The following is a 115,343-nucleotide window of genomic DNA, read 5'->3' as shown; positions in this document are numbered from 1 at the left end:
AAACATCTGATATTGAAAACATAAAAGTTAAAGAGAAAGATAAATACGTAGTATACGACTGAAAACCAGAATGGTGAGAGTGATCATATCAATACAGATGAAAAAAAGATAAATCTGAAGAGAATAGTGCTTTTCCATTAAGCAAAAAATTTACTGAAATAGAAAAAGGATGAGATGAAAATCTAAATAACGCCAAATCGCTCAACACAGCATGTAAAGAGTTCTATGAAGCTAACAATCCCACAAAAGAAGAAATTGAAGATTCATGGAGATATTGTTCTGTTTTAGGAAAAGAAACTAATTAAAAATTTTGAAATAGTAAACATCCAAAAAAATACAAACAAATTAAGTCACATAAAGAATATTTCACACTTCAGTTAAACATGCTTTTTGTCTCTAAACTAATTAATGCTCACCGAGACGAAAATAACGCTTACAGTCGCTGCTGCAGGAAGTAATTCAGCTCTTGTAGTCTCAATAAATGAATTATTGAAGTTCTATTTTTTTGGATCGCCAACAGAAGAGGTGGTAGAAATTACAGAAAATCAAATATTCAAATCAGTAAAAACATCTAGGACTAGAACTCAAACAGTTTCTCCGACTAAATCATCTAATTTCGATCTTAGAAAAAGTAATAATCCTAATACAGTAATTGGTGATAGATATTACAAACGTCATAAGGGTTATTTCATAAATCATCTTCAAAAATATGTCAATTCTTTAGTAGCCTGAGAAAGCACAAATCGAGAATGATGAATTGAAGCTTACGAACAAAGAAAATACATTATTCAAAATCAAAATTTCAATCCTTATGTACAAATAACTGGAGGATACGACAGCGAAAATTATTGGTGAGCAAAAAATCTACATATGAATCAGTTTTGCGAAAATGCTTATTCGAGTAGGACGTATTTTCAAAAACATAAAGATCAATTTTGATTAATGTGTACTATCGACGGAAAAAATCCGGAAAATGATGATTCCTTTGGAATTTCCAATGCAACAAAAGCAAACTTTAAAAAAGGAGCAGAGCTAGAAGAATCAATAACTTATCTGACACTAAACCAAGCTAAAAAAACAGGAATAATTAATAAAGAAATCAAAAATAAAGATAATTTTGTTGTCTATGACTATAGTCCAGAATGATGAAATTGATCCTATACATACAGATTTCTGGCAGATAAAGCAGACGAAAAAAGCGAATTTCCTCTAAGCAGTAAATTTTTAAAAGCTAGTTCTGGATGAGATTCTGAATTAAAGAAAACTACAGCTTTGAATGTAATATGTAAAGATTTCTATGAACAAAATGATACAACATCACAAGACGAAATAGATGATGCATGAAGATATTGTTCTGACATTGGCAAATCATCTCAATAAATAGCTTCTAAAAAACTAACACGTAGATAATCAAAAAAATAGCAAATAAATTATTGAAACTTAAAAACTTATATTCCTAATTTAAACGTGACTGAGGCAGCAGGATTTATGCCCATACTGACGGAAACTAAGGTTACTCTAGTTTTCTCAGCTATATTAGGAAATTCAGCATTAGGAGTAGCAGGACATGAACTTTTAAAAGCATATTTTTGAAATCAAGAAGAAGAAAGAGAATTTGAAACTTCAGATAATTTATCAATAGAAAAAACGAAAATCTCAAGGGTTAGAACCACTACTGTTACATACAATGGATCTCAGAAAAGCTTCGATCCAAGAATTTACAACAACACAGCAAGACCTAAAACCATTAATGATAGATATAGTAGTAAATACATTGTTTATAGAAATTACTATCTAAACCAATACAAAAGTAAGCTTGTTGGAGTTTTTGATGATAACAAGGATTGATGAGAGGAGACTTACAAAAAAAGAAAATACATTCTTGAAAATCAAAATTTTAATAAATATGTAAGTATTGTTGGGGGATACAATTCTGAACAGAACTGAGATTTATCAGGAGACGTATATGCAAGCCAATTTTGCGACAAAAGTTACATTAGCGCTAATTACTACCAACAACATAAAGATCAATTCTGACTAATTTGTTCAGTTGACGGGATAAATCCAGATAGAGAGGCAGAATCAAAAATAATTTCAACAGGAACTGAATCAGAGTTTCCAATTAATAATTCCAATAAAAAAATTTTTTATTTAACTCTTGCTCAATCAAAAAAAACTATAAAGAATAGCCAAATATCTGACAGTCATAAAAATAAATTCGTAGTCCACAATTACAGCCAAGATTGGTGAGAATGATCTTATAGATATAGATTTAAAGTAGATAAATTAAACGAAAAAAGTAAATTTCCTTTAAGCGATAGTTTCAAAAACATAACTAAAGGTTGAGATAGTAAAGTAGATGAGCAAAATGCTCTAAATAAAGTTTGCAAAGACTTTTATGAAAATAGCGGCAATTCATCACAAAACGAAATAGATGATGCCTGAAGATATTGCTCCGATACTGGAAAAAAAGACACTTAAAAAGATAAATTGTAATTGTTTTAAAAATATTAGATAATACTCACCCTACACACTTGTCAATTTGCAATAAAAGATAAATCTTTAAATATTTTTACTTTGCTAAAGGAAACAAAGGCGACCATTATTATTTCAGCAATCTCTGGAAATACAGCTTTAGGAATAATAGGATACGAATTGCTGAAGGAGTATTTTTTACATCTAAGTTCATTTGAAGAGATTACAAAAGCAGACAATTCAGCAATTGAAATAATAAAAATTGAAAGGAAGTTAACTAAGACTGTTTCTTTTGTGACAGATTCGCAAAAGAGTTTCGATCCCAGGATTTACACAAAGAATGATCTAAAAACAATTGATATTGAAAAAGAGCAAAAGCAAGCAGAACATCCACTTAAAGGGATAAAACAAGATCATAAAAAATTAGTAGTTTTATTTTCCGATAATTCAGATTGGTGAAACGAGATCTATAAAAAAAGGAAATACATATCAGAGAGTAGGGACTTTGAAAGATACGTTGACTTAATAGGAGGTTACAGCAACGAATCAAACGAATATTTAATCAACAATGTACACATGAATCAGTTCTGTAATAAGGCTTACTCTGATCCTTCCTATTTCCAAGAACATGAAGCGCAGTTCTGATTAATGTGTACTATTGATGGGAAAAATCCAAATGATACCGAAGAAGAGAAAGTAATTTCTCAAACAACAAAAGCTAAATTTTTTAAAGGGGAAAAAGAAGAAGAAATAACTTATTTAACTTTAGAACAATCTAAGAAAACAAACATAAAAAATAACAAGATAGGAAATCACAAAAATAAATTTGTTGTCTATGACTACAACGAAGATTGATGGAAATGATCCTTTGATTACAGACTTAAAGTAGACAAAGAAAATGAAACAAGCCTCTTTCCTTTAAGTAATAGATTCAAACAAGTAAAAAACGGTTGAGACAATACAACAAGATCAACAACAGGTTTAAACTCAGTCTGCAAAAGCTTCTATGAAGAAACTGATACAAAAACACAACAAGAAATAGATGATGCTTGAAGATATTGTTCAGATATAGGAGAGGAAACTAATTAAAAAGACAAATGTGTTGATATTTAAAAAATAGAAAATTAATTCAGCAACAACTGTATTTCTGTTTACTTAAATAAATAACTTTTTTTATTTAAGTTTTGCTAAGAGAAACCAAGATAACCATTGTAGTTTCTGGAGTTGCAGGAAATGCAACTTTAGGAGTATCTGGATACGAATTCTTGAAAGTATATTTCCTAAATCAAGAAATCTCAACTGAAGTTGAAGCTATAAACAACGAAGCAGTTACAAAAATAACCACTTACAGAAAAAGATCAAAAGAAAAAACTTTTGAATCTAACTCTCAAAATAAATTTGATTTAAGAGAAATTAAAGACACAAGCCCAAAAATAGTTAAACATCCTCAAGATAGAAGGCATAGAACATCAAGCCTTAGACATATAGATCAACAACACAGAAAACAATTAGTTAGCTGAGAAAAAGACAACGAACAATGATGAAGAAACACTTACAAACAAAGAGAATACATGATAAAAAATCAAAAAGTTAATCCAAAAATAACTATCCTAGGAGCCTACAATGATACGAATGTTTACATGGGAGGAGATAATGAACCTTTGCATATGAACCAATTCTGTGACAAAGGATATGGAAGACAACCATACTTCAAAAAATACAAGCAACAATTTTGATTAATGTGCACTATTAATGGAAAAAATCCAGATAATGATGTAGATTCACAAGAAATCTCTACAGCATCAAAAGCACGGTTTCCTGAGAGTGGTTCAAACAAAAAAGAAATAACTTATTTAAATTTCGAACAATCGAAAAAAGAAGATCCTAAAAATACTCAAGTAAAAGAGAACAAAAGTAAATTTGTAATTTACGACTACAGCCAAGATTGATGAGATTGATCTTTTAATTACAGACTTAAGGTAGATAAAGAAGATGAAACCAGCGCTTTCCCTTTAACTGAAAAATTCAAACAAGCTACTTCAGGATGAGATGAAAACGTAAGTTCAGCAAATGCGCTAAACAAAATATGCAAAGATTTTTATGAACAATCAGGCACAACATCGCAAGACGAAATAGATGATGCATGAAGATATTGTTCTGATGAAGGGAAGAAAAATCAATAATTATTCTCAAAAAACAATATGTGGCAATTTGCTTAAAACATCTAAAACATCTAAAACATCTAAAACATCTAAAAACACTACTTACTGAAATATCCTAACTCTTCAATTTACTAGTTAATAAATCATGAATAAATGAATTCCTATCACGTTAGTTCCTACATTTATAGGAGTTTCTTTTTCTCCAAAAATCTTCTATTTGATATACAGAGAAGAAGTAGAGGTTTATATTCCGCTAGCTATTGAAAATAAAGAGTTAATAGCTGATTTAGAGAAATCTAAAGCAGCAGATTATACACATGAATGAAAGGTATATAGGGAATCAAATTATTCTTATGAATGATATGAACGTTGAAATGAAAGCAAAAAAATTGACGTAGCAAAAGGTAAAGAAATAATAAAGACAATACAAGATTACAGTTTTAAATTGTGGAGTTGGCGTAGAGGGTCAGGGACAAGTTGATTTTTAGATTATGTTCTTCCTAGAGGGAATCGAAAATATCCAACTAAATGGTTCATAGCAACTAATTATCATGTGATTGAAGGCTTTGATTTTCGAGACAACCCCTATAAACAAGTACTTCCTCAATCTCCTAGATCATTCAAAATTACAGATTTACTGTGAGATTCTCATGAACCTTGAATCATCTCTAAAGAGAGAAACAAAGATTGAACAACAATAACCGATGAAGAACAATATAAAGAATTAGCTCCAGAGTATTGAACAAAAGCTCCTAAACAAGAAGTTAAAAATTCAGATTTGCATAATGCAGCGAATGGAATAGATAAAGAATATCTTTATTTTTCAGAAAATAATGCAAAGCTCTTTTACGCTCCTATAAATTATTTAGGTGTCGATATCTCTTCATTATCTAAAAAACCTCTAAAACATCCCAATTATTTCAAAGATTTTGCAGTAGTAGAAGTCGATTTTAAAAATGAAAAAACAGCTCAGTTGATAACTCGAGACTTCTATAACAAATATGACAAAGAAAAAGGAAAGATAAAAGATAAGGCGTTAAATTTTTTTTCTGAAGAATTGTTAGTTTCAAAAACGACTAAAGACATAAAAGCAGATAAGATGAATTATTTTTTAGCAGGATATCCATCAAATATACCCCACACATTTAGAAGTCAAGGTAACTTTTCTCCATTTAAAAAGAAAGCTAGTGAATTGGATTGAAGATCTTCTGGTGGATGAGAAAGAGAAGTAATAGGCCATTGAAACACTTCATTGACACAAAATTTTGGAAATGTTAATTACATATCCTGAGGATATCATTACAGCATAGACTCTGATTTTCCTTTAATTAAAGGATCTTCAGGCTCTTTAGCTGTAGATGAAAATAAAAACGTAATAGGTTTGAATTTCATAGGCAACGATACCTATAGAAATGGAATTGAACCCCTTAGATCTAAGGGGTTGTATGAAAATGGAAAGATAGTTTACCCTAAATATGACTTATTAGAAGGAGAAGTGGGTCAACTGTCATCCTACAAAAGTCAAGTAGTTAAATATTACTTATCTAGAGGATATGAAACTGCTTTAAGCAGAGATAGAGGATGGAGGTTTAAATAAGCACCAAACATTAATAAGAAATAAAGTTGAGCAAAATACGAAACACATCCTTAATATCATTAGTCATTTTTGCAACAATCAATATCATGCTCATACTTCAATTTCTAACCTACAAGACTTAAATTCATCTAACAAAACTTATTTTCAATTTTGGAACATTTACATAATTAGCAACTTTAAAGCTATATTTCTTCTCCTTGATCTTTAAATTGTCAACTAATCTAGACTTACGTCTAATACTTTTATTTCTCTTGCAAATATCAATTATTCAATTTATATTTTCTTCATTTAAAGATAATTTTCCCCAGAAAGAACAAAGGTCTCTGAAACCAAAAAACAACGTTTCATCCTCTATATGATCTCCTATAGTTGTTGCATTAATAAATAGCGTTTGATCTAATTTTTTTGATTTTCTAAGGATGATTAAATTTTTTATACATCCTCAGAAATGTAAATCCTTTTCAATTCTGAATTGTATGACACATTCAACACAGTTATTTTCTATTAGATATTTTCTGACTTCCTTAGAAATATTTTTTGAATATGCAATTGCAGCTATGCCGTTCTCATTCAGATTTTCTAAACAATATTTAAAAAAAGAAATTTGATTTTTCTTATCTAAGGGACTATATAAATTAGTTACTATTGCGTCAAACTTTGTAGATTCCTCTCTATTCAGATTACCAAAACCAATTGATAAATTATTGTGGTTTATATTATGCAAAAGCATATTTGTTAGACAATCTTTATAAGCTGATAAATTGTTAGTTCTTCCAAAGATTTTTAAGTCTTGAGAAGGATTAGATTGTTTTCAAGTTTTTTCGAATACAAGAAGCGTAGAACCGAAATCACACAAAGGGTCACACACTGTTTTGATTTCGCTATTTTTCAATAGCACTAACCTTGATAATAGTTCTGATATTTCTGGTCAGTGGTATATTCTTTCATAGGCAGAATAAGTAGACACTAAATATTCGTAAGCATCTGCAAAATTGAATTTAGTTTTTTCACTTGAATTTAAATCTAAATTCTGGACACTCTGCATTTCTTCTATAACTATTTCATCCAACTTTAATCCTTGTTGTCTACCTTTAAATTTAAGGAAATAAAGATCTCTAAATAATGCCTTATATTCATCTACTGAACTGTTTTCTATTTGTTCAACTACTTTCTGTAAACAGATACTTAGACCATCAGAATCTCCTTCATATCTCTCAAATACATTTCTAAATCTATTTTCAACAGGAATATAAAAGCCTTTGCTTTCTATTACTGACCTTATTTGTTCTTCCGGCAAATCTTCATCTGAATGGTTATCTAGTTCCTCTGACATAAATCTATAGAGCATAAAAAACAAAAAACGCTTGTTTGTATTTTCTACAAGAGGGCTATAAAGTAAATTTTTTTCTTTTTTAAAAAACATTATTTTCGAAAGAAACTCTTTTACTTCTGAAAACGAAAGATATTGACTTGGTGCCAAAGAAATACAGAAATCAAGAAATTAAAAAAACAGAACTTGAAATAGAGGTGAAGTAGCTTAAAAATGGAAGGTTATTATCGCTCATCAAACAAGAAATAATGGAATATTCACTTATTAAAGCAAGAATTGCAATAGCCGCGAATTTAGAAAATATTTTTAATTTAGAAGGGTAACATTTGAATTTTTCATATTTCAAAAAATGAAGAGCATCTTTTATAGCTAAACAAATAAAAACTATAGTAAATACTCAAATTAATAAAAAGGCAGCTCAATATTGTCTATCTGGCATATTTCTTATTAGATCACTGAGCACTCGTCCTCTCATTTTTCTCTATGCGCTACCTGAAAACAAGAAATGACTTAATTTATATAAAAGATATTGTGGAGCTCCGCTCATTCATGCTTCTCTTAATTTAAGACCTTAAACGATTTATTATGACAAAAAACAAATCAGGGAACACATTTCAAAACTAAATACAAAGCTCAAGATATAACCAAGTTAGATTTACTTTTTAGATATCTATCTATTCACTTTAAATCGCTCTCTTTGAGATTGGTCTGCATTGACTTGGTCTATTATTCACTAACAAGAATATAGGTATCATATTCAACTAATATTTCTCCATGTGTAAGTTGTCGCATATTTGGTGCTTGACTAGATACTACGTTTTTTAGAATAGAGAAATTAATTTTTTAAAGAATAAAAAACAAATCGAAAAGCATTTGGACAAGTCAATTTATCTGAAAAAATTTAATTTGTTTAGTAAATCCTAATAAGAAATCATGTTTTCGGTTTTATATAAAACAACAAAAGCATTTAGAAACAGCCACCCTTTTGCTTGTCTGTTTTTTACAGTATTAGCTTTTTTTATTTTTTTTTGAGCATATAAAAATATTTCAAATTTCATAAAGTATCAGAAATTCAAAGAACGACCATTTAAGCTGAAAGTATCTTTTCAGATTGTTATATTCATAATTTTTTTCCTAACAAATGCATGAGCAATCTATTCCCTGTTCACAGATGACAGTAAACCCGATGCTGTAGAATATGCCTTTTCTTTTCAAGGACTTATTTTCTTTATCTCTTTGATTCTATATTTTGTTTGCACTCAACTAATTTTTCAAAAACTTTTTAAAGCTAAAAGAATTGAGTTCTCTAAAAAATAATGTCTTTTGAAAAAGAAAAAAACAGGCTCTACAAGCCTCTTATAAATAAAGCAAGTGAACGGTTTTTATTTTTGATACTTTACAAATTCATGTCAGAAGAATCAATTAATTACATAGATGAAAATTTAAAAGAAAAAGGTTTTTATATCTACCCTGAGGACAGATTCAGAAATGTACTGAAAAGATATGAAAAAAATTCTGATGGGTTAAGTATCTACTTAAAAGAGGTAGTTAGAAAAATAGAAAACCACGCAATAGATAAATACAAAGAACTATTCAGGAATTTTAATTTGTTCGATTTCAAAAACAAAGAGCAGGAGTTAAAGCTGAACGAAAAAATAATAAAAGATATGCAAGATTTAAATTCAAACTATGAAGCTAAATTCAACTTTGCAGAAGCTTATGAATATTTAGTTGCTTATTACTCTCATTTCGAACAAATACCATACTGCCCAGAAGTATCAGAACTATCATCAAGGCTAGCATTGTTGAAAAATAGTGAGATTCAAACAGTATGTGATCCCTTATGCGACTTCGGATCTACACTTTTAGAATTTCAAAAAATTTGAAAACAATTTAATCCAAATAGAGAACTAAAAATGTTCGGAAGAACCAGTAGTCCATCTGCCTACAAACATTGTCTAGGAAATATGCTTTTAAACAAAATAAATCACGATAATCTGTCTATTGATTTAGGAATCTTAAATCCTATAGAAAAAACTAAATTTGATGTAATAGTGGCAAATTTATATAGATCTTTAAGAAAAGAAGATGAAATTTCTTTTTTTAAATACTGCATGAATAATTTAAGCGAGGATGGTGTAGCTGTAATTACTTATTTAAGAGATATTTCCTTGGAAGCAAGGAAATATTTAGTAAAGAATAACTACGTAGAATGTGTTATGCAGTTTGTGTACTGGCCTAATCAACTTTCTGGGGGTGTAAGAGACTTAATTATTCTCAGAAAAAACAAAAAATCTAATCAAACTTTATTCATCAATGCAAAAAGTTCAGGGGAGTATATAAAAAATGAAATGCTTATGGATTTACGAAGCGCCCACAAAATTTCCCTACAAAAAAAATTAGTTCTAACGGAAAAAATTATCAATAGATTAATTGAAATTTATACACAAAATAAAAACATTTCAGGCGTCGCAAAATTAGTAGACAATTCAAAAATAATTAGAAAAAATTACAGGCTCTCAGTCTTGCATTACGTAAGCATAGCCTATAGCTATCCTTGTTGATACTCCAACTTGTAAAAACATAAAGATTATTTTTTTATTCCTTAATCAAACACTGATATTTTTTATTATTTGCATAAACAAATGGATGTGTTGAAAAATTCTTGATAAGTAGATATTTGAATAAGTAGATATTTGAATAAGTAGATAAAAATTCAACTCCCCGATCTAAATAGGTATTTTTTAGGGTTAAGAAAAAGATTTGCTAACAGAATCAAAGATAACCATCTCCTGTTCTGTTGCCTCCATAAATGCAGCATTAGGAGTTTCTGGGTATGAACTACTACAAATTTATTTATTAAATGGAAACGCGCAAGAAGAACTATCTTCTTTCGATAATACTGCAATCAGCAATGCAAAAATTTCCAGGAAGAAAAGCAAGACAATCGCTTGGAAAGAATCAAAGGATGTTCTAGATCCTAGACTTCATGAAACTACTAAAACAACGGTTAATGATCATGAAAGTAGATACAGAATTTATAGATTTCGCCATATATCACAAGAACATAAAGCAAAGTTTGTAGATTGAAAAGACAACAAAGAATGATGAGAAAAGACTTACGAAGTAAGAAAGTACATGCTTAAAAATGCGAATTTTAAAAAGTACGTAAATATAGAAGGAGGATACGAAAATTTACCATACGCAAGTCAAACAAAATTACACTTGAATCAATTTTGTGATCACGTTTATTGGAGCAAGACATATTTCGAAAAATATAAATCTATATTCTGGTTAATGTGCACTACTGATGCTAAAAATCCAGAAACACAAGAAGAAGCAAAAATAATCTCTCAAGCAAAAAAAGCAAAATTCCCAAAAGGAAATCAAGACGAAGAAATAATTTATTTAACTGTCGAACAAGCGAAAAAAACAAACATTTACAACGCAACAACAAATAGTGCCAAAGATAAATTTGTAGTCTATGACTACAGCTCAAATTGATGAGAATGATCCTACCAATATAGATTTCAGGAAGATAAAAAAAATGAAACAAGTGCCTTCCCTATAAGCGGCAAATTCAAAAAAATAGATAAAGGTTGAGATGATTCAAGGGAAAATACAACAGCTTTAAATAAAGTCTGCAAAGACTTCTACGAACAAACAAACAATAATTCTCAAGACGAGATAGATGATGCTTGAAGATATTGTTCAGACAAAGGAGAAAAAGATACATAGAAGGAAGTAAATTTTCAAAAACCCAAAAATAGCTATTTAGAAACCTTAACAACTTATTAGAAGTCGCCCAACTTAACAAAAAACAGGACATGCTAACAGAATCAAAAATAACAATCATTTTGTCTGTAATTACCGGCAACACAGTTATAGGGGTTTTCGGAAATGAACTTTTAAAGATATACCTACTAGGAAGAAATTCATCAGAAGAAATATCTGCTTCGGATAATTCAATATTTTTAAAAACAACGGTTTCTAGAATAAAAACTAACGCCGTTTCCTTCGATCCTAAAACCAAAAGCAATTTTGATCCAAGGATTTATAAAGATGTTAATCCAACTACAGTTGACAAAAACCCTGCAAAATACACCGTATATAGCTTTCATCAAATATCTCAATACAAGGGAAAATTTGTAGATTGAAAAGAAAACAAAGAATGATGGGAAAAAACCTACGAAAAAAGAAAATACGTTTTAGAAAATGCCAACTTTGAAAAATATGTAAACATAGTTGGAGGATACAAAAATCAACAATATTGACAAGCATCAGAATTACATATGAATCAATTCTGTGATTACGGTTATTCAAATAATTCATATTTTCGAGAACACGAAGAACAATTCTGACTGTTATGCACTACAGATGCTAAAAATCCAAAAGACAAAGAAAATACACAAACAATTTCTCAAATAAATAAAGCGAAATTTAATAAAGGAGAAACAGAAGAAGAAATAATTTATTTAACTGTCGAACAAGCGAAAAAAACAAACATTTACAACGCAACAACAAATAATGCCAAAGATAAATTTGTTGTCTATGACTACAGTCCAGAATGATGAGAATGATCTTTTAATTACAGATGAAAAGTAGATAAAAATAGTGAAGTTAGCTCTTTTCCTTTGAGCGATAAATTTAAAAACGCAACTACCGGTTGAAGTAAAGAAACAAATAAAAAAACTTCATTAAATCTAATATGTCAAGATTTTTATGAAAGTGAAAATAGCATTACTCAAGATGAAATAGATGATGCTTGAAGATATTGTACTGATGCTGGAAAACAATAGATTAAAAAAACAAATAAGTAGATATATAAATAATTAATCAAATAAATTCGAAAACATAAAAATTTAAGTTCGCTAATCTAAATAGATTCTTTTTTAAGTTGAAAGAAAGATTTGCTAACAGAATCAAAGATAACCATCTCCTGTTCTGTTGCCTCCATAAATGCAGCATTAGGAGTTTCTGGACATGAACTATTAAAAATATATCTACTTGGTTTAAGTTCTTCTGGGGGGGTTGTTACTGTTGAGAATATTCAGATCAGCAAAATAAAAACTAATAGAAAAAGGAATGAAACTATTACTTCGAAAAAAGGAACTGAAGGTACTTTAGATCCTAGAACTCACACAACATATAGGAAAACAGTTGATCAAGTGCCGGATAGATACAGAATCTACAGCTTTCACAACATAAGGAAACATAAGAGTAAATTAGTAGATTGAAAAGACAACGAAGCTTGATGAAAAGAGACTTATAAAACTAGGAAGTATATGCTTGAAAACCTCGAGCCTGAAAATTCATTAGCAATAGCCGGAGCTTATAAAAATCAAACATATTTACAATCGAACGATCTACATCTAAATCAGTTTTGCGACAAGAGTTATACAGAGAGAGCGTATTACAACCAACATAAAACCATTTTCTGGTTAATGTGTACTACTGATGCTAAGAATCCAGATGAAGGAGAAGAAGCAAAAATAATTTCACAGGCAAAGAAAGCAAAATTCCCTAAAGGGGATCAAGAAGAAGAAATAACTTATTTAACCTTTAAACAAGCCAAGAAACCAGAAACGAAAAACACAAACATAAAAGGCAAAGAAGATAAATTTGTGGTTTATGACTACAGTGAAAAATGATGAAAATGATCTTATGAATATAGATTGCAAATAGACAAAGCTGATGAAACAAGTGCTTTTCCTTTAAGTGAAAAATTCAAGAAAGTAAATAAAGGATGGGAAGAAACTAATTACAGCGATGAAACAAACTTAAACACTGCGTGTAAAAAATTCTATGAACAAGAAAATAGCCTTACTCAAGATGAAATAGATGATGCTTGAAGATACTGTACTGATACTGGAAAAGCATAGATTGCAAATTAAATAAGTAAAACTATTTCTCCTTTAGATTTTTAATTCCTAAACAACCTAATAACTTAAAGCTTTATAGCTTGAAATGTGTGTTTCATTTAGTTAGAAAAAGTATCTAATCGTAAAAAAGATCAAATACTCATATTAGTAGAAAAGATAATGCATCAAAAATTAATGTGAAAATATTATCCAAATTTCTTGTAACAAAACTAAACTCTCATAATCTCAATTCTTCAAGATTTTTATAGTCAATATTTTTCATTGTTTTTTTCATTCTAAAAGTATTCTTTACTGTACTAGCCAAAAATAAAACAGTTTTTACAGAAATGAATGTTGTAATAAGAATTATGAAATCGGGATCAGCTTTTTTAAAAATGACTTTAAAACACACTACTAAAAAAGCCGCAAACATTACTAGGACAAGTGTTGTCGTTGTAGATGCCAAACTGATAAATTTTTTTAAGGAAATGGCTGTTTTTCTTGAAATAAAAAATCCGACTATTGCAGGAATTAAATAAATTAAAAAACCAACTATAAAAACTGCTGTAAATAAAAGTGATGTCTGAAAAATCGCTACATCAAAATCTAATTTCTTTACAAAACTAAAATCCAAGAAACATGCTGCAAGTCCCAGGATTGAAAAAGTATACGTTAAAAAAACGAAGACAAAATATATGAGACAATAGACTTTTTTCTTTATTTCAATTTGATCTATCATTCGAGCAATTAACCCACAGATCGCAGTTGGCACCAAGAAACATATTGCTGTTATTATTCCTGAATCGAGTCCTAGCTCCTTATAAACTATGGGAATTAAACCGGTGATAAAAAAACCATAAATTAAAAAACCAACTGCAACTTTTAAGAAAACTCTACTTAAAAATAGTTGTTCGTGTTTTTTAAGATCGGTTTGCGAAACTAATTTTGTATTTATTTGAAAAAAATTCATATAACCATAAAAAACTGAGGAAATTCAGTCGGAATTGTAAAATTTCTCGTCTGTCTTAAGTTTCAAAATTTACTATATCTCTTACTTTTATTTGATTTGTTTTTTCGTCTATTTCTCGATATATAAAAAGTTTTCTTAGATATTTTTACTCAACTTCAAAAAGCTTTAAATTGTTTTGAGCTTATCTATTAAGTAGAAACACAAAACAACTATCAAATTAAGAATAAGAACTAAATCTTTAATATGTTTCTAGCACTTTAAAAGATCTATAGATAGTTAAAAATCAATTAAATATAGAAGTAATCAAGCAATGCAAAAACTTAAGGCCTTATAGCTTAAAAATTGAAGTCATAAGAGTAAGCACTTATTAGATAAATACCAAACACCACTTTCTAAAACAGTCAATTAAGTCAATAAATCTATTTGTTCTCTTTCTTGAAAAGAATTAATAAACTATCGACAATCGCTAAAGCATCTTCAAAACCAATACTGATTTATACGAAACTAAAGAATTACAAATCATAAAACTTCTTTTAGATCTTTTCCTTGCGAAACATATGCTGTTTTCAATTCAATAAACACATAAATAAAAACTATTTTTCTCCTCTAGATTTTTAATTCTCAGACAACCTAATAACTTAAAGCCCTAATAGATTGAAATTGAAGTCATAAAAGTAAGCAATTGTCAGGTATCTATTCGAATACCACTTTCTAAAACAAAGATTTATTTTCACCATCACAAACTGTCCCTGATGTCCATCATAAATTGTCCCCTTTCACCATCAAAATTTGTCCCCCTCTATTTTTTTACTTTGTAAAAAAACCTATAGAAAAATAAAAGAAAAAGTATAAGTAAAAGTTTTCTTAAATGTTTTTACTCAACTTCAACAATCTATAAATTGTTTTGAACTTTCTATTAAGTAAAAACAAAAAACACCTATCAAATTAACAATAGGAACTAAATTTTTAATATGTTTCTAGTGCTTTAAAAAGCCTATAGACAGTTAGAAATCAATTAGATATAGAAATAATTAAGCAATGAAAAAACTTAAGGCCTTACAGGCTAAAAATTGAAGTCATAAAAGAATTAATAAATTATTCGGTCTAAGCGCCCTTTTATTACGAGCTTAAGAAACGGAAAAACTATTTAGAAAATCAATAGTTATTAAAGTCATTGCATATGGAAAAATAAGATAGATATTGAAAGCAAGAAAATTAGATCCAACACAAATAGTTTGTGACTGATATAAAGAATTGCAAATCAATAAATCTAAAACCTTTTTTAGAACTGTTCTTCATGAAATATATGCCGTTTTTAATTCAATAAATACATAAGTAAAAACGAACAAGTAGCTTTTAAAAAACAAAAACTAATTTACTGAAAAGAAAAATCTTAAGTCTCCCAAAATAAACAACCTAATGCTCAAAAAACAAATAAAGTGCTTACTGAATCAAAAATAACAATAACCACAGCTGTTGCTGCTTTTAACTCGATTTTAGGAGTATCTGGATATGAACTATTAAGAATATATTTACTTGGCCAAGAATCATCTGAAGAAATTACTAATTTAGAAAACTCGATATTTAAAACAACAAAAGCAAAAAGAAAGAGAACAAAAGAAACAACTTTTAAAAATAATTCCCAAAGCAAATTTGATTTAAGGGTTTCTAATGACTCAAATTTAAAAATCGTTAAACATCACTTAGATCAAAGACACAGAACTTCTATGCTATTTCATATACCAAAACAGCACAGAGGAAAGTTAATAAGTTGAGAAGCAGACAATAAATCGTGATGAGAAAAAACCTACAAACAAAGGGAGTACATGATCAAAAGTCAAGACGTAAATCCTAAAGTAGAAATAACCAAAGGTTACAGTATGGAAAACATAACAAATCTATATTTCAAAAATCATTCTGAGCCATTACCAATGAATCAGTTTTGTGACAGAGGCTATGCGCAAACCAATTACTATAAAAAATACAGAAAACAATTCTGATTAATGTGCACTGTAGAAGGAAAAGATCCAGATGAAACAGATAGTTCGCAAGAAATTGCTGAAGCTACAAAAGCAAGATTCTGAGAAGGCGAACAAGAAAAAGAAATCACTTATTTCAACTACAAACAATCTAAAAAAGAAACGATAAAAAATACAAAAATAAGTAATTCACAAGACAAATTTGTCGTTTACGATTACAGTCCAGATTGATGAGAATGGTCTTATAAATATAGGTTGAAAATAGACAAAGACGATGAAACAAGCGATTTTCCTTTAAGTGATAAATTTAGGAAAGCAAATTCAGGATGAGATGAAAAGTTAAGTAAGGGAGAAGCTCTAAACAAAATATGTAAAGACCTATATGAAAGTAATAGTTCTACATCAGATGAAATAGAGGATGCATGAAGGTACTGTTCAGATGTAGGAGTTAATTCTTAATAAGAAAACTGAACCTAAAAAAGTAAATACGTAACTATAGAAAAAACTTTCAAAATCGATTCGTTAGATATCAAGATTTCAATACCTGAGATAAACAAACTACTTTTTTATAGAAGTAAGGTGTTAACTGAGTCAAAAGTAACTATCACTTTTTCTGTTATTGCAGCCAATGCAGCTTTAGGAGTGTCTGGGAGTGAGTTATTAAAGATATATTATGCATTAAATGAAGAATCAATAGAAGTTGAAAACTTAAATAATGAATTAATAAAAGTAACAAAAATTAAAAGAACAAGAAATAAAACTACTCCCAAAGGAACAACATCAAATTTTGACCTTAGAAAAAGACATGCCCCGTCAATAATAATTGGAAGCAAACATTACACAAAACACAAAGGTTTTGGCGTTAGACACATAAAAAATCACTTAGACAAATTAGTCGGATGAGAAGAAGCAAACAAAACATGATGGGAAGATGCTTATAAACAAAGAGAATACGTAATTAAAAATCAAAATTTTCAACCATATTTTCCTATAGTTGGAGGATATAGCGATCAACAACATTGATGAACAAAAAATCTACACATGAATCAATTTTGCGATAAAGGCTACTTAAATAGAAGCTTTTTTCAAAAATACAAAGAACAGTTTTGATTAATGTGCACTATTGATGGGAAAAATCCAGAAAAAAATGATAGCGAAGAAGTAATTTCGTGGGCAACTAAAGCAGAATTTCAAATAAAAGACGGTAAGAAAAAACAAATAACTTATTTAACAATTACACAAGCGAAAAAGAAAGGTATAAATAACACAAAAATAACCGAAGATGCAAAAACTAAATTTGTAATCTACGACTACAGTCCAGAATGATGAAAATGATCCTATGAATATAGACTAGAAGCAGATAGAAAAAATGAAACTAGTCCTTTTCCTTTAAGTAACAAATTTAGAACAATAATTCAAGGTTGAGAAGATTTAAACAACAACGCAACAGCTCTAAATAAAGTATGTAAAGACTTCTATGAACAAACAAGCAATAATTTTCAAGATGAGATAGATGATGCTTGAAGATACTGCTCTGATGATGGAAAACAATAAATTAAAAAGACAAGCAAGTAGATATACAAATAACTAGGCAAAAAAGTTTACAAATTTAAAAAATCAAATCTCTGATCTAAACAAAAAACTTTAAAAGTAAGGAAAAAGATTTGTTAACTGAATCCAAGATAACTATTGCTGTTTCTGGAATTTCGGGAAATACAGCTCTGGTAATATCCGGGTATGAGTTTTTACAAATCTATTTATTTGGTCTCAATTCCTCAGAAGAATTATCTTCTTTAGACAGCAACACAATTAAAGCAACAAAAATAAAGAGAAACAAAAAAGGGACTGTTACTTTTGAAACAGGAACACAAAGCGATTCTGATCCTAGACTTCACACTGTTTCGCCGTCTACAGTGCTCCAACACAAAAGTAGATATACAGCTTATTGATTCCACGAAATATGAAGTCATAGATCAAAATTCGTAGATTGAAAAGAAAATAAAGCGTGATGAGATAAGACTTATTTGACTAGGAAATATATGTTAGAAAATGGAGGTTTTAAAGATCTTGTAAACATCTCTGGAAGCTACAGTGATCAAAAATACAGAAACTCTGCAACCTTATATCTAAATCAATTTTGCGATAGAAACTATTCTGAAACAAATTATTACAAAAGTCACAAAAAAATTTTTTGATTAATGTGTACTACAGATGCTAAAAATCCAGATCAACAAGAAGAAGAGAAAATAATTTCTAAAGCCAAGAAAGCTAAATTTAAAAAAGGAAAGACTCAAGAAGAAATAACTTATTTAACCGTTGAACAGGCGAAAAAAGATCAAATGAAAAACAAAAAAGTAGACAGCAATAAAAGTAAATTTATTGTCTATGACTACAGTAAAGAATGGTGAGAATGATCTTATAAATACAGATTAAAAGTAGATAAAAAGGATGAAACCAGTTCTTTTCCTCTAAGTAAAAAATTTAAAGATGCAACCAAAGGTTGAGACGATTCAATCAATGATGCAGGAGCCCTAAATAAAGTGTGCAAAGATTTTTATGATGCTTCAAACAATAATTCTCAAAATGAAATAGATGATGCCTGAAGATACTGCTCTGATGCTGGAAGAGAGCAAATCTCGAATAAATAAGTAAAAAACAAACAAGTAGCTTTTAAAAAAACAGAAACTAATTTACTGCAGAGAAAAATCTTAGGCTCCGAAAATAAACACTCTAATGCTCAAAAAACAAATCACGTGCTTACTGAATCGAAAATAACAATAGCCTCAGCAGTTACTGCTTTTAATTCTGTTTTAGGAGTATCCGGCTATGAACTATTACAAATTTATTTTTTATCTCAAGGCTCTTCTGAAGAAGTATCAGCTTTAAACAACTTAAATATTGAAAGTACAAAGATTGAAAGAAAGAAAAATAAAACAGTTTTTTGAAAAGGTGCGCAAAATGAAATTGATCCTAGAATTCATACAACCTCAAACACAACTGTAGAAAAGAGCGAAACTAGATATCGCGCATACAGATTCCACACTATAACAAGTCACAAACCAAAATTTGTAGATTGAAAAGAAAGTAAAGATTGATGAGAAAAAACTTACGAAACTAGAAAATATATGCTCAAAAATGGAAATTTTGGTAGATATGTCAACATAGTTGGCGGTTACGAAGACAAAAAATACCTATTTGCAACAAGTTTGCACCTAAATCAGTTCTGTGACAAAAGTTATTCAGAAGGATGATATTTCAAAAAATATGAACCTATATTCTGATTAATGTGTACTACAGATGCAGTAAACCCAGATTCAAGTGAAGAAGCAAAAGCAATTTCTAAAGCAAAAAAAGCTAAATTTCCTAAAGGGCAAACAGAAGAAGAAATAATTTATTTAACAGTTGAGCAGTCTAAAAAAGGAAATATTAAAAACGCACAAATACAAAACAATAGAAATAAATTTGTTATTTACAACTACAGTCAAAAATGATGAGAGTGATCATATCAATACCGTCTAGAGGAAGATAAGAAAAACGAAACAAGCGCTTTTCCTCTAAGTAATAAATTTAAAAATGTAAATAAAGGTTGAGACATTTCAAACGACAATGCAACAGCTTTAAATAAAGTCTGCGAAGACTTTTACTTAGGAGATAGTCAAATACAAGATGAAATAGAGGATGCATGAAGGTACTGTTCTGATAAAGGCGAAAAAGAGTAAAAACTTAATTTGTTAAAAAAAGAAAAACTAGATGCAACTTTCTTTAAATCACGTATAGTTATCTTCTATAGAATTCAGAATTAGAGACAAAGTTATTATTCTTATTTAAATTTTTAGAAAAGAACAGAGAACATGGAAATAAGTTCAACAACTGCAAAAGTTGGGGCGGGAGTTACTGCTTTAATAGCAACCGGAACAACAACTACTGCTATTGCAAAGACTCAATCACAAAAAGAAAGTTTTGGAAAAAACGATTCATCAACATCACAAATGAGTTATGGATTTGGTAGTTTTTTCTCAGATAACAAAACAATAGACGAAGCACTTCTACTGCACAAAATAACTGCGGAAAATTATGAATCTATGGATACAAAAGAAAAAGAATGATGAAAAAAGAGGTTTGAAGATTACAAAAAGAATAATTCAAAGATAAGAAGTTACAGATTTAAATCAATAATTAAAGATCAAAATGTAAAAGGATTGTTCAATGAATGCAAGAAAGTATCTTCTTTATCTTTCAACAACAAATCAGATGATAACTATTGAGAAAAATATGAGGAGAGCGTTCTAAATAATCCAAAAATAGATACTAAGGAGAAAAAAGCTAGATATTGAAGAGATGTGTGAGTGGGCTGCTCTGAAAAAGGAAGTAGTGTGAATATAAATAGTGAGTGACCTCATAGAGACGAAATTAAAAAGCACAACGAAAGTACCTGAAACAATCAACCAGAGAAATAATTATCTAATTTTCTTTGTAAAGTAACTTAACTGCGCATCAAAAACCATTTCCTCCAAAAGGATCAAAAGTTTTTAAATTTTTTAAGTCGTTTACTTTATTAGCTAAGTAACAAACATCCTGTGAATCTAATTCAGAAGTTTCTTTTGCTTTTCCTTTAAGAGTTTCAACAATATATTTCTCTGCTGTTCTAGATTTTGTACAGAAAATCACTGCTTCTTGGAATTCATCTAAGAATCTTGAAGAATATGTAACTGTTTTATCTTGTTCTCAATACTCTTTTGGCATATAGAAAGTTTCTCTTATAAAAGGTCTTTCTAGTGCTGCAGAACATCTATATTTAAGTTTTGCAACATGAGCATATGAAACATCTGATTTACTGTTTATTCCAGTACTAGACTTATCTCCTAAGAAATTATCTATATGCCCTTTCTTAATAAAACTTTGTTTTTCTCAGTATTTAGTATTTCCATCTTTCTTAAATCAACCTCCAGCTATTACTTCCTTAAAGTCATCACTATCTTTAATAAGTTCAAATCCGTGTCTTGATAAGACATGTTTAACTTTAGGTTGTGTACATCATTGTTCTAGTTTCTTAAGTTCTGCTTCGCTTGTACTATCACTACTTGTATAAGGTTTTTGTAAAGCTGCAATACAGGATTCTTTGTAAGAAGAGATAACACTGTCATTTTGTTTTCCATATAGATAAAAGTTCTTGTTTGAAATATTTCTAACTTGTGGACTTACAGTAACTACAGGATTACCTGTAAATAATTGATCTTTTTGGTAAACAATAGGTTTGTTATTAAAAGTAAGTAATCCTTGTAAAAGAATGTTTTGGAATACGGAGTCGCTAGTTGAAGAGTAAACAGGAGCAAACTTATTAGTTGCTAATTGTTTACCAAAAGTACCATCAGGATAAGTATTTACGGAAGATTTATTAATAGGCGTTGAAGAATCAGATAATGATTTTGATTCTTGATCATGACCTGGTTCATCGCTAACTTCTATATTGTCAAACTTAGAGTTTCTAAGATAAATATCTACTCCTGCACCTAATCCTCCGCATGCAGCCATAATAAGTGAGAACACTACTTTCAAAGGTATTTTCATAAACTTTATTTCGAATATTGGTGTGCCATTGTATCTACGATTCTTAAATCAGCAAAAGAACTTATAAATAACAACAAAAAGAAAAGGTGGCTAAGTGTTATTTGCTGGGTTGATGATTCTTAGACTTTTCATACAACAACTTAACTCCACATCAGAAGGTTTTGCCATCTAGTGGGTTGTTGGTTTTTCATTCAGATATATTCTTTTCAGAAATTTCGCAATATTCAGTATTAGCTGGTGTTTGAACAGTTGTATAAGCTATTCCTTGCATAGCTTTTTCTATGTATTCTTTTGCAGAAATTGGCTTACTGCAGAACAAAGCAGCTTCCTGGAATAAATCTACTTTTAATTCTGGTGTTGTAGGTTCAACATTATCTATTAAATCTTTGGTTAGATAAAAGTTTTCTCTTGTAAATTCTTTATCTAATGCTGCTTTGCAGGCTTTTTTAAGTACTGCAATTTGTTCTGGTTTTACTTCTTCTCCTGTAAATCCAGTTTTTTGATCTCCAATAATTTTCTTTAAATCTTCTTCCTCTTTTATAAATGTCTGTTTCTCTCAGTAATTAGTATTGTCTTTCTTACTAAATCAACCTCCTTTGATTATTTCTTGCCAATATGCATCATCTTCTTTGTTGTTTTCATCTGTTTTAAGTAAAGTAAACTTATGTCTACTTAAAACATCCTTTATCTTAGGTTCTGTACATCATTCTCTTAATCTAGCTAACTCTTTACTATTTGGGCCATCTTGGTCTTTATCATTCTTATATTCTTTATCTAAAGCACTTAAACATGCTTTTCTAAAATCTTCAACATATTTTTTATCTGGCTTAGAAATAGTCTTTAGTTCTTTTCCATCCTTAGTCTTAAAAACTTTTGCTTCAAATGTAACTGCAGTACTTTCTGCAAAAACTTGACCCTTAGAATAAGAAAAAGTCACATCCTTATTAGGAAATAACCTCTGAAAGATTATGTTTTGCATTACTTCATCTGTAGTAGATGAAGTAACAAGAGTAAAACCTGCGTTGGTTATCTCATCTGAATATTTATGTTTCTTCTCAGGTAATACAAATTTAATTTCAGATAACTGTGAATTAGTTAAATAACCTGCTTTTGCAAAATAAAGCTTTATTCCTGTTCCTGTAGAACCAATAAATAAAAGCGGTATCCCGTAGTGATTAAAGAATTCACTAAATACTTTCATGACAGATTAAGGTTTCTTTGGACCATAAGCAATTCTTACACCACATCAGAAAGTTTTTCCTTCCATAGGTGTGTTTGTTTTTCAAGAATTAACATCTCCTGCACTTAAAGAACAATAATCATCTGCCTTAGTAGGAGTAATAGGTGTTCCTTGTAGGGCTACAGTTATGTAATGATGTACTGTTGCAGGTTGAGTGCAGAATAATGCTGCTTCTTGGAATGGATCCATTTTTGGTTTTGGATCTGATCCAGTAATACCAGAAAGGAAATCAGTAGTTAAATAGAAGTTTTCTCTAGTAAAAGGAGTATCTAATACTGCTTTACATGCATTTTTCAATACTGAAATTTGATCATCTGTTGGTTCTCCTGTAAATCCAGTATCACTATCTCCAATAATTTTTTTAAGTTCATCTCCAGCAATAAATGATTGTTTATCTCAGTACTTAGTTTCTCCTGTCTTACTAAATCAACCTCCTTTGATTATTTCTTTTCAATGTTCATCATGATCTTTATTTTCGGTTTTAAGAACAGTAAATTTATGTCTTCCTAGTACATCTCTAACTTTAGGTTCAGTACATCACTCTCTTAATCTTGATAGTTGCGCCTTATCTGTAGAATTATTTTGATCATAAGGTTTCTTTAATTCCTCTATACATGCTTGTTTATGGTCAGCTGCATATTGTTTGTCTGGTTTTTGTAGAACTGTTAGTTTCTTATTATCTTTTCCAGTGAATGATTTAACTCCGTATTTAATTGGCTTACTTCCAGTGAAAATTCTGTTAACGTTGTAATCTTGAGCTGTATCCTTGCTTGGATCTAGCCTTTCCATAAGAATATTCAGCAATACTTCTTCAGTAGTGCTTTCGGTTACTATTTTGAAATTGCTGCTAGTTAAAGAAGAACCGAAAGTTACTTCAGGAGCTTTTTCAACTGTAGTTTCTGTTGTTTCATCTGCAACCTGAGAAATAACTTTTTCTTCGGAACTAGGTGAAAGAGTTTTTATTGAAAGAGGTTTACCTTGCTTTAAATAAACCTTTGCCCCTATTCCTCCTGAACCAGTAACTACTGTAGAGGCAGCCAATAACTTAGCTAACTTACTTGACAACATAATTATTTTTTTAGAATTGGCCGGCTATTATAAGCAGCCTCATCTATCTAAAAAAATAAAAACTTATGAAATTTGCAAAAAATATTTTTTCTTAATAACTTTTTTAAAAATTTTTAAATATTCATATACTTTTAAAGCTATAAAAATTCCTTAAATCTTTTCTATTTATCAATGATTAGTAGCTTTAAAAATAAATAAAAAAAGAAAAAAACAAGCAATATTTTTTAAAAAGTTTTATTTATGAGTGCTTCCGTGTCCAGCGTATAACTCCCTAACTCCACATCAGAAACCTTTACCTTCGGCAGGTTGATAGGTATATCAATCGTAATTTTGTGTAGATTCTATAGAACAAATTCTGTTTCCAGAACCTGCATCTTTGGAATCAACAGGTCGAACATTAGCATGCAAGACAGTCTTAATATAGTCCTCAGCTTTCATAGGTTCAACACAGAAGAAAGCAGCTTCAAAGAAATTATCAACTTTATATTTGGATTTATCAGGCTCTTTAATTCCCTTATGAAAGAAAGTAGATAGTGGGAATGTATCCATCTTTGGAGCTAAATTTAAAGCAACTTTACATTTCTCTTTAACTAAATTAATGTGGACTTCTTTAACATCTGATTCTGTTTTTATTTCCTGTTCTAGTTTCTCTCCTAATAATTGCTTTAAAGCTGCATCATCAAAGAATGCTTGCTGTTCTCAATATTTATAAATCTTATTATCGTTTTCATTTTTTTTAGAAGTTAACCAACCTCCGGCAATTATTTTTCTTCAATGATCATCATCCTTGCCACTAGTTGTATCTAGAGGTCTAAATCCACTTCTAGTTAATAACTCCCTATTGGAATCTATAACAGTACATCATTTAATTAACTTATTTAATTTTTCAGTATCTGTTTTCTCATCATAGGTTTTCTTTAATGCTTCCGTGCAAGCTTGTTTATGTCTACTTGCATTTGGCTTCTTCCAAGGTTGCAATTCAAATTTAATTTCTCTTCCTGTTTCTGCTATGGATGTACCTTCAATTTTGTGTTCTTGTTTTTCTAAAGTTATTTTCTTGCTACCTTCAAAAAATTCATTATCTTGAGTTCCGAAAGAAGTTAAATGTGCATCTAATCTATGCAACAATACTGTTTGTATTTGTGCCGACTGAGTTTGGTCACTAATAGGAGTTAATTTCCTCTCTTGAATTACCTCCAAGAAAGTTTTCTTAGGCTTTTGATTTGTTTCAGAATCCAAAAGAGATAGACCATAAATTGCATTAGGATCAAAATTTCTGAAGTAAAGTTTTATACCTCCACCTACAGAACCAGTAACCAGTGTAGGAACCCCAACCGCTGTAAATCAGCGTGAAAACAATAAGCGATGTTCTTTGATCATGATCCTCTATTTGGTTTTTCCTTTATATAAAACCTGTACACCACATCAGAAACCTTTACCCTGTGCAGGTTGATTTGTATATCACTCATAGTTTTCTACATACTCAAGAGAACAAGTTAATCCTTTAGATTCACTAGATGCTCTTGTTTGAGCTTTCAAATTATTCTTCACATAATCTTCTGCTTTAATAGGTGTGGTACAGAAATATGCTGCTTCAAAGAAGCTGTCTACTGCAAGTCCCTTAGTTGGATCAGTTGTGCCAGATAAGAAATATTTAGAAAGGGGGAAATTTTTTATATCCGGAGATTTTTCTAAAGCTGCTTTACATTTCTTTTTAAAAAGATCTATATGTTTTGTTTCAACATCGTTTTCAGATTTAATTTCTTTGATATTAGTTCCCTCTCCTATCAATGTTTTTAGATCCTCTGCGCTAAAGAAAGACTGTTTATCTCAATAGTTATAGTTCTCTTTCTGAGTCCCCTTAGTAAATCAACCTCCAGAGATTACTTTCTTCCAAATCTCATCATCACTTGTATTTTCGGTATTCAGTAAAGTAAATCCGTTTCTCTTTAATAGATCACCGTTATTTCTAATAACAGTACATCATTTGACTAATTTATCGAATTCATCTTTGTTTTTAGAGTCATAAGGTTTATCTAAGGCTTTTACACAATCCTCTTTGTGATGATTGGTATCAGAATGTGTTGGATTTTTTGTTCAGGTAATAGTGAAGCTTATTTCATTTCCCTGTTCTGGAGTTACCTTACCTTTTGCTATTGTGTGAACTTCCAACTTAAAGGCAGAACTTCCAGTAAATAAATCATTTGCTTTTCTATGTAAGGTATTTAGATGAGGATCTAATTCATGAACTAAAGAAAATTTAGATTCTTCATGTGTGGAACTAGAACTGATAACTTGATACCCTTGCGCTTCTATAGCCTTCTTAAATGTTCCTGAGTAAGGTGAATCAATATTTAAAGTGCTATGAAAATTATCTAGATATATCTTTACACCGCCACCTAATGAACCGAAAATAATTGATGGGATGCCAAAGAAATTAAAGGCATTTTCAATTAGAAATTTGTATCCTTCCATGATCTCTCTTTATTTGCCCTTTTGTGCATAAAGCAACTTAACTGCACATCAAAATGTTCTGCCTTGCAAAGGATTATTTGTTGTTCAATTATCAAAATCATTGCTACTTAGATAGCAGTAATCAGTTGACGGTGTATCTACTGTTATTTTTACATTTCCCTGTAAAGCTGACTTGATATAGTCAGAAGCTTTCATAGGCTTCATGCAGAACAGAGCTACTTCTTGGAAAGGATCTATTTCTGGTTTCTGACTATCAGTTACTCCATTAATAAATTGAGTAGTTAAATAGAAATTATTTCTTTCAAATGCTTTTTCTAATTCAGCTTTACATCTATTCTTGAATAGATCTATATGTGTTTTTGTAACTTCACTCTTATCTTTAATTCCTGTTTTTTCTGCTCCAATAATAGTGGTTAGATCATTGTCTTTAATAAATGATTGATCTTCTCAGTTATTCTTATCTCCTTCTTTCTTAAATCAACCTCCACCTATTACTTCCTTCCAATCTGATTCATCTTTATTATCATTTACATTGACATTAAGTGGTGTTAACTTATGTCTTCTTAGTACATGTTCAACTGTAGGAATAGTACATCATTCTCTTAATCTTGCAAGTTCCTTATATTCTTCACTGCCTTGTGTTTCTACTTGTGCTGAAACTTCTCTGTCTAAAGCAACGACACATGCTTGTCTTCAAGGATCTACATTTGAAGTATCTGGTTTTTGTACTACAGTAAGGGAGTAACTATTAGTTCCAACATTACTGTTGAATGTCTTATTTTTGAAAACAACCTGTGGACTATCCTTAAACTTAGTTCCCTTGTAATGAGTTAGAGAATCCTTAGTAGGATCTAGTCTCTCCATCAAAATATTCAGAACTATTTTTTCATCTGTATTTGCAGTTACTAGTGAAAAATCTTTCTTAGTTAATTCAGTTCCGTATGTTCTTCTAGTTGGAGTTTGTAGTTCTTCTGTTGGAACTGCAGGAATAGGATTACTATCAGTAGTAGTTTTTGTGGTTTCAGTATTAACACTCATGGTTCCAAAACCATGACCATTTTTTAGATATATTTTGGAGCCTACTCCTGCAGCTCCAGATGCAATACCAATAGCAGTTAAAGCTTTTGCAATAGTTGAGAATATAGACATGGTTTTTTCATTGAAGTTGGCGGCATTCTAAGAAGGATGATCTTTAGAAAAATAGTTATTAAGAATAAATCTCAAAAAGATAGAGTTATTAAAAGAGCAAAAAAGAACTTACTGGTCTAAATAGTGTTTTTAAGGGTTGAAAAAATGAATGGGGTATTAAATAGAAATTAACTTAAGGATAAATCTTTGTTTCCGCCTACTGTACAGAATCTTTTAACATCTTGGGTTAGTTGATATTTATTGGCATCACTATTCGTACTAGAAAAATCAGAAACTCCTTTCTTGTAATTATCTTCACAAACTTTATTTAAAGCGTTATTGGATGATGCTGTATTGTATCCTTCAGTCACACTACTGAATGCAGAGCTTAGTTGATTACCGCTTTGACCATTTGCTGTCTTTAAAGGATTCAATCTATTTTCGAAAACCCATTTCCATCAATTCTCATTAACTGCGTCATTAGCTACTAACTTATCTTTGTTTTTTGATCCCAGATGACTATCAGTGATATCTGAATTATTTCTCTTAGCTAATGTTTCGGCTAATGGTTCATTTCCTTTTTCTTTAGCTAAATCCGGTCTAACAGAACAGTAAGTTCAAATATTTTTTAGATATTTGGAGTTAATAACATCTGATGTATTCTTCTTTATAGCTGTTTCACATACTTTATTTAAATGTTGTGTATCGGCTAAATTATCGTTCTTAAATCCTTTATCTACTAATTTAAATTCAGAGCTTATTTCGTCTGCTTTTTTAGTTTGATCATTCTTTAAAACCTCAAAAACACTATCTCATCACTTCTTATTCTCATCTAACAAAGGATCTACAAACAAACTCTTGTTATCTCCTCCAATAGTTCCAACGTTATAAGAACTACTATTTTTAGACTGATCAATAGTAGTACAACTTATAGAAAGATAAGAATAACCCATGTAACCACCTCCTACAACTACTGCTCCAGCACCTAAAGCGGCTGCTCCTTTTACTGGATCCATTAATTACCTTCTAAAGAACAAAATTTAATTATTGTATTAACTTGCACTTTTTTATCTTCAGCTTCTTGGGTATCTGTCATTTTATAAGCATCTCCGCATACATCTTTTATTTTTGGTCTATTTTCAAAACTTTTATTTTTAAAAAAATTATGAAAGAGAGAATCTTTAGATTGATCAAAACTATTGTCTGTCAAAATCGTAGAATAATTTCCTAACCCAAAAAACTCCTGATCTCTTAATTCTCAAAATAAATTATTTTCTTCAATAGTTACAGATACAAATTTTTCTTTCTTGACTCATCCATATGAACTAACTGAACCTTCATAAGTTCTCTCTCCCGTTTCCTGTATCGTCTTTGGTTTAGTATCCAATGGAGAACAGTATCTCCAAACCTCCAATTCTAGATATTTACCATTTTGATAAGCTGAAGTCACATTCTCCTTCTCTTCTCCATAAACCGCCACACACTTATCCTTTAAATCTTTTCCACTTGTTACACTTATAAAGTTATGATGTAAAGCCCTGTTTTCATTTTTATCCTTGCTTCATCTATTCTTGTAAGATCAATCCCATCAAGCATCACTATTCTCTCCTACAAAATAAGCTTTCGTTTTCTCAGAATACTTGCCAACTAAATTATTTGCCGTAAAAGGTTTTCAATCAGGCTCTCCTGATGCAGAAAAAGTACTAAATCCGTAACCACCAACCGCTGTTAATACAACAGCTCCAGTTCCTGCAGCTGCCTTTACTGACACAGACATTTTTAACTTACAATACTTTTCTGCTTAAAAAACCTCGTCGAAACAAATAAGCTTCTTATCGATATCTTAAATAAAAAATTAATCTTCTTCAGACTCTGAATTTGATTAAGAATCTGCTTCAAACTTTAAACTTGCACTCTTTTCATTAGTACAAAATCTTTGCACATCATCCGCATATTTTTTCTTTTCAGAATCTCCATTATTAGTAAATTTCACAATATTCTCCTTATAAGCCGCATCACAAACCTTATTTAAAGCCGCTTTGTCATCCTTATCGTAACCTTTCGTAACTTTCTGAAATTCTTTTGAAGAAGCTCTATTGTTGCCTCCTTTCAAAGGCTTCAACTGTGAATCGTACTTAGAATTTCATCAACCCTCATTTTCTGAAATACTTGCAACCAAAAAACTCGCGTTATTTCCTAGAGAAGCTAAATTATTTGAAAACCAATAATCACTGCTATCTCCATCCTTTCTAACAATCTTTCCTGCCTTTTCCGCTTGTTCTATAGTTAAACAACTAGAGGAAGATGTCATATATGCAGCTGTACCAGCTGCGGCTGCCACAACGGCTACTGTTCCTGTTGCTACCACAGATAATTGAATAGATGTCATAGTTTAAAGGGGAAAATAAATGAAAAACACAAATAATCATCTCACATTAATTAGCAAGTAAAACAAAAATTATCAAAAATAAAAAAATTACAATCGTCTTAAATTTAGATTTTGATGTTTTCCGTTATTTCGTCTTTCGAAATATCACCTACGTTAACGTTTTTTATTACTCCTTTCCTTTTAAAGAACAGAACTTAAATACATCTAATTTAGGCGCGTTATTATCTTCTGTATCGCTTTCTTTTTTTGAATAAGCTAGATCGCAAACTTCTTTAAGGGCATCTCATTTATCTTTTTTATTTTTATCTACATATAACTTTTTGAATATAGATTGGGCATCGCCTGTTGCGCCAGTTCCTGATCTATCTCCTGAATCTTTAAAGAACAATTCATTTTGTTTTTTTCAGAAAAAATTATTTGAATCGTCTTTTGTGGAAATTAATTTACCTTGATGTAATTTTCCATAACTCTTTGCATCGGAATAATCTTTTTCAACAACTTTTATTGGCTCTTTTTCTAAGAAAGAGCAGTATTTAAATAAATCCTCTCTTAAATTAGATTTTGCGTTATCTATTCCTGATGTAACAATTTCTATTTCAGTAGACGCTTTCTTGTAAACTTCTTCGCAAACTTTGTTCAGAGCTTTCTTAGTTTTAGTTTGCGCTGGAGCTACCTTATGTTCATAAGCTCTATCAACCTGATCCTTAAAATCACTACTTTTACCATTATCTGTTCTGAAAACTGCGTAAGTTTGTTCTCACCAATTTTCGTTATTTTCTACCTTACCTCCTCCAGTGCTAGTTTCTATTGCTGTCGCTAAACCAAAAGGAGCAACTAAATAATCTCCATAAATTTTTCCTATCTCATTGTTGCTATAAGTCGTGAAATAGTTTTCTTCTTTAGTCAAAGGAATACACACAACTTCTCCGCCCAAAAGTGTCTTTACATAGAAACCTCCTCCAACTGTCAAAGCTAATCCGCCCACTGCTGCTCCTACTTTAAATAAAGCTGACATCTTTAATCCTGTTTACCTTGTAAAGAACAAAATCTTAAAGTCTCTTTGTCTTTTGTGCTGTCAAAAGTATCTTTATACCTATTTTCACATGCTGCTTTTAAATCTTCAACTGTTCTATCCTTTTCAGACTTTGCATAAAGAGTTTTGAAGCCCAAATTAGTATCGCTAGCTATTTTTCCTATACCTTCAATTTCCTTTGTTCCATCTTCGCTTTTCCTTTTATAAAAAGCTCTTGCTTGCCTTTCTCAGAAACCTTGATTTTCTCTATCGTGCACAGACACGAAGATTGCGCTCTTCTCTTTTCCAGATTTATCCTTATACTCATCTCTACCTTCCTCTTTTGCTTCGCTTATCGTTTTAGGATTCTTTCCATCAATAGAACAGAAAGTTCAAACATCCTTTTCATATTTAGCTTTTGTTCCTGCGTCATCTGTATCAGGATGCATATCAGTTTTAGTTGTTTTTGTTGAATAAGCGTCATTACATGCTGTCTTCAATTTATCTACACTATCAACGACATTCTTTTTAAATTCAGTACTAAATTCACTATCATTTTCAGCTTGAAGCTTATCAAATCTTTCTTTTCATCAAGAATCATTCCTATTATCAGAAGCATCCATAAAATGAAATTGAAAATCTTCTCCAAACTTCCCTGGAGTAGGATTTTGTATATGAATAGGCTCTTTGCCAAACAAAGTACTTACGCCATAACCCCCAACTGCCGCTAAAGCTGAAACTCCACCTCCTGCAGCTGCTTTTACTGGTAAAGACATTTCTAATTATGCTACTGGACTATTAACAAAACAAACTTTTTTAAAAATTTCAAATTCTGCTTCAGATTCTTCTCCTTTATAAACTGTTTCCTTCTTAGACTCGCATCAATTCTTTGCATAATCATAAATTTCTTTTGCCTCAGCAGTTGTAGGAGCTGTTTCTCCTTGTAATTTATTTACTTTGTCTTCTGTAGGTGCAGTCTTAGATATTCCTGTCATTTTCTTAATATTGTTTTTTAAATCTGTCTTATAAGTTGTTTCTTTATTTTGCTGAGTCAACCAACCTTTCATTTCTTCTTCTTTCTCCGCAATATATGACTTTTCAGTAAATTCTCGCTTTGCTTTAATAAAGTAAGTGTCATTGCTAAAAGCTCCTGCTGCATAAGCAGCCAAAGTTCCGCCGCCTCCTAATAATACTGCCCCGGCAGCTGCTCCAACTATTGCTTGTGTTGACATAATTTAAGTAGTTGGCATAGTTAAATTTCCTTTTCCTTCAACAGTACAAAAACTTTCTACATTTTTCTTTAATTTGTATTTATTTTGTTCTGAGTCTGATGATTCATCAGAAAACTTATCTTTTCCCTCTTTATATCTTTCTTCGCAAACTTTATTTAAAGCTGTGTTGGAAGACGAACTATATCCTTCATTTACTAAATTAAACTCAGTAGATAAATCGCTACTTGTTTTTTCTTTTCTAGGCTTGAATTTATTCTCATAAACTCAATTTCATCATTTTTCATTTACTTGTTCAGGAGAAGCTAACTTACCTTTGTTATCTCCCTCTTTTCCTAATTTGTAATCCTCTATGCCTGTTTTTCCCTCCAACGTCGTAACGACTGTTGGCTCATTACCTTTATCTTTTGCTAAATCTGGTCTAACAGAACAATAAGTTCATACGTTTTTTAAATATTTAGAGTTAACTATTTCTGTTGCTTTAATAGCTGTTTCACATACTTGATTTAAGTGTGTATTGCTTGTTCCTGCTTTTTGAAATGATGATGTTACTTCACTAAATTGAGAACTTATTGTATCCGACTTAGTTTTTTTATCATTCACTAAAACTCCATAAACTTTGCTTCATCACTTCTCATTCTCCTCCAATAAAGGATGCACAAACTTATCAAAGTCATCTTTCGCGACACCATTCTTATAATCATCCGGATTACTAGAATCAGCTATAGTTATGTAACTGACAGAGAAATACGCATATCCGAGATAACCACCTCCTATTAAAGCACTTCCAGAACCAATAGCTGCTGCTCCTTGTAATGGATTCATTAATTGACCTTATAAATTACTTTTAAAGAAAGTAAAAACGAACTGACTGGCTTTTAATTTGAATTCAAAAAAAGCAAACAAACTATTTTTTTAAAAGAATAAATTTAACTACTTGTTGAAAAAACTAATATTGAAAATTTATCTTTTGCTGGTTTTTTAAAAACTAGGAAATGCCTTTAAATCTTGTCTACAAACTAATCACTATCGTAATCATTATCATGACTAGCAGCAGGATTTTCATTAAAAATTAAATTTGCATCGCTTTCATTAGTGCAAAACTATCTTACATCTCCTGCATATTTTTCATTTTCGGTGCTAGTAATAATCTCTCCAAAATTCTTCTTATAAGCTGCATCGCACACTTTATTCAAGGCTTTTTCGTCGTCCCTATCATAACCTTTTGTAACTTGCTTAAATTGACTTGAAGAAGCTCTGTTAACATCGCCATTCAAAGGTTTCAATTGAGAATCGTACTTAGAATTTCATCAAGACTCATTTTCCAAAATATTTGCGATCAAAAAACTCGCATTATTTCCTAAAGAAGCTAAATTATTTGAAAACCAATAATCGTTTCTATCTTCATACTTCTTAACAATCTTTCTTGCCTTTACAGCTTGTTCTATAGTTAAACAACTAGAAGAAGATGTCATATATGCAGCTGTGCCAGCTGCGGCTGCCGCAACAGCTACTGTTCCCGTTGCAGCAACAGATAATTGAATGGATGTCATAGTTTAAAAGGGGAAAATCAATAAAAACGTAAATAATCATCTCACATTAATTGGTGAGTAAAACTAAAATCATCAAAAATAAAAAAAATACAACCGCCTTAAATTTAGATTTTGATATTTTCTTTTCTTAAACTTTGCTCAAGAACAAACTTACTCTAAACAATAAATTCACTTATATTTAAAAAATTAAAATTATCCCGATCCTTACAAAGAGCAAAACTCAAGTTCTCTGCAATGAAGTCGTGATTATTTACCTTTTAAAGAACAGAATTTAAGTAATTCGGCATCTGTTGTTGAACCATCACTCACAGTTGATTGTTTCTTATAAGCCTCTTCGCAAACATTTTTTATTGTGTCTTCTTGACCCTTATTTTGTTTCTTATATAAAGCTTTAAAAATAGATTTTTCTCCCGCATTTAATTCCGTTTCTTTAAGTCCAAAAAAATAAGTGTTTTGCTCATCTCAAAATCTTTGATTTGCGGGATCTGCAATATCTATAAGCACATCTTCTTTAGTTTTCGCAAATGTATTATTTTTTCTTGATACATCATCTGCTTTAACCTCTCTTAAAGTCTTAGGCTTATTTCCGAAAATTGAACAATATCTTCAAACATCTTCTTCTGAATATTTAGTATTGTCAGTTTTAGCAGAGCTACTTACAACCACATTTGCTTTTTCATCTGCATAAGCTTCACCGCAGACTTTTTTAAGAGATTTATCTACTCCAGAACCGCTCTCTAAACTTTTAAATTTACTTAATGGTTCATGTCTATTTGCGGAAGAATCTCTCGTGTCCTTTTCATATCTATTCTTAAATACTCAGTTCCATCACTTATCATTTTCAGATCCATTGCTTTCTGCAAAATATCTTTTGTAATCTTCTCCATATTTTCCTGTTGCAGGGCTCTTTAAACGAACACAGTGTGGTTCTTGTGCATCAAGCAAAAACTTAGCTCCAACTCCTGTTCCTCCTACTACTACAGCTGTTGCACCTAATGCCGCCGCTCCTTTGACTGTTGCGCTCATGCTTTTCTAATAAATTTCTAAGTATTAATTAACTACCCTGTTGTTCCTTAACAGGAATCAAATAACAGAACATTTTTATATCCTTATCTGATGCTTGAATGGAAGAAGAATCTTGGTTCTTATCAGAACCATATGCTTCTTCACATTTTTCTTTAATAGTTCCTGGTTTTTCTTGACCTTTCTTTCCATATAAACCTTTAAATATTGATCCAGTAGCGTGTTCTCCAGAATATTCGCCCTTACCAAAAAATTCTTTATTCCTTAGTTCTCAGAATTTGGAATTATCATCATTCTTAGCCAAAACCGCTTTATCTTTATGAGCTCCTCCTAATTTATCCTTATGATCTGATTCAGTAAGTAATTTTGGCTTCCCTTCTAATAAAGAACAATAAGTTCAAACATTGTCTTCATAATTTTGTTTTGTATTCCAACTCGTTGTTTGTTCCTTAAATGCAACATCACAAACCTTATTTAAAGCATTATTGCCTGTTCCGTATCCAGAAGTAATAGCTGTTTTTTGAAATTCAGTACTTAATTTACTTGTTGCATCACTTTCGCTTTGTTTAGAAAATAACACCTTATACTTTTCATTTCATCATTCTTCATTTCTAGAATTATCAGGATCTACTAAATATTTAGCATTTGTTTTTCCGAAAGTACTATTGGCATAAGAAGTAGATCTTTGTTCTACAGTAAAAGGAGGTTCTCCATATTCTCTATTAAATAAAAAATAACCTCCGGTTGTTCCTCCTATTGCTACAGCAGTTCCTGCTGCTACTTTTGCTGGAACATTCATAAAGCTATTTACCTTCTAGAGAACAAAATTTAAAAACATTCGCTTGTGTCGCAGTTGGTTTGTTTTCTTCTTTTGTTGTTTTGACAAAATAAGCTTCTTTGCATATCTCCTTTACTATAGATCTAGAATGACTATTTCCAGATTCGTATAAAGCATGAAATAAGGAATCAGTATCTTTATTTATTCCACTTGATCCTTCAGCAGTAATTCCTTGATAACGACCAATGCCAAAAAATCTATCTTGTTGTATTTGTCAGAATCAATCATTATTTTCATCTGTCACTGATATTAGTTTTGTTCCTTGAGTCTTGCCATATGAATCATCCTGAGCTTGATAAGTAGTAGAATCCTTTTCTTGTACTGTTGTCGGCTTTCCTGCAAAACCAGGAGAACAATATCTTCATACATCCCTTTCCAGATATTGAGTTTCACTAGTTGTTTTTGAAATCTCTGAAATTTGTTTTTTATATGCCTCATCACATTTTTCTTTTAACTTTTTCCAATCATCCAAAACATCTTTAAATCCAAATCCTGGTCTTTTACTTTCATCAGAATCATTCTTATCTTTAGATCATCTATTCTTCAAAGACCAACTTCATCAATTCTTATTTTCGTCTGTCGCTCCAACAAAATAGTGTCTGTAATTATCTGCATATTTACTACTTAATGTCCCGTCATCCAAAGAAATATGTGTTCATGAAGGTGTATTTCACAAAGTACTTACACCATAAGTTGTTGCTCCTGCAACTAAAACTGTTCCTAAAGCTGCGGAAACTTTAACTGGATCCATTAACTAATCTCCTTCTTTTCCAATGAACAAAACTTAAAGACATTTCCTTTTGTTGTTTTTGGTGTTGTGCCAGTTGAACCCTCTTGTAAAGCATATGCTTTTTTGCATGTTTCCTTTATATTTCCTTGATCAGGTTTTCCCTTAGTTGAATAAAGTCCATGAAATAAAGAATCGGTATCTGCTGATAAATCTTTCCCTATTCCTTTATTGCCCTCTCCACCTTCAAAAAATTCTTTATTTCTTGTCTCTCAGAAAATGTCGTTTCCTTTTGTACCAATTAATTTGGATTCATATTTTTTGCCATATGATGTATTACCTGAATAACTCTCTCCTTTTGTTTCGCCAATAGTTTTAGGAGCTTCTCAGAAGAAAGAGCAATACTTGAATAAATCTTTCCTTAAATTCTCTTTGTTATCGTCTGAATCACCGGCCCTTTTGAAAATATCAGTTTTGGTTTTGCCATAAACAGTCTCGCAAATTTCGTTTAATGCTTTCTCATCATTATTTAATATCTGTCCAGAAGTTTTATAAGGATGCTTAATATTGGAACTCAAGAAATCGGCACTCAAAACATTCTTGCCTTTCAAATCAGACTTCAACCTTCTATAAGACCATTCTCATCAATTCTTATTATCTTTTGGTTTATCTGAATTTTCAGAACTGCTTGTCAAGCCGTAAGGAGAAATTAAATAATTTCCATACAATTCGCCCACTTTATCATTGCTAGACGAATAGGTTGTAGAATAATTTGTGTCTTTAGACAAAACAACAAAATCACTCGGCATAGGATCCATAACACTATAAATTCCGTATGTTGTTCCTGCTGTCAACAAAGCCGCTCCACCAACCGCAACAGCAGCTTTAGCTAAAGACATAAGACTCTTATTATTCCTTTCCTTTTAAAGAACAAAATTTAAGCACATCTTCTTTTTTTGCCTTATCTCCATCTGTGTCGCTTGATTTCTTGGAATAAGCTTTTTCACACGTTTTTTTAAGTGCGTCTCATTCATTCTTCTTTTGTTTGTCTTCGAATAATTCTTTGAATTTAGGGCTTTCTTCTGTTAATCCACTACCTGACCTATCTCCAGTTTCTTCAAAGAACAATTCATTTTGTTTCTTCCAAAATTTATCGTTCTTTCTGTCTGTTGTAGAAATTAACTTGCTACTATATTTTTTTCCGTAACTGTCTGCATCAGTGTATTCGCTCTCAGAAACTTTTATTGGTTCTTTCCCTAAGAAAGAACAATATTTAAATAGATCTTCCCTTAAATTCGATTTTGTATGTCCGGTGTCTGATGCAGAAGTTTCAATATCTGTTGATGCTTTTCCATAAACTTCTTCGCAAACTTTGTTTAAAGCCTTTTTTGCTTCCTGCGTCTGTGATACCGCTGTTACTCTATTGTCATAGGGTCTATCAATTCTGTCTTTAAATTCACTACTCAAACCTTTATCTTTCTTAAAAACTTCATATGTTTGCTCTCATCACTTCTTATTGTCTTCTACAGCCTTTCCAGAACTACTATTACCTGTTTTTAAAACTGAACCAAAAGGAGCAACTAAATAATCACCATACAACTTCCCTACTTTTGTAGAACTGGCATTATAGGTACTTGAATAACCATCCTCTTTAGTTAAAGGAATACACAATACTTCTTCTCCCAAAAGAGTTTTTACATAAAAGCCCCCCCAATTGTCAAAGCTATTCCACCAACAACTGCTCCTGCTTTAACTAAAGCTGACATCTTTAACTTTCTTGTTTACCTTGCAAAGAACAAAATCTTAAAGTTTCTTTGTCTTTTGTGTTGTCAAAACTTTCTTTATACCTTGTTTCACATGCTACCTTTAGAGAATCGACTGTTCTATCCTTTTCCTGCTTATCATAGAGTGTCTTGAAACCCAAATCGCCATCTTTTGCTTCTTGTCCTATTCCTTCAATTTCCGTTTTTCCGTCTTCGCCTTTTCTTTTATAAAAAGCTCTTGCTTGTCTTTCCCAGAAACCTTGGTTTTCTTCACTATGGACAGAAATTAAGTCATTTTCTTTTGTTTTTCCAGATTTGCCAGAATACTCAGTTTTTCCGTCTTCTCCCGCTTCTCTTACAGTTTTAGGTTTCTTTCCATCAATAGAACAGAAAGTTCAAACATCTTTTTCATATTTCTTTTTGTCTGCATTTTCTGAATCGGGATGCATATCATTCTTTGTAGTTTTTTTTGTATACGCATCACTGCAAGCCTCTTTAGGCCTTTCAAAACTATTAACAGTTTTCTGTTTAAATTCAGTGCTAAATTCACTATCTTTTCCAGATTTATGCTTTTTAAATCTTTCTTTTCATCAAGAATCATTCTTATCATCAGAGGCATCCATGAAATGAAATTGAAAATCTTCTCCAAACTTTCCTGAAGTAATTGTTTGTATATGTATTGGCTCTTTCCCAAACAAAGTACTCACTCCATAACCTCCAACTGCTGCTAAAGCCAAAACACTGCCACCTGCAGCTGCTTTTACTGGAATAGACACAAAAATTATTAAACCGCTATTTTAGTCACAAAACAAACTTTTTTAAATCTTTCAAACTCCTGCTTATTTTGACCATCTGCATCATTGTAAACAGCATTCTTTTTGGATTCACATCATGCTTTTGTATAATCATAAATTTCTTTTGCTTCTTGTTCTGTTGGTGGAGTATCGCCTTGTAACTTATCTACTTTAGTACTTTCTGGAGCAGTAGAACCAACTACTCCTGTCATATTGCTTATATTGTCTTTTAAGTTCTTTTTGTAATCATTTCCTTTATCTTTTTGAATTAATCATTTCTTCATATTGTCTTCCTGATCTGCAATATATTCTTTATCTGTTAATTCCCTTTTTGCTTTATTGAAATAATCGTCTTTATTAAAAGCCCCTGTAGCATAAGCAGCTAAAGTTCCTCCTCCGCCTAACAATGCCGCCCCGGCAGCTGCTCCAGCTATTGCTTGAGTGGACATTATTTAATTAGTTGGTATTGTTAAATTTCCTTGTCCTCCCCTAACACAAAAGCTTTCGACATTCTTTTTAAGTTTGTTTTTTTGTTCATCAGCATCGCTTGCACTGCTTGGAAATTTATCTTTTGTTTCTTTATATTTAGCCTCACAGACTTTATTTAGTGCTGTAGTTGTTGTGTCGTCATATCCTACAGTTGACCCACTAAAATCGCTATGTAAAGTTGTTTTCTTAGTTTCATCTTCTTTAATCGGTTTCAATCTATTTTCATAAACCCAATTTCATCACTCTTCATTTGCTTGATCTGCTGAAGCTAATTGATCCTTATTTTCATTAACAAATCCTAACTGTCCTGAAGTAAATGTAGGGTTTTCTTGTGTTTTCAAAGTCTTCTTAACTTCAGGCTCGTTTCCTTTTTTCGAAGCCAAAACTGGCTCAATAGAACAATATGTTCAAACATTTTTTAGATATTTAGAGTTAATTGTTGTTGTCTTAATAGCAGTTTCGCATACTTTATTTAAGTGTGTTGAGCTAGCTTCATCTTTTTGAAAGCCATGTGTTACTGCATTAAATTGGGAACTTATTGTTTCTGATTTACTTTCTTTATCACGTTTCAAAAATAAATACGCCTTCTCTCATCATTTCTTGTTGCTATCCAACAAAGGATCAACAAATTTATCTAAGTCTTCTTTTGCTATACCGTTAGAGTAATTAGCCTTATTGCCGGATTTATCTATTGTTGTGCAACTAACTGAAAGATGTTCATAACCAAGATAACCTCCTCCAATTAATACACTCCCTGCGCCAATAGCTGCAGCTCCTTTAGCAGGGGTCATTAGTGTTCTAACTTAATAAATATGAATGTGCTAGTTTTTAGTTGAAATAGCCTTAAATATAAAAATAACACATGAATTATATAAAGAAGGGTCGTTTTGCCTGCGAAATTTTAAGAATAAATTGCAAATACTTAGAAAAACTACAAAAAAATAAGCAGCCAATTGCTAGACTACAATTTCGATGTAAAAAAGACTTTCTATCTAATTAAAGTCATTTAAATGAAAACTTCAAATTAGAAAAGTTATATTTGAAAGGATAAATAAAAACACTAATGGCTCTTATAAAAGCAATAGTTATAGGAGGGAGTTTGGTCGCTATTGGAGGTGGAGGGGGTTACTACATTTTTACTTTATTTGATGAGCCAGCACCAAAGGTTTCTATAAAGGAAGCGATCGCAGGAAAATTTGGTGATGATTTCCAACTACATTTCATGGATGCAACGGGAAATGAAAATGACATTTGATGACAAACTAGATTTGAACACATAGAGTCTATTGGGACTTTGCAAAATAATGGAAAAACAAACGAAGATGAACTTCTAAGTGATGAATTCAAAAAGAACGTCATAAATAACATTGAAAAACTAAAAGAAGTTTGTAGAACTGCGTATGGAAAAGCTACAAGTGAAATACATATTCCAGGAGACACATCAAGCGACAAAGAAAATAAGAAAAAGTACGAACAAAACATATGATCCTTTTGCTCTATAGAAGGTTCAATGCCAATTACTGTTGAATCTTCTGAACAAGATGAATACAAGAAATACAAAACAGATGGTACTGACGTTGCTAAATTTGGAGGAACAAAAAAAGAGTCTCTAATTTCAACCAAAGACGGGAAAAATAACTTATTCTGGGAAATACAGGCTAAAGCTTTCTTTGCAGGAAAGATAAATTTAAGTGAAAATTCATCACCGTTCAAAACCTTAAAAGAAAAAACAGTAAAGGCTCTTAAAGAAGTTTGCGAAAGTAAATATCAAAGTACGGGAACGGAACAAGACACTCTAAAAGTCTGCTCTTTAAAAGGGAAAAATCATGCCGGTAATTAATTTTCAATAAACAAAAAATAAAACTCCAACAGCAATTCCTAATTTGACTCGTTATTCCGCCTATCACAAAAAAGTAGATTAACCGTTTTTATCTAACAGTTAAAAAATGCAGTTTGTGCAAAAGTAACTGAAAAAAATAAATGATTTTACTCGGGTATTTCTAGAACTCCTTCTCCTCCGATAGTACAAAACCTTTCTACATCTTTTTTAAGTTTGTGTTTGTCATCACTACTTGCTGTTGAACTATCTGGAAATTTATCTTTTGTTTCTTTATATTTAGATTCACAAACTTTATTTAATGCTGTGATATTTGAAGCGTGATATCCTGCATCTACTGTGATGAAACTACTATGTAAGGTTTCTTTTCACTATCGCTCTCTTTAATCGGTTTCAATCTATTTTCATAAACTCAATTCCATCATTCTTGATTTTCTTCGTCTTTTGAAACTAACTTACCCTTATTGTTCTCAACTGATCCCAATTGCCCAGACGCAATAGAAGAATCTGATTTAGTCTTTAAAGTCTTCTTAACTTCAGGCTCGTTTCCTTTTCTCTCAGCTAAATTTGGCTGAATAGAACAATAAGTTCAAACATTTTTTAGATATTTAGAGTTAATTGTTGTTGTCTTAATAGCGGTTTCGCAAACTTTATTTAAGTGTGTTGTGCTTGTTCCATCTTTTTGAAAGCCGTGTGTTACTTTATTAAATTGCGAACTTATTGTTTCTGGTTTACTTGACTTATCATGCTTCAAAACTTCGTACACCTTCTCTCATCACTTCTTATTACTATCTAACAGAGGATCAACAAATTTATCTAAATCATCTTTTGCTAAACCGCTGGCGTAATTAGTCTTATTGCCAGATTTATCTATTGTGGTGTAACTAACTGAAAGATGTTCATAACCAAGATAACCTCCTCCTATTATTACACTCCCAACTCCTACAGCGGCTGCTCCTTTTATTGGATCCATTAACTAGATTGTTTTTCCAAAAAACAATATTTTTTTAAATCAGTTTCGGTTACCTTTGTTTTTTCTGTGAACGACTCTCTATAGGCATCTGAACAAGTTTCTTTAACTGTCTTATTATTCTTTTTTCTATTTTTAAAAACGTTTTGTGAATTTGCTTCGTCCTGTTCGTCTTTAAATTTCCTTTCTTTTAGATCTCAAAACCACTGATTAGACAAAGTATCGACAGAAATTAAACCGTCTTTATGTTGCTTTCCTCATGTTTCTTTAGAACTATCGGTAACTAAACTTTTCTCAGAATTATCCTTTGAATCTGACAGAGAAACAGGTTTTTGTCTATTTGGAGATATAGAACAAAATTTTCAAACATCTTCTTCTTTATATTTGTCTATTGCAGGTTCTGAAATTGTCTTTACTACATTTACTTTATCGCTTTTAAAAGCGGCATCACAAACCTTATTTAAAGCTTTTTCAGGGCTAGAGTCTTCCGCTTGGTAAGCTACTTCAACTGCTCTAAATTTTGCGCTTAAAGTATCAGGTTTATGACTCTTCAATGATTTATATGATCATTCTCATCAATCTTTATTTTTTGATTCAGTCAATTTATTAGGATCAACTAAATAATCCCCATATGAATAACCATACTTACCATTTTCATATTTATCAGTAGTTCCAAAGCCTGAAATAGAAGACAAAACATCGCATTCCGGCATAACATTGACAGAGATATAAACAACATAAGTTGTTCCTCCAATTAATAAAGCTCCTGCGCCTACTCCAATAAATAACTTAATTGGATCCATAGTAACTACAATCTAGATAGCCTCTAAACAAGCGTTTTCAAATGTATCCCAAAAAGGAATTTTCTTTAACTGTTCATCTGTAAATTGCATTTTTATTGGTAATAAAGGGTAATCTTTTGTTCAATTGCATCATCTGTTTACATATTCAGCTGTTGCATTAAAAGCATTAGTATCTGTTTTCGCTTCATATACTCGAGGCTTTGAAACAAAGCCGTAAGCAACTGGAAAATCCATTCTCCTAATATTTTCGTCCAAAAACCTAAGATAATTTCCCCCTTTACTTGGATCATTCAAAAGTTTTTTCACATCATCTACTGTTGGCGGTTTCTTTTTATTTCCTATGTAATTAAATTTTCCTCCGTACATTACATATTCATGAAAATTGAAATACTTGCCATCTGTCCTAACGCTTGAAGTATCAAAAGCTCCTGCAAAATAAGCAATCATAGTTCCGCCGCCTCCGACCACAAAAAAAGCCAAAGTTGTAATTAAAAGAGGAGAACTCATCTTTATCTAAAGAAAAGAATATTATCCTAACCCTTCCAGAGAACAAAACTTAACTACTGTCGCTTCTTGAGCTTTTTCAGATAAAGAATCTTGACTTTCTTCCATTAAGTAAGCTTTTTCGCATATATCCTTGATTTTCTTTCCTTGCCCATTATCTAAAAAATTTTTAAAGAGAGAATCTTTTGTTGCGTCTATGGTTCCCGCTTTAGAAGGCCCATAGATTCCTCCTCCAAAAAATTCTTGATTTCTTAATTTTCAAAATAGATCATTTCCTTTAACTGAAATTAGCTCTTGTTTTTTCTTATTTCCGAAAGAACCAGACACTGAATTGTAAGTTGTCTCTTTTGCTTCGCTTATTGTTTTGGGCTTAGTTTCCAATGAAGAGCAGTATCTCCAAACCTCTGACTCTAGATATTTATTTGTCTCTTTAGTGCTTTTGACATCTCCTTTCGTAGTTGCATAAGCTTTTTTGCACTCACCTTTTAAAGCATTCCCGTTTAATACACCAGCAAAACCATAATGAACAGTCTCACTTTCATTTTTATCTTTCTTTAATCTATTTTCATAAGATCAATTCCACCAAGCATCGCTATTTTCCCCTACAAAATAAGCTTTTGTTTTTTCAGCATACTGTCCTGTTAAAGAAGTTGATTCAAATGGTTTTCAGTCTGGCTCCCCGTCAGAGAACAAAGTACTTATTCCATATCCGCCACTTGCCGCTAATACTACTCCAGCTCCAACAACACCAGCTGTCTGTAAAGAGGTCATAATTATTTACCCTTTAAAGAGCAAAACTTAAGCAAGTCAGCTTCTACAACTTCACTATCGTCGCTTGTTGTTTTTGTATATCCTATAGCGCAAGTGTCTTTTACTGTGCCATTTCTATTCTTAAACAAATTTGTAAATAAAGTTTTTACTCCATTCAAATCCTCTTGTTTAAGCCCAAAGAAATGTCTATTTTGTTCTTCTCATAATTTCTCATTTCCTTTATATGAAATGTCTATAAGTTTTTCCTTTTTAGTTTTTGCAAATTCATTGCTATTCCCTGCATCCGAAGAGTTTACTTCCTGTAATGTCTTAGGCTTATTTCCAAATATAGAACAATATCTTCATACATCTTCTTCTGAATATTTATCTGTAGCTCCATTAACTTGACTTTTACCTACCACTTTACTTGAAGTGTCTGAACCTTCTTTATAAGCATCCCCACATACTTTCTTTAAAGAACTTGCTGAACCAGAACCACTAGTTAAATTTAGAAATTTAGTTAATGCAGCATGCTTGTTTGCAGCAGTATCTTGCTTATCTTTCTCATATCTATTCTTAAATACTCAGTTTCATCATTTGTCATTACTTGAATCAGTATCGTCAGCAAAATATCTTTTGTAATCCTCGCCATACTTCCCGCTTTGAGGTGTTTTCAACCTCACACAATTAGGTTCCTGAGCATCAAGTAAAAACTTAGCACCAACACCAGTTCCTCCTACTACTACAGCTGTAGCGCCTAATGCCACTGCTCCCTTAATTGCTGCACTCATATTTTTTCCTGAAATTTTCTAAATAAACCAATTCTAAAAAAGCCTAATTTATATTTGTTATATTTTGACTTTGTTGTGTGATTAGTTTATTTATTAATCACAATTTCGTAAGACAAAAAATAATTATCTAAATTTGAAAAACAATTCAACTTTCAAAAGATTAAATGCTACTTTTTTAAATAAATATATTCAAAAACAGACTCTAATTCTCATTAAAAATTGAAGCTTAACTTCAATTATTAATCGAATCTTTAACAGTTCATTTATTTGATGGCACAACTCAAAATACAAATATGGATTGAAACATAGTACGCTACAGTTTAGGAGGTGTTACTTTAGTCGGAAGTGTAGTAACAGCTATAGTTTTTCAGCAAAGATCGCTTAATTCAAAAGATGAAAAAACCGATGCGGAAAAACCCTATGCTGCTCTTCATAGATGAACCACTCAAAACAAAAGAACATATATAGGGAACAATAAAGGAGAAATAAAGAAACAATTGAATAATTTCAAACTACATTCACAAGGCGCTCAATACAAAAATATAATAGTTCAAAAATTTGATCATATGAAGAAAAGTCTACCAGAAAGCACACTTGAAAAAAAACAGATAAATAAAGCTCAACCCAATAGAGAAAAAGAATCGGAAGAATGAGCTGATTTCGTTAAACAATGATGTGAAATTAAAGCTAGAGATGAAACAATAAAACTAGAAGAAACTTCAGGTATTTACAAAGATGTACAAACTGATGGAAAAATTAAAGAAGACTTAGAAACATTTAAAGAATTGTGTACAAACCCCGCCTAATTTTCTTTCATTTAATTGATATTTTTTAGAGAATAATAACCATCATCTTGTTTATCTAATACGGCTAAGGAAGAGCAATATCTAGCTAAAGATATAAGTAAAAAGAAGTGTTATTAATTTCTTAAAAGATACTTCCAAAAATAAAGAATGAGTAATTTAGGTTTCAAATTAGGTGGTGGTGCAGTTGCTTTAGTGATAGGTTCAGCTACTACTTACGGAATAAAAGGGAGATTTTGAGATGATTTCATGACAACAAGTGATCCTAATGATTGAAATAGAGTCGGTTTCAAGTTTGAAGACGCTTTTAAAGGAAAAGTAAAGTCAACAAAAGCAGCTACATACTATGAATTGAGCGAGGAAGAAAAAAATGATTGAGAAGATAGATTTGCAACCTTTTGATCTAACAGTCACAAAATAAGGGGAGAAAGATTTCGTGGCTTGATCATTACTGAACAGACAGAGAAAGTATGGGATAACAATTCTCATTTAACAAAGTGAAAAGATCAAATGGACGAAAAAATAAAAAAAACGAAAGAAAAAAAAGAGATGGAGTTTATGAATAATTTTTATCAAGAGTGCAAGAAAGTATCTGAGTTTGTGCTCGAAAAAGAAACAGATAAAAATTACTGAAAAGATAAAGTTAGAGAGTATTTAGGTAATGTGAGCGAGGAAGAAATTGTGAAATATTTCAGAGACGCTTGAGTTGGGTGTTCAAATAATGGAAGCAGCACTGATATAGATAAAAATTGACCTTATGCAGAAAAAATAAAAGACAAGGAAGCTAAAGGAGAATGAAAAGATATGACCAGAAGTTATTTATCATATCGATCTGTATCTAAAGCCAAATAAAAGAAATTTTTTATCTAAGCAGGAATTACATCAAACGAACAATACTGCTTAACATTTGCTAAATTTAAATCATTATTTCCTGTAGAACTAGAACTCTTTTTATAAGCAGCTTCGCACTGATCTTTTATATTAGATCTGTTATCTGGTTTGTTCTTATTGTCATCATAAAATTTTTTGAAGAAAGAATTTGCTGTAGCTGTGTTGCCTGATTTGTCTCCGCTTTCTGAGAAAAACTCTTCGTTTCTTGCCCTTCAGAAAAATTCGTTCCTTAAATCTTGAGTAGAAATGAAATTGTGAGTTTTTTCTACTCCAAATGTATTTGCTTCATACTTCTCTTTCTTCTTAGAATTTTCAATTGTTACTGGTTTAACTATAAATACAGAACAATAATTCCACATATCATTTTCATATTTAGAATTATTACTTGAAAAATGTGTTTTTTCTTTCTTTAGAGCTGTCTCACAAACCTTATTCAAATGCTTATCACTTGTTTCTGTATTGGAAGAATAAGCTTCAGTAACTTTAGAGAACTCCGTACTTAATTGATCTTTTGAAGATCAGAAGAAAATATATTTAAAAGTTCATTCTCATCATTGTTTATTACTTGAATCATTAGGATCAACAAAGTATTTCTGCTGTACATTTCCAATTGTGTTAGTTGTATAAGTAGAAGCTAAGCTTCCATTCAATTGAGAAACAGTAATATAAGTTGGCATATCAGGGACATAGAAATAACTACCAACCCCGAAACCTGTTCCAATTAATGCAGCAATAACTGCTCCGGCAGCAATTGCAGGTTTAGCTATAGCCATATTCTTATTGACTAGTTTTTTCTGGAATTAGATAACAAAACAATTTAAGATCTGCATCCGTAAATTTATTGCTTGGAGAGGTTGTTGTCGTTGAATAAGCTATCTCGCAAGTCTTCTTAACAGTATCATTTGCTCCTCTATCTTTCTTGTTATATAAAGTTTTAAAAATAGACTCATTGGATGCTTTTGAACCTAAATTTCCATATCTAACCTCTCCAAAAAACTCCTTGTTCCTTCTGTCTCAAAAAGAATTATTGGATGTATCATCTTCAGATTTAACAGAAACTAACTTACCATTGTGTTCTGCTTTAGTGCCGAACTTATTTGAATAAGTTGTTTCGCTTGAAGAAACCATCTTTGGCTTCGCTTCAAATATTGAACAGAAAGCTCAAATATTCTCTTCATATTTATCTTTATTATTGAAATTTGCTTCCTTAAAAGAACTTTTGCAAACCTGATTTAAAGCTTTATTGTCAGCGCCAAAAGATTTATCTATCTTAGTTTTCTTAAAGTTTTCGTATCTATTGTTATCTTTAGTTTCTTTATCCTTACTTCACTTATTAAATAAAGCAGATCATACGTCTTTATTCTTAGAACTATCAGGATCTAGAAGATATATACCATACTTGCGACCAAAAGAATTTGCATCTGTATATGTCTTTTCAAAGTCTGATGAATAGGCAAGAAGTCTAGTTTCAGTATCAATTAAGTTGTCATATATTAAATAACCTCCTCCGCCTAAAACTCCTGTTGCTAATGCGGCTGCAGATGCAACTTTGGCTACTGACATTTATTCCTGTTTTCCTTGAAGGGAGCAAAACATTAGAGTATCTTTACTTCTTCCTGCTTTTACTTTAATTAAATTCATAATAATTTCTCCAGGCTTTTAATTAGAACCACAATATACATATAAATATACCTTTTAATAGAAATATTTACGGTTATGTAGAAATAACTAATTAAAGAAAAATTGTCTAATTACTAAAAACTAATACTAAGAATTATTGAGCTCTGCCCTTATATAAGACCTGAACTCCACATCAGAAACCTTTTCCTTGAGCAGGTTGATGTGTATATCAGGTGTAATCTTCTACATATTCAAGAGAGCAAGTTAAACCTTTGGATTTACTTGATTCTCTTACTTGCGATTTCAAATTATTTCTTACATATTCTTCTGCTTTCATAGGTTTTGTACAGAAATATGCCGCTTCAAAGAAACTATCTACTTTCAGACCTGAAGAAGGATTAGTTGCTCCTGAGAGGAAATATTTAGAAAGCGGAAAGTTTTTTATTTCAGGGGATTTATTAAGTTCTGCTCTGCATCTTTCTTTAAATACTCCTATATGTGAATCAGTTACATCACTTTCTTCTTTTATCTCCTTAATACTATTTGAGTCTCCTATTAGTTTCTTTAAGTCATCTTCACCGAAGAAAGATTGTTTTTCTCAATATTTGTAATCTGTACCTGTAGTTCCCTTAGTAAATCATCCTCCAGCTATTACTTGCCTTCAAATAGCATCATCATTGGTATTCTCTGTATTTAATAAAGTAAAGCCATTTCTTTTTAATAGGTCTCCATTACTCTGTACTACAGTACATCACTTAATTAACTTCTCTAATTCTTCTTGATCCTTAAAGTCAAAAGGTTTTGCTAGAGCCTGTTCACAATCTTTTTTGTGATTATTTATTTCTGATGTTTTTGGGTCTTGAGTTCAAGTAATTGTGAAATCTATTTCCCTTCCCTCTTCTGGAGTTACTTTTCCTTGCGCAATTACTTTCTTTTCTAAATTAAATCCAGAGCTTCCATTAAATAAATCATTTGATTTTCTACTTAGAGTATTTAGATGAGGATCTAATTCATGTATTAAAGAAAATTTGGAATCCTTATCTTCTGTGCTTGAACTAATAACTTTGTAGCCTTTCTCTTCTATTGCTTTCTTAAATGTACCGAAATAAGATAACTTGATATTTAATTTTCCAGAAGAAGATTCAAGGTATATTTTTACTCCGCCTCCTACAGCTCCAATAGAAACTGATGGTATTCCGAAGAAATTAAATGCATTTTGAAGCAATGCTTTATAGCCCAACATAATCTAAACCAAGTCACTATTCAAATCCTTCTACTTACCTCTAGAAGAGGTTGAAGTTTTGTTTTGGCCGTAAAGTAACTTAACTGCACATCAAAATGATTTTCCTTCTATAGGTTGATTAGTTTGGAATTTTTTGTATTGATTAATGCTTTGTTTTACATAACAATAATCTACTACATCTGTAGTAACAAATGCCTTTTTAGGAACACCCTGCATAGCTTTACTTATGTAGTCCTCAACTTTCATGGGTTTAGAACAGAATAAAGCTGCTTCTTGGAAAGGATCAATATTTACTCCTGGTTTTGGTTTAGTTTCTTTTCAGAATGCAGTTGGAATATAGAAAGTAGATCTAGTAAAGGGTTTTTCCAATACAGCTTTACATTTTTCTTTGAACTTATCAATATGTTTCTGAGTAACTTGGGATTTAGAACTTATTCCATTCAATTTATCTTTTCCTAAAAATTCGTTAATTTCTCTAGGCAATATGAAAGCTTGTTTTTCTCAATACTTAATGCCTTTTTCTTTTTTAAATCAACCTCCAGCTATTACTTCTTTTCAATCTTCATCTGTAGCGTTAGTTCGTGCTTCTGTAAGCAATTGAAACTTATGTCTACCTAGAACATCTTTAATTTTTGGTTCAGTACATCACTCTCTCAATCTTGCAAGTTCATCATTTACCTGTTTCTTCTGTTTAGCATCACTTTCATTAAATTTAAATTCAGCATTTAGAGCTTCTATACAAGCATTTTTATGTACAGGTATAAATTGTTTATCTGGTTTATCTAAGATTACTAATTCCCTGTCAAATCTATTTATTTTTGCCTTTATTTTTTTAGTCTTAAAGACAATTCTTTTACTTCCCTTAAATATCTGATTATCTCCATAAGTAAATCCTTTTGTCTTATTAGGGAACAATCTTTGTAACAGAATATTCAATACAACATCATCCTTAGTTTCATCGCTAACAACCGTATATCCCTTGCTTTTTAACTCATCAGAAAATTTATGAATAACTGGTGCAGCTTTAGGAGCAGATGCAGGAGGAAGTACAGGAGCTGGAGAATTATTAGTAGGTTTTTTCTCTGTATTTACACTAACAAGCGGTTGTTGTTCGATATCTTGTGGAGCTGAAACAGGTAAATCAAGAACTTTAGGTACAAAACTTTCAGGAGGTAATACTAAATCTTGCTCAATTGGAAAAGGATCTACAGGAATATCGAAAGAGGATGGTTCTCATCCTTCTGCTCTCTCTAATGAATAGCCATCTTTACTTATATAAAGCTTGATACCTAAACCTGTTGATCCAATAAACAAGGTAGGTATACCTACAGTATTAAATTTAGAACTAAACAGTTTCATAACACTTTATTGAGCTTTATATAAAGCCTTAACAGCACATCAGAAAGTTTTTCCATCTAGAGGATTATGGGTTGTTCACTGATCAAAATCACGGCTACTCATGTAACAGTAATCAGTAGTTGGTATTATTACTTGAGTTTGTACTTTTCCTTGTAAGGCTTTTGTTATATACTCAGAAGCCTTCATAGGTTTCATGCAGAACAGAGCTACTTCTTGGAAAGCATCTATTTTTGGTCTTGAATCTGCACTAATTCCATTAATAAATTGAGTAGTTAAATAGAAGTTAGTTCTTTCAAATGGCTTCTCTAATTCTTCTTTACATCTTCTTTTGAAAATTTCTATATGCGCATTTGTTACTGAGTCCTTATCCTTAATTCCTGATTTATCAGCTCCAATAACAGAAGTTAAATCATCATCTTTAATAAATGCTTGATCTTCTCAAGGCTGTTTGTTTGCTTCTTTTTTCTTGAATCAACCTCCAGATATAACATCTTTTCAATCTTCTTCATCTTTATTGTTGTTTAAGTCAGTATTAAGTGGAGTTAATTTATGTCTTCTTAAAACATGATCAACAGTAGGGATAGTGCATCACTCTCTTAGTCTTGCAAGTTCTTTGTATTCTTCGCTTCCTTCTTTTTTAACATCGTCTGAAACTTCTTGATCTAAAGCAGATATGCAAGCGTTTCTTCAAAGATCTACATTAGAAGCATCCGGTTTTTGTACTACAGTAAGGGAATAATTAACTGATCCAACATTACTATTAAATGTCTCCTTATTGAAAACAACTTGCGGACTAGTTTTAAATTTTGTTCCGCTGTAGTGAGTTAAAGATTCCTTGGTAGGATCCAACCTTTCCATCAAAATATTAAGAATTATCTTTTCTTCTGTAGATGCAGTTACTAAATCAAAATTTTTAGAAATTAATTCAGTTCCATATGTTCTTCTAGCAGGAGTTTGTGAATCTAGAGTTGATAAAGATGTAGCTGCATTATCAACAACTCTTTCGCTAGAAGAAGAATCCACATTCATGGTTCCAAAACCATGACCATTTTTTAGATATATTTTGGAACCTACACCTGCTGCTCCAGAAACGACGCCAGTAGCTGTTAAAGCTTTAAAGATAGTTGAGAATATAGACATTGTTTTTTCATTGAAGTTGGCGGCATTCTAAGAAGGATGACTGTATTAAAAATAGTTATTAATAATAAATTTCAAAAAGTAAAAGTTATTTACAGAGTCAAAAAAGGATTTATTTATTAAATATTGTGTTTTTGTGGATCAAAAAAATGGTTGGAATCTATAAATGAAAATATATTTATTATTTACCTTTCAAAGAACAAAACTTAAGTAATTCAGTCTCCTTAACTTCAGCATTTGAATCTGTATTTCCATTTGATTGTTTCTTATAAGCTTCTGCACAAACATCTCTTATTGTGTCATTTTGCCCTTTAAATTCTTTTTTGTATAGATTCTTGAACATAGAACTGTTTTCTAATTCTGATTCCTGAAGACTAAAGAAATATTTATTTTGTTCATTTCAAAACTTTTCATTTCCCTCATAGTTAGTATCGATTAGATCGCTCTCTTTGGTTTTTGCAAATGTATTTTCCGCTCTTGTAGTTTCTGAACTTACTTCCTTCAATGTCTTAGGTTTGCTGCCAAATATAGAACAATATCTTCAAACATCATCTTCTGAATATTTTTGTGAGTCTATTGAATTATTTGTCTTAGAAACTACATTATCTGTAGATTCCTTATAAGAATCTCCGCATACTTTCTTTAGAGATTTATCTTTAGCAGAACCACTTGTTAAGCCAATAAATTTAGTAAGTGCACTGTGTCTTTTGCTTTCTTCATCGTTCTTATCAAACTCATATCTCATTTCAAACACTCAATCTCATCATTTGTCGTTTTCATTCTTAGTATTGTCTACAAAATATCTCTTGTAGTCAGAAGCGTATTTACCATCGTCAACAGTTTCTAAAGTAGATCTGAATGGTTCTTGAGCTCCAAACAAAAAGTTTGCTCCCACTCCAGTTCCTCCAATCAATACTGCTCCTATTCCTAAGATAATTACTGATTTAATCAAAGGTACTATTGCCACGTTTAATTTTTTTTGAGTTTTAAATTTAATGAATATTTTTAAAACTTATTAACTTTTCTACGATTTTCTATTGTGTATAAATTAGAAAAATGACTATTTAATGCTTTTTAGACTTCATATTTGAAAATTAAATCACCAAAAAGTAATTGAAAGTCCTTCAAGCAGAACAAACTATACCTTACTAACTTGTAGGAATTAAGTAACAAAATTTTTTGATGTCTGCATCTGTTGCTTGAATAGGATTTGTCTGTGTTTTTTCAGATTCATAAGCTTCTTCACACTTTGCTTTTATATTGCTAGACTTTATATTTCCTTTCTGGGAATATAAGCCAGAAAATATTGAACCTTCTGCGCTTGATCCAGAATATTTTTCAGATCTAAAGAATTCTCATTATTTTTGACTGAAACTGCTTTATCTCTATGATTTTCTCCTAATTGGTCTTTATATTGGGAATTACCTATTAGCTTTAATGTCTACTCCTAGCAAAGAACAATAAGTTCAAACATTGTCTTCATAGTGTGTCTTAGTACTTCAAGTATTCTTTTGAGTTTTGAAAGCAGTATCACACACTTTATTCAAGGACTTATCATCTCCAAATCCAGAAGTAATTGCTTCGCTTCGGAAATCCTCGTGTAGTTTGTTGGCAGCATCACTACCTGTTTGTTGAATAGAAAGTTTCGTAAATTTCTCATCTCATCACTCTTTATTTCTTGAATCATTAGGATCTACTAAATATTTAGCATTTTCTTGTCCGAAAGTGCTATTGCCATAAGAAATAGATCTTTGTTCAACAGTAAACGGGGGATTTCCTGGATCTTGTAATCAAAAGTAACCTCCAGTTGTTCCTCCCACTACTACAGCAACTGCTGCTTCTAATTTTGTTGGAGGAGTCAGCACAAAATTATTTACCTTCTAAAGAGCAGAACTTAAGAACATTTGCTTCTGTTGCAGTTGGCTTTCCATTTTCTTTTGTTGATTTAAGTCCATAAGCAATTTCACATGTTCCTTTGACTGTAGATCTAGAATACTTTTTTCTGGATTCATACAATTCATGAAATAAAGAATCATCAGCTAGTGTTATTCCGCTCGAACCTTCGGGAGTTTCGCCCTTATAACGACCGATACCAAAGAATCTATCTTCCTGTATTTGTCAAAACCAATCATTACTTTCATCCGTAGTTGAAATTAATTTAGTTTTTTGAGTCGTTCCATATACATCCGTTTTACTTTTATACTGCTCAGTATCTTTATCTGCTACAGTACTTGGTTTTCCTTTGACGCTAGGAGAACAATATCTTCATACATCTCTTTCTAGGTATTTATCAGAAGTTGTAGTGTCTGAAACAACATCGCCTTTTGGCTTTTTATAAGCCTCACCGCACTTATCTTTTAGATTCTTCCAATTGTCTGTAACATCCTTAAAACCAAAACCAGGTTTTTCGTTTTCTGAGCTTTTATCCTTAGATAACTTGTTCTTTAAAGATCACTCTCATCAACCTTTATTTTCATCTGTTGCTCCTACTAAATAATGTTTGTAATTTTCAGCATAAACTTCACTAGTCAAATTCTCAGTAATGTGTTTTCATGCTGGCATATTTCATAGAACACTAATGCCATAAGTTGTTGCCCCTGCAGCCATAAAAACACCAGCAGCTGCGGATGCTTTTACCAAATCCATTAACTAACTTGCTTTTCTCTCTAATGAACAAAATTTAAAAACATTATCTTTTGTAGCAGCTAATTTATTGTCTTCTTTTGTCTCTTTTAGAAAATAAGCTGCTTTACAAGTTTCTCTTATGTTTCCTTTATTTTCCCCGCCTTTAGAATCAAAAAGCTTTTTAAACAAAGAATCATTTGTTGCATCCAGAATACTACTTGTCTTACCTACTTCTTCAAAAAACTCTTTATTTCTTGTTTCTCAGAAAGTATCGTTGCCTTTAATGCCAACTAATTTACTGGCATATTTTTTTCCGTATGTATCGGCTACTGAATAGTCTTTAGCTTCAACTTCATCGATACTTTTTGGAGTCTCTCTAAAGAAAGAACAATACTTCCAAAGATCATTTCTTAAATTTTCTTTATCATTATTAGAGTCACTATTTTCCTTGGTAATATCTGTCTTTGTTTTTTCATAAACATTTTTACAAACTTTATTCAAAGATTTTTGCTCGTCCTCAGTAGTTTTACTTTCCGGTTGATATCCGGATTTAATTTTGTCTTTTGCAAAACTAGAGCTCAATGTCCTTTTCGTGCCTTTCTCGTCTTCTTGCCACCTCCTAAAAGACCATTCTCATCACTTTTGATTGTTATTTTTGTCTTTGCCAAAAGGAGAAATTAAATAATCTCCATATAAATTGCCTATCTTTGTATCTCCGTCGAACGTTGTTGAATCCTTGGACAAAACAACAAAATTTACTGGCATAGAATCTGAAGAAACAGCGTTATAAATTCCGTAACTAGTCCCAGCTGTCAAGACAGTTGCGCCGCCTCCAACTACTGCTGCTTTAGGTAATGACATAATTTTTATTCCAGAGAACTTTTTAACTCTTTAGGTGCTGACCCTTCTATAGAACAAAACTCTCAAAATTCCTTTCACTTTAATTTTTCTCCATTTGTGTAACTAGGTAAAGGAGTAATATCATACTTTTCTTTGCATTTGCTCTTTAATGCATCAACAACTGCCTTCTTCTTATCCGATTTTGTTTGATCATTTTTATAAGCCTGTAATTTAGTCTCGAAGTCATTTTTAAAAAATCCTCCATCTTGGAAACTAATGTTTTTACCTGCCAAATGTTGAACCCTCTTGTTCCAGAAATAATCATTGACCTTGCCTTCAACAGAAGCAAGAAAAGCGGCATACTTCCCTCCTACTTTTGTATCTTTATCTTCTCCAGAATAATCTTTATGCCCTTCCAAAGTGATCACTCTTCCGTCATAAGCAAACTTAATTCCTACTCCTCCACAGACTATCAATGCAGCCCCACTAGCCACAATACCTACTTTTGTTGGATCCAAAATAGCTCTACTTCCTAACTTCTGGAATTAAGAAACAGAATAAAGCAACATCAGAGTCTTTCATCTTTGGTTCTTCTAAATCTAATGAACTTGCTTCGTAAGCTTTTTCGCATGTTTTCTTAATAGTATCTTCCTCTCCTCTATTTAACTTCTTTTTATATAAATCAGAAAATATGGAATCTTTTGAGGCCATGCTTCCTGAATATCCAGAATTTATTTCATCAAAAAATTCCTTATTCCTTGTCTCCCAAAATGATGAATTGTATTTATCATTTGCGGCTTTTACAGAAACAGTTTTATTTTTGTAAATCTCTAAACCTCCTACTTTGCTTGTATAGTTATCTTTACTTGAAAATTTTCTTCTAGTGTTTATTACGGAGCAGAAGGATCAAACATTATCTTCGTAATTTGCTTTCTTATCAATCTCAGTCTGATTAGACAATAACGCTGCTTTACAAGCCTTGTTCAGAGATTTAATAGGTGTAGTTGATTCATCATCAGAATACGCAAGAGTAATGTTCTGAACCTGAAACTCATTACTTAAAGTGGTTGAGCTAGATGCACTTTTAAATTTCTTAAAAGATTCCTCTCATCATTTCTTATTCTCATATCTATCAGGATCTACCATGTATTGAGAGTAATCATTACCGAACATTTCCTCTGTATACAGAGTATTAAAAGAGTTCTTATCCTTAATAACGAAAACTCTATCGTTTCCAGAACTGAGTAAGTAATATCCCCCTGTACTTGCAGCTGCTACAAACACCAAAGCAGAAGCTACCTTAACAAATAAAGTCATATATCTATATATATAAAGGACTTACAACGGCAAAAAGTAAACAAACTAATTAAAGAGCCAAAAAAATTAGCTTTACTGTTCTCCCTTTAAAGAACAGAACTTAAATACATCTTCCAAAGGAGTACTATTTCCATTTGTTGTTTCGAAGTAAGCAATATTGCATAATTGCTTAACTGATTTATTAGCGTTATAGAAAATAGAATTAGAGTTAGTTACCTGTTCTCTTTTAGCTTTAGCTCCTTTCAAGCCCAAAAACTCTGCATTCTTTAAATTTCAGAAATCCTCATTATCTTCATGCTTCGGATCTATTAGTTTGTCTTTGTACTGTTTTCCATATGTGTTCTCAGTTTTATAAGTATCAGTAGTTTTAGCTTCCTCAATAGTCTTTGGCTTCTTGCTTAATAAAGAACAATATCTTCAGACTTCATCCTCTAAATATTTATTAGGGTCATGCGTGCTCTGAGTATTTATATTTGCTTTTGGTTGCTTATAGACATCCTCACATTTTCCATTTAAAGATCTATCTTTGCCAACTCCTCCATCTACATTCAAAAACTCTTACTACCAGGTACAGGTTTAGTATCTAATTCATATCTATTTCTAAAAGCTCACTCTCATCAATCATTATTGCTCTTCTTAGTAGCATCAACAAAATAATTCTTATAATCTGAAACATACATTCCGGAACCAGGAGAATTTAAGGTTTCATATTCTGGCATTCCGCCTTCCAAAAGAAGGATAGTAATCAAACTAGCAGTTCCAGTTATCGCAGATAACGCGCAAATTGTTCCTACAACTTTTGTGGTTGCCATAAATCAATAATCAACCTCTTATAAAGTTAGAAATTAAATTTTTTTAAGTTTTCTTTATTATTCAAAATTTTTAAAAAATTCAAGAGAACTATTTCTTACTCAAAAAATAAATAAGAGAGCAAGCAAATCATCTACCATGGATTGAAATCTTATACGTTACGGATTAGGAGGTGTTGCTCTAATCGGAAGCATAGTAACAGCTATAGTTTTTCAACAAGGAGCACTTAATTCAGAAACTAATAAGGAACAAATCCCTTCAGAAAAACCTTATTCTGCCCTTTACAAATGGGTTCAACAAAAAAATAAAACATACATAGGAAACAACAAAGAACAAATAATAGAACAGTTGAATGTTGTAAGTGTTAATGCTCAGGGAGCTCAATATAAAAACACTTTAGTTAGAAACTTTGGTCATATAAAGGCTAGCTTGCCAAACAGTAAAGTTGAAATATCAAAAATAAACCAAGCGCAGCAAAATAATAGACCAGCATCAGAAAAATGGGCTGGTTTTATTGGAGAGTGATGTGAATTAAAAGCTAGAGATGAAACTATACAGTTAAAAGAAAAGGACGGAGTTTATGAAGATAATCAAAGTGACTATAAAACTAAGCAAGATTTAGAAGTATTTCAGGCAACATGCACAAAATAAAAATAAATCTTTAATTTAAAAATTAACTTCTATTCCTTTCCTTTTAATGAACAGTATCTAAATACACTTTCTTTGGGTGCTTTATCGGTTGCAGCACTATCCTCTCCTTTTTTAGAATATGCTGTTTTACAAGCATTCTTAACTAAGTCTCAAGATTTGTTCTTATCTTTGTTTTCATCAAACAACTTTTTAAATATAGAATTTGCATCTGCATCTTTAGATCCTGATCTGTCTCCTTCTGCCTCAAAGAAAAGTTTTGTTTGTGTAGCCCAGAAAAGACGGTTGCCATTATCTGTAACAGAAACTAACTTACTTGCTTGAATTGCTCCGTAACTTTGATCATCTGAATATTTTTTCTTTCCCTCCTCTTTATTAGAAATAGTTGTCGGCTCTTTTCCTAGAAAAGAACAATACTTAAATAAATCCTTCCTTAGTTGAGATTGTGGAGTTTCTGTTGTAGATGCTGAAGAAATATCAATTGTTGAATAATCTCCCTTGTAAACAGTCTCGCAAACTTTATTTAAAGATTTATTATCTTGTGAATCCTTATCAACGAAAGATTTGTCAACTTTTTCTACCTTTTTAAAATCATCACTAGAAGCTCCGTCTATTTCAAAATTTCTATAAGAAAGCGCCCATCAAGATTCATTATCTTTAGACTTATCAACGTTTCCATCATTTTTTGACAAACCAAAAGGAGCAACTAGATAATCACCATATAATTTCCCTATTTTTTCATTTGTATAAACAGTTCCATAATCCTTTTCTACGGTTAAAGTAACAAAAGAAATCTCTTCCCCTAAAAGTGTCTTGATATAGAAACCTCCGCCTGTAACAAGCGTCAATATTCCAACACCAACTCCAGCCTTTACTAAAACTGACATAACAATCTTTTAATCTATCCTTATAAACATATTAATTAATGAAATCTAAGCTTTAGAAGCGGTTGTGTCTTCTATTAAAGAACAATACTTAACAACTTCTTGTTCTGGGATCTCAGTTGATTTCTTTTTATAAGCGCCATCACAAACAGATTTAAGTGCTCCTTGTTCTTGAGATTTAGAACCCTTTTGTTTATACAAGTCACTGAAAAGTTTTCCTTCTGCAGAACCATGACCAGTTCCTAATTTACTTTCTCCTCCATAAAAAAATTCATTTTGTTTCAATGCCCAGAATGCATCGTTCTTATTTGAAGTAGTCGAAGCTAGCACCTCTTCTTTTATTTTTCCAATTGTTCCATCTGTAGGATTATCACCACCTTCCTTAACAGTCAACAATTCTTCTGAAAATATAGTGCAGTATTTTCAAATAGCTTTTCTGTATTTATCTTTTGTAGCATCTGTAGAAGTGGGTTTTATATCTGTTGCTGATTCTTTCTTAAACGCATCTTCGCATACTCTATTTAAGGCTGTTTTATCTCCCTCCTCTCCAAAGGCTTTAGTTACTTTATCTGTTTTCTTAAACTCATCACTTAAATCACTAATAGCTTTCCCGCTTGTAGGTTCATAATCTTTCTTTCAAACCTCTTCATAATGCTTACTCCATCAAGCTTCATTCTTATTAGGATCTGACAAATACTTTCCATATATTCTTCCGAAAGTTTTATCTGCATAAGTTTTTTCAAAATCTTCCGTACTAGACAGAAAGGAATGCTCAGGAGTTCAAAGATTTAAACCTCCTTTCAAGGCATAACCTCCACCTATCAATAAAGCTAAAACTCCTAAACTAGCTGCACCTTTTATTGGATCCATGAAATAAATTGACCTTTTTAATTAAACACAACAGTTTGTATATAAATCCTTGCTTTAAATACAAATATTTAAAGCCTCGTAGGAAAGAAAATACTGAGAATTAGTTTTCTATAAATGATAAGATACAAAGTAAAATTAACTTGCTAATTTACTTTTCCTCAATCTTCTGGTTTAGTTATAGGTTCTTTGGATGTTCCTCAATCAGAACATAAATCTCACATTGCGTTTCAAAATTTATCTGTTTTGTCTTCTACATTAGAACCAGCAGATTTTAAAAGTCCTAACTGTTCCTTATGTGCGACTTTTCAATTGTTATTATCGTTAATGCCTTCCTTGACGGCAGTATCGGAAGCAAATGAATATCAACATTGTCCAGCTAACAAAACTGCTCCATCCGCTAAACCGCTTATACTATTCAAGGTATCGCTCACATCTTTATATTTAGATTCATAATTTTGCTTTAAAAAATCCAATTTCTCTTGCCATTTAGGAAATAATTGGTCAAATTCCTGTTGATTAGTCTTACTTCTTTCAATTGGCTGCAATATTACATTCTTATATTTACTATAGACAGATGTGGGTTTAGCCAACAAAGTTGGAAGAGATGAATCAGATCCTTTTGGAGTAGAAAAATTAATTGCTGATACTCTAGAAACTCCTTTATATATTTTTGATCCTCAAAACTCATTCTTTACACAGAAGTAAATAGCTGGAGGTAAAAGTAAGAATGAAAGCATTCCCAATCCTCATTTAGCTTCCAAAAAATCTGTATTCAGTCTTAACGCTGTCAAGTTCATTAGTTATTAAAAAATTTATTTCTATTTCGTAAATATTTTGAGAGTTACAAGCAAGATTATTCAAAATTAAAAAGAAAGAATTCAAAAATTTAATTTTTCAAAAAGAACAACACGTAGCAAAGCTTTTTCGTGAAAAAAATGAATAAAAAATAAAAAAATACATTTAAGTAAAAATAAGACTTCGTTCTTTTGTGACTAATTTAAATAAGAAAAATAAATCTATAAGTGCTACAAATTGAAAAAAGAAAACTAACTCTTTTGTTCATCGTTAATTATCGAATACTAGAAAAAATAAGAAGAATACATTTGGATCCTTTTCCCTCTTTATAAATCTTCCATGCTCTGCCACTAAATTAACTGTCTTTACAATCTGAAAAGCTTTTTTAATGTCTTCTCTAGTCTCTCACAATCAGCCATTTATTATGCAAACCATATGAACACCCTTAAGCACAGGAATATTGGGAGGGGACTGCATATGCATTGCTCTTGCGCCTCACCTTACTTCATTCTTGCAAAAAAGTCAAAAAGGCATAAATCCTTTTTCAACAGCGGGAATCTTGCATGCATCGCCTTGAACTATCAACTTGGCGTAAAAGCCCTCCACAAATCTTTCTTTTTTTCAATCGAAAAAAGCAGGATCGAAAACATTTTCCAAAGAGAGCAATAATTTCTGCGCTTTAGCAGACTTAAACTCTGGTTTCTTTGGATCATCCATAGTAGTCAAAAAAGAAAATAAATCTCTAATTTCAACAAACTAAAATGATTATTTACAACACGGACATAACTGCGAAAGCAAAAAACCTACCTGGCATTTTTTTCTTTCACTCTATAAATCTTCCTCAACCTCCAATTAGGTCAACTGTATTTCCTGTTTTGAAAACATCCTCAATCTTCTTTTCAGACCAAATTCAACCTCCAACATAGCAAACAACGTAAACACCAATAAATTCCTTAAGATGTGGGGGACTTTCCAAATATACAAGCCTCGATCCTCACCTTATTTCTTTTTTGCAGAAAAAAGCAAAAGGCATAAAGCCCTTCTTAACAAGGGGAATATCGCAACCATTTCCCTTAACTACAAACTTCCCATGAAATCTTTCAATGTATCTTGAAGTTTTGAAATCAAAAAGATCAGGATCAAAAAGCTCTTCCAACTCCAAAATTATTTTTTGAGCTTTGGCCGATTTAAATTCTGGTTTTTTAGGAGTGTTCATGAGCATTTAATTTAAGAAAGAGTGAGAATTATAGTTTGCAAAAAAATGGCAGTTTTACATTTCCCTTTAAGAATCTATGGTTCTAGAAAATCAACTATCCGTAGACAAAGAAAGAATTTCGATTTTTTAAAGTGTTTTTTTTGATAGCTAAAAATGACAAAAGTAACTTATATGCATAAACAACACACTTATTTTTCTGTCAAATAATTACTCATCTCTCAAAAATTAAACAGATATTTTGAGATCTCTATGAACTGATCAACACTAAATCAATGCAACCAAAGAAAACACAAAAAATCTCCCTTTCATCTTGCTTCACTCAACAAATCTACCTCATCCTCCAATAAACTCAACTGTTTTTCCAGGCTTAAAAGCGTCTTTAACTCTCTGTTCTCATCACAATCCTTCATGTATGAAACACAAAACATAAACACCCAAAAACTCTGGTATATTGGGTTTAGATTCCATAACCATCAGTTTTGAACCTCACCTTATCTCATCTTTACAAATAAGAGCAAACGGCATATGAAACCGTGTTTAATAATTAGTAGATCACAAGCATCTCCCGAAACTACCAACTTTCCATGAAATCGTTATGCAAAAATTGATTTCTTGAAATCAAATAAATTAGGATCAAACAAATCCTCTAATTCAAGAATTAATTTCTGAGCTTTAGCTGATTTAATCGCTGGCTTCTTAAAATCCTCCATCTTTGATATCCCGACAGAATGCGGGAAATTGTAATATTTTTCAAAAACATGATTATCGTTTTATGCTCTTGAACGCTGCCTCATCAAAGAAAAAACTTAGTGTAGATATTTAAAAAATGACATCTTATAAATAGACAAATAAGTATGCTTGCTATTAAGCCCTCTAATTCAGCTTAAAAGAAGGTTTTTAAATTTAAATCTTCAACTAGAAACATGCAATGAAGAGGCTTTTTTGATTAAATTTAAAATCTATGTACAAGCTTAAAAAGTAAAAAAAATTACACGCTTGTAGCAATTCTTAGAATCTAACTCAATAAACAAATACACGCTTATCAAAAAAATCTAAAATCAACACACAAAAAATTGCTATCACAAGTCTAAAAGAACTTAGCGAACAAATAAAAATGAAACTGCCACACAAAATTTTCTTCTGAATTAATTGAACAACAACCCAAAAAATAGCCTTTTCTGCATCAGTTATGACTGCTGCAACAGCAACTATCCCTTTTACAGATACATATTCCCTTAATACTCTTTATTCAGATAAAAAATCTTCTCAACAATTAGAAAATGAAACAGCCTTAGAGTATGAAAAATCTATATACAAAATATGGAATATAGAAAAAATAAATGACTTAATAATTAAGAATAAAGATCAAATAGAAAACTGATGGAAACAAATAGACAATATTAGTATTTCAGAGAATTATCAGATCCAAAAATTATTAATTGAAGATCTTGAAAAATACAAAGAATTTCCAGAATTCTCCAAGATAACCCCTTTTCGTTTACCAACAGAAAAATCTGAAGATATCCTAGTTCCTATATTCATTGCATTTATTAAGAGTTATTTACTTAAAGAAATAGACGCAATATCTGAAAAAGTCTACTCAATTCTAGAAAATCAAAAACAAATTGCTTTCTCTAGAACAATACTGAACAATGACAATATAAACACAAAACTAGAATCCACATTTTTTGAAATCTTCAGATACCAAGACTTCAGAGTAACAATAAATATCCCTAATAACAATCAACACATTGAAAAACTAAACGGAAAAATAAAAGAGTGAAAACAAGAAATAGAAAAGGACATTGCAGAAATAAAAAATATATTGATCAATTTCAAAAAAGAAATTAAGTTCGATAATGCAAACTTCATAGAACAAATAAAAAACATAAGAATCTCTATGCAGAATCACATAAAGGATATAGATGAGAAAATAAAAAAACTAAATGAAAAAATAGAAATAGTTCCGAAGATATTGATAGGAATCTTAACAGGAAATGAAAAGCAAAAACTTCTAGAAAGTGTCAACAAAATCCCTGAAGAAGCAAGCTCTCTAAAGAAAATACTTACTAGCTTAATAGAAACAAAACCTATAGAAAAACAAGATTTCGAACAATTTAAGAGAGAAAGTTTCTCGACTTATTCAATAGTAGAACAAGGCAAACAAAGAGATAAGTTAGAAGGCGCGTGCAGAAACGCATTCTCAGCTGCTTTTATAAACATATTCACATTTGGATGAGGCTGTGACATGACCGACAGATCAGAAATAATAATTAATTACGATTCCCAACTTTTCTGAATACTTCTAGGATTGGTAAATATATTCGGCACAAATAAAAATTCCAATGGAGAAACAGTACTTCATGAAGTAGTAAACAGCATTCCTTGAACTCAATATACTGCAGGAAAAACAACAGAATGATTTTCTAGTGATGAAATAGATAAAGAATTAAAGAGATTTGTTGAATTAGTTAACTATCCAATGAAACCAGAAAAGAAAACCTAATTTCTAGGCTTTGCCTTATATAGAGATTTAACTGCACATCAGAAAGATTTACCGCCTAGAGGATTATTAGTAGTTAAAGATTCTTTATTACTTACATCACTTAAATAACAATAATCATCTGCGCTTATCTCAACGCTATCACTTACTAATCCCTGTAAAGAATCAGTTATATATTGAGAAGCTGTAAATGATTTAACACAGAACAAAGCTGTTTCTTGGAAAGCATCTATTTCTGGTTTATCTCCTGTTATTCCATTAATGAATTGAGTAGTTAAATAGAAGTTTTTTCTTTCAAAAGGTTTAGATAACTCATCTTTGCATCTTTTTTTGAATACATCTATCTTGCTTTTATCTACATCATTCTTACCATTAATTCCAGACTTATCAGTACCGACAACAATATTTAAATCAGCTTCATCCTTTATAAAAGATTGATCTTCTCAATTATTCTTATCTCCTTCTTTCTTAAATCAACCTCCAGATATTACTGTTTTCCATTCTTCATCATCTTTAGTATCTTCTGTATTGGTATTAAGTGGAGTCAACTTATGTCTTCTTAAAACTTGATCAACTGTAGGTATAGTGCATCATTCCCTCAATTTAGCCATTTCACTGTATTCAGTAGTTCCAGACTTCTCAACTTTTTCCTTAGTTACTTCAACAGCTAAAGCTTGAATACATGCTTGTTTTCAAGGATCTATAAAAGTGTCTTGTGGTTTTTGTAGAACAGTCAAGGAATAATTTTTACCTCCTATCTGACTATCAAATTTTTTGGTACCAAAAGTAACTGGTGAGCTAACTGAAAATCTTTGTCCTTGAGAATAGCTAAGACTGTCCTTTGTAGGATCCAGTCTTTCCATCATGATATTTAGGATGATGTCATTTGATGTATCTGCTTTTACTAACTCATATTTTTTGTCTATCAATAGTGAACCATAAGTTGTTCTTGTTGATGCTTCTTGATTTTGAGTTGGAGTAACAGTTGCTGTATTTTGTGTATTTGAAGTAGAAACATTGGAAACTGGATCTACATCCATGGTTCCAAAACCATGACCATTTTTTAGATATATTTTGGAACCTACACCTGCTGCTCCAGATAAAACTCCAGTAGCTATTAAAGCCTTAACAATAGTTGAAAAGATAGACATTGTTTTTTATTTAAGTTGTGCGCATTGTAAAAAGCATGACCATATAAGAAATATTTATTTCTAATTAATCTCAAAAAACAAAGAGCATTAATAGAATCAAAAAATTATTTATCAAGTCTTAGTTGGTTGAACTTGTAGAAGAACTGCATGAATTACCATCCGTTTTAAGATTCAACTGAGCAGTCAAATAAGTAGTTCCAATCAACATCGCAAAATTAACAGCAGTTACTGCCACCATGCTTTTTGGTATTTCCATTTTTAAATTATTTGAACGTATTATATGAATGACTATTTATGAGGCTGTTTATGCGGTTTTTAATTAATTAAAAAGGAAAAGTATTTTCAATTTTCAAACAACAACAAGTGTCTTAAATGTATTAACTAATTGTTAAATCTGCATTTTCTTGCAGAGTACAGAATTTTTTAACATCATTTGTATATTTCTTTTTGTTATCGTCATTTCCATCAGTTCCTTGAAACTCAGTTTTAACTTTTTTATAAGCAGCATCACAAACTTGATTTAGTGCTTTATTTGCATCTCCATTTTCAGAGCTGTATCCTTTTTCTACAGCTTGAAATACTGTTGATTCAGACGAACTACTAAGTGTATAAACAGAAGTGTCTTCTGTTTTTGGTTGTTTATACTTATCAAACCTGCTATTTCATCAAGACTCATTTGCTGAAACGTTTGCTACTAGTTTTTCTTGATTCTTAACTACAGAAGCTAACTTATTTCCTTCTGTATATTCTGTTTTGTTGGTAGTTTTTGCATCGCTCAAAAATTGCTTTAGAGTAATGGTGGTATTGCCATTTTTAGCCAACATATAAGCTCCAACACTAGTTCCTCCTACAGCTACTGTGGCTGCAGCTATTCCTGCTGCTGTTTGTGGTGTCATAATCTAATTATTTTGTTTTTTATTGACTATCTTTTTCAAATAAAGAACAGTAAAGGATAACTTCATTTTTTAAATCATTATCTTCCTTGTCATAAACTGTTTCACAAACCCCTTTTAAAGCACCAACTTCTTTTTCTTTTGAGTCTTTTTTCTTATAAAGATCTCCAAAAGCCTTATCAGCAGTTGCTTTGCTTCCTATTCCTTTCTTATCGGTTCCTCCAAAGAAAAATTCCTGTTGTTTTCTTTCCCAAAATATTTTGTTATTTTCAGATTTAGTATCAGCTAATACATCCTCTTCTGTTTTTCCTAACTTACTGCCATCATAAGAACTTGAATTTGACGCATCTTTAACGGTTAGCAATTCTTTTTCAAAAATAGTGCAGTATTTTCAAATGCCTGCTCTATATTTGTCTTTATCTGTGTTTGTGCCACTAGAAGGCTTTATATCTGTCAAATCTTTTTTAAAAGCTGCCTCACAAACCTTATTTAATGCATTAGTATCTTTTGAATCAAATCCTTTAGAAACCGCTCCTTTCTGAAATTCGCTGCTTAAATTGTTGTTATTTGTTACTTGACCATTCTCTCCTTTTACTTCTTGTTCATTCTTCAAAACTTCATCATATTTTTTCTTTCATCAAGATTCATTCTTATTTGGATCTGTCAAATATTTAGCATACTTCTTACCAAACTTATCATTTGTGTAATCTTTCTTAAAAGTTGCTTCATCCATTTTAGAAAGAAAAGAAACTTCTGGTGTTCAAGAATCTAAACCTCCTTTCAAGGCATATCCTCCGCCAACTACTAAAGCTACTGCGCCTAAACCAGCTGCTCCTTTAACTGGATCCATCTATTACTTACCCTCTAAAGTACAAAACTTAACAACTTCATCTGCTTTAGGATTGGTATCTGAAGAATCAGATGTGCCTGAAGATTTTTCATATCCTTCGTTGCATCTACTTTTTATGCTTGGCTTATCTGTTAAATCTTTATTATCGTTATAAAACTTGTGGAAAAATTTCTCATTTGTTGCAGTTTTTCCTGATCTTGTCCCTGTATCAGCAAAGAATTCATCTGTTCTAAATTTTCAAAACAAATCATTTCTTTTATCTACAGCAGAAATTAACTTTGATTTCTGTTCATGGCCTATTTTTCCTGATGAAGTTGAATAACCATCTTTATTTAATGACTGATCAACAGTTACTAATTTATTAATAAATAGAGAACAAAAAGATCAAACATTACTTGCGTATTTAGAGTTTGCTTCTGCTTCTAAATTAGCTTTTGTATCTTTATAAGCAGTCTCACAAACTCTATTTAAATGTGTGGCGCTGTTTACAGATGCATCAGAAGTATAAGCCTGCTTAACTCCTTTAAATTGTTTGCTCAAATCATTTCATGAAGTATTTCAAAAGATATAGTTAAAGCTTCATTCCCATCAATCTTTATTTTCTGTTTTATTGGAATCAACTAAATAATCTCCATATGTATGTCCAAACTTTCCGCTTGCATAATTAGTTGAAAAAGCACTGCTTTCTTTAATAACCGAATGAACATTTGGCATATTAGGTATTTTGGTGAAAATGGTTGAAACGCCATAACCTCCAGAAGCTATCAATATAGCCCCAGCTCCTGCTGCAGCTGCTTTTGTTAATGCCATTGTCTATTATGCTTTTACACTAAACGTATCTTCTAAATTAGATGGAACTTGTTTAGAAACAGAACACAATTCTCAAAATTCTCTCCACTTTGCATCATCTCCAGATGTCATAGAAGTAGATACATCGTCATACTTTGATTTACACTTCTCTTTAAGGTCTTTAACAGCTTCATCTAATTTCTCCTTTATAGTTGTTTCATTTGAAGTACTGTTTCCCTTTTCGGTTTTATAAGCTGTAATCTTCTCGTTAAAGCTTGTGCCAAAAAAGCCTCCCGTCGACAAATTAATCGGTTCTTGTTTAGCTAAATCCAAAACTCTTTCTTCCCAAAAGAAATTATTTCTTACAGCTAAAGTAGACATCAATTTATCTGCATTCTTGTAACCATATTTAGATTTATCTCCTGTACCAGAATATTCACCATTATTTTTCAAAGAAGACGGTGTCCTAGCATCAACTGCAAACTTAGCACCTAAACCTCCTCCAACTGCTACTACAGCTATTCCTGATCCTACAGCTAATTTAGTTGGATCCATTTATTAGTAAGGTATCTTCTGAAAATAACAATATTTCCCTAATTAATATTATGTAACTTTCAACGTGTCGAACATTGAATCTTTCTCGTATGAATTTTGAAAAATTTTTAATCTAACTATTTGTTATTCCTAATTTTCTAAATTTGAAATTCTTATCTTAGAACCCACTTAAATTATTCCAATGAAAGTAAAAAGAAAACAAAGAATTTATCTTTAGTTTTTAAGCATTTCAAAACTTGCCCTCATGCTCCAATCAACTTAACTGTATTTCCTATTTGAAAATCCCTTCTAACATTCTCAAAAGTCGTTCAAACAGCATTATCTATTAGACAAACGATTCTAAATCCTTGAAGTGTTGGAATATTTTCAGGAGTTTCTAACACATAAGCTTTTGAACCCCTTGATATTCATGTATCACAAAAATTTTTAAGTAACTCAAAACCCTCTAGAACTGATTTAATTTGGCGAGCATCACTAACAATCTTTAACTTAGCATGAAAATGATCAGTCATTGCGACTGTTTCAGCTAACTTAGGATCAAATAAATCCTCTAACTTTACTACTAACTGTTGTTCTTTATCGTTTTCAATGTTTTCTGAAGCGCTCACTCTCCCCAAATAAGATCTCAAAAGCCCATTGTAATACGGACAAAAAACATAATTATTTTTTGTGCTTGGAAAAAAGAAATAGTCAATTAAACAACTGTATGTAGGTATTAAGAAAAGTTTGGGTTTTTAGATTAAGGTTTTGCTTCTGTTGAAATTTCTTCTATTAAGCCACAATACTTAACTGCTTCCGTCTGTAGAGTGTTGTCTGAAGACGCTTCTAAATAAACATTTTTACAAGTTTCTTTTAAAGCTCCTTCTGTTTCAGATTTACTGTCTTTTTCTTTATAAAGATTGCCAAAAGCTTTTCCAGTGCTCGCATCTTTGCCTATTCCCTCTTTATTATCTCCTCCATAAAAGAACTCTTTTTGCCTACGCTTTCAGAATTCATTGTTATTTGGAGAATTAACAGAAGCTAATACTGCTTCTTTTGCTTTTCCTATTTTTCCTGCATCAAGACTATTGCCTCCTCCATCTTTTACTGTTAGCAATTCCTTACCAAAAATAGAACAGTATTTCCAGATAGCTTCTCTATATTTCTGTTTTGTTGAATCGCTGCCGGATTCTGGCTTTATGTGTTCTTTTGAATCCTTTTTGTATGCAATCTCACAAACCCTGTTTAAAGCTTTCGTATCACCGCTTGCACCAAAAGCTTTATCTACTTTTTCTGTTTTTTTAAACTCAACACTTAAACTGTCATTGGTTTGAACAGTGCTTGCTGCTTGTGGCTCATAATCCTTTGATCAAACATCCTTGTATTGTTTATTTCATCAAGCCTCATCTTTATTAGGATCTATCAAATATTTTCCATATATTCTTCCGAAAGTTTTTTCAGTATAAACCTCCTTAAACCTATCCATTTCAGATAGAAAGGAATGTTCAGGAGTTCAATTATCCAATCCTCCTTTTAAAGCATATCCTCCACCGACTACTAAAGCTACAGCTCCTAGGCCGGCTGCTCCTTTTACTGGATCCATTAACTATCAGCAGTTATTTCAGGAACTAAATAACAAAATCTTTTAATGTCTTCTTGGCTTGCTTCGGTGTTTTCAGAACTAACTTTTCCATAAGCGCCTTCACATGCTTTTTTTACAGTATCTTCATCGCCTCTTACATCGCTTTTCTTTCCATATAAAGATTTAAAAATACTTCCTTTTGATGAATTCCCCGATGATTTAGAAGAAACAATATCAAAGAATTCTTTATTTCTTAAATCTCAAAATGATTTATTAGCTTCATCATCTTCTGCAGAAACAGAAACGGCTTTACCCTTATGTGTTTCTCCATTCTTGCCTGTATAAGCGGCATCTACAGAATCAGGTATTACTTTTGGATGAGATCTAAGTATTGAACAATATGTTCAAACATTATCTTCATAATTAGGTTTAGTGGTAGATGAAACGTCAGTTTTTGTTTTTTGAAAAGCAACTTCACATACTTGATTTAATGCTTTAGTATCATTTGAACTTTTTGAATAAGCCTGATCTATAGCACTAACGTTCTGAAATTCAGTGCTGAATTTACTTTTTTCAGATGAACCACTCACATCAGATTTAAAAGCTTCATAAACCGCTTCTCATCATCATTTGTTTTTCTCATTGTTAGGATCAACCATATAAATTGAATAAACATTTCCAAATTTTTCAGTTGTGTAAGATCTGTCCAAATCTGTTTTCACTTTAGATGCAAGTACAAAAGTCTGCTTTACTTCTTTTGTGTTTGAATTGAAAAGATAGTATCCTCCTACACTTGTTGAAGCCAATACAACAAGAGCGATTCCTGCTTTAGCTGCGGGCAACATAACCAACTAATCTTGCTTTCCTTTTAGTGAACAAAATCTAAAAGTCTCTTTATTCTTATTGTCTTCGGGCTCTGCTTCATATCTAGTTTTGCAAGCATTCTTTAGCTCTTCTGATGTTCTTTTGGATTTTTCGGTCGATGCATAAAGAGATTTAAATTCTGAATTCTCTACTGTTGCCTTGCTTCCTAATCCATTAGTAGATTGGAAGAAAGCTTGTGCTTGTATTTTTCAAAACTTATTATTTCTCTCATCTTGAGTTGAAATTACATGCTTCTTATTAGTTCCTCCAAACTTGCTAGCATGCGTAGCACCAACTTTAAAACTCGGTTCTTTTTCCAAAGTTTCTTCAATAGTAATCGGCTTATCTCCCTCTATAGAACAGAGGGTTCAAATGTCTTTTTCATACTTTTTCTTATCTGCTTCTTCTGTATCAGAATGTATATGAGTTTTTATTTCTTTAGAATAAGCAGCCAAACACTTACTTTTCAATTGCGAACCATCTCCAACGCCGCTCCCAAATTCACTACTTAAATCTGTTTTCCCTGAATATCTATTCTTAAAAGATCAATCTCATCACTTATCATTTTCTGTACCAGAAGCATCCACAAAGTGATGTTGAAAATCGAAACTTAAATTTCCTTCTGTTCCCGCAGTTTTTATATGAACTCTATCTGGTTCTCCTGCTAATAGAGTAGAAACGCCATATCCACCGACCCCGATTCCTACTGCAACTACTCCTCCGGCTGCTACCTTAACTGGATCCATAATCTATTTACCTTCTAAAGAACAAAACTTAAGCAAATCTGCCTCTTCTACTTTTTTACTGTCTCCTGTATCATTTGTTTTGTCTACCTTATATGCTTCTTCGCAAGTTTCTTTTAGACTTCCTGACCTTTTACTTCAAAGTTTTTTAAATAAAGCGCTGCTTCCTCCCGTTGCTAATTTTCCAGATCTTCCTCCTTCTGCTTCAAAAAACAATCTTTCTTGTTCTTGTCAAAAAAATGCATTATTTTGAGGAGTTATAGCTACTAACTTGTCTTTTTTTGTATCACCATAAGTATTATTTGTATATCCTGTCTTTTCTTCTGTTACAGCAGCATCAGAACTGCTAAGAAGAACAGGTTTTTTATTAACTGCTGTACAATACCTTCATACATCTGCTTCAGAATATTCTCCATCGCCAATATTTCCTGTTGTTTTAACTTTATTACTGTCTACTCCATAAACATCACGACAAACTTTTTGAATAGACTTATCATCTCCAGAACCTCTTTCTAAACCAATAAACGATTGTTTAGGTTCCGGTCTTGTCTGTCCATCGGAAGTTTTATTTTCTCTTGCTACTAAATATCTAGTTTCATAAACCCAGTCTCATCATTCTCTATTTTTCCCTTTTGAAGCATCTACAAAATAATCGGGATAATTATCTACATATTTAGTATTAGTTGCATTCACGTTCCTGGGAGAATAACCAGGCATATTTCCTCCTGTAAATAAAGTACTTATCCCATAACCTCCCCCGCCTACTAAAACCGCTGCTCCAGCTCCTACGGCTAATTTAGTTGGATCCATCTATCCCGCTGCTCCAGTTGTAGTTGTTCAAGTAATATCATCTACTTGAGAAGAAACCGTACAATACTTAGCTATATCTTGTTTATAGGTAGGATTTGTGTCTGTTGCAGTTGTGCTAATAGTTGAAGGATCTTTCTTGTAAGCATCATCACATAATTTATTTATTGCTTTACTATTCGTATCAGTAGCATCCTCACTATAATCGGTAGCTGCATTAAACTCAGTACTCTTGCTCTCAGCTTGCTGTAACTCCTTATATTTTTTTCTTCATCATCAATCATTACTCTTTGTATTAGCTACGAATAACTTTTGGTTTTTATCTATACCCCCTAATTTACTTGAATATTCATTCCTTTTAGACTTCCCATCATCACTATCTAAAAAACTTTTAAGACTATAGGGTGTATTCAAATATTTTGAAACTCCAATTCCTGTCCCTGTCGCTCCAACAGCTACAACAACAGTTGCTACTCCAACTTTTAGTGGATCCATCTTTTAATTTACTGACTTTTTTTACCCTCTAGAGAACAGAACCTAAACAGATCATCTTCGTTAACTTTTTGCGTTTCTCCTGATGATACTGTTGTTTTTTCCTTATAAGCCGTTAAACAAGTATCTCTTAAATTTCCTGAACCCTTATCTCAAAGCGCTTTAAATAAAAAATTATTTGTCTTGGTTGCATTCTCTCCTGATCTATTCCCTCCTTTTTTGAAAAATAATCTTTGCTGTTCTTGTCAAAAAGATTCATTGTCTTTAGGAGTTATAGCTACTAATTTATCTTTATTGGTTTGCCCAAAAGTACCACTTGCATAATCACTATCTTCTTTTTGGCTACCCGAATCCCCCTTAGGGGCAGAACTCACAACTATTGGTTTTTTATTAACTGCTGTACAGTATCTTCATACATCTGCTTCATAATATTCATCAGTTCCTGGATCCTCAGTATTAGATTTAATTTTGCCTGTCTCTGCTCCATAAGCACTTTTACAAGCCTTTTTAACATCATCTCAGCCATTAATGTTATCTTTAAAACCTCTTTTAGGTTCTGGTCTTTCTTTGCCGTCAGATGTCTTTCCATCTTTAGCTAAATACCTCGTTTTATAAACTCAGTCCCATCAAGGATCATTTTTTGGATCTTCAGTATCTACAAAATAATCTGGGTAAGAATCTACGTATTTAGTATTGTCAACTGCGCTCCTTTTAAAAGGAGAATAATCAGGCATTCCGCCATTAAATAAAGCACTTATACCGTATCCTCCGCCAACTGCTAATACAACAACTCCTGCTCCTAAAGCCACTTTTTCTACTGACATTTAATCTTGTTTTCCTTGAAGAGAACAGAACCTAAGTGTTTCTTTATCTGATGTTGTATTAGAATCGCCATCATATTTTTCTTTGCACTTACTTTTAAGTGTGTCAGTTGATTCTCTATTTGTTTTGTCATAAAGAGTTTTAAAAACTGAAGAGGCTTCTGTAGCCTTTGCACCTAAACCTGCAGCATCATCGCTCCCTTTAAAGAAAGCTGCTTCCTGAATCTCTCAAAACTTATTATTTCTTTCATCATTTAAAGAAATTAGTTTACTTTTCTTTGTGCCCCCTAATTTAGTAGAATTGGTGCCAGTTTTATAAATGTCATCACCAAAACTATTAGATTTATCTATAGTTATTGGCTTAAATCCTTCTATAGAACAGTAAATTCATATATCTGTTTCGTATTTCTCTTGTGTCTCATCATTATCTCTAGAAATCTCTGTTTTGGTTGCTTTTGCATATGCTGCACTGCACTTACTTCTCAAATCATTTCCACTTTTTAAACCCTTAAATTCCATACTTTTAACAGGATTTCAATAGTACTTATATTTAAAAGACCAATTTCACCAATCTGAATTGTTATTCTCGGTAGCATCAACAAAATGTTTCTGAAAATCTTGACCAAACTTATTTTCTATTGGTGTCTTAATAGTTTCGTAATTAGGCATTGCAGGCACATACAAAAAGAAAGTTCCAGTACCTCCTCCAACTACAATGGCTGTTAAACCTCCTGCTACAGCAAGTTTTACTACTGACATTGCCTAACTATTTACTTTTCAATTATCTGAAAGCTCTCCTTTAACAGAACAGAATTTTCAAAATTCAGTTCACTTAGTTTGATCTCCGACCACAGGCTCAGTAGTATATGAATATTTTGCTTTACAATCTGTCTTTAATTTCTCAACTGCCGCTTTTAACTCGCTTGGTTTATTAGAAGTATTACTTTCACTCTTGTAAGTTTCAAATGCTGATTTGAAATTATCTTTAAAAAAACTATTTGCATCAAAATTTAGAGAAGTTTCTTTTGCCAGTTTCTCAACCCTCTTTTCCCAAAATACTTTATTTCTATCAGCCACTGTAGAAATTAATTCATCAGCATGTTTGTAACCATATTTAGACTTATCATTGTCTGATGAATAGCCGCTTTGTCCTTTTAAAGTAGTAGGAACTCCTTCTAATCCCAAAACAATAGATCCTTCTTTGCCTGATAAAGTACAAAATAACTCAACATCTTTTTTGTACTTATACTTGCTATTGTTTGTTGCGGTTTTATCTTCAGAAAACTCTGAAACATGTTTCTTATATGCTTCATCACACAACTTATTAATTGCTTTTGGAGATGAAGAAGTATCAGGACTATAAGTAGTTGCGCCAGTAAAAGAAGTGCTTCTTTCTTTATGTTTTTCGTTTAACTCCTCAAACCTATTCTTCCATCAATTCTCATTCTCTTTCATATCAGCTACCAAAACATCACTATTCCCGCCAACTCTTCCTAATTTATGCTCATACTCTCCTTTTTTGCTTTGGAAATCACTAGTAGACAAAAAGTAAGAAAGTAGATAAGGCTTTCTTAAATATTCAGAAACTCCATAACCTGTTCCTGCTACTCCAACTACGACTGCCGCAACTCCAGCTGCTTTTGCTACTGACATTATCCTAGTGAACAGAACTTAACAACATCTGCCTCCGCATATCCACTATCAGAACTAGATTTTGTATATGCATCTTCACAAATACTTTTGATATGAGTGTTTTTTGCTTTTTCGGTATGAAATATTCCAGTAGTTACAGTTGTTCCTGATTTATCTCCGTTAGGTGCATAAAATTCACTGTTCCTTACATCCCAAAAAGCGCTATTATTCTTATCCTCAACAGAAACTAAATCAGATTTTTTAATTGCTCCATATTGATTTCCTGTATATCTATGAGCGCTCTTTTCTACAATTGTCAAAGGAGTATCAAAGAAAGAGCAATATTTTCACATATCATTTCAAAGACTTGCTTTCTTGACATCTGAACTATGGTACACATCGGTTTTTTGTTTTTTATAAACTTCTTCACAAACTTGATTTAAAGGTTTGGCTCCTGTTCCCGTAACCACCGTACCTGAAAAAGCAGGTTTCACTTTTGTTTCATCTTTAAATTCATCACTTAAAGTGCTTCTTATTGCTGCATCATCAAAATCCTTCTTTCATCTTGCATAAGATCACTCTCACCAATCTTTATTGTTAGATTTAGTTGTATCTCCAGTGTTTTCTTTGCCTCTAGAACCATAAGGAGCTATTAAATAATTGCCATATAGTTTTCCGACTTTGTTTGCATCAGAATAATCGGAACTAAACTTAGGATCTTCCTTTAAAATCTCATAGTTCGGAGTTACATCTCCGTTAAATAAAGCGCTTATCCCGTAACCTCCTCCGCCTACCAATACTGCCACTCCAGCTCCTACGGCTAATTTAGTTGGATCCATAGACTAATTCTCTGATCTTTTTAAAGAACAAAACCTAAACAAGTCCTCTTTTAAATTTGTATCTGAATTATCGTTAGACTTTTGGGTTTTATACACTCCTTTGCATGTATCTTGTAAATTTCCTCTTTGATTTTTTCAAAGTCTTTTAAAGGGCGTGTCGTCTGCGCCCTTTGCATTTTCTCCTGATCTCTCCCCGCCTTTTTTAAAAAACAACCTTTGTTGTTCATGTCAGAAAGATTTATTGTTTTCTGATATTGCAGATACTAATTTTGCTTTATGTGCCTTTCCGTAATCATTCTCGCCATAATCTTCATCCTCTTTTTTGCCTGTTTTTATTTTGCTTTCTGCATCCTGAATTAATACTGGTTTTTTCTCAACAGCGGTACAATATCTTCAAACATCAGTTTCAAAATACTTAGTAGCTTCATCTGTAGCGGTAGTATTTACATTATTTGTGTCTTGAGCATAAACATCACTACATTTACTCTTTAACGAACTTTCTCCCTTCGCGCCGCTTTTAACTCCTCTAAACTTAGACCCATGCAAAGTACTACTTGCTTCAGCGGGATATCTATTCTTGAAAACCCAATCTCATCAATCATCATTCGAATTAGTTGAAGCATCCACAAAATAATCTGGATAGGAATCAACATATTTATTAGCATCTGATGTATTCCTTTTAAAAGGGGAATAACCAGGCATTCCACCATCAAACAAAGCACTTATCCCATAACCTCCTCCGCCTATTAACACTGCTGCTCCAGCTCCTGCAGCCAATTTAGTCGGATCCATTAATTAATAACTCGCAAACTTATAAACAGACTCATAAAATCTTGAAGATTTTGTTATGAATTTATATTTCCTGCACTATTTACAGAATATATAATTGCTATTTTTCAAAAAAACCCTGAAAATTAAATTTAATCAAGTTTTGTTTAATGCAGTTAAGAATTTATGGCTTTTTAACTAGTTTTTTTGAATTGTACAAACCTCCTTGAAGGCTTTTCATTTTACGTTATCTGTCTCGTTAAATTTCTCCGAATCTCACTGGCCGTTCTCCTTTTTTGATTTATCTACATTTTCTCTTGCTGTTCTTTCACATCATTTATTAATGTAAGAGGAAAAATCATTCAATCTAGGATTTCCAGTATCTTTAACGTTATCTATTACATCCTTAGTTAATCCTGAAGGGGAATTAACAGTTTTTACCATTTCATCCCAATGAGTATTTTTTATACTCGCTCTTCAGCTACTAGAACCATCCGCCGCTTTAAGTAACTCCTGAATCTTAGATAAATCACTACCTATATATTTCCTATCCTGACCACCATTTGTAGTAGAAGCTGTTGCATATAAGTAATAATCACCATAGGGAGAATTGCCGAATGCACCAGCAGCATAAGCGGCCAAAGTTCCTCCGCCTCCTATTACTGCTGCCCCGGCTGCTCCTGCTCCTAATGCTTGTGGTGTCATGATATTAGGTCGCAGAGGGTGTGTTATTTACAAAACAAACTCCTTTAAAGACATCAAATGTATCATTAGTTCCGCCCTCTTTGTGCTTCAAATCTTTTTTAGAGTCACATCACGCAGTTACATAGTTGTAAATGGATGTTGCTTCGTTTTCTTCCAAAGTATTTGGTGTTTCCAATTTATTAATTATTGTTTGATCTGGTTTAGTAGGAAGTCCCTTCCCATCCATACTAGATAGTTTAGTTTTCAGAGCCTGTTTATAAGTTGTTTCCTTGTTTGCTTCTTTAAGCCAACCTTTAACTTCCTTTTCATTATCCCCTATATACTTCTTCTTGTTTTTAATTTCTTCAGCCTCTTTTGCTACAGAAAAATATGTAGGATAACCAAACGCTCCTGAAGCATAAGCTATAGCTGTTCCTCCTGCTCCAGCAACAGCAATCCCTGCTGCAGCTCCTGTTGCCATTTGTGGTGTCATAAGTCTACTCTGGAATTAAATAACAAAACTTTTTAATATCATCTTTTTCTGGACTGTTTGTATCTTTTTTATAAGCTTCTTCGCATTTTTTTCTTACGTTATTGTTCTCTTTATCTGTTAAGCTGCCTCTCTGATCGTAAAGAGTCTTAAAAATAGAATCATTAGCTGCATTACTTCCTCATCCTAATTCAAAAAATTCTTTATTTCTCAGATCTCAAAATGAAGCATTAGTATCGTTTGTCCCTGTTGGCTTTTTAGATGACATAGCTTTATCTTTATATGTCACAACTTGTCCTAATTTACCACTATATTCTGCATCACTTTGATTAATAAACACTGGTTTTGCGTCTAAAAGAGAACAAAACATTCAAACATTATCGTCGTAATTAGACTTACTTGAGTTTTCAACTTCAGTCACTTGAGCCTTAAAGGCAACTTCGCATACTCTGTTTAAAGCTCTTTCTTCTTGTGAATTTGAATAGCTTTTATCTACTTTAGTATCATCTTGAAATTCAGAACTTAAACTATTTGTACTTTGTGTCTTATACACTCTTCAACTGTCATACTCCTTACTTCACCTACCTTTATTTTTATAACTATTTGGATCTAATAAATATCTACCATACTTCTTGCCAAAAGTGTCGTTGCCATAACCTGTAGTATCTAAAGTTCTTATATAAGTGTCAATCAAATTGTCGTAAACCAAATAACCTCCCCCTCCCAAAACCACCACAGATACTGCAGATGCGCCTGCTACTTTTAAGGGAATCATTGTAAAAACTATACAGTTAACTTTTCTTCTCCTTTTACAGTACAGAACTTCTCAACATCTTTTCTGTAATTTTTCTCATCTTCACCAGTTCCAGTATCTAAAGCGAATCCAGACTTATCTGCTTTGTAAGCGGTATCACAAACAATATTTAAAGCATTAGCGTCTGTATTGTGATAACCCTTATTCACTTGCTGAAAATTATCAGAAGCGGGCGAATCAAGTTTATTTGTTTGAGACGATTTATATTTTTCAAACCTAGCATTTCATCAATCTTGGTTTTCTTGTACATTAGCTACTAGAAAATCTTTATTTGTGCCTTGATTAACTAACTTAGTATTACCTCTGTAATCATCATTATTTACCCTTTCTAAAACTTGCTTAAGAGTAACAGGATCACCAGCACGAGTGGCAAGCATGTAAGCTCCAACTCCTGTCCCTCCTGCTAAAACAGCTCCTACGGTTATTCCTCCAGCAGCTTGTGGTGTCATAAATCTACTCTGGAATTAAATAACAGAATTTTTTAATATCCTCATGTGTAGCTTTAGGAGGTGTATTACTTCCTGTTTTTTCTAGATTATAAGATTCTTGACATTTCTGTTTTATATTGTCGCTAGTAGAGGGTGTTGATGACTTACTTTTATATAAAGTTTCAAAAATAGATCCTACAGAAGATTTTACGCCCGTTCCGGCTTTATTTGCCTCTCCAAAAAACTCTTTATTTCTTTTGTCTCAGAAAGAAGAATTATCTGAATTTTCAGCTGATACAGCTTTATTTTTATGTTGCGCATCTGAAATTAATTTATTTCCAGCATTTGCAATATCAACAAACTTATATTTAGCATTAACTATAGAACAATAAGCTCAAACATTATTTTCATAATTTGCAGGATTGTTTAATTCAGTAGAGTTTTTCTTGAAAGCAACATCACAAACTTGATTTAATGCCGTATTTCCCCCATTTGCTGAACTTGATGAATAAGCTTTATTGATTTTTTCACTTGTAAATTCTGTACTTAAACCAGCTTTCTTACTATCGTTAGTCAAGTCTTTTTGGAAGTCTCCATATACCTTTTCTCATCATCACTTATTCTCTTCATTGTTAGGATCAACCATATAAATTGAATAAATATTTCCAAACTTTTCTGCTGCATAAGAGTTGGTTAAATTATCTCTAGAAGAAAGAACAACAGGGTGTTTCACTTCTCCTGTTTGAGAATTAAATAAGAAATATCCTCCAGTACTTGTTGCAGCTAGCAAAACAAGTGCAATCCCTCCTTTAGCTGCTGGAACCATAATTAATCTTGTTTACCTTTTAAGGAACAAAATCTAAAAGTTTCTTTATCTTTATTAGTATCAGAGGTTGTTTTATATCTGTCCTCACAAGTCTTTTTTAATTCTGCGACTGTTTTCTTTTTCTCGTCAGTGTGTTTATAAAGAGCGCTAAACTCTGAGCTTGCATCTGTAGCTTTACTTCCTAATCCATCAGTAGGCTTAAAGAAAGCTTGTGCTTGTATTTCTCAAAACTTATTATTTCTTTCGTCTTTAGTTGAAATTACGTGTTTCTTATTAGTTACTCCAAAATTATTAGCATTCGTACCTCCAGTTTTAAAATCTGGTTCTTCATCACCAGCCTCCTCGATAGTAATCGGCTTATCTCCTTCTATAGAGCAGAAAGTTCAAATGTCTTTCTCATACTGCGTTTTATCGTTGGCTTCCTGATTTGGATGTATTTCTGTTTTTATATCTTGAGAATAAGCGGTTAAACATTTACTTTTCAATTGCGAGCCATTCCCAATATCGCTCTTAAATTGAGTACTTAAAACTTTTTTGCCTGAATACCTGCTCTTAAAAGCTCAATCTCATCACTTATCGTTTTCTGTATCAGAAGCATCTACAAAATGGTGTTGAAAATCAAAATTTAAACGCCCTTCTGTTGTTCCTGCATTTTTTATATGAACTTTATTTGGCTCCTGAGTCAATCAAGAAGAAACGCCATATCCTGTTGCTGCTGCAGAAACAACAACTCCTGCTCCTATAGCTAACTTTGGATCCATAATTAATTAACTTGTTTTTCTGGAACTAAATAGCAAAACAATTTAAGATCTTGATCTGTTACCTTGTCAGTTTCTGAATCTGTTGTGCCATATGCACTTTTACATGCTTCTCTTATATTGTCCACATCTTTATTTCTATTTTCCTTTCTATACAAATCTACAAAAATACTCCCTTGAGCTAAACTACCGATAGATTCAGACGAAATTTCATCAAAGAACTCTTTATTTCTTAAATTTCAAAAAGATTCATTTGCTGCTTTATCAGCATCAGAAACAGAAACTAAATTATCTTTAATTCCGTCCTTGCCTCCAAATTTGCCTGAATAAGATTTTTCAGTTGATGAAACTAATTTAGGTTCTGATTTAAGTATTGAACAGTATGTTCAAATATCTGACAAATAATTAGCTTTACTAGAAATATCAGAATATGTTTTTTTAAAAGCTACTTCACAAACTTTATTTAAAGCAGTTGCAGTAGATGTGCTATGCGCTTCTGTAACTTTACCACTTCCATTGAATTCTTCACTCTTGGCAGAACTTAATCTTTTATGTGCATCCTCTCATCCGCTTTTGTTATAGGCAGGATCTAATAAATATCTACCATACTTACCCCCAAAAGTAGTATTTGCATAACTTGTAGAAAAACCTTTCATGTCTTTCAACAAATAAACTCGTTCACGAGTAGATTCATATATCAGGTATCCTCCGCTTGCCGTTCCAACTACTAGTAGACCAGCGACAGATGCTTTTATTGCTACAGACATAAAACTACTTATCTAATAAAGAACAATACTTGACAACTTCTGCTTCATTATCTGTTGCTCCATAAGCTGTTTCGCAAACTTTCTCTAATTCCCCTTTCACATCTGCTTTTGATGATTTTTGATCATGAAGTTGCTTAAAAGGCTTACCTCCAGCTGCATCCTCTCCTGTTCCATTCTTATTATTCCCTCCATAGAAAAACTCTTTTTGCTTTCGTTCTCAAAACAAGTCATTATTAGTAGTTTTGGTAGCTGCTAAAACACCCTCTTTAGTTTTTCCTAAATTAGCTGTATATGTATCGCTTTCTGAATCTTTAACAGTTAACAATTCTTTCTCGAAAATAGTGCAATATTTTCAAATGTCCGCCCTATATCTATCTTTTGTAGTATCTCCTGTTGGTTTTATATCAGTATCAAATTTCTTTTTAAAAGCAGTATCACAAACTTTATTTAAAGCTTTATTGTCGTTTTTGTCAAACCCCTTTGTTACTGCCCCATTCTTGAATTCATCACTTAAACTCTCATTCGGTTTAGGATTGCCTGAGGCATCATGAACTTTCTTTAAAACATCTTCATATTTTTGTTTTCATCATTCTTCATTTTCATTAGGATTTGTTAAATACTTTCCATACTTTTCACCTAAAGTTCCTTCTGTATAACTTTTTTGAAATTCAGTAGACTCAATATCAGAAAGAAAGGAAATTTCTGGATTTCAATTATCCAATCCTCTTTTCAATGCATATCCTCCGCCAACTAACAACGCTGCTACTCCTAAACCCGCAGCTCCTTTAACTGGATCCATAATCTAATTTTCAGTTCCTTTTAAAGAACAAAACTTAAATAAATCTTTCTTAAAATTTTCATCTGAATTCGCGTTTGTTTGTTGTTTATATAAAGAAACACATGTTGCTTTAACGCTTCCTGTTTTTTTGTTTAGAAGATCCTGAAAAGTTTTATGTTCTGCTTTTTTTCCAGATCTACCACCATCATTTTCAAAGAATAACCTCTGTTGTTCATCTCAGAAATATTTGTTATCTTCAGGAGATATAGCAACTAGTTTTCCCTTATATGTCTCTCCAAAAGTTCCTGAATCATACTTTTCGGAATTATCAGTTGGATCTGGAATATTTGTTGGTTTCTTATTTACAGCAGTACAATATCTTCAAGCATCCGCTTCAAAATACTTATTAGCGTCGTCTGTAACAGTGTTGTTTATTTTGCTCGCATCTTGCAAATAAACTTCCTTGCACTTATTCTTTAACGAATCACTTCCTTTTGAACCGCTTTTAACTCCCTTAAATTTACTGCCAGGAACTGGATTTTTAGAAGAGGTGCTATCTTCCTTATCAAAATATCTATTCTTAAAAACTCAATCTCATCAACCATCATTTGCGCCACTTGAAGCATCTACAAAATAATCTGGATAATCATCTACATACTTCTTATCGCTTTTATTAACTTCTCTAGCTGAATAACCTGGCATACCTCCATTAAATAAAGCGCTTACTCCATAACCTCCGCCAACTGCTAATACAGCCACTCCTGTTCCTACAGCTAATTTAGTTGGATCCATAAATTACTTTTGTGCTGGTTCTGGAACTAAATAACAGAACCTTTTGATATCTTCATCTTTAACTTTTGGTTCAGTCTCTCCTTGTGACTTATGTTGATCATAGGCTTCATGACATACACTTTTAATATTGTCTGAATCGCCTCTCTTAGGTTTCTTTGCATAAAGCTCTTTAAATAAAGATTTTTCTGAAGCATTATTCCCTGTTCCATCTTTGCCGCTTTCTCCAAAGAACTCTCTATTTCTTAAATCTCAAAATTCTTTATTGAATTCTTCATTTGGTTTAGCTGATACTGCTTTGTTATGATGATTAGTATCTCCACCAAATTTACCAGTTTCAAAACCATCTGTTGTTGAAATTAACTTAGGCTCTTCTTTAAGTATTGAACAATAAGTTCAAACATTAGATTTTTTATTTGGGGAAGAGCTTCAATTGCTTTCGTCTTCTCCAAACACAACACCACAAACTTTATTTAAAGAAGTAGCTGCATTTCCAAAAGCTACAGTAACTTTATTCTCATTAGTCTTATAAAAAACCTCATCTAACTTAATATTCTTGCTGCTATCTGCTATCGCATCTTTCAAATTCTGATATCTTTCTTCCCATCATCATCTATTTCTGGAATCTTCAGGATCTACTAAATATTTCTTATATTTATGCGCAAAAAAGGTTGTAGAAGAATATCTTGAAGTAAAAACACTATTTTCTAGATCTCCTAAAACTTTAGGGGAATAATCTCTATTAAGCAAGTCATAAGTAAGATAACCTCCACCTCCTATCACCGCTGCTGCGCCTAAACCTGCTCCTGCAGCCAACTTAACTGACATTAATTAGATATTTTTTCTAAAAAACAATATTTTTTTAATTCTTGTTCTGGAACTTCGTTTGTATTACTTGAAACCTTTTCATATGCATCTTGACAAGTCTGCTTAACTGTTTTTCTGTTATTTTTTCTTAACTTAAAAATATCTTGAGTTGAATTATCAACAGTTTCATTAATAGCTGATATAGGATATTCCTTCTCTCTTAAACTTCAGAATCAATCATTACTTGATACTCTTGTAGAAACCAAATCATCTTTATATTTTTTCCCTCATTTTTCATCTGTCGCTGTATCTTCAATTAAATTCTTGTCTTCTTGAATATTTTGAGTTCCAGAATCTTTAAGTAATACAGGTTTTGTTCTTGTAGGAGATATAGAGCAGAATAATCAAACATCTGATTCTTTAAATTGAGAATTGCTGCCCGCCGCAGTAACACTTGTTTTTGCTTCTTTATAAGCAGCCTTACAAATCTGATTTAAAGCTTTATCTTTTTCGTTGTTATCAGAATCAGATTTATAAGAAGATTTAACATCTTTAAATTTGCTTCCTAATTCACTCTTATTGCTAGATTTTCATAATCTAAAGGATCATTCTCATCAATCTTTATTTTTTGAACCAGTAATCTTGTCTGGATCAACTAAATATCTTCCATAGTAATAACCATATTTACTTTCACTGCTCTGATAATCGCCCGTTGTTCCAAAACCACTTATTGATGACAAAACATCGCATTCTGGCATTGGATCGATCGAATTGTAGATTCCATATGCTGTGCCTCCTATAACTAAAGCAACTGCTCCAGCTCCTGCTGCGGCTTTTATTGGATCCATAATCTAAATTTATTGTGAAGAGCTAACCATAGATTCGGTCTTATCTACGCCTTCTACAGAACAAAACTCTCAGAATTCCTTTCACTTTGGTTTATCAGTTGCAGAAATAGTTGTATCCGTAAAATCCTCACCATATTTAGCTTTGCATTTTCCCTTTACCTTTTCAATTGCTTTTTTGGCTTTTTCTTCTATGCCTGTTTGAGCTGACTTTTCTTTTTTCAATTCATCTCTATAAGTTTCAAAATCGGTCTTTGCATCTTTAAAAAACCCATCTGTTGCAAGAGTTATATCTGGCGTTTTAGAAGCTAAATCATGAACTCTAGAAGATCAAAAAGAAACATTTACATCATCATCTGTTGAAGCTAGCAATGAAGCAAATTTATTACCTACTTTTGTCCCCTTTCCTTCTCCAAAGTAATCTTTATGACCTTCTAAAGTAACCACTTTACCACTAACAGCAAACTTTATTCCTATACCACCTCCTATTACTAACGCAGCTGCTCCGATCCCTACGGCTAATTTAGTTGGATCCATCTATCCTCCCGCTACTACAGTAGATTGTGTAGCTACAGGTAATCAAGTAATTCCACTTCCATTTCCAGAAAAAGTACAATATTTAGCTATATCTACTTTGTACTTAGTTGTATTGGCAGCACTTGAATCATCTGTACCGAACTTAGTATTATCCGCCTTATAAGCTTCATCACACACTTTATTTATTGCCTTCTGTGATGAAGTATCAGAACTATAAGTCGTCAAACCTGTAAATTCAGTACTCTTATCTCCGTTTTGATTTTTCGTTTCCTCAAATCTTTTCTCCCATCATCATTTATTTGATTCTATGTTAGCAACGAATAACTTTCCATTCCCTTTTAAACCACCTAATTTACCTTCGTAGTCATTCTTTTTAGCCTCTCCATCTTTAGTACTCAAAAAACTATCTAAAGAATAAGGTGTATTTACATAACTAGAAATACCAAAGCCCGCTCCAGTTGCTCTAACTCCTACCGCTGCTGCTACAGCTCCAGCCTTAAGTGGATCCATAATTTATTACTCTGCTCCTTTTAAAGAGCAGAATTTAAATAAATCCTTTTTCAAGTCAGCATCATCAGTACTTTCCGCTTTAGTAGAGATATACACAGAATGACATGTTTCTTTTACTCTTCCTGTCTTGCTTGTCCAAAGATCCTGGAATGTTTTATGTTGGGCGTGTTTTCCGGATCTCTTGCTCTTCTCACCGAAAAACAATCTTTGCTGTTCTGTTCAAAAATATTTATTATCTTCAGGAGATATAGCAACTAAGTTTTCTTTATTTGTATTTCCATAAGTTGTATCATCATAACCTTCTTTCTCTTTCTTATTGTTTTTTAACTCAGTTTCTGCCAAGTTAATCAATATAGGTTTCTTATTTACAGCAGTGCAATACCTTCAAACATCTGCCTCAGAATACTCATCATTGCTAAGAGTTCCATCTTCTTTCTTTATCTTGGCTTTTTGAGATCCATAAACCTGAGAACAAACACTCTTAATAGAACTTCCATCAGTTATGCCTGCCAAAAAACCTCTCTTAGGTGTTGGTCGTGTTTTGCCATCAGAATCTTTTCCGTCTGATCCTACCAGATATCTAGATTTATAAACTCAACTCCACCAACTATCGTTTTCGTTACTTGAAGCATCTACAAAATAATCTGGATAATCGTCTACATACTTATCAGTAGAACTTCCCTTTTGCCTAGCTGAATATTCCGGCATACCTCCATTAAATAAAGTACTTATTCCATAACCACCTCCAGCAACCAATACTGCTACACCAGTTCCTATAGCTACTTTTTCTAGTGACATTTAATCTTGTTTTCCTTGAAGAGAGCAGAATCTTAGTGTTTCTTTTTCAGATGCATCTCCAGAGGTAGATGTTGCCTGATACCTAGTTTTACATGCGTTTTTAAGAGTATCGGCACTTTCTCTAGTTGTCTTTTTATAAACAGTTTGAAAACCTGCAGAAGCATCTGAAGCTTTATTGCCTAAACCTTCCTTATCTCCATCCTTAAAAAATGCAGCTTCTTGAATTTCTCAAAATTTATTATTTCTTTCATCATTTAAAGAAATTAACTTACTTTTTTTAGTTCTTCCTAAATTAGAAGAAGAAGTTTCAGAATTCTTATAAACATCATCATCAGAACTGTTAGATTCTTCAATAGTTATAGGCTTGAACCCTTCTATAGAACAATAAATTCATACTTCATTTTCGTATTCTTTCTTAGTATTTCCGCTATCTAATGAAATTTCTGTTTTTGTCTTTTGTGAATATGCAGTACTGCATTTTCCTCTCAATTTATCTGCAGAATCTAAATTCTTAAACTCACTACTCTTAGCGGGATTCCAATAGTACCTATATTTAAAAGATCACTCTCATCAATCTTTGTTTTTTCCTGTTGATGCATCAACAAAATGTTTTTGGAAATCCTCTCCGAATTTATCTGTAGAGGGTGTTCCAATAGTTTCATACTCCGGCATACCTGGGACATACAAAACAAAAGCGCTTGCTCCGCTACCAACTACAATTGCAGTTAATCCAGCTCCTACAGCTAACTTTGCTACTGACATAACTTAATTATTTAGGCTTTCAATTATCTGGAAGTTTTCCTTCAACTGAACAGAATTTTCAAAATTCAGTTCATTTTTCTTGGTCACTACTATTAATGGCATCTGTGTGCCCATACTTAGCCTTACAACCTTCTTTTAATTTTTCAACAGCAGAAGTTAATTTGCTTGGTTTATCAACGTCTTTAGTCTCGGCTTTATAAGCATCAAAAGCTGTTTTGAAATTATTTTCAAAAAATCCTCCAGAAACAAAAGTGACTGAATCTCCAGATACCAACTTCTTAACTCTTTCTTCTCAAAAACCCCTATTTCTATCAGCTACTGTAGAAATCAGTTGATCTGCATGCTTGTAACCATATTTAGTATTATTTGTTGTTTCAGAATAACCACTCTGACCTTTTAAAGTAGTAGGAATACCTTTAATTCCCAATACTACTGATCCCTCTTTTCCGGAAACAGTACAGAACAATTCAACATTCTTTTTGTATTTACTCTTATCGACGTTTGTAACTTCAGAAAACTCTGAAACATGCTTTTTATAAGCATCATCGCATAATTTGTTTATAGCCGTTCTAGAAGAAGTATCAGCACTATAAGTAGTAACGCTATTAAAAGCAGTGCTCTTATCTATACTTTCCAAATTCAAACTATCAAATCTACTTTTCCATCATTTCTCATTCTCAGCAATATTAGCTACCAAAATATCGCCATTTCCGGTTACTCCTCCTAATTGATGGTCATATTCTGCTTTCTTATCTTTACCTTTATCAGAAGACAGAAAATTAGAAAGTGTATAAGGTTTTCTCAAATACTCAGAAACGCCATAACCTGTTCCTGCTACTCCAACAACAACTGCGGCAGCTCCAGCTGCTTTTGCTACTGACATTAATTTATTGAACAGAATTTAAAAACTGAATTAAATACACAAACTAATAATTTTTAAGTCGGTGACTTATAAACACGGTCAAAATTTTCTTTCTATATTTTTTCTAAATACAAAACATATTTAACCTACACAAAGAACATAAATTTTACTTTTACGGAAAAACAAACATATTAGATAGAAAATGCCCGTCTGGGAAATCAAAAATGGCTTTTTAAAATCAAAATTTGCAACTAATCTACCTTTAAAGAGCCCTTACCGTCTAAAGTACAAAACCTCTCTACTTCTGCCTTTAAAGTTGCCTTTGCATCATCTCCAGAAAACTCTGTTTTTGATTTCTTGTAATTTGAATCACAAACTTTATTTAAAGCTGTAGTTTCATCGCTGCTCTCGCTACTATACCCCTTTGTCACTTGTGCAAAATCGCCAGATTCTGCGCCTTTTAACTTTGAATCTGAATCTGAAACTACATTATTTTTATGCCTAGCATTTCATCAATCTTTATTTTCCCCCTACATCAGCAACCAGAATTTGTTGATTTCCTTCTCCTGAACCCAATTCTTCTGCTTTGGTATATCCAATTTTTTCACCTGATGACATATTTCTTAACACTTCCTTTAGAGTAACTGGGCTAAAAGAACTATTTAAAAGCACATAAAGTCCAATCCCTGTCCCTCCTACTAAAACTGCTCCAGCGACTATTCCTCCTGCAGCTCGTTATGTCATAAAATTTTATTCAGGAATTAAAAAACAGAATTTTTTAATGTCTTTTTCATCTATCTTTTTCGCGTCTCTACTGCTTTCCAATTCTTCATAAATCTCTTTACATAGTCCCTTAACTGTTCCAGATTTTGTCTTTTTATATAAATCTCTGAATGCCTTTCCCTCTTCAGACGATATACCTCTAGGTTCCGAATTCAACTGACTCTTGATTTTTACTCCGTATCTAAACTCTCTTTCTCTTATTTCTCAGAATCAATCGTTTGACTCTTTATCCTCGTTTTTTACTGACACCAACTTACCTTTTCATTCTTCCTTGCCTCCAAATCTAGCAGTATCATAGCCAGAAGCCAATACTGGCTTAACTCCTCCTATAGAACAATACCTTCAGATATCTTTTGTTTCAAACTTTGAATCTTCTTTTGCGCTATCTTCAACATCACTAGAAGTTGCATCATAGGCATCCTTGCATTTCTTTCTTAAAGAATTAGTTTCATTTCCGTCCTTATCCTTATACCCTCCCGTAACTCCTTGAAATTTACTTTTTGCCTTTTGTTTTAAACTATCAGAATTATCCTTTAGTCATCTATTGTTATAAGATCAATCTCATCATTTCTGATTGCCATCAAAAGAACCATCTATAAAAAATGATTTGAAACCTTTAACATATTTATTGCCATTATCGTAAATAGTTACCCCCTGATCCTCTAAAGTTGCAAAATCAGGCATTATTCCGCTAAACAAAACACTCATTCCATAACCAACAACTGCCAAAAAGACAGCTCCTCCGCCTAACACTGCAGCTATCTTAGTTGAAACCATAACTACCTATTACTTTGGAACTTCATATCCATCAGAACAATACTTGAATACTTCTTTTTTTTCAGTTTCAGAAACAGTTTTCGCATATTCTGCCTTGCAAAAACTTTTCAACTCTCCTTTATTGTCTTTCTTGCTTTCTTTTTCACCATACAGGGTCTTAAACCCCAAACCAGTCTCCTTAGGAGTATCTCCACCCTCTAATGAAAAAAATCATTCTTGCTTTCGATCCCATCAAGAATCGTTAACTCCATCGGCAGCCCCCGCTAAATAATCTTTGTACTCCTCGCCCAAAGAATTTTCGCCATAATTATCTTCATTATCTTTTTTCTCAGGATATCCCCTATCTCTAGACTGCTTAATCGTCAAAGGTCTTCTAACGTATTCTGAAACACCATATGCTGTTGCAACAACAGCAACAGATGAAACCACAACTCCTGCGGCCACTGCTGTATTCATGATCTAAACAAGTAACTTTTGCAAGCCTTAGAAAATTAGCTTGGTCAAAACACTATAACAAATACCTGTTTAACCTCTAAATTACTAGAGTTTGTAAAAGAAAAGATGCTTAAATTTGCAAACCGCAATTAAGAATGAATAACTTATTAAATTAAGGAAATATATCTATAAAGCGCAAAACTTAGTTACTTCTGAAGTTTTAGCTTGAGTTTCTGTTGAAGTTGAGTCATTATCTTCTTGCTCATAAGCTGCTTGACACTTACTTTTTAAAGAAGGTCTATTTTCTTTCTTTGTGTGATTAGTTTCATAAAATTTCTTAAAAAATGAATTTTCTTCTGCTTGAGAGCCAGACTTAGCTCCAGTAGCTTCAAAAAATTCTTTATCTCTTAATTCTCAAAATCTGTCGTTATCTGGGTTTTTAATTGAAATAAGAGTTGACTTATGCTTATGCCCTATCTTTTCTGGTGATGCAGGAGATGAATAAGAATCTTTATCCTGAGACTTCTCTATAGTTACTGGCTTATTAAGTGCCAAAGAGCAAAATCTTCAAACGTTATCTAAATATTGAGACTTATTATCAACCTCTAAATCTGTCTTATCTAATTTAAATGCTGTCTCACAAACTTTATTTAAATGGGCATCACTGTTACTATCAGAACTATATGCATTCTTTACTTTCTGAAACTCACTACTTAAAGATTCAGCTTTAGACAACAGATAATTAAAACTTCATTCTCATCACTTTTGATTCTTAGTTGGATCTACTAAATATTTTCCATATGCATGACCGAACTTAGGGGAAGTATAAGTAGAAGAAAAATTGCTTGTATTTTCAGAGACAGTAGTATGTTCATCGGGCATAGGAGGTATATTTTTGAATAGGGCAGAAATTCCATAACTACCACCAACTGCTAACACAGTAGCTCCAGCTCCTACAGCTAATTTAGTTGGATCCATAATTTACCCTCCTACTCCTGAAGCTTGTTTAGACCCGCTTAAAGAACAAAATTTAAAAACATCTGTTTCAGAAGCCTCACTAACTCCGGTAGTTATATCCTTCGAATACGCTTCTAAACACACATCTTTTACACTCTTATCTTTCTGTTTATACAAATTCGCAAATAAAGTTCCTGTTGCTGAAGAACCAACATTTGTTCAATTTTTCTTCTTGCTTTTTCCGAAAAACTCTTTGTTTTTTAAATCTCAAAAAGATTTATTGGAGGGTTCATAAATAGAAACTAAATTATCTTTATATTTCTTTCCGTAACTATTTTCAGAAGAATACAGAGTATCTTCAGCTTTTTCTGCTGAGTCTGAAGAATCTCTTATCTTAGTAGCTCCAGAAATGAATTTAGGTTTAGATCCTAATATTTCTGAACAGTATCTTCAGATATCTCTTTCATAAAATTTAGTGTTGCTGCTCGATGATTTTTCTGAAACTATATTAGATTTATCAGTGACATCATAAGCGTCCTTACATACTTTCTTCAAATTGTTATTCGCATTTTCAGAAGCCTTCTTCAAATTCTGAAACTTTGAAGTTGGTCTACCAGCTTCACTTCCCTTAACGTCTAAAGAATAAACATTCGCATAAACCCAATCTCATCATGCGGCATTTTCTGGTTTTTCTGTATCAATGAAATAATGTTTGTAATCCTTGATAGGAGAATTATTGCCAAGTGTGCTTAAAACCTCATATTCTGGCATACCTTCAGTAAACAAAGCACTAACTCCATAACCTCCAGCAGCTAAAGCTAATGCAGTTGTACCTCCTGCTGCGGCTTTTGCTATTGACATATTTATTAGTTTGAATTTGGAACTAGATAACAGAATTTTTTAATATATTCATCTTTAATTTTTAGGGCGGTATCTTTTTCTGCAGTTTTTCTAGAATAAACTTGCTCGCAAACATCTTTTATAGTATCTTTGCTTGTTCTGTACTTATTTTTCTTGTCATAAAGAGTTTTAAAAATTCCATCTTCTATTGCTTCTCTCCCTGTTCCTTCTTTGCCTTTAGATCCAAAAAATTCATCATTTCTTAATCTTCAAAACTTTTCATTAGAACTATTACTGTCATATCCCTTAGTTGCTACAGCTTCATCTTTGTGGGTGGCGTCCTTTCCAATAGTTTCATCTTCGTAACCTTCATTATTTAACAAAACAGGCCTTGTTCTTAAATGAGAACAATATTTTCATAAGTTCTTGCTTAGATTTGTGTTGTTAGTACTTGTTTGCTCTACTTCATCTTTAGTCTTTCCTTTATAAATACCATCACAAACTTCGTTTAAAGCTTTTGGAGAATCTCCAATTGTCTTTTGACTAGAAGACTTATAAGCTCCAGAAACTTTACTTTTGTTTTGTGAATTATCAAAAAACTCGGAACTTAAACTGCCTCGATCATTTTTAAGGTCATATTCAAACTGCTTATGAGATCATTCTCATCATTTCTTATTCCTATCTTTTATATCTTTAGTATCTCCATATACTCCAACTAAATAATTCCCATAATCTTTTCCTACTTTTTTGTCATACGTTGAAGATGAATTAGATTCATAAGACAAAGCATATCAAACAGGTTCCATTGAATCAACAAAGAAATGAAGTCCAATTCCTGTTCCTCCAATAATCAATGCACCTAAAGCGGCTGCAGACAATTTAATTGGATCCATGAATTAATTTATTTGCCCTTTAAAGAACAAAACTTAAGAACATCTGCTTCTGGAAATGCACTAGCATCTTGCGTTTTATCTTTTTGATATGCCTCTCGGCATGTTTCTTTTACAGTATCTTTCTTTCCTCGATTAGTTTTTGTATGAAGTGTTTTAAAAATTGAGCTCCCTTGTGCCGCTACTCCTAAGCCCGAATCTCCAAAAAAATCTTTTTCTTGTTTTTCTCAGAAAAGATTATTTTCTGGACTATCTACGTCAATTAATGATGTTTCTTTGTCCTTTCCATATTTACCAGCAGCAATAGCGTTATTAGTGTTTGCTTCCTGAATTGTTTTCGGTTTGTTTCCAAATACAGAACAATATCTTCAGACATCCTGTTCTGAATATTTATTGCTTTCGCTAGTTGCCGAACTCTTATCTACTACATTAGAAGTTACTTCTTTATAGACAGCTCCGCATACTTTTTTCAAAGATTTTGCATTTCCAGAACCACTAGTCAAATCCTTAAATTTATCTAAGAAAGTGTGTCTCTTATCTGAACTATCGTTCTTATCAAACTCATATCTATTCTTAAAAACTCAATCTCATCACTTATTGTTGCTCGTATTAACATCGTCAACAAAATATCTTTTGTAATCTGTTGCATACTTATTTGCATCAATATTAGTCAAAGTTATTGCATTAGGCTCTTGCGCATCTAACAAAAATTTAGCCCCAACACCTGTTCCTCCTATAACTACAGCTGTAGCTCCTAAAGCTGCTGCTCCTTTAACTGCCGCTGACATATTTAATAACTAAATCTACTCTGAACCCTTCAAAGAACAGAATTTAAAAATATCTTCTTTAGTGGCTGTTGGAGGAGATTGAGTGCTGTCGGCAGTTTTTAAAATATATGCTTCTTTGCATTTATCTTTTATATTTCCTTTTTTGCTGTGTCAAAACTTACCAAAAATAGAGGTTCTATCGTTTTCAAAATTAGCTCCAAATCTTTCTCCTTCTGATCTAAAAAATAATCTAGTCTGTTCTTTTCAAAAATGAGCGTTATCTTCTGAAGTAATAGATATTAAATTTGCTTTTTTAGATACACCATAAGTATCAGCACTTTCTCCATCCTTGTATAAATCCGCTTCGTCAGCATTGTTTTCGATAGTTTTTGGCTTTTTCTTAACAGCAGTACAATACCTTCACACATCTGCTTCTTCAAATTCGCCATCTCCAGATGCACCGGCTTTTACCTTATCTTGCGCAGCAGAATAAACATTCGAACAAACCTTTTGAATGCTATCAGCAGTATCCCCAGAACCATTTTTTATGGAAGTAAATGCTGTTTTCGGTTCAGGTCTTTTTTCTCCATCAGTATCCTTTCCATCTTTATCAACTAAATATCTATTCTTGTAAACCCAATCTCACCAAGAAACATTCTTAGTAGCATCTACAAAATAATCTTTATAGTCTGAAACATATTTACCTGTAGAAGTAGCTAAAGCATCATAATCTGGCATTCCTCCAGAAAATAGAGTACTTACTCCATAACCTCCGGCAGCCAAAGTTAATCCAGCTGCTCCTGCTGCTGCAGCTTTTGCTAATGACATACTATGATTCTGGAGTTAAATAACAAAACTTTTTAATGTACTCATCTTTAATTTTTGGAACGCTTTCTTTACTATTTGCCTGCCTAGAATAAATTTGCTCACAAGTATTTTTTACTGTATCATTATCAGTTATTTGATTTGCTCTTTTCTTATCGTAAAGAGTTTTAAAAATTCCAGTTTCTGTTGCATCTTTTCCTGTTCCCTCTTTGCCATTAGACCCAAAAAACTCATCATTTCTTAATCTTCAAAACTCATCATTAGAGCTACTTTTCCCATATCCTTTAGTTGCTACTGCTTTATCTTTATGAGTTTGCTCTACTCCAAAAGTTCCGCTACCATAACCAGTGCCTTTCAGAAATTCAGGTAATGTTCCTAAAGAAGAACAATACTTTCACATATCTCTACTCAATTTACTCTTGTCAGAATTTGCATTTGTTTCGGGTTTCACGTCGTCTTTATTCTTGTTCTTATAAACATCCTCACAAACTTGATTTAAAGGTTTAGCGACAGTTGTTGCAGCAGCAATAGAGAAAGCTGAACCTACCTTGTTATCATCTTTAAATTCATTACTCAAATTATCTTTCTTCGCTTTATCTTTAAAATCTGCCTTTCACCTCGCGTAAGATCATTTTCATCAGTCTTCGTTATTAGATTCTTGCTGATTTGAATTATCTGCATTACCCCTAGAACCATAAGGAGCAACTAAAAAATAACCATATACTTTCCCTACTTTACTTTCTCCAGAATAATCACTTGCAAATTTCGGATCATCCTTCAAAATTTTAAAAGAAGGCATTCCTCCAGAAAGTAGAGCGCTTACTCCATAACCGCCACTTGCTACCAATATAGCCGCTCCAGTGCCTACAGCTAATTTAATTGGATCCATTAGTTAATTTTGAATTGGCAACTTATAAACATAATCCATTTCTCATACCTAATTTTGTTGCTAAAAAACAATATTTAATCAACACAAAGTATTTGATTTTTGTTTTTTTCTAGAAAGAAAAGATTTTTGCCAGAAGAGTAATCGATCCATGTACTTCTATGAAACGTTTTTTAGATTGATTTATTAATTAGTATCAAAAATTTATCGCCTCAAATTAGACTATCAAAGATCCATTCCCGTTCAGAGTACAGAATTTTTCAACATCTAATTTCAAATCTGCTTTTAAAGTTGCGTTTGCCTCATCTCCCTTAAAATCCTCTTTTGACTTCTTATAATGGGAATTGCAAACTTTATTCAAAGATGTATGTTCATCGGTTCCATATCCACTTGTTACCGTCTTAAAAGCAGCAGATTTTGCTCCATCAAGTTTCGCCCCTGATTTCTCTTTACTTTTTTCATATCTCTTATTCCATCAATCTTTGTTTTCTTCTACACCAGCAACTAACAATTTCCTATTTTGAACTTCTGAACCTAATTTTCCTTCTCCTGTGTAATTTGTCTTATTGTCATCTGATATTTCCTTTCCCTGCAAAAACACTTCTAAAGTTATAGGATAAGAAGAATTGTTAGTCAACATATAAGCTCCAATCCCGGTTCCTCCTGCTACAACAGCGCCTGCTGCTATTGCCCCAGCTACTTGTGGTGTCATAAAGTTTTTACTCTGGAATTAGATAACAGAATTTTTTAATATCCTCATGTGTAGCTTTAGGAGGAGTGCCACTATTAGTTGCCAAAATACCATAAGCCTCCTGACAAGTTTGTTTTATGGAGTCGCTGTTTGGAGAAATCAACCTCTTAGCATAGAATTCACTAAAAACAGAACCTTCAGAAGAAGTAGCTCCAGTTCCGGCCTTATCCCCCTCTCCAAGAAATTCTTTGTTTCTTAAATCTCAAAGTGACTGGTTATCTGAATTATTAGTTGATAAAGCCTTATTTTTATGCTGCGCATCTCCTCCTAACTTATTCGTGTAACTAGAAGAATTGACAAAAATATATTTCTTATTAAATATAGAACAATAAGTTCAAACATTTTCTACATAATAATTTTTGCTAGTTCATTTACTCTCCTCGTCTTTAAAAGCGGCGTCGCAAACTTGATTTAAAGCTTTATTGCTATTGTTATCTGTTGATTTCGCATATGCCTTATCTATAGTAGAAACATTATTAAACTCCGTACTTAATTTACTGCTCTTGTCAGAATTGCCTACATCTTTAACAAAATCGGCATACACCTTCTCTCATCATCATTCATTATCTGGATTATTGGGATCAACCATATATTTCGAATAATCATTTCCAAACTTTCCAGATTCGTAAGCTAAATTTAAATTAGACAAAGAAGAAAGAACAGAAACATGTTTTGTTTCCTTCGTTCCGGGATTAAAAAGAAAATATCCTCCTGTCACAGAAGAAGCAACCACTACAAGAGCTATTCCTCCTTTAGCTGCTAATGACATAAGTATTTTCTAATCTACTTTTAGGTTGCCTTCTCCCTTCAAAGTACAAAACTTCTCCACATCTGCTTTTAGATTTGCTTTTGTACGAGTTTCTCCGGTATCTCCAGTAAAATCTGTCTTATTTTTTTGGTAAACAGAATCACAAACTCTATTTAAAGCTTTTGTAGAATCATCGTTTGTAGTCCCGTAACCTTTTGTTACTGCTTTAAATTCTTGTGACTCAGCATCCCTAAGCTTAACACTTGAGTTTCCCTGCTCTTTCATATCCGCATATCTCTTATTTCACCAGTCCATATTGACTTCTACGTCAGCAACTAACAGTTTTTGATTGCTAACTTCTGAACCTAACTTCCCTGTTGTTGTATATTTCGTCTTATTTTCTTCTTGCAAACCTTTCTGATTCAAATACTCCTCTAAGGTGGTTGGATGAGCGGAACTTGTAGCCAACATATAAGCACCAACACCTGTTCCTCCTGCTACAACAGCGCCTGCCGCTATTGCTCCGGCCGCTTGTGGTGTCATAAATTAGCTCAAACTCAAAACTTTCGTACCTGATACAGTGCAGAATTTTTCTACATCTAACTTAAGATCTGCTTTAGTTTTAGTGCCTTCAGAATCCCCTTCAAATTCAGTCTTTGGCTTCTTATAATGAGTATCACAAACCTTGTTTAATGCTGTTGCTGCTTCAGAACCATAACCACTTGTTACTGCCTGAAAGGCTCCAGACTTTGCGTCCTTAAGTTTAGATTCCTCTCCGTTCTTATTTTCCTTATATCTGCTATCTCATCAAGACCTATTTTTCTCTAAATCTGCAACCAATTCTTTTTTATTATCTCCAAAACCAGATAAATTAGAAGTGTTTTCATAAGTAGATTTATCAACCCCTTCATTCTTAATTGCTTCCTCTAAAGTAATGGGGTTAGAAGAACTGGTTGCTATCATATAGGCTCCTATACCAGTCCCTCCTGCTAGAACAGCTCCTGCTCCTATCCCTGCAGCCGCTTGAGGTGTCATAAATTACTTAAATTAACTAGCTGTCGCTATCTCAGGAATTAAATAACAGAACTTTTTAATATCTACATCCGTAGCCTGATCATTTTCTGAAGTTGCAAGTTTATAAGCGTCTTCACACGCTTTCTTAATATTGTCATTTGCAGTTCTTGTCTTTTTGTCCTTTTTAAATAAATCTTTAAAAATACTTATTTGACCAGAACTACCTACTGATTTAGAAGTAACTTCTCCAAAAAATTCCTTATTTCTTAAATCTCAAAATGACTTATTTGCTTCTTTATCTGTATCTAAGACAGAAACAGCTTTATCTTTATGTGAAGAACCTTTTTGGTTGTTATAAATAGTATCTGAAGAAGGTATTACTTTCGGATGAGATCTTAATATTGAACAATATGTTCAAACATTATCTTCATAATTCGTTTTACTTCCTCAATTATTTTTTGCATCCTTAAAAGCAACTTCGCAAACCTGATTTAAAGCCTTACTTCCCTCTCCAGCTTTGGTTTTTGAATAAGCGCTTTTAATTTTTTCTGTTGTATTCTTAAACTCTTCACTTAATTTACCACCATTGCTAGAACCTTCTGAAAAAGATTTGAAATCTGCATAAACTTCCTTTCATCATCACTCATTCTTCTCATTATTAGGATCAACCATATATATTGAATATGTATTTCCGAACTTTCCAGATCCGTAAGTTGACTGTAAATTATGCAAAGAAGAAAGAACAGAAACGTGTTTTTTCTCCTTCGTTCCAGGATTAAAAAGAAAATATCCTCCTGTTACAGAAGAAGCAACTACAACAAGAGCTATTCCTCCTTTAGCTGCTGGCAACATAAGTATTTTCTAAGTTACTTTTAAACTTCCTGTACCTTTTAGAGTGCAAAACTTCTCTACATCTCTTTTAGACTTAGATTGAGTTGAATCAGAATTTACAGTATTCCCGGTATCTTTGAAAGAAGCTTTATCTTTCTGATATGCAGCATCACAAACTTTATTTAAAGCAGTGGTAGCTTCGGCTCCATAACCTTTTGTTACCCCTTTAAATTCATCTGATTCAGCCACATCAAGTTTCCCAGAATTCTCTGGTTTATATTTCTTGAATCTATCATTTCATCAACTTTCATTTTCCTTAACATCTGCAACTAATAATTTTCTATTTTCCTCTTCTGAACCTAACTTTGTTGTTCCTGTATATTGTGTCTTATTGTTTTCTTTTAAATCTTCCCGTTTCAAATACTCTTCTAAAGTCACTGGATTAGAGGAACTGGTAGCTATCATGTAAGCTCCAATTCCAGTTCCTCCAGCTAAAACAGCTCCTGCTCCTATCCCTGCAGCTGCTTGAGGTGTCATAATTTAATTTCTTTGTTAGATAAATTAGTATCCGATTTTTTTCTTTATAAAAACATTTTTTAACTATAAGAACTTTGATGTGCTTAAACTGAAAGCAAATTTTTTGACATAAATGGAATTGACTTCATATGTAAATTTCTCAGGAAGATATTTATAAAAACTGTTTTTGATCCATACCACAAATAAACAATCCTTTTCTAAAGAATACTTACATGTCTAATAGTTATCCCCTTTATAAAGTTAGTAAGTTAAATACAGCATAAACAGGGCGCTTTTACTGAATTTGTAAAATCCCCAGGATATGCTTCAAATCGGACGAAAAAGAGCTCTAACTTATTTAGGGACAGCGGCTGCTTCTATACCAATATCTATAACTATTTACCTAATAAATAAGTACAAAACAGTATTACTTAACTCATTAATTGAGCCATCAACAATTCCAAAAGTAGAGGAACAGGATATTGAACCTGTTCTTCCTGAGGCAGAAGAATCATCTGAATCAGAGGAAGAGCAGCCAGAGTCTGGTCAGCCCCAAGAAGGAAATAATGCATTATCTAAAAAAGAAGGAAGTTCGGACTCTTCAGAAGAAGCAAGTGAAGACGAAGAAAATTCTGAGAGCGAGGAAAAAGAAACAAAAGAAGAAGAAAATTCCAAAGAATCAGAAGAGCAAAAGCCTAAGACGGAAGAAAACAAAGAACAAGATAAAGAAACCGAAGACGAAGAGAATACAACTACAACCAGCAACCAAGAAGGAATAATTTATGGAGTTGAAAATGGCGAAGATGTAATACCGGCATTGATAAACAAAATTAAAAAGATGACAAAAGATTCTCCAAATTGAACTAGCAAAAGCTTATCAACACTATCTACATTAGAACCTTTAGATAGAGATATTCAAGAGCTTAAAGCGCTTCTTAAAAAAGTCGCCGAAATAAAACTAGAGAAAAAAGAAGAATAAGAGAAAATACACTCTGATAGCGTTCAATTCAAAACAGAAACTCTAAACAAACCCTCATAAATACAGGTATTTAGGCGAATGTGTATAAATACCTGTGCAACAATTACTACTTACAAGTCCAGTTATAGGTTATGGCGGAAAGATAGGCTTCGCTGCGAGTCTGCTGTTAGTATCTTCTGCCGCTACTGTTTTTTCTTTTCAATCTCCAACTAAAGAAAAAATTAAAGAGATAGAAGCAATAAATCAACCAGTAAAAGAGTTTTTTAATAGCACTATTTCAGGAGCTTTTACAGAAGTAGGTCAAGGGATTTATAGCCAATACAAAAACTGATTTGGAGAAGAAATAAAAAGCAGTCTGGAAAAAGAAAACCTAAAAAAACTTTCTGACAAATTTAAAGAATGAGCTCCGGGAATTAAAAGTGTTGGAACGACAATACATGGAGCTTTTAAGAGTGGAATAATTGAAGAGGTAAATTACTACTTATTCCAACTAGGCGGAATAATAAAAGCCGTTATAAGAAATATTCCTCTTATAGCAAGAGATTCAATAATTTCCGAAGCTAAAGGAAATGAATCTTCAAACGGAAAAGTTCTATTTGGTTATGAAGAAATAAAAAAACTAGTAACTAATGATAAAGCAATGAATTTCTTTCAATCCATAAAAAATGTTATGTCTATACACGGAAAAGTATTAGACAACTTCACTTATCAAGATGGAAAAGCAATAATAAATGCTTTCAAACATTTAGCTCAGAGAGATGAAAGCGGAATAAAAAATGGATTTAGTAATCTTGTTAATAATGCCAAAGAAGTTAATAAAAAAGAATATACAGCACAACAAACTCAAGAACTATTGAAAGATTTATTTTTAGGGCAAGGCTGAAAAGAAATGAAAAAACAAGTTGCCGAACTTAAAGAAAAAATAGGGAAAATGAAAGAAAATATTGAAAATTTGATACAGCAAAACGGATTCAAAATTAAAGACTTTGAAGCAGTCTTGCAACAATTAGAAAATGCTCTTCCTAGTTTTGCAGCCGTACTCGAAGAGTAATAAAAATTGTTGCTTCCTTCAAACCAAAACGAAAAATTATCTAACACAGAGTAGTCCAAAGCGCTAATAAGACAAGTTATTCAAGATCTGATTGAGGATAATTTTCTCAAAATTCAAGAAATTATTTTTTTTGCAACTCATCAGTTAAAAGCACCGAAACTTCGACTTTCAACTGATGAATCATGTCACAACTACTGATACTTCCCGCTTCTATAGGGACATTTAGTACTACTCTAAAGACCGGTTTTTCAATTGGGCTTCTAGGGGTTTCATCTGTATCTGCAGCAGTTGCCACTTGACAGAATAAAAATGAAGCTTCAAAAAATGAAATTAAAGAAGCTATGAAGCCAATTCAAGAAACATTTACAAAAACAATACCTAATTTTTTAAAAGGAGAAATAATAGATGGAGGAAGCAAAATATTCCAAGCATACGGAAGTTGGCATGAAAAAATAGAAAAAGACACTTTTTCTACTAGTAATCCGTTATTTTCAACACTAAAAACATGAGAAGAAGCAGCGGTTAAAGGTATTAAAGCCGCTCCAACAACTATTTCAAAAAACTCTAGTCTTATAGAAGAAGTTAACTATTACATATTCGAAATAGGAAATATTGTTCTAGAAGTACTTCCACACATAAAAACAATACTTGCAGACACAATGAAACAGGCTTTAAATCCAGAAAACTCAGAAGGTTTAATAAGTATTCAGAAGATAGAAAAGATAATCAAAGATTCTGGATTTAATGATTTATCTTCTGCTGTCTCAGGTATGGCATCTACGCTTCCTGAAACTATAGGCCAAATAAATCAAGAACAAATAGATACTGCAATAAATGTTCTTAAAAATCTAAAAGATAACGATATTGCTGAATTTGAAAAAAAAGTAAAAGGAAATGCGGATCAAATTAAAAACGAAAAAGAAAAATACAAAGATAATCCAGAGGAATTAATGAAAGTATTGTTACTGGGAAAAGATTATGCTGAAAATCTAAAAAAGGAAGTTGAAACTTTAACGAACGCTATCAAAGCAAAAAAAGAAAATCTTAAATCTAAACTAGGAAACAATTCAGAGGCAGCAATACAAGCTCTAGAAACAGCCCTAGAAGGGCTAAAAAATAAATTAGGACAGGTGCAAAAATAAATCCAAAGAATAAAAATTGTTAACTTAATTAAGAATTGAATTCTTTATATTCAGGGCACTTATATCAATCATCAGACACTTTTGCCATAACCACACAGGTATCCTGATCCTTTAAACTTCCTTCCGCTCGTTCATCTTCAGTTGTATCTCTCAATAAGTATCACTCCTCTTTTTTTGCGTTTAACTTATCAATTGTTGAAACCATTTTTAAAGATTCTCCAGATAAAGATTCCTCCTTTGAAGAACTTGCCTTAAATATAGAATAACCTCCGGCCACACCAACCGCAGTTCCTACTATTCCAACAAGACAAGTATTGAATGTATTCATATATCCCGTTCCGATTTTTTAAAACTACAACAATCTCACAAAAAAATATAACAAATACCTACTTAGCCTCTAAATAACTTAGATTTATAAGTTGAAAATAAAAGTTTTTGAATTAGTCTGGTTTCCCCTGTAAAGAGCAAAATCTTAAAGTTTCTTTTGTTTTGGCTGTCATGCTAGAAGAGTTGTAATCTCCTGCATAATTCTCATGGCATTTATTCTTCAATTTGGCTTCTAAACCATCATTTGAATCTAAGATAGCCTTAAAACCAGCACCACTATCAGAAGCATGTTTTCCTAAACCATTAGTTTTGTCGGCAAAATACTCAGCTTGTCTTCTTCAGAACTTAGCATTTTTTGGATCTTTCACAGAAATTAATTTTGATTTTTTAGCACCCGCAATTTTCGATGTACTATTCGATTCATCCTTATAAGCTTTATCTTCTGGCATATTTGAAACAGAAATAGCTACCGGAAATACACCATCAATAGAACAAAGCTCTCAAACATTCTTTTCATATTTTTCGTTTCCGGAATCCTTAGAAACTTCTGTCTTAGTAATTTTTTCGTATGCCTCTTTGCATTTGCTCTTTAAACCCGAAAAACTAGAAATATTATGAAAAACAGTATCTAACTCTTGATCTGTAGGTGTTTTTGGATATCTATTTTTAAAAGCATTCTCTCATCAAACGTTATTCTCATCATCTGAAGCGTCTACAAAATGATGTCTAAAATCTCAACCAAACTTACCATCTGTCGGAGAAACTATAAACTTTGGCTCTTTAGAAAATGCTAGAGAATAAATTCCATAACTACCACCAACTGCTAACACAGTCGCCCCAGCTCCTACAGCTAATTTAGTTGGATCCATCTATCCTGCTGCTCCTACTACTGTTGTTGAATCAACACCGCTTAAAGAACAAAACTTAAAAACATCTGCTTTTGGAGCAATCGAACCATCCTCATCTTTCTTATATGCTTCCAAACAAACCTCTTTTACGCTCTTATCCTTCTTATTATGTAAATCTCTAAACAAAGTCCCTGTTGCTGAAGAACCATCCACTTTATCTCCTTTTTTCTTACTTCAACCAAAAAACTCTTGATTTTTTAAATCTCAAAATTCTTTATTTGAAGGTTCATAAATAGAAACTAATTTTTCTTTGTATTTCTCTCCATACTTTGAAGTTCCGGAATACAAAGTATTTTCAGCTTTCTTATTTGAGTCCTCTGGCGTCTGTATCTGAGTAGCTGCAGAAATAAACTTAGGCTTTGAACCTAATACTTCTGAACAATACCTTCATACATCTCTTTCGTAGAATTTGCCATTATCCGAATCTCCTGGTTTTGTAGAAGAAATATTAGCGTTATCAGTAACATCATAAGCATCTTTACATACTTTCTTTAGACTTTTATTTTCATCTTCAGACTTTCTCTTCAAATCTTTAAATTTTGTAACCGGCTTATTTTCATTATTGCTTCCCTTAACATCTTTCAAATAAATATTTGTATAAACCCAATCTCATCAATCATCATTCCCGTCTTTTGAAGTGTCAACAAAATAATGTTTGTAGTCTTTAAGTGGAGAATTTTCAACTGTAGAACTTAATGTTTCATAAGGAGGCATTCCTCCAGTAAATAGAGTGCTAACTCCATAACCTCCGGCAGCTAAAGCTAACGCAGCTGCTCCTCCTGCTGCAACTTTTTCTATTGACATATTAATTATTTGAATCTGGAACTAAATAACAAAATTTTTTAATATATTCATCATTAATTTTTGGAACAGTATCTTTTTCTGATTCTTTCCTTTCGTAAGCTTTTTCACAAGCTTTCTTAACTGTGTCTTCGCTAGTTATTGTTCCCGCCTTTTTCTTTCCATAAAGAGTTTTGAAAATTCCATCATCTGTAGCTTTTTTTCCTACTCCATCTTCGTCTTTAGATCCAAAAAATTCATCGTTCCTTAATCTCCAAAACTCATCATTAGAATCTGTATTCTTGTAATCTTTTGTTGCTACTGCTTTATTATGGTGATCTGCCTTTTTACCAAATGTATTATTGCCATAAACATCACCGCTTATTAATACAGGTCTAGTTCCTAAATGAGAACAATACCTTCATAGATTTCTGCTTAGCTTGCTCTTTTCGGAATTTACATCAGTATCTGGATCTGCTTCTGTTTTAGTTTTTCCTTTATAAATACCATCACAAACCTCATTTAAAGCTTTTGGGGACGAATCAGTAGTTTTATCGCTAGAAGATTTATATGCTGAAGACACCTTACTGCTTCCATCATGAAAAAACTCCTGACTTAAATCACTGGGAGAATTCTGCAAATCATATTGATAGTTCTTATAAGATCAATCTCATCATCATTTATTTCTATCTTTGTTCTCTCCTTCATCTCCATATGCTCCAACTAGATAATTTCCATAATCTTTACCGACTTTATTTTCATAACCAGTAGAAAAATCGGATTCCTTTGATAATGAATATCAAACAGGCTCTAACGAATTTACAAATGCATTTATTCCAAGGCCTGAACCGACTATAACTGCAGCTCCTAAAGCTCCAGCAGATAACTTAATTGGATCCACAATCTAATTACCGTCTAAAGTACAAAACTTAGTTATGTCGTCTGTTGGATATGTTGATGAATCTGAAGTTGGATTTTTGCCATAAGACTCTTCGCAAATATCTCTTATTTCTTTTACTGGTTGCTTGCTTGTATTCTTATCGTACTCAGTTTTGAAAACTCCATTAGCTGTTGCACTAGATCCAGATTTAGTCCCTGTTGTTGCATAAAACTCTTTATTTCTTGCTTCTCAGAACTTGTCATTTCCTTTAACCCCTATATACTTAGTTTCATTAGCTTTTCCATTAGTGTTATTTCCATAATCTTCTCCTGTTACTTCTTGAATTGTTTTTGGCTCTTCTCCAAAGAAAGAACAATATCTTCATAAAGCATTTCTTAATTTTTCTTTTGTTTTGCCCGTATCATTGTTTCTGTCAATATCTCCCTTATCTTTATCAAAAACACTTTTACATACTTTATTTAAAGATTTTTCATTACTATCCCCAGTTTCACCAGATGTCTTATAAGCATGAACAACTTTCTCCTTAGAAAAATCATCACTTAAAGGAAAGTTGCTAACCTTAGAATCCTCCTGTCATCTTCTAAAAGATCATTCTCATCATTTCTGATTATTATTTCCAGAATTTCCAAAAGGAGCAACTAAATAGTTTCCGTATAAATTACCAATCTTATTAGTATCTGCAACATTATCTCCACTACCAGCAAGAACAACATAATCAGTTGGCATAGGATCATGAGTTGCATAACTGTAAACTCCATAACCCGTTCCGCCTATCGCTACTGCTCCTGCACCTAAAGCAGCTGCTCCTTTAATTGGATCCATGAACAAAACTAGCTTTTAATTTATATGTTTCATTTATTTAAATAAAAACATAAAAGTTCATTATTGCTAACCCTTCGACAAGGTAAATAATAAGAAAATGAATATTCCTAGCTTTTTATAAGGAGGAAAACCAAAAAAATTAAATAAATACTCTAAGTAGATCTATTTATTTTTTAAAGAAATACTAGAACTCTGAAGAGAACAGAACATTAAGATTTCTTTCACAACTTCACTATCTAATTCGTCATCTCTCTTTCCATAATTTTCTACACACTTATTTTTCAAAGCATCTCTTGAACTTCCATCTTTATTGCCTCTATCAAAAATTTCTTTAAATCCTGCTTTACTTTCCTTAGCTTTCTGCCCTAAACCAACTCATTTACCATCTTCTGAAGAAAAAAATCCTTTAGTCTGCAACTCTCAAAAAATATCATTTGCATCATTCCCAGAGATCAATAAAGAATCCTTATCTAAAGACGATAATTTATTTTTGTTACTGTTCTCATCTGGCAAACAATCATCTCCATCTTCACATAAATATACATCTAAATCATCTTTCAGAGTAATAGGAGTAAATCCTTCCACAGAACAATATACCCATGCATCTCTTTCTGAAAAATCTAATACTGAATTATCTAAAGATCTAGAGTAAAAGTTCTTACAAAGCTCCTTTAATTCAGAAGGATTAGCTACACTATTTTTCTCAGAAGAAGAATCAACTCCAAAGTTCTCAATAGCTCTAATAAATGAATATCTATTTTGAAAACTTCAATTTCATCATGCATCATTTGAATTATCTTCGGCATCTACAAAGTGATATCTAAATCTATGACCGAATGTTCCTTCTTTAGAACTACTGATTTCTTTATGAGTTGGCATATTTCCAGCATCAACTAAAAATAGAAAATCTGTTTTTTCAGAAGTAAATTTCTTAGCAAAGGCTAAGAATAAAGCGCTTACTATTCCCGAAAATAGAGTTACAGAAACAAAATAAACTCTTTTCAAGTTAGATATTTAATTAATTAGAAGAACCAGACAATGAACAGAAAATCAATGTTTCTCTTGCTATATCTGTATTCTCGTTGTTGTAAAGACGATTGTAATTAATTTCACATAATTCCCTCAGAGAGTCAAGTCTTTTATCAGCAGATTCATAAAGAGCCTTAAAGCCAGCTGTTTCATCTCTAGCTTTAGAACCAGAACCATTCTCTCCATAGAAAGCAATAGCATGTCTTCATCAGAATGTTCTATTTTCTAGAGAAGTAGTAGAAATCATTCTTGATGCGTATATGTTACTTAGCTTGCTTCTTCCATGAAAACTATCTTTGTTTTCAAGAACCGTTACCGGAACTCCTCCTTCTATAGAACAATAAGTTCAAACATCATTCTCATACTTTTCTTGTTCTACATTTCTACTAATAGGAGAAATGTTTTCTCTTGTCTTCTTCTTATAGACTTCTGAACATGCTTCCTTTAAATCATCAACACTTTTTACTTTTAAAAATTGATGACTAATTTTTCTATAGTTCTTATCATCCTCTTGTTCTTCTAGAAACTTTTGATAATTCTTATTTCATCAAGATTTATTAGCAGGATCAGTAGTATCTATAAAGTGATTTTTGAAATCAAAACCAAATGTTCCAGCAATAGGTTCCTTAATAAATTTACGATTCGCAGTTCTACTACTAACCCTATTACGATTTCTAGCTTTTGGCCTAACAATTCTTAAAGAGACATCACGAGATTTTAGGGTGTATACTCCTAAACAAACTCATATGAAAACTGCAGAACCGGTAACTACCGCAACAGCTCCCTTGAAAGAATTTAACAATGTAACTACTTAGATTCTTAATTTTTTAAAGAAAATTAAACATAATTTACTTTTCTTTTTTAATAAAAAAGTACAGATAAATTTCTTATTCTGTTCTTGAAGAACAGTTCTGATTTTTTTTATAAAGATTACTAAAAAATACTTGCTTGTATTCTAAATTATTTGCTTGTGATATTTTTGTTTTAAACTATCCAATTAAAACTAAGTCTGTTTGCCGGCTAGAGAACAAAATCTAAGAGTTTCTTTTGCTGTGTTGGAAATGTTTGAATTGTCATAAGCTGTTCCATAGTTATCTTGACATTTATTTTTTAAGTCATCTACACTTCCTCCATCATCATGAAGTTTTTTAAAACCTGCTGCATTTTCACTTGCCTTACTTCCATAACCATCTTTACTCCCTTGTTTAAAAAAATGTTTTGCTCTTCTTTCTCATCATTTTTTATTCTTTTCATTTTCAGTGTCAATTAATTTTGTAGCCTTTTCAGAACCAAATAATTTACTTGTTTCAGATGTTTTTGTAATAACCGCAGGTAAAGAACCATCTATAGAACATAATTCTCATACGTTCTTTTCATAATGATCTCCAGCTGTATCCTTGGAAACATCTGAAGTAGTAGACTTGCCATATGCCGCTTTACACTTATCTTTTAAATCTGAATAGCCAGATAAATTTTGAAAATCCGTATGCAAACTAGCATCTGTTTTATTTTTTGGATACTTCTTATTAAACCTATCTTTTCATCAAGCATCATTCTTGTCGTCAGACGCATCCATGAAATGGAATTGAAAATCTTCGCCAAATTTATCTGCCTGAGGATTTTGTATACAGATTGGTTCTCCCTCAAATAGAGTAGAAATGCCATAACCTCCTGCGGAAGCAAGAATTACTGCTCCAGCTCCTGCTGCTGCTTTAATTGGATCCATAAACTAAGTTGTTGGGGTCAAATAACAAAATTTCTTTATATCGCTGTCTTCTACTTTTGGATCGGTATCTTTCGCTGATTCTTGTCTTTCGTAAGCTTTTTCACAAGTTTTTCTCACTGTATCTTCGCTAGTTATTTCTCCCTTTTCTTTCTTTTCATAAAGTTTTTTAAAGATTCCATCGGTAACTCCTATATTTCCTGAATTCTCTCCAGTCCCAAAGAATTCCTCATTTCTTAATCTTCAGAACTCATCATTAGAACTACCTTTTTCATATCCTTTAGTTGCTACTGCCTTATTATGATGACTAGTGTTTGCGCCAAATGATCCATTCGTATAACCAGAACCACTAACTAACAAATCTGGCTTTTTTCCTAAATGAGAACAGTATTTTCAAAGATTTTGAATTAGATTGTTATCAGTCAATTCTGAAGTTTGCTTATCGTAAACTCCCTTGCAAGCTTCATTTAACTCTTTAAGACTTTCACTTGCTACTGTACTACTAGAAGGCTTATAAGCTCCTGAAACTTTACTTTTCTTTGTAGCGCTATCAAAAAATTCCGAACTTAATATGCTTGGATTATTCTTAACATCATACTCAAATTGCTTATAGGATCACTCTCATCACTTTTGGTTTCTATTCTTTTGGCCATCTTTATCTCCATAAACACCAACTAAATAATTTCCATATTCTTTTCCTACTTTATTTTCGGCATAATCAGTTGAAAATCCACTCTCAGAAGACAACGCATATCAAACTGGTTCCTGAGCATCAATTAAAAACTTTACTCCTACTCCGCTCCCTCCAATAACTAAAGCTGAAGCTCCAACTATTGCTGCTCCCTTACCTGCAGTAGTCATATTTACTTACTTTTCTGTTCCTGCGTTCCCTGAAGAGAACAAAACAACAATACTTCCTTGTCTTTATTGCCATTACTCTCTTCTCCATAACTATTTTCACAAACTTGCTTAAAAGCCTCTACAGTTTGCCCTCCAATTTCTTGTTTTTTGTAAAGCTCTTTAAATTTAGATGCATGTTCAGCTTTCTTTCCTAAACCATCAATAATTTTTCCATCTTTATCTTTTCGTTTATAAAAAGCTTGTGCCTGTATTTCCCAGAACTTTTGGTTTACTTCTTCTCTTACAGAAACCAATAAAGACTTCTTAGTTCCTCCTAATTTTCCTTCGTATTGATTATCACTAACATCTCTTTGTTCTTCTATAGTAAGAGGCTTGTATTCATGTATAGAACAAAAAGTTCAAATATTCTTTTCATAAAGAGATTTATCATCTTCCTTAGTTGCTGGATGAATATCTGTTCTGGTAACTTTTTGTGTATATGCTTCTTCACAAGATTTTTTTAAGTCTTCAAAACTCACTTTATGAAAATTAAAAGCAGTTACTATTTCTTGAAATCTGGCGCTTAAATCTAATTTAGAAGTCTTTAAGTATTTAATAAATCTATTTCTTCATAAGTAATCATTCTTGCCGCTTGAAGCGTCTAAGAGATGAAATTGAAAATCACTTCCAAATTTTCCTTCAATCGGTGTTTGTATATATACAGAAGGGATTGACAAGAAATTAGATGTTCCGCAAGCCCCAGCTGCCGTAAATAAAGTAAATGCGGCTGCTGCAGATGATTTAATTGGATCCACAAATTAACTTGCTGTACCCCTTAAAGAACAAAATTTGAAAATATCGTTTTGATTAGCTGTAGGTGAAGATTGGGCGCTATTGCCTGAAGATAATTTATATGCTGCTTCGCAAGCGCCTTTTATATCTCCTTTCCTTGTATGTCAAAGATCTCTAAATATAGAAGAAGTATTGTCTTTTTTAAACTTAGAACCAGATCTGTTTCCTTTATCCTTGAAAAATAATCTATTTTGTTCCTTTCAAAAAAGAGCATTATCAGTTGAAGTAATAGATATTAAATTTTCCTTCTTTGCTTTTCCATAAGTATCAGTAGATGTTGTTTCTCCATAACTATTCTCTTCTCCGCTATTTTCGTTAATTGTTTTTGGTTTCTTTTTAATAGCTGTGCAATATCTTCAGGCATCTTCCTCTTCGTATTCTCCGCTAGCAACCGTACCAGTTTTTACTTTACTATTTTCTGCCTCATAAAAATCTTTACAAACCTTTTGAATATCTTTATCGGTATTTCCAGATCCCCTATCCAAAGAAGCAAACGCAGTTTTTGGCGTTGGTCTTGCGTCTCCCTCAACATCTTTCTCTCCATTAACTAAATATCTACTTTTATAAACCCATTCTCACCAAGGTTCATTCTTATCTGCCGATACAAAATAATCTTGGTATTCTGAAACATACTTACCAGTAGATTTAGTTAATGGCTCATAATCTGGCATTCCTCCGGAAAATAAAGTGCTAACTCCATAACCCCCTGCAGCCAACGCTAATGCGGCTGCTCCTGCTGCTGCAGCTTTTGCTACTGACATATTAATTATTTGGATCTGGCGTTAAATAACAGAATTTTTTAATGTCATCATCTTCAACTTTAGGGCTTGTGCTTTTATTTGCTGTTTTTGTTGAATAAGCTGTTTTGCAAGCTTCTTTTACTGTATCTTTGCTTCCTATTGTATTTGTCTCTTTCTTAGCATAAAGAGCTTTAAACAAACCACCTTGAGAAGCACTATTTCCTTTTCCGCCTCCCTTACCTCCAAAGAATTCATCATTTCTTAATCTTCAAAATTCATCATTAGAACTATCTTTTCCAGAAGCTTTAACGGATACAGCTTTATCTTTATGATCGGTTTCATTCCCTACTTCGCCTGCACCATAATCATTTTCTTTCAATAAAATAGGTCTTGTCCCTAAGTGCGAACAATACTTCCACATATCTCTGCTTAATCTGCTTTTTGTAGAGTCTGAATCATTATCAGGAATAACATCGCTCTTGTTCTTGCCATAAATATCCGCGCAAACTTCATTTAACGCCTTTGGAGATGATTCTGATTTAGAACTTTTAGATTTATAAGCTGAAGAGGCTTTGCTTGTATTATTTTCAAAAAAATCAGAACTTAATTTGCTGGAATTGTTACTAACGTCATATTCAAGTTGCTTATAAGATCACTCTCATCATTTTTGGTTTCTATCCTTCTGATCTCCTTTATCTCCATAAATTCCTACTAAATAGTTTCCATACTCTTTACCTACCTTATCAGAGTAACCATTAGGAAATCCATCTTCTAAAGACAGAGAATACCAAACAGGTTCAAGAGAATTAACAAAGAAATGTAGACCTAATGCAGTTCCCCCAACAATAACAGCGCCTGTTCCGGCAGCGGCCAACTTAATTGGATCCATAAATTAATCTACTTTCCCTTTAAAGAACAAAATTTAAGAACAGTTTCTTCTTTTGCTTTATCGTCTCCAGATTCATCTTTTTTTAAGCCATATGATTTTTCGCAAGCATCCTTTATATGACCTCTTTTTCCTCCTTTAGAAGTATTAAAAAGTTTATGAAATACTGAATTATCAGTATTTTCCAATGCGCTTCCGTTCAAGGCGCTATCTTCGCCAAAGAATTCGCTATTTCTTACCTCTCAAAACAAATCACTATCTTTGGTGGAAATTAAAACTGACTTTTTGGTGTTTCCATACTTATCTGTTCCATAGTCCTTTTCAGTCTTCTTTTCTTCAATAGTGATTGGTTTCTTGCCCAAGAAAGAACAATATTTCCAGAAATTATTGTTTAATTTTGTTTTTGAAGAGTCATTTGTATCAGAAGGAGTAATATCAGTTGTATTACCTTTATAAAGAGTTTCGCAAACCCTATTCAAAGCTTTTGCTGCATCGGTTGAACTGTCACCCTCTTTAGAAAAGGCGGACTTTATTTTGGTTTCATTAAGAAACTGATCACTTAAAGAAGAGCTATCGTTTTTCAAGTCATATTGTCACCATCTATAAGATCAATTCCACCACTTCTCATTTTTCTGATCATATACGCCTATCAAATATCTTCCATAATCTTTTCCTGCTTTGTCGTTTGTCGTATAATCATCTTTCTTAGAACTCTTAGATAAAACCACATAACCAGAAGGCATAGATCAAGAAACAACGTCATATATTCCATAACCTCCGCCCCCTACAACCAAAGCTGCAGCTCCAAAACCTGCTCCTGCTTTTGCTACTGACATACTAATTATTTGGTTCTGGAACTAAGTAACAGAACTTCTTAATGTCATCATCATTTACTTTCTGTCCTTCATCCTTTTTAGATTTATCTCTTGAATAAGCTTGCTCGCAAGCTTTTTTTACTGTATCCTCACTAGTTATCGTGTTTTCTTTTTTCTTATCATAAAGAACTTTAAAAAGGCCATCTGCAGAAGCGTCGTTCCCTTTTCCGTCTTCTTTCCCTCCAAAAAATTCATCATTTCTTAATCTTCAAAACTCATCATTAGAACTATCTTTTCCAGAAGCTTTAACTGATACAGCTTTATCTTTATGAGTGCTTCCTATAAATTTACTTTCATAATCATTTTCTTTCAACAAAACAGGTCTTGTTCCTAAGTGAGAACAATACTTTCACATATCTCTACTTAATTTGCTTTTGTCAGAATCTTCAACATTATCAGGAACAACATCTTCTTTTCCTTTTTTGTAAATATCTTGACAAACTTCATTTAATGCCTTAGAATCTGCACTAGCTACTGTAATAGAAGGCTTATAAGCTCCTGAAACTTTACTTTTCTTTGTGGTACTATCGAAAAATTCCTTGCTTAATTTTTCTTTCAAAACTTCAGCATCATACTGAAACTGTTTATAAGATCACTCTCATCATTTTTGGTTCCTATTTTTCTCGTCGCCTTTGTCTCCATATACTCCAACTAAATAGTTTCCGTAATCTTTACCTACGTTGGTGGAATAACTATCAGAAAATCCAGCTTCTGAAGATAATGAATATCAAACAGGCTCCAGAGAATTAACAAAGAAATGTAATCCTAATCCAGTTCCTCCCACGATAACAGCGCCTGTTCCGGCGGCAGCCAATTTAATTGGATCCATATTTACTGAGCAGAAAGATCTAAAGTTTCTGAACCTTTGAAAGCACAGAAACGTTCAACATCTTTTTTAAGTTTGTATTTATTGTCAGTAGATTGATTAGAGTCGCTGGAAAAATTACTTGTTTCTTTCTTATATTGATCAGCACAAACTTTATTTAAAGCCTTGCTATCTGTAGCGTTATATCCTTTATCAACTGAACTAAATTCTGTAGATAAATTCCCATTACCGGTTGAAGGCTTAGAAGATTTAAATCTATTTTCGTAAACCCAATTTCATCAATATTTGTTCTCTTCAGCATTTGCTGCTAATTTTCCTTTATTTTTTTCAACATTTCCTATATGAGTAGACTGTACATTAGAGTCTGCAATTTCTAAAAGGCTTTTAGGTTTAGGTTCATTTCCTTTTTCCTTAGCAAGATTTCCATCTATAGAACAATAAGTTCAAACATTTTTTAGATATTTTGAGTTATATGTTTCATTTTCTGTCTTCCCAAAGGCTGTATGGCAAACTTGATTTAAATTAGTGCCGTTTTC

Annotated in this window: 134 protein-coding genes (2 of these 134 cut by a window edge); 23 read left to right on the top strand and 111 right to left on the bottom strand. The window is 32.1% G+C overall.

Annotated features, from left to right (window positions below; genetic code table 4):
• The 6 genes from H6411_RS05565 to H6411_RS05540 all read left to right on the top strand — a co-directional run.
• On the top strand, window positions 1–305 hold the 3' portion of the coding sequence (locus tag H6411_RS05565) for a hypothetical protein (RefSeq protein ID WP_216083660.1). Its footprint begins 682 nt before the window's first position; only the last 305 of its 987 coding nucleotides appear in the window; the start codon falls outside the window, past its left edge; the stop codon is at window positions 303–305.
• Between the two features lie 103 nt (window positions 306–408).
• Window positions 409–1,380: a hypothetical protein gene (locus H6411_RS05560; protein ID WP_216083659.1), complete on the top strand. Its 972-nt coding sequence runs from the start codon at window positions 409–411 to the stop codon at window positions 1,378–1,380.
• A gap of 87 nt (window positions 1,381–1,467) precedes the next feature.
• Window positions 1,468–2,481, top strand: coding sequence for a hypothetical protein (locus H6411_RS05555; protein WP_216083658.1), 1,014 nt, complete (start codon window positions 1,468–1,470; stop codon window positions 2,479–2,481).
• A gap of 96 nt (window positions 2,482–2,577) precedes the next feature.
• The gene (locus H6411_RS05550; RefSeq protein WP_216083657.1) at window positions 2,578–3,564 is read left to right on the top strand and encodes a hypothetical protein; all 987 of its coding nucleotides are present in this window, start codon (window positions 2,578–2,580) and stop codon (window positions 3,562–3,564) included.
• A 95-nt stretch (window positions 3,565–3,659) separates the two neighbouring features.
• Window positions 3,660–4,658, top strand: coding sequence for a hypothetical protein (locus tag H6411_RS05545; protein ID WP_216083656.1), 999 nt, complete (start codon window positions 3,660–3,662; stop codon window positions 4,656–4,658).
• A gap of 124 nt (window positions 4,659–4,782) precedes the next feature.
• Window positions 4,783–6,234 (top strand): MIP family Ig-specific serine endopeptidase, encoded by a 1,452-nt coding sequence (locus tag H6411_RS05540; RefSeq protein WP_216083655.1) that lies wholly within the window; start codon window positions 4,783–4,785, stop codon window positions 6,232–6,234.
• A gap of 118 nt (window positions 6,235–6,352) precedes the next feature.
• On the opposite strand, the gene H6411_RS05535 is transcribed toward H6411_RS05540, so the two are convergent.
• Entirely contained in the window at window positions 6,353–7,567 is a 1,215-nt protein-coding gene (locus tag H6411_RS05535; RefSeq protein WP_216083654.1) for an N-6 DNA methylase, read from the bottom strand.
• Between the two features lie 1,313 nt (window positions 7,568–8,880).
• Here H6411_RS05535 and H6411_RS05530 point away from each other — a divergent pair.
• From H6411_RS05530 to H6411_RS05515, 4 genes are all read left to right on the top strand, one after another.
• Window positions 8,881–10,143 (top strand): N-6 DNA methylase, encoded by a 1,263-nt coding sequence (locus H6411_RS05530; RefSeq protein WP_216083653.1) that lies wholly within the window; start codon window positions 8,881–8,883, stop codon window positions 10,141–10,143.
• A gap of 184 nt (window positions 10,144–10,327) precedes the next feature.
• The gene (locus H6411_RS05525; RefSeq protein WP_216083652.1) at window positions 10,328–11,302 is read left to right on the top strand and encodes a hypothetical protein; all 975 of its coding nucleotides are present in this window, start codon (window positions 10,328–10,330) and stop codon (window positions 11,300–11,302) included.
• Between the two features lie 89 nt (window positions 11,303–11,391).
• Window positions 11,392–12,363: a hypothetical protein gene (locus H6411_RS05520; protein ID WP_216083651.1), complete on the top strand. Its 972-nt coding sequence runs from the start codon at window positions 11,392–11,394 to the stop codon at window positions 12,361–12,363.
• Window positions 12,364–12,474: 111 nt separating this feature from the next.
• On the top strand, window positions 12,475–13,446 hold the full coding sequence (locus H6411_RS05515; RefSeq protein WP_216083650.1) for a hypothetical protein: 972 nt from the start codon (window positions 12,475–12,477) through the stop codon (window positions 13,444–13,446).
• Between the two features lie 115 nt (window positions 13,447–13,561).
• Here the strand turns inward: H6411_RS05515 and H6411_RS05510 are convergent, their stop codons facing one another.
• Window positions 13,562–14,461: a hypothetical protein gene (locus H6411_RS05510; protein ID WP_216083649.1), complete on the bottom strand. Its 900-nt coding sequence runs from the start codon at window positions 14,459–14,461 to the stop codon at window positions 13,562–13,564.
• A 1,373-nt stretch (window positions 14,462–15,834) separates the two neighbouring features.
• Between H6411_RS05510 and H6411_RS05505 the strand changes: the two genes are divergently transcribed.
• From H6411_RS05505 to H6411_RS05485, 5 genes are all read left to right on the top strand, one after another.
• Complete coding sequence (locus tag H6411_RS05505) at window positions 15,835–16,833, top strand: hypothetical protein (protein ID WP_216083648.1); 999 nt, start codon at window positions 15,835–15,837, stop codon at window positions 16,831–16,833.
• A 120-nt stretch (window positions 16,834–16,953) separates the two neighbouring features.
• Window positions 16,954–17,928: a hypothetical protein gene (locus H6411_RS05500; protein ID WP_216083647.1), complete on the top strand. Its 975-nt coding sequence runs from the start codon at window positions 16,954–16,956 to the stop codon at window positions 17,926–17,928.
• 110 nt (window positions 17,929–18,038) lie between these two features.
• Entirely contained in the window at window positions 18,039–19,022 is a 984-nt protein-coding gene (locus tag H6411_RS05495; RefSeq protein WP_216083646.1) for a hypothetical protein, read from the top strand.
• Window positions 19,023–19,127: 105 nt separating this feature from the next.
• Window positions 19,128–20,093 carry a hypothetical protein gene (locus H6411_RS05490; RefSeq protein WP_216083645.1) on the top strand — a complete coding sequence of 322 codons (966 nt, stop codon included), beginning with the start codon at window positions 19,128–19,130 and terminating at the stop codon, window positions 20,091–20,093.
• A 132-nt stretch (window positions 20,094–20,225) separates the two neighbouring features.
• The gene (locus H6411_RS05485; protein WP_216083644.1) at window positions 20,226–20,831 is read left to right on the top strand and encodes a hypothetical protein; all 606 of its coding nucleotides are present in this window, start codon (window positions 20,226–20,228) and stop codon (window positions 20,829–20,831) included.
• 4 nt (window positions 20,832–20,835) lie between these two features.
• Here the strand turns inward: H6411_RS05485 and H6411_RS05480 are convergent, their stop codons facing one another.
• The 22 genes from H6411_RS05480 to H6411_RS05375 all read right to left on the bottom strand — a co-directional run bounded on the left by H6411_RS05480 (window position 20,836) and on the right by H6411_RS05375 (window position 40,461).
• The gene (locus H6411_RS05480; RefSeq protein WP_216083643.1) at window positions 20,836–21,921 is read right to left on the bottom strand and encodes a hypothetical protein; all 1,086 of its coding nucleotides are present in this window, start codon (window positions 21,919–21,921) and stop codon (window positions 20,836–20,838) included.
• 118 nt (window positions 21,922–22,039) lie between these two features.
• Window positions 22,040–23,143 carry a hypothetical protein gene (locus tag H6411_RS05475; RefSeq protein WP_216083642.1) on the bottom strand — a complete coding sequence of 368 codons (1,104 nt, stop codon included), beginning with the start codon at window positions 23,141–23,143 and terminating at the stop codon, window positions 22,040–22,042.
• A gap of 6 nt (window positions 23,144–23,149) precedes the next feature.
• On the bottom strand, window positions 23,150–24,250 hold the full coding sequence (locus tag H6411_RS05470; protein ID WP_216083641.1) for a hypothetical protein: 1,101 nt from the start codon (window positions 24,248–24,250) through the stop codon (window positions 23,150–23,152).
• A 234-nt stretch (window positions 24,251–24,484) separates the two neighbouring features.
• Entirely contained in the window at window positions 24,485–25,630 is a 1,146-nt protein-coding gene (locus H6411_RS05465; protein ID WP_216083640.1) for a hypothetical protein, read from the bottom strand.
• Window positions 25,631–25,636: 6 nt separating this feature from the next.
• Window positions 25,637–26,725: a hypothetical protein gene (locus tag H6411_RS05460; RefSeq protein WP_216083639.1), complete on the bottom strand. Its 1,089-nt coding sequence runs from the start codon at window positions 26,723–26,725 to the stop codon at window positions 25,637–25,639.
• A 9-nt stretch (window positions 26,726–26,734) separates the two neighbouring features.
• Complete coding sequence (locus H6411_RS05455) at window positions 26,735–27,874, bottom strand: hypothetical protein (protein WP_216083638.1); 1,140 nt, start codon at window positions 27,872–27,874, stop codon at window positions 26,735–26,737.
• A 167-nt stretch (window positions 27,875–28,041) separates the two neighbouring features.
• Window positions 28,042–28,869, bottom strand: coding sequence for a hypothetical protein (locus tag H6411_RS05450; RefSeq protein WP_216083637.1), 828 nt, complete (start codon window positions 28,867–28,869; stop codon window positions 28,042–28,044).
• Window positions 28,869–29,624 carry a hypothetical protein gene (locus H6411_RS05445; RefSeq protein ID WP_216083636.1) on the bottom strand — a complete coding sequence of 252 codons (756 nt, stop codon included), beginning with the start codon at window positions 29,622–29,624 and terminating at the stop codon, window positions 28,869–28,871. Before H6411_RS05445 ends, H6411_RS05450 begins: the two co-directional genes overlap by 1 nt.
• A 111-nt stretch (window positions 29,625–29,735) precedes the next feature.
• Entirely contained in the window at window positions 29,736–30,242 is a 507-nt protein-coding gene (locus tag H6411_RS05440; RefSeq protein ID WP_216083635.1) for a hypothetical protein, read from the bottom strand.
• A gap of 166 nt (window positions 30,243–30,408) precedes the next feature.
• Complete coding sequence (locus H6411_RS05435; RefSeq protein ID WP_216083634.1) at window positions 30,409–31,257, bottom strand: hypothetical protein; 849 nt, start codon at window positions 31,255–31,257, stop codon at window positions 30,409–30,411.
• A 2-nt stretch (window positions 31,258–31,259) separates the two neighbouring features.
• Window positions 31,260–32,030 (bottom strand): hypothetical protein, encoded by a 771-nt coding sequence (locus tag H6411_RS05430; RefSeq protein ID WP_216083633.1) that lies wholly within the window; start codon window positions 32,028–32,030, stop codon window positions 31,260–31,262.
• A 6-nt stretch (window positions 32,031–32,036) separates the two neighbouring features.
• Entirely contained in the window at window positions 32,037–32,486 is a 450-nt protein-coding gene (locus H6411_RS05425) for a hypothetical protein (protein WP_216083632.1), read from the bottom strand.
• Window positions 32,487–32,489: 3 nt separating this feature from the next.
• Window positions 32,490–33,308 carry a hypothetical protein gene (locus tag H6411_RS05420; protein ID WP_216083631.1) on the bottom strand — a complete coding sequence of 273 codons (819 nt, stop codon included), beginning with the start codon at window positions 33,306–33,308 and terminating at the stop codon, window positions 32,490–32,492.
• 278 nt (window positions 33,309–33,586) lie between these two features.
• Window positions 33,587–34,036: a hypothetical protein gene (locus tag H6411_RS05415; protein ID WP_216083630.1), complete on the bottom strand. Its 450-nt coding sequence runs from the start codon at window positions 34,034–34,036 to the stop codon at window positions 33,587–33,589.
• Between the two features lie 246 nt (window positions 34,037–34,282).
• A complete protein-coding gene (locus H6411_RS05410; RefSeq protein WP_216083629.1) occupies window positions 34,283–35,062 on the bottom strand; it encodes a hypothetical protein in 780 nt (259 codons plus the stop codon).
• A 28-nt stretch (window positions 35,063–35,090) separates the two neighbouring features.
• Window positions 35,091–35,858, bottom strand: a complete 768-nt coding sequence (locus tag H6411_RS05405) for a hypothetical protein (protein ID WP_216083628.1) — start codon at window positions 35,856–35,858, stop codon at window positions 35,091–35,093.
• A gap of 4 nt (window positions 35,859–35,862) precedes the next feature.
• A complete protein-coding gene (locus tag H6411_RS05400) occupies window positions 35,863–36,648 on the bottom strand; it encodes a hypothetical protein (RefSeq protein WP_216083627.1) in 786 nt (261 codons plus the stop codon).
• Window positions 36,648–37,523 (bottom strand): hypothetical protein, encoded by an 876-nt coding sequence (locus tag H6411_RS05395; RefSeq protein ID WP_216083626.1) that lies wholly within the window; start codon window positions 37,521–37,523, stop codon window positions 36,648–36,650. Before H6411_RS05395 ends, H6411_RS05400 begins: the two co-directional genes overlap by 1 nt.
• Before the next feature lie 10 nt (window positions 37,524–37,533).
• Window positions 37,534–38,310 (bottom strand): hypothetical protein, encoded by a 777-nt coding sequence (locus H6411_RS05390; protein ID WP_216083625.1) that lies wholly within the window; start codon window positions 38,308–38,310, stop codon window positions 37,534–37,536.
• A gap of 82 nt (window positions 38,311–38,392) precedes the next feature.
• The gene (locus H6411_RS05385) at window positions 38,393–39,163 is read right to left on the bottom strand and encodes a hypothetical protein (RefSeq protein WP_216083624.1); all 771 of its coding nucleotides are present in this window, start codon (window positions 39,161–39,163) and stop codon (window positions 38,393–38,395) included.
• Between the two features lie 8 nt (window positions 39,164–39,171).
• Window positions 39,172–39,630, bottom strand: coding sequence for a hypothetical protein (locus tag H6411_RS05380; RefSeq protein WP_216083623.1), 459 nt, complete (start codon window positions 39,628–39,630; stop codon window positions 39,172–39,174).
• Window positions 39,631–39,633: 3 nt separating this feature from the next.
• Window positions 39,634–40,461 (bottom strand): hypothetical protein, encoded by an 828-nt coding sequence (locus tag H6411_RS05375; RefSeq protein WP_216083622.1) that lies wholly within the window; start codon window positions 40,459–40,461, stop codon window positions 39,634–39,636.
• A 272-nt stretch (window positions 40,462–40,733) separates the two neighbouring features.
• Between H6411_RS05375 and H6411_RS05370 the strand changes: the two genes are divergently transcribed.
• Complete coding sequence (locus H6411_RS05370) at window positions 40,734–41,510, top strand: hypothetical protein (RefSeq protein ID WP_216083621.1); 777 nt, start codon at window positions 40,734–40,736, stop codon at window positions 41,508–41,510.
• A 331-nt stretch (window positions 41,511–41,841) separates the two neighbouring features.
• Here H6411_RS05370 and H6411_RS05365 read toward each other — a convergent pair whose 3' ends face one another.
• From H6411_RS05365 to H6411_RS05345, 5 genes are read right to left on the bottom strand one after another with little or no spacing between them, the layout of a single operon-like run.
• Window positions 41,842–42,480, bottom strand: coding sequence for a hypothetical protein (locus H6411_RS05365; protein ID WP_216083620.1), 639 nt, complete (start codon window positions 42,478–42,480; stop codon window positions 41,842–41,844).
• Window positions 42,480–43,280: a hypothetical protein gene (locus tag H6411_RS05360; RefSeq protein ID WP_216083619.1), complete on the bottom strand. Its 801-nt coding sequence runs from the start codon at window positions 43,278–43,280 to the stop codon at window positions 42,480–42,482. Before H6411_RS05360 ends, H6411_RS05365 begins: the two co-directional genes overlap by 1 nt.
• A 12-nt stretch (window positions 43,281–43,292) precedes the next feature.
• Window positions 43,293–43,787 carry a hypothetical protein gene (locus H6411_RS05355; RefSeq protein WP_216083618.1) on the bottom strand — a complete coding sequence of 165 codons (495 nt, stop codon included), beginning with the start codon at window positions 43,785–43,787 and terminating at the stop codon, window positions 43,293–43,295.
• 21 nt (window positions 43,788–43,808) lie between these two features.
• Complete coding sequence (locus H6411_RS05350; protein WP_216083617.1) at window positions 43,809–44,555, bottom strand: hypothetical protein; 747 nt, start codon at window positions 44,553–44,555, stop codon at window positions 43,809–43,811.
• Window positions 44,556–44,557: 2 nt separating this feature from the next.
• Entirely contained in the window at window positions 44,558–45,325 is a 768-nt protein-coding gene (locus H6411_RS05345) for a hypothetical protein (protein WP_216083616.1), read from the bottom strand.
• Between the two features lie 293 nt (window positions 45,326–45,618).
• Here H6411_RS05345 and H6411_RS05340 point away from each other — a divergent pair, with 293 nt between their 5' ends.
• Entirely contained in the window at window positions 45,619–46,131 is a 513-nt protein-coding gene (locus H6411_RS05340; protein ID WP_216083615.1) for a hypothetical protein, read from the top strand.
• Between the two features lie 147 nt (window positions 46,132–46,278).
• A complete protein-coding gene (locus H6411_RS05335; protein ID WP_216083614.1) occupies window positions 46,279–46,980 on the top strand; it encodes a hypothetical protein in 702 nt (233 codons plus the stop codon).
• Between the two features lie 14 nt (window positions 46,981–46,994).
• Here the strand turns inward: H6411_RS05335 and H6411_RS05330 are convergent, their stop codons facing one another.
• The 13 genes from H6411_RS05330 to H6411_RS05270 all read right to left on the bottom strand — a co-directional run bounded on the left by H6411_RS05330 (window position 46,995) and on the right by H6411_RS05270 (window position 57,972).
• A complete protein-coding gene (locus tag H6411_RS05330) occupies window positions 46,995–47,792 on the bottom strand; it encodes a hypothetical protein (RefSeq protein ID WP_216083613.1) in 798 nt (265 codons plus the stop codon).
• 4 nt (window positions 47,793–47,796) lie between these two features.
• Window positions 47,797–48,582, bottom strand: a complete 786-nt coding sequence (locus H6411_RS05325; RefSeq protein WP_216083612.1) for a hypothetical protein — start codon at window positions 48,580–48,582, stop codon at window positions 47,797–47,799.
• Window positions 48,583–48,793: 211 nt separating this feature from the next.
• Window positions 48,794–49,882: a hypothetical protein gene (locus H6411_RS05320; RefSeq protein WP_216083611.1), complete on the bottom strand. Its 1,089-nt coding sequence runs from the start codon at window positions 49,880–49,882 to the stop codon at window positions 48,794–48,796.
• Window positions 49,883–49,912: 30 nt separating this feature from the next.
• Complete coding sequence (locus H6411_RS05315; RefSeq protein ID WP_216083610.1) at window positions 49,913–51,241, bottom strand: hypothetical protein; 1,329 nt, start codon at window positions 51,239–51,241, stop codon at window positions 49,913–49,915.
• A gap of 6 nt (window positions 51,242–51,247) precedes the next feature.
• Window positions 51,248–52,381 (bottom strand): hypothetical protein, encoded by a 1,134-nt coding sequence (locus H6411_RS05310; protein WP_216083609.1) that lies wholly within the window; start codon window positions 52,379–52,381, stop codon window positions 51,248–51,250.
• Between the two features lie 178 nt (window positions 52,382–52,559).
• A complete protein-coding gene (locus H6411_RS05305) occupies window positions 52,560–53,345 on the bottom strand; it encodes a hypothetical protein (protein ID WP_216083608.1) in 786 nt (261 codons plus the stop codon).
• Between the two features lie 454 nt (window positions 53,346–53,799).
• On the bottom strand, window positions 53,800–54,243 hold the full coding sequence (locus H6411_RS05300; protein WP_216083607.1) for a hypothetical protein: 444 nt from the start codon (window positions 54,241–54,243) through the stop codon (window positions 53,800–53,802).
• A 4-nt stretch (window positions 54,244–54,247) separates the two neighbouring features.
• Window positions 54,248–55,024 carry a hypothetical protein gene (locus tag H6411_RS05295; protein ID WP_216083606.1) on the bottom strand — a complete coding sequence of 259 codons (777 nt, stop codon included), beginning with the start codon at window positions 55,022–55,024 and terminating at the stop codon, window positions 54,248–54,250.
• Between the two features lie 3 nt (window positions 55,025–55,027).
• Window positions 55,028–55,864 carry a hypothetical protein gene (locus H6411_RS05290; protein ID WP_216083605.1) on the bottom strand — a complete coding sequence of 279 codons (837 nt, stop codon included), beginning with the start codon at window positions 55,862–55,864 and terminating at the stop codon, window positions 55,028–55,030.
• Window positions 55,865–55,869: 5 nt separating this feature from the next.
• A complete protein-coding gene (locus tag H6411_RS05285; protein ID WP_216083604.1) occupies window positions 55,870–56,361 on the bottom strand; it encodes a hypothetical protein in 492 nt (163 codons plus the stop codon).
• Between the two features lie 7 nt (window positions 56,362–56,368).
• Window positions 56,369–57,160, bottom strand: a complete 792-nt coding sequence (locus H6411_RS05280; protein ID WP_216083603.1) for a hypothetical protein — start codon at window positions 57,158–57,160, stop codon at window positions 56,369–56,371.
• 72 nt (window positions 57,161–57,232) lie between these two features.
• Window positions 57,233–57,712, bottom strand: coding sequence for a hypothetical protein (locus H6411_RS05275; RefSeq protein ID WP_216083602.1), 480 nt, complete (start codon window positions 57,710–57,712; stop codon window positions 57,233–57,235).
• Entirely contained in the window at window positions 57,703–57,972 is a 270-nt protein-coding gene (locus tag H6411_RS05270) for a hypothetical protein (RefSeq protein ID WP_216083601.1), read from the bottom strand. The genes H6411_RS05275 and H6411_RS05270 overlap by 10 nt, the downstream gene beginning before the upstream one ends.
• 136 nt (window positions 57,973–58,108) lie before the next feature.
• Here H6411_RS05270 and H6411_RS05265 point away from each other — a divergent pair, with 136 nt between their 5' ends.
• A complete protein-coding gene (locus H6411_RS05265) occupies window positions 58,109–58,621 on the top strand; it encodes a hypothetical protein (protein ID WP_216083600.1) in 513 nt (170 codons plus the stop codon).
• Between the two features lie 29 nt (window positions 58,622–58,650).
• Here the strand turns inward: H6411_RS05265 and H6411_RS05260 are convergent, their stop codons facing one another.
• The 6 genes from H6411_RS05260 to H6411_RS05235 all read right to left on the bottom strand — a co-directional run bounded on the left by H6411_RS05260 (window position 58,651) and on the right by H6411_RS05235 (window position 62,908).
• Window positions 58,651–59,505 carry a hypothetical protein gene (locus H6411_RS05260; RefSeq protein ID WP_216083599.1) on the bottom strand — a complete coding sequence of 285 codons (855 nt, stop codon included), beginning with the start codon at window positions 59,503–59,505 and terminating at the stop codon, window positions 58,651–58,653.
• A gap of 45 nt (window positions 59,506–59,550) precedes the next feature.
• A complete protein-coding gene (locus H6411_RS05255) occupies window positions 59,551–60,372 on the bottom strand; it encodes a hypothetical protein (protein WP_216083598.1) in 822 nt (273 codons plus the stop codon).
• A 143-nt stretch (window positions 60,373–60,515) separates the two neighbouring features.
• Entirely contained in the window at window positions 60,516–61,169 is a 654-nt protein-coding gene (locus tag H6411_RS05250) for a hypothetical protein (protein WP_216083597.1), read from the bottom strand.
• A 268-nt stretch (window positions 61,170–61,437) separates the two neighbouring features.
• Window positions 61,438–61,884 (bottom strand): hypothetical protein, encoded by a 447-nt coding sequence (locus H6411_RS05245; RefSeq protein ID WP_216083596.1) that lies wholly within the window; start codon window positions 61,882–61,884, stop codon window positions 61,438–61,440.
• Between the two features lie 52 nt (window positions 61,885–61,936).
• Window positions 61,937–62,383 (bottom strand): hypothetical protein, encoded by a 447-nt coding sequence (locus H6411_RS05240; protein ID WP_216083595.1) that lies wholly within the window; start codon window positions 62,381–62,383, stop codon window positions 61,937–61,939.
• A 264-nt stretch (window positions 62,384–62,647) separates the two neighbouring features.
• Window positions 62,648–62,908, bottom strand: a complete 261-nt coding sequence (locus H6411_RS05235) for a hypothetical protein (protein ID WP_216083594.1) — start codon at window positions 62,906–62,908, stop codon at window positions 62,648–62,650.
• A 589-nt stretch (window positions 62,909–63,497) separates the two neighbouring features.
• On the opposite strand from H6411_RS05235, the gene H6411_RS05230 reads away from it, so the two are divergent.
• The gene (locus tag H6411_RS05230; RefSeq protein WP_216083593.1) at window positions 63,498–64,889 is read left to right on the top strand and encodes a nucleotide exchange factor GrpE; all 1,392 of its coding nucleotides are present in this window, start codon (window positions 63,498–63,500) and stop codon (window positions 64,887–64,889) included.
• On the opposite strand, the gene H6411_RS05225 is transcribed toward H6411_RS05230, so the two are convergent.
• The 48 genes from H6411_RS05225 to H6411_RS04990 all read right to left on the bottom strand — a co-directional run bounded on the left by H6411_RS05225 (window position 64,886) and on the right by H6411_RS04990 (window position 100,147).
• Window positions 64,886–66,037 (bottom strand): hypothetical protein, encoded by a 1,152-nt coding sequence (locus H6411_RS05225; protein ID WP_216083592.1) that lies wholly within the window; start codon window positions 66,035–66,037, stop codon window positions 64,886–64,888. The genes H6411_RS05230 and H6411_RS05225 overlap by 4 nt on opposite strands.
• 118 nt (window positions 66,038–66,155) lie before the next feature.
• Window positions 66,156–66,293 (bottom strand): hypothetical protein, encoded by a 138-nt coding sequence (locus tag H6411_RS05220; RefSeq protein WP_216083591.1) that lies wholly within the window; start codon window positions 66,291–66,293, stop codon window positions 66,156–66,158.
• Window positions 66,294–66,414: 121 nt separating this feature from the next.
• Window positions 66,415–66,933, bottom strand: a complete 519-nt coding sequence (locus H6411_RS05215; RefSeq protein ID WP_216083590.1) for a hypothetical protein — start codon at window positions 66,931–66,933, stop codon at window positions 66,415–66,417.
• A 19-nt stretch (window positions 66,934–66,952) separates the two neighbouring features.
• Complete coding sequence (locus tag H6411_RS05210; RefSeq protein ID WP_216083589.1) at window positions 66,953–67,780, bottom strand: hypothetical protein; 828 nt, start codon at window positions 67,778–67,780, stop codon at window positions 66,953–66,955.
• Window positions 67,781–67,783: 3 nt separating this feature from the next.
• On the bottom strand, window positions 67,784–68,590 hold the full coding sequence (locus H6411_RS05205; protein WP_216083588.1) for a hypothetical protein: 807 nt from the start codon (window positions 68,588–68,590) through the stop codon (window positions 67,784–67,786).
• 6 nt (window positions 68,591–68,596) lie between these two features.
• Window positions 68,597–69,124 carry a hypothetical protein gene (locus H6411_RS05200; RefSeq protein WP_216083587.1) on the bottom strand — a complete coding sequence of 176 codons (528 nt, stop codon included), beginning with the start codon at window positions 69,122–69,124 and terminating at the stop codon, window positions 68,597–68,599.
• A 173-nt stretch (window positions 69,125–69,297) separates the two neighbouring features.
• Window positions 69,298–69,732, bottom strand: coding sequence for a hypothetical protein (locus tag H6411_RS05195; protein WP_216083586.1), 435 nt, complete (start codon window positions 69,730–69,732; stop codon window positions 69,298–69,300).
• 131 nt (window positions 69,733–69,863) lie between these two features.
• A complete protein-coding gene (locus tag H6411_RS05190) occupies window positions 69,864–70,706 on the bottom strand; it encodes a hypothetical protein (RefSeq protein ID WP_216083585.1) in 843 nt (280 codons plus the stop codon).
• Window positions 70,706–71,530: a hypothetical protein gene (locus H6411_RS05185; protein ID WP_216083584.1), complete on the bottom strand. Its 825-nt coding sequence runs from the start codon at window positions 71,528–71,530 to the stop codon at window positions 70,706–70,708. The genes H6411_RS05190 and H6411_RS05185 overlap by 1 nt, the downstream gene beginning before the upstream one ends.
• A 6-nt stretch (window positions 71,531–71,536) precedes the next feature.
• Entirely contained in the window at window positions 71,537–72,295 is a 759-nt protein-coding gene (locus H6411_RS05180; RefSeq protein WP_216083583.1) for a hypothetical protein, read from the bottom strand.
• A 3-nt stretch (window positions 72,296–72,298) separates the two neighbouring features.
• A complete protein-coding gene (locus tag H6411_RS05175; protein WP_216083582.1) occupies window positions 72,299–73,102 on the bottom strand; it encodes a hypothetical protein in 804 nt (267 codons plus the stop codon).
• On the bottom strand, window positions 73,103–73,594 hold the full coding sequence (locus H6411_RS05170) for a hypothetical protein (protein ID WP_216083581.1): 492 nt from the start codon (window positions 73,592–73,594) through the stop codon (window positions 73,103–73,105).
• An 8-nt stretch (window positions 73,595–73,602) separates the two neighbouring features.
• Window positions 73,603–74,415: a hypothetical protein gene (locus H6411_RS05165; RefSeq protein ID WP_216083580.1), complete on the bottom strand. Its 813-nt coding sequence runs from the start codon at window positions 74,413–74,415 to the stop codon at window positions 73,603–73,605.
• A complete protein-coding gene (locus H6411_RS05160; RefSeq protein ID WP_216083579.1) occupies window positions 74,416–75,171 on the bottom strand; it encodes a hypothetical protein in 756 nt (251 codons plus the stop codon).
• Window positions 75,172–75,174: 3 nt separating this feature from the next.
• Complete coding sequence (locus H6411_RS05155) at window positions 75,175–76,065, bottom strand: hypothetical protein (RefSeq protein WP_216083578.1); 891 nt, start codon at window positions 76,063–76,065, stop codon at window positions 75,175–75,177.
• Entirely contained in the window at window positions 76,065–76,883 is an 819-nt protein-coding gene (locus H6411_RS05150; protein WP_216083577.1) for a hypothetical protein, read from the bottom strand. The genes H6411_RS05155 and H6411_RS05150 overlap by 1 nt, the downstream gene beginning before the upstream one ends.
• 3 nt (window positions 76,884–76,886) lie before the next feature.
• Complete coding sequence (locus H6411_RS05145) at window positions 76,887–77,675, bottom strand: hypothetical protein (protein WP_216083576.1); 789 nt, start codon at window positions 77,673–77,675, stop codon at window positions 76,887–76,889.
• A 174-nt stretch (window positions 77,676–77,849) separates the two neighbouring features.
• Window positions 77,850–78,356, bottom strand: a complete 507-nt coding sequence (locus tag H6411_RS05140; protein WP_216083575.1) for a hypothetical protein — start codon at window positions 78,354–78,356, stop codon at window positions 77,850–77,852.
• A gap of 4 nt (window positions 78,357–78,360) precedes the next feature.
• Window positions 78,361–78,828 (bottom strand): hypothetical protein, encoded by a 468-nt coding sequence (locus tag H6411_RS05135; protein WP_216083574.1) that lies wholly within the window; start codon window positions 78,826–78,828, stop codon window positions 78,361–78,363.
• Between the two features lie 4 nt (window positions 78,829–78,832).
• Window positions 78,833–79,600: a hypothetical protein gene (locus tag H6411_RS05130; protein ID WP_216083573.1), complete on the bottom strand. Its 768-nt coding sequence runs from the start codon at window positions 79,598–79,600 to the stop codon at window positions 78,833–78,835.
• Window positions 79,601–79,608: 8 nt separating this feature from the next.
• Window positions 79,609–80,088, bottom strand: coding sequence for a hypothetical protein (locus H6411_RS05125; protein ID WP_216083572.1), 480 nt, complete (start codon window positions 80,086–80,088; stop codon window positions 79,609–79,611).
• Between the two features lie 4 nt (window positions 80,089–80,092).
• Window positions 80,093–80,893 carry a hypothetical protein gene (locus H6411_RS05120; protein ID WP_216083571.1) on the bottom strand — a complete coding sequence of 267 codons (801 nt, stop codon included), beginning with the start codon at window positions 80,891–80,893 and terminating at the stop codon, window positions 80,093–80,095.
• Between the two features lie 2 nt (window positions 80,894–80,895).
• Window positions 80,896–81,654 (bottom strand): hypothetical protein, encoded by a 759-nt coding sequence (locus H6411_RS05115; protein WP_216083570.1) that lies wholly within the window; start codon window positions 81,652–81,654, stop codon window positions 80,896–80,898.
• 2 nt (window positions 81,655–81,656) lie between these two features.
• Window positions 81,657–82,418, bottom strand: coding sequence for a hypothetical protein (locus H6411_RS05110; RefSeq protein ID WP_216083569.1), 762 nt, complete (start codon window positions 82,416–82,418; stop codon window positions 81,657–81,659).
• Window positions 82,419–82,422: 4 nt separating this feature from the next.
• Window positions 82,423–83,217 (bottom strand): hypothetical protein, encoded by a 795-nt coding sequence (locus tag H6411_RS05105; RefSeq protein ID WP_216083568.1) that lies wholly within the window; start codon window positions 83,215–83,217, stop codon window positions 82,423–82,425.
• Between the two features lie 3 nt (window positions 83,218–83,220).
• Window positions 83,221–83,988, bottom strand: a complete 768-nt coding sequence (locus tag H6411_RS05100) for a hypothetical protein (RefSeq protein ID WP_216083567.1) — start codon at window positions 83,986–83,988, stop codon at window positions 83,221–83,223.
• 3 nt (window positions 83,989–83,991) lie between these two features.
• Entirely contained in the window at window positions 83,992–84,813 is an 822-nt protein-coding gene (locus H6411_RS05095) for a hypothetical protein (RefSeq protein WP_216083566.1), read from the bottom strand.
• The gene (locus tag H6411_RS05090; RefSeq protein ID WP_216083565.1) at window positions 84,813–85,640 is read right to left on the bottom strand and encodes a hypothetical protein; all 828 of its coding nucleotides are present in this window, start codon (window positions 85,638–85,640) and stop codon (window positions 84,813–84,815) included. The genes H6411_RS05095 and H6411_RS05090 overlap by 1 nt, the downstream gene beginning before the upstream one ends.
• A 9-nt stretch (window positions 85,641–85,649) precedes the next feature.
• A complete protein-coding gene (locus H6411_RS05085) occupies window positions 85,650–86,174 on the bottom strand; it encodes a hypothetical protein (RefSeq protein WP_216083564.1) in 525 nt (174 codons plus the stop codon).
• Window positions 86,175–86,684: a hypothetical protein gene (locus H6411_RS05080; protein ID WP_216083563.1), complete on the bottom strand. Its 510-nt coding sequence runs from the start codon at window positions 86,682–86,684 to the stop codon at window positions 86,175–86,177.
• Between the two features lie 6 nt (window positions 86,685–86,690).
• A complete protein-coding gene (locus H6411_RS05075; protein WP_216083562.1) occupies window positions 86,691–87,482 on the bottom strand; it encodes a hypothetical protein in 792 nt (263 codons plus the stop codon).
• Window positions 87,483–88,244 (bottom strand): hypothetical protein, encoded by a 762-nt coding sequence (locus H6411_RS05070; RefSeq protein ID WP_216083561.1) that lies wholly within the window; start codon window positions 88,242–88,244, stop codon window positions 87,483–87,485.
• A 7-nt stretch (window positions 88,245–88,251) separates the two neighbouring features.
• Window positions 88,252–89,127 (bottom strand): hypothetical protein, encoded by an 876-nt coding sequence (locus H6411_RS05065; RefSeq protein ID WP_216083560.1) that lies wholly within the window; start codon window positions 89,125–89,127, stop codon window positions 88,252–88,254.
• Between the two features lie 230 nt (window positions 89,128–89,357).
• On the bottom strand, window positions 89,358–89,537 hold the full coding sequence (locus tag H6411_RS05060) for a hypothetical protein (RefSeq protein ID WP_216083559.1): 180 nt from the start codon (window positions 89,535–89,537) through the stop codon (window positions 89,358–89,360).
• A 319-nt stretch (window positions 89,538–89,856) separates the two neighbouring features.
• On the bottom strand, window positions 89,857–90,666 hold the full coding sequence (locus H6411_RS05055) for a hypothetical protein (RefSeq protein ID WP_216083558.1): 810 nt from the start codon (window positions 90,664–90,666) through the stop codon (window positions 89,857–89,859).
• Between the two features lie 9 nt (window positions 90,667–90,675).
• Window positions 90,676–91,122 (bottom strand): hypothetical protein, encoded by a 447-nt coding sequence (locus H6411_RS05050; RefSeq protein ID WP_216083557.1) that lies wholly within the window; start codon window positions 91,120–91,122, stop codon window positions 90,676–90,678.
• 165 nt (window positions 91,123–91,287) lie between these two features.
• Entirely contained in the window at window positions 91,288–92,079 is a 792-nt protein-coding gene (locus tag H6411_RS05045; RefSeq protein ID WP_216083556.1) for a hypothetical protein, read from the bottom strand.
• A gap of 3 nt (window positions 92,080–92,082) precedes the next feature.
• Window positions 92,083–92,919 (bottom strand): hypothetical protein, encoded by an 837-nt coding sequence (locus tag H6411_RS05040; protein ID WP_216083555.1) that lies wholly within the window; start codon window positions 92,917–92,919, stop codon window positions 92,083–92,085.
• A gap of 5 nt (window positions 92,920–92,924) precedes the next feature.
• A complete protein-coding gene (locus tag H6411_RS05035; protein ID WP_216083554.1) occupies window positions 92,925–93,791 on the bottom strand; it encodes a hypothetical protein in 867 nt (288 codons plus the stop codon).
• An 8-nt stretch (window positions 93,792–93,799) separates the two neighbouring features.
• On the bottom strand, window positions 93,800–94,576 hold the full coding sequence (locus tag H6411_RS05030; protein ID WP_216083553.1) for a hypothetical protein: 777 nt from the start codon (window positions 94,574–94,576) through the stop codon (window positions 93,800–93,802).
• Window positions 94,577–94,591: 15 nt separating this feature from the next.
• The gene (locus tag H6411_RS05025; RefSeq protein WP_216083552.1) at window positions 94,592–95,383 is read right to left on the bottom strand and encodes a hypothetical protein; all 792 of its coding nucleotides are present in this window, start codon (window positions 95,381–95,383) and stop codon (window positions 94,592–94,594) included.
• A gap of 1 nt (window position 95,384) precedes the next feature.
• On the bottom strand, window positions 95,385–96,269 hold the full coding sequence (locus H6411_RS05020; RefSeq protein WP_216083551.1) for a hypothetical protein: 885 nt from the start codon (window positions 96,267–96,269) through the stop codon (window positions 95,385–95,387).
• A 214-nt stretch (window positions 96,270–96,483) separates the two neighbouring features.
• Window positions 96,484–96,978 carry a hypothetical protein gene (locus H6411_RS05015; RefSeq protein WP_216083550.1) on the bottom strand — a complete coding sequence of 165 codons (495 nt, stop codon included), beginning with the start codon at window positions 96,976–96,978 and terminating at the stop codon, window positions 96,484–96,486.
• A 7-nt stretch (window positions 96,979–96,985) separates the two neighbouring features.
• The gene (locus H6411_RS05010) at window positions 96,986–97,786 is read right to left on the bottom strand and encodes a hypothetical protein (RefSeq protein WP_216083549.1); all 801 of its coding nucleotides are present in this window, start codon (window positions 97,784–97,786) and stop codon (window positions 96,986–96,988) included.
• A 9-nt stretch (window positions 97,787–97,795) separates the two neighbouring features.
• A complete protein-coding gene (locus H6411_RS05005; protein ID WP_216083548.1) occupies window positions 97,796–98,308 on the bottom strand; it encodes a hypothetical protein in 513 nt (170 codons plus the stop codon).
• Between the two features lie 3 nt (window positions 98,309–98,311).
• The gene (locus tag H6411_RS05000; RefSeq protein WP_216083547.1) at window positions 98,312–98,800 is read right to left on the bottom strand and encodes a hypothetical protein; all 489 of its coding nucleotides are present in this window, start codon (window positions 98,798–98,800) and stop codon (window positions 98,312–98,314) included.
• 12 nt (window positions 98,801–98,812) lie between these two features.
• Window positions 98,813–99,631 carry a hypothetical protein gene (locus H6411_RS04995; protein ID WP_216083546.1) on the bottom strand — a complete coding sequence of 273 codons (819 nt, stop codon included), beginning with the start codon at window positions 99,629–99,631 and terminating at the stop codon, window positions 98,813–98,815.
• Between the two features lie 9 nt (window positions 99,632–99,640).
• A complete protein-coding gene (locus tag H6411_RS04990; RefSeq protein WP_216083545.1) occupies window positions 99,641–100,147 on the bottom strand; it encodes a hypothetical protein in 507 nt (168 codons plus the stop codon).
• 301 nt (window positions 100,148–100,448) lie between these two features.
• On the opposite strand from H6411_RS04990, the gene H6411_RS04985 reads away from it, so the two are divergent.
• The 3 genes from H6411_RS04985 (at window position 100,449) to H6411_RS04975 (ending at window position 103,298) form a co-directional block, all read left to right on the top strand.
• Complete coding sequence (locus tag H6411_RS04985; protein ID WP_216083544.1) at window positions 100,449–101,105, top strand: hypothetical protein; 657 nt, start codon at window positions 100,449–100,451, stop codon at window positions 101,103–101,105.
• Between the two features lie 94 nt (window positions 101,106–101,199).
• Window positions 101,200–102,156 carry a hypothetical protein gene (locus H6411_RS04980; protein ID WP_216083543.1) on the top strand — a complete coding sequence of 319 codons (957 nt, stop codon included), beginning with the start codon at window positions 101,200–101,202 and terminating at the stop codon, window positions 102,154–102,156.
• 182 nt (window positions 102,157–102,338) lie between these two features.
• Window positions 102,339–103,298 (top strand): hypothetical protein, encoded by a 960-nt coding sequence (locus H6411_RS04975; RefSeq protein ID WP_216083542.1) that lies wholly within the window; start codon window positions 102,339–102,341, stop codon window positions 103,296–103,298.
• 28 nt (window positions 103,299–103,326) lie between these two features.
• Here H6411_RS04975 and H6411_RS04970 read toward each other — a convergent pair whose 3' ends face one another.
• The 15 genes from H6411_RS04970 to H6411_RS04900 form a co-directional block, all read right to left on the bottom strand.
• Window positions 103,327–103,626: a hypothetical protein gene (locus tag H6411_RS04970; protein WP_216083541.1), complete on the bottom strand. Its 300-nt coding sequence runs from the start codon at window positions 103,624–103,626 to the stop codon at window positions 103,327–103,329.
• A 112-nt stretch (window positions 103,627–103,738) separates the two neighbouring features.
• A complete protein-coding gene (locus H6411_RS04965; protein ID WP_216083540.1) occupies window positions 103,739–104,494 on the bottom strand; it encodes a hypothetical protein in 756 nt (251 codons plus the stop codon).
• A complete protein-coding gene (locus tag H6411_RS04960; RefSeq protein ID WP_216083539.1) occupies window positions 104,495–105,337 on the bottom strand; it encodes a 14-3-3 family protein in 843 nt (280 codons plus the stop codon). It lies immediately after the preceding gene.
• Between the two features lies 1 nt (window position 105,338).
• Window positions 105,339–106,214 carry a hypothetical protein gene (locus H6411_RS04955; RefSeq protein ID WP_216083538.1) on the bottom strand — a complete coding sequence of 292 codons (876 nt, stop codon included), beginning with the start codon at window positions 106,212–106,214 and terminating at the stop codon, window positions 105,339–105,341.
• Window positions 106,215–106,217: 3 nt separating this feature from the next.
• Window positions 106,218–107,036 carry a hypothetical protein gene (locus H6411_RS04950; protein ID WP_216083537.1) on the bottom strand — a complete coding sequence of 273 codons (819 nt, stop codon included), beginning with the start codon at window positions 107,034–107,036 and terminating at the stop codon, window positions 106,218–106,220.
• A 162-nt stretch (window positions 107,037–107,198) separates the two neighbouring features.
• The gene (locus H6411_RS04945) at window positions 107,199–108,041 is read right to left on the bottom strand and encodes a hypothetical protein (RefSeq protein ID WP_216083536.1); all 843 of its coding nucleotides are present in this window, start codon (window positions 108,039–108,041) and stop codon (window positions 107,199–107,201) included.
• A 13-nt stretch (window positions 108,042–108,054) separates the two neighbouring features.
• Window positions 108,055–108,867: a hypothetical protein gene (locus H6411_RS04940; RefSeq protein WP_216083535.1), complete on the bottom strand. Its 813-nt coding sequence runs from the start codon at window positions 108,865–108,867 to the stop codon at window positions 108,055–108,057.
• A gap of 201 nt (window positions 108,868–109,068) precedes the next feature.
• A complete protein-coding gene (locus H6411_RS04935; protein ID WP_216083534.1) occupies window positions 109,069–109,791 on the bottom strand; it encodes a hypothetical protein in 723 nt (240 codons plus the stop codon).
• Between the two features lie 3 nt (window positions 109,792–109,794).
• The gene (locus H6411_RS04930; protein WP_216083533.1) at window positions 109,795–110,649 is read right to left on the bottom strand and encodes a hypothetical protein; all 855 of its coding nucleotides are present in this window, start codon (window positions 110,647–110,649) and stop codon (window positions 109,795–109,797) included.
• A 2-nt stretch (window positions 110,650–110,651) separates the two neighbouring features.
• Window positions 110,652–111,443, bottom strand: a complete 792-nt coding sequence (locus H6411_RS04925) for a hypothetical protein (RefSeq protein ID WP_216083532.1) — start codon at window positions 111,441–111,443, stop codon at window positions 110,652–110,654.
• Between the two features lie 3 nt (window positions 111,444–111,446).
• Window positions 111,447–112,241 (bottom strand): hypothetical protein, encoded by a 795-nt coding sequence (locus tag H6411_RS04920; protein ID WP_216083531.1) that lies wholly within the window; start codon window positions 112,239–112,241, stop codon window positions 111,447–111,449.
• Between the two features lies 1 nt (window position 112,242).
• Window positions 112,243–113,109: a hypothetical protein gene (locus H6411_RS04915; protein ID WP_216083530.1), complete on the bottom strand. Its 867-nt coding sequence runs from the start codon at window positions 113,107–113,109 to the stop codon at window positions 112,243–112,245.
• A gap of 8 nt (window positions 113,110–113,117) precedes the next feature.
• Window positions 113,118–113,942: a hypothetical protein gene (locus tag H6411_RS04910; RefSeq protein ID WP_216083529.1), complete on the bottom strand. Its 825-nt coding sequence runs from the start codon at window positions 113,940–113,942 to the stop codon at window positions 113,118–113,120.
• Between the two features lies 1 nt (window position 113,943).
• Window positions 113,944–114,810, bottom strand: a complete 867-nt coding sequence (locus tag H6411_RS04905) for a hypothetical protein (protein WP_216083528.1) — start codon at window positions 114,808–114,810, stop codon at window positions 113,944–113,946.
• 2 nt (window positions 114,811–114,812) lie between these two features.
• Window positions 114,813–115,343, bottom strand: the 3' portion of a protein-coding gene (locus tag H6411_RS04900) for a hypothetical protein (protein WP_216083527.1). 303 nt of this gene lie beyond the right edge of the window; the window shows 531 of its 834 coding nt (coding positions 304–834); its start codon lies off the right edge, out of view; its stop codon occupies window positions 114,813–114,815.

It is taken from the genome of Candidatus Mycoplasma haematohominis (genome assembly GCF_902712995.1).
Taxonomy (GTDB): Bacteria; Bacillota_I; Bacilli_A; order Mycoplasmatales; family Mycoplasmoidaceae; genus Eperythrozoon_B; species Eperythrozoon_B haematohominis.
Note: the sequence above shows the minus strand (reverse complement) of the source record. Positions and strands in the feature narration are given on the sequence as shown.